This window comes from Giesbergeria giesbergeri (assembly GCF_054779375.1).
This window is the reverse complement of sequence record NZ_BAAGYJ010000001.1, coordinates 667,909-783,251: the sequence shown is the minus strand read 5'-3', so window position 1 is coordinate 783,251 and position 115,343 is coordinate 667,909. Positions and strand designations below refer to the sequence as shown.

The window sequence follows — 115,343 nt, the reverse complement described above, 5'->3', positions numbered from 1 at the left end:
TTTGAATACATCGAGAAGTTTGCCGACCACGCACACCACCGTAAAGAAGACGATTACCTGTTCCCGCTGATGCGCCAGCGCGCGGCCGATGCCGTGCCCTTGGTGGAGGCACTGGAAGAAGACCACCGCCAAGCCATCGTCCATTTGGAGGCCATGCGCCAAGCCTTTGCCCAAGTGACGGCAGGCCAGCCACCAGAGACCTTGGTGCAATCACTGCGCGACTATTGCAAGCGGCTGAAGAACCACATCCGTATGGAAGAGGGCAAGGCACTGCCCTTGGCCCGCAAAATCTTGACGGCCGAGGACTGGCAGCTGATTGATGCCCGCTTCCAAGAGCACAACGACCCCCTGTTTGGCCCCGAAGCCCGGGCCGAGTTTCAAGAGCTGTACCACCGCGTGGTCAGCTTGGCCCCCGAGTCGGTGGGCTTGGGCGCGCACAGTGGTGGCGTGTTGCAAACCACCATGCCCGCCAGCGGCGGGGATGTGCTGCTCAAAGTCACAGGCTTAGAGAGCAGCTATGGCCGCATCAAGGCGCTCAAGGGGCTCAACTTAGAAATCCACCGGGGCGAAACCGTGGCGCTGGTGGGGGCCAACGGGGCCGGGAAAACCACCTTTTTGCGCACCTTGTCGGGCGTGCAACCCATGGGCGCTGGGCAAATTTGGTTTGATGGTGAAGATATTTCTAAGGTGCGTGCCGACCAGCGTATGCGCCGGGGCATCTGCCAAAGCCCCGAAGGGCGCCAAGTGTTTGGCCCCTTGGCAATTGAAGACAACTTGCTGCTGGGCGCTTACACCCAACCTAAGCAAAACGTGCCCGAAGACCTGGAAAAGGTCTACGCCATGTTCCCGATCTTGAAAGAAAAGCGCAAGTTGCCTGCAGGCACCCTGTCGGGCGGCCAACAGCAAATGCTGGCGATTGGTCGGGCGCTTATGGGGCGGCCCAAGCTGTTGTTGTTGGATGAGCCTTCGATGGGCTTGGCGCCGCTGCTGGTGCAGGAAGTGTTCAACGTGGTCAAGGCGCTCAAGGCGCAGGGCATGACCATCATTTTGGCCGAGCAGAACGCTTTTGCCGCGCTGGCGCTGGCCGACCGGGGTTATGTGATCGAAACCGGCGAAATCACCCTGACAGGCACCGGCCAAGACCTGATCCACAACGAAAAGGTGCGCGCAGCCTATTTGGGCATGTGATGTCTGGCTGATGGTTGGTTGTAGCTGTCCACTGTCCGAGAACTTGGGGCCAGTGGAGCGCCAGCCTGCCTGAATTGCGGGTTTTCCCGAATTCTTCAGCCATTAAAAGTGTTACTTGATTATTGAATTTTGTGCCCATCAATTGGTAGGTTTTAAGGGTTTCCCTATAAGAGGAAATAATTTTTAAGTGATACACTTTTTTCTATTCATACGAATTTTGTGTGTTGCTTGTTGAGCTTGACAGCGTTGGCTGCGGTGTCTTGTGTGCAAGTTTCAGCCGTTTCTATTTGGAAAAAGCATGTCCCATCCTTTGTTTGAACAACACCGCGCCACCCTCGATGGCGCTTTGCAAGCCATTGCCACCCGTGGCTACTGGTCGCCCTACACTGAGATGCCTAGCCCCAAAGCCTACGGCGAGACTGCGCCCGAAGAAGGCAAGCGTGCTTACGAAGCCCATCTGGGCCAAAACTTTGAATTGAACCAACCCGGCCAAAACGGCTGGGGTGGCAACGAGGTCTCGCCCTACGCTGGCGCTTTGAACGTGCGCTACCCGCTGTGCGACCACCAAGTGCTGATTGACGCGGGTTTGGCCGCCATGAAGGGCTGGCAAGCCGTGGGCGCAGCAGGCCGCACCGGCATTTGCTTGGAAATTCTGGCCCGTCTGAACCGCCAGAGTTTTGAAATCGGCCACGCCGTCATGATGACCACCGGCCAAGGCTGGATGATGGCTTTCCAAGCGGGTGCCCCCCATGCCCAAGACCGTGGTTTAGAAGCCGTGGCCTACGCTTGGCGCGAACAGAGCTTTGTTCCGGCTGAAGCCGTGTGGGAAAAGCCCCAAGGCAAAAACCCCGCCTTGGTGATGAAGAAGCATTTTGAAGTGGTGGGCCGTGGCGTGGGTTTGGTGGTGGGCTGTGGCACCTTCCCCACTTGGAACACCTATCCGGGCGTGTTTGCTGCGCTGGCTACCGGCAATGCCGTCATCATCAAGCCGCACAGCAATGCCATTTTGCCCGCCGCCATCACCGTGCGTACCATCCGCGCTGTGCTGGCCGAGAACGGTATCGACCCCAACTTGGTCACCCTGTGCGTTACTGACAACCGCAGCGTTACCCAAGCCTTGGCCACGCACCCGAGCGTCAAGTCGGTCGACTTTACCGGCAGCAATGTGTTTGGTCAGTGGCTGATTGACCATTGCAAGCAAGCCCAGGTGTATGCCGAGCTGGCTGGTGTGAACAACATCGTGATTGATTCCACCAACGCCTACAAAGCCATGTTGGGCAACTTGGCGTTCACCTTGTCGCTGTATTCTGGCCAAATGTGTACCACCTCGCAGGCCATTTTTGTGCCCGCTGGCGGTATCGACACCGACGAAGGCCACAAGAGCTACGACGAAGTGTGTGCCGACTTGGGCAAGGCCATTACGCGCTTCCTGTCCAAGCCCGAAGTGGCCTTTGCCGTGCTGGGTGCCATGCAGTCCGAAGCCACTGCCGACCGTGTGGCCCACGCCAACAGCGGCCAACTGGGCACGGTAGTGCTGGCCTCGCAAAGCCTGAACAACCCCGACTTCCCCGCCGCCCAAGTGCGCACCCCGGTGCTGCTGGCCTGCGATGCAGCCGATGAGGCTGCCTACATGGAAGAACGCTTTGGCCCGATCAGCTTTGTCGTCAAGGTGGCAGACACTGCTGCTGGCATTGCCCTGTCTGAGCGCATTGTGCGTGAGCATGGTGCTCTCACCGTCGGTCTGTATTCCACCCGCCAAGAGGTGATCGATGCCATGACCGAAGCCACTTGGCGTGGCAAGGTGGCCTTGTCCATCAACCTGACCAGTGGCGTGTTCGTCAACCAATCCAGCGCCTTCTCGGATTACCACGGCACCGGCGGCAACCCGGCTGCCAATGCCTCCTACGCTGATTCGGCCTTTGTCGCCAATCGCTTCCGCGTGGTGCAACGCCGCTACCACGTTTAAGGGGCCGCAACGATGGCTTATCAACATATTCTGTTCGAGGTCAGTGACAGCGGCGTGGCCCGCTTGACGCTGAACCGCCCGGACAAAATGAACAGCTTCAACGCGGCCATGCACGCCGAGTTGCGCGATGCCTTAGACAGCATCCAGACCAACCCTGCCGTGCGCGTGTTGGTGCTGACCGGGGCCGGTCGCGGCTTCTGCGCCGGTCAAGATTTGGCCGATGCCGAAGTGCGTTTTGTGCCCGGCGAAACCCCACCCGATTTGGGCGATGTGGTCGAGCGCCACTACAAGCCGCTGGTCATGCGTTTGGCCCATTTGCGTGTGCCCACCGTGGCCGCTGTCAATGGCGTGGCCGCTGGTGCTGGAGCCAGCTTGGCGCTGGCTTGCGACATGGTGATTGCCAGCCAAGCGGCCTCGTTCATGCTGCCGTTTGCCAAAATTGGGCTGATTCCCGATACCGCCTGCTCTTGGCTGGTGCCGCAGCGCATCGGACAGGCCCGTGCTTTGGGCCTGGCCATGATGGGCAACAAACTGCCCGCCGCTAAAGCTGCCGAATGGGGCTTGATTTGGGAAGCCGTGGCCGAAGAAGCTTTTGCCGAGCATGTGCAAAAGCTGGCGGAACAACTGGCCGCCATGCCCACCAAGGCACTGGTGCGTACCCGCCAAGCCATGCAAGCGGCACAAACCAACACGCTAGAGCAACAACTCACGCTCGAAGGCATGTTGATGCGCGAAATGGGCCGCAGCAGCGACTATGTCGAAGGCGTGGCCGCCTTCTTAGAAAAGCGTACACCGCGCTTTACGGGGGCATGAGCATGGCAGTGAATGCACTTCCCCTGTCCACCGTGGTGGCGGTGATTGGCACCGGCGCGATGGGCGCTGGTATTGCCCAAGTGGCCGCTGTGGCAGGCCACCCCGTACGTTTGTTAGACAACCGCCCCGGCGCGGCGCAGCAAGCCGTCGAGGGCATCCGCGCCCAACTGAACAAGCTGGCCGACAAAGGCAAGATGACTGCCGAGGCCGCCCGTGCTGCCGGTGAGCGCCTGCAAGCGGTGGAGAGCCTGGCCCAATTGGCCGATGCCGGTTTGGTGGTAGAAGCGATTGTCGAAAACCTCGACGTCAAGCGTGCCCTGTTCCGCGATTTGGAAGCTGTGGTGGGTGCCCATTGCATTTTTGGCACCAACACCTCATCCATCTCTGTGACGGCCATTGGCGCGGGTTTGCACGATGCGGGCCGTTTGGCTGGGCTGCACTTCTTCAACCCGGCCCCGTTGATGGCGCTGGTGGAGGTGGTGTCGGGCTTGGCAACCGAGCCTAGCGTGGCCGAGACTCTATTCGCCACGGCAGCCGCTTGGGGCAAAACCCCGGTACATGCCAAATCGACCCCCGGTTTTATCGTCAACCGGGTGGCCCGTCCGTTCTACGCCGAAGGTTTGCGCCTGCTGCACGAAGGGGCTGCCGATTGCGCCACCATCGATGCCGTGGTGCGCGAGGCCGGTGGCTTTCGCATGGGGCCGTTTGAACTGATGGACATGATCGGCCACGATGTCAATTTTGCCGTCACCCGTTCGGTCTGGAATGCCTTCTTTAACGACCAGCGTTTCCTGCCATCGTTGATTCAGCAAGAGTTGGTCGATGCCGGTTTCTTGGGCCGCAAAACAGGTCGGGGTTTTTATAGCTATGCCGCTGGCGCTGAACGTCCTGCCGCACAAACCGCTGCCGTTTGTGCTGCACCGGCGCAAATCACTGTCTATGGCAACACGGCGTTGGCCCAAGCCTTGGCCAGCCGTTTGCAAGCTGCCGGGGTTGCCTTCAGCCAAGCCGCCGAGGCTGCCGATGGCCGTGTGGCCGAAGCTGCCGAGGCCGTGTTGTACCAAACCGATGGCCGCAGTGCTACCCAGCGTGCCCAAGCCAGCGGCGTAGCCAACACCGTGTTGGTTGACTTGGCCTTGGACTATGGCAAAGCCACCCGCTTGGCCGTGGCCGTGGCGCGCCAAACCTCGGGTGCCGCGCGTGATGCCGCAGTGGGTTTGCTGCAAGCAGCCGGTTGGGCGGTGTCGCAGTTCAATGATGTACCGGGTTTGGCCGTGATGCGTACCGTCGCCATGTTGGCCAATGAGGCCGCCGATGCCGTCAACCAAGGCGTGTGCGATGTGCGCGGTGCCGATGCGGCCATGCGCTTGGGCGTGAATTACCCCTGTGGCCCCTTGGCTTGGGCCGATGCGGTAGGTGTGGCGCAAATCCATGCCGTGCTCAAGCACCTGGGCCAGTTCTACGGCGAAGACCGTTACCGCGTCTCGCCGTTGATTCAACAAACCGTCTATGCCGGAGGCACGCTGCATGTCTGAAGTCGATACCTCCACCCTCAGCCCGCAAGAGTTGGCTACGGCTGCCAGCGATGCCATGTGGCAACGCGACCATGCTGCCCAAGCCTTGGGCATGGAGCGCCTCTCGGTCACGCCGGGCCAGGCCACCCTGCGCATGGCGGTGCGCCCCGACATGGTGAATGGACACCACATTTGCCACGGAGGGATGATTTTTGCACTGGCCGATACCGCCTTTGCTTATTCCTGCAACAGCTACAACCTCAACACCGTGGCCTCGGCCTGCCATATTGATTTTCTCTCGCCAGCACGCGAAGGCGATGTGTTGGAAGCCGTGGCCGTAGAGCGTTCGGCGGCAGGGCGCACCGGCGTTTATGACGTCACCGTGAGTGTGGTCGGGGGCAAAACCGTGGCGCTATTCCGGGGCAAGAGCTACCGCATCAAGGGCGAAGTGACCACCAGCTTTGCCACACCAGACTGAGCCAGTGTGCCGTCTCACTCTCTGTTGATAAGAAATTCTGATTAAAGGAGCCCTTCTCATGACCGTCAAGCAACCCGCTCCGGGCGATTTAGAGCCGATTGAAACCGCCAGCCGTGATGAGATTTCGGCATTGCAACTGGAGCGCCTGAAGTGGTCGGTGCGCCACACCTACGACAACGTGGCCCCCTACCGTGAAAAATGCGTGGCCAAGGGCGTACACCCCGATGACTTGAAGACGCTGGCCGATTTGGCCAAGTTCCCCTTCATGACCAAGCTGGACTTGCGCGACCATTACCCCTTTGGCTTGTTTGCCGTGCCACGCCAAAAGATTGCCCGTCTGCACGCCTCCAGTGGCACTACGGGCAAGTCGATTGTGGTTGGTTACACCCGCCAAGATGCCGACAACTGGGCTGATTTGGCCGCCCGCTCTTTGCGTGCTGCCGGTGTGCGCCCTGGCGACATGGTGCAAAACTCCTATGGCTACGGTATGTTTACCGGCGGCTTGGGTGCGCACTTTGGTATTGAGCGTCTGGGTTGCACCGCCGTGCCCATGTCTGGCGGCCAAACCGAAAAGCAAGTCCAGCAAATCATGGACTTCCGCCCCGATGCCATCATGGTCACGCCTTCTTACTCGCTGGTGATTGCCGAAGAGTTTGAGCGCCAAGGCATCAAGCCTGAAGAAATTTCGCTCAAGGTCGGTATTTTTGGGGCTGAGCCTTGGGGCGAGGGTATGCGTGCCGAGATTGAGAAAAAACTCGGCATTGACGCTATCGACATTTACGGCCTGACCGAAGTGATGGGGCCGGGCGTGGCCTGCGAGTGCATTGAGACCAAAGACGGCCCCGTGATTTGGGAAGACCACTTCTACCCCGAAATCATCAACCCCGACACCGGCGAAGTGCTGCCCGATGGCGAACTGGGCGAACTGGTGTTTACCTCGCTGACCAAAGAAGCCTTCCCGGTCATCCGCTACCGCACCCGCGACCTCACCCGACTGTTGCCCCCCACAGCACGCTCGTTCCGCCGCATGGGCAAGATCACTGGCCGCTCGGACGACATGCTGATTGTGCGTGGCGTGAACGTGTTCCCGACCCAAGTGGAAGAGCAAATCCTGCGCGACAACCGTCTGTCGGGCAATTACCAAATCCATCTGAGCCGCGACGGCCACTTGGACAACGTAGAAATCCGCTGCGAATTGCAACAAAGCCTGAGCGGCCAACTCAGCGCCGCCGAAGTGCAACAGGTGGCTAAAGAGCTGCAACATCACATCAAGACCATTGTGGGCATCTCGACCAAGGTGAACGTGTTTGAGGCCAACGCCCTGCCACGCACCTTGACCGGCAAAGCGCGCCGCGTGTTTGACGAGCGTCCTAAGCAAGCCTGAGGAGATATTGCATGACCCAAGCCTATATTTGTGACGCGATTCGTACCCCCATTGGCCGTTACGGCGGTGCTTTGTCCTCGGTGCGTGCCGATGATTTGGGCGCCATTCCGCTCAAGGCGCTGATGGAGCGCAACCCGCAGGTCGATTGGACAGCAGTAGAAGACATCATCTACGGTTGTGCCAACCAAGCGGGTGAAGACAACCGCAACGTGGCCCGCATGTCTGGCCTGTTGGCTGGGTTGCCGGTGCAAGTGCCCGGCACCACCGTCAACCGCCTGTGCGGCTCTGGCATGGATGCGATTGGCTTGGCCGCCCGTTCTATCAAAGCCGGTGAAACCAGCCTGATGATTGCGGGCGGTGTCGAGAGCATGAGCCGTGCCCCCTTTGTCATGCCCAAGGCTGATACAGCCTTTAGCCGCAGCAATGCGGTGTATGACACCACCATCGGCTGGCGCTTCGTCAATCCCTTGATGAAAAAGCTCTACGAAACACATTCGATGCCACAAACGGCAGACAACGTGGCCGCAGACTTCCAGATTGGCCGTGCCGACCAAGACGCCTTTGCCTTGCGTTCGCAACAACGTTGGGGCGCAGCCAACGCCGCTGGCCGTTTTGCGGATGAGTTGGTGTCCGTCACCATTCCACGCAAAAAGGGCGACCCCATCGTCGTGACCACCGATGAGCATCCGCGCCCCGAAACCACGCTCGAGATGCTGGCCAAGCTCAAGGGCGTCAATGGCCCCGACTTGAGCGTGACCGCAGGCAATGCCTCGGGTGTGAACGATGGCGCTTGCGCTGTGCTGTTGGCTTCTGAAGAAGCGGCCCAACGCTATGGCCTGACCCCACGCGCCCGTGTGGTTGGTATGGCGACAGCGGGTTTGGCCCCGCGCATCATGGGCTTTGGCCCCGCTCCCGCCGTGCGCAAAGTGCTGGCCCAAACCGGCCTGACGCTGGCGCAGATGGACGTGATTGAGCTGAACGAAGCCTTTGCCGCCCAAGCCTTGGCGGTGTTGCGTGACTTGGGCCTGCCCGACGATGCCGCCCATGTCAATCCCAACGGCGGGGCCATTGCAATAGGCCATCCGCTGGGTATGAGCGGTGCCCGTTTGGTCACAACCGCCAGTTACGAACTTGCCCGCCGCGGTGGCCGCTATGCCCTTTGCACCATGTGTATTGGTGTGGGCCAAGGCATTGCGATGGTGATCGAGCGCGTCTGAGAACAGAGACTTTTCGGTAAGACCTATTTAACAGGAGACAAAATGAAATTCCAACTCAAGCAAATTGCTGTCGGTGCCACGCTGGCCTTGGGCGCTTTGATGGCGCAGGCCGCCGACCCCATCAAAATTGGTGCGGTGCTGTCGGTCACTGGCCCGGCGGCTTTCTTGGGCGACCCCGAGCTGAAAACCCTGCAAATGTACGTTGAAGACCTGAACAAAAAGGGTGGCGTGCTGGGTCGTCAGTTGGAGTTGGTGCATTACGACGATGGCAGTGATGCCAACAAGGCCAACGGTTTTACCAAACGTCTCATCGACAACGACAAGGTGGACGTGGTGATTGGTGGCACCACCACCGGCGCCACCATGTCAATGGTGCCACTGGTGAGCAAGGCAGAGACGCCCTTTATCTCGTTGGCTGGTGCGGTAGTGGTAGTAGAGCCAGTGAAAAAGTGGGTTTTCAAGACCCCCCACACCGACCGCATGGCCGCTGAGAAGGTGTTTGAAGACATGAAAAAGCGCGGCCTGACCAAGGTGGCGCTGCTGTCGGAAACTTCGGGTTTTGGCCAGTCGGGCAAAAAAGAAACCGAGGCCGTGGCTGCTAAGTATGGCATCACGTTGGTGGCCAACGAAACCTACGGCCCCAAAGATACCGACATGAGCCCCCAGCTCACCAAGATCAAGAACACTGCCGGTGTGCAAGCGGTGTTCGTCTTTGGTTTGGGCCAAGGCCCAGCCATCGTCACCAAAAACTACAAGCAGTTGGGCGTCAGTTTGCCGCTGTACCAATCGCATGGCGTGGCTTCGGACGAGTTCTTGAAGCTGGCTGGCCCAGCCGCAGAAGGCGTGCGTTTGCCCTCGCCTGCGCAGTTGATTCCTGAGCAATTGCCCGCCAACGACCCACAAAAAGCCGTCGTGACCGCTTACGACCTGGCCTACAAAACCCGCTACAAGTCGGAAGTGTCCACCTTTGGTGGCTATGCCTACGACGCGCTGATGCTGACCGTCGATGCCATGAAGCGTGCCAACAGTACCGACAAAGCCAAAGTGCGTGATGCCTTGGAAGCGACCAAGAATTTTGTCGCCACCAGCGGCACTTTCAACATGTCGGCTACCGACCACATGGGCCTGAACCTGTCGGCCTTCCGCCTGTTGGAAGTCAAAGACGGCAAATGGCACCTGCCGCAATAAATCCGAGCTACTGACTGCGAGCCACCTTCACCATGTACCAAACCCTGAGCATTGAGCGCCAAGAGCGCGTAGCCACGATCTGGATGGATCGTCCGGATGTGTTCAACGCCTTTGACGAACAACTGATTGCCGATTTGGGCGCAGCTTGCGCCGAACTCGATGCCGATGCCTCGGTGCGGGTCGTGGTGTTGGCTGGCCGTGGCAAGCATTTTTCTGCGGGTGCCGATCTGAACTGGATGAAGCGCGCTTCTGCCTTTACCGAGGAAGAAAACCGCGCTGATGCCCGCAAGTTTGCCCACATGTTGCGCGCTCTGTCGGGCATGTCCAAGCCCACGGTGGCCCGTGTGCAAGGGGCTGCCTTGGGCGGTGGCACAGGGTTGGCAGCGGCCTGTGATATGGCCGTGGCCAGCAGTGATGCCACCTTTGCCACTTCCGAAGTCAAGTTCGGCATCATCCCCGCCGTCATCAGCCCCTATGTGCTGCGTGCCATTGGGCCACGCCATGTACTGCGCTACTTCCAAAGTGGCGAGCGTTTCTCGGCCCAGCGGGCCTTGGCGATGGGTTTGGTGACGGAGGTGTGCGAGCGCGAGCAGTTGGACGCCACCATCGCCCAACTGATTGAGCCGCTGATTGTGGGCGCACCGCTGGCGCAAAAAGCCGCCAAAGATCTGATTGCCGCTGTGGATGGTCGCCCGATTGACGATGCCGTCAGCGAAGAAACCGCCCAGCGCATTGCCCGCCAGCGGGCCACCAGCGAAGCCAAGGATGGCATCAGTGCTTTCTTAGAAAAGCGCACGCCCGCTTGGTTGCTCTGATTTTCTCCCCCCACCGTATTGGCCTCAACCTCAAGGAGTAATCGCCATGTACACGCAATCGTTCAGTGTGCCGGATGACACCGGCCAAAAAATCAAAGCCGTGGCGGCTATTGAGCCTCCAGAATTGATGGCGAAGTTTGATGCCCGCATCGACGCCGATGGCCGCATTGAGCCGCAAGACTGGATGCCCGATGCCTACCGCAAAACGCTGGTGCGCCAAATCAGCCAGCACGCCCACAGCGAAATCGTGGGGATGCTGCCCGAGGGCAACTGGATCAGTCGCGCCCCCAGCCTCAAGCGCAAGGCCATCTTGATTGCCAAGGTGCAAGACGAAGGCGGCCACGGCCAATACCTGTACAGCGCCGCTGAGACCTTGGGTGTGAGCCGTGCCGACTTGCTCGATGCTCTGCATTCGGGCAAAGCCAAGTACAGCTCCATCTTCAACTACCCCACGCTCAACTGGGCCGATGTGGGCACGATTGGCTGGCTGGTCGATGGTGCCGCCATCATGAACCAAGTGCCGCTGTGCCGCTGCTCGTATGGCCCTTATGCCCGCGCCATGATCCGCGTGTGCAAGGAAGAATCCTTCCACCAGCGCCAAGGCTACGAGGCCCTGTTGGTGATGATGCGTGGCACCGAAGAGCAAAAAGCCATGGTGCAAGATTCCGTCAACCGTTGGTGGTGGAAGTGCCTGGCCATGTTTGGCCCCCCCGATGCCGACAGCCCGCACAGCGCCCAAGGGATGCGCTGGGGTATCAAGCGCGTGTCCAACGACGACCTGCGCCAAAAGTTTATCGACGCCACTGTGCCCCAGGCCAAGGTGTTGGGCATCACCCTGCCCGACCCCGACCTGAAGTGGAACGAAGAACGTGGTCACTACGACTACGGCCAAATCGATTGGGATGAGTTTTGGACCACGGTCAACGGCAACGGCCCGTGCAACAAAGAGCGTCTCTCGACCCGCGTGAAAGCGCACAACGACGGCCAATGGGTGCGTGATGCCGCCCTGGCCCACGCCCGCAAACAGCAACAACGCGCAATGAAGGAAGCAGCATGAGCACCCCCGCACTGAAAGATTGGCCCCTGTGGGAAGTTTTTGTTCGCAGCAAGCAAGGCTTGGATCACAAGCACTGCGGTAGCCTGCACGCCTCGGACGCGCAGCATGCGCTGCAAATGGCCCGCGACATGTACACCCGCCGCCAAGAAGGCGTGAGCATCTGGGTGATTCCTTCGGCCCAAATCACCGCCAGCAACCCCGACGACAAGGGCGAGCTGTTTGATCCAGCGGCTGACAAAATCTACCGCCATCCCACCTTCTACGAAATTCCCGAAGAAGTGGGGCACATGTAATCATGAGCGCAACCGCCAACTACCTGTTGCACTTGGCCGACAACGCCGTGGTGCTGGGCCAGCGCAACGCCGAATGGTGTGGCCACGGCCCCGTGATCGAAGAAGACATTGCACTGGCCAACGTCAGCCTCGACCTGATTGGTCAGGCGCGTCTGTTGTACCAGCAAGCGGCTGTGGTCTTGGGTGGCGATGCCACCGAAGACAAGCTGGCCTACTTTCGCGATGTGCCCGACTTCCGCAACTACACCTTGTTAGAGCTGCCGCACCGCAGCGCCTTGGTGGGTTATGCCAAGTCCGACATGGACTATGGCACCACCATCGTGCGCAACTTCCTCTACAGTGCCCTGATGGTGCTGGTGTGGGAAGCCTTGCAACAGTCCAAAGATGAGCAATTGGCGGCGATTGCTGCCAAATCGCTCAAAGAGGTGCGCTACCACCTGCGCCACTCGCGCGATTGGTTGATCCGTCTGGGCGATGGCACGGACGAATCGCATGCTCGGGTGCAAGCGGCGCTGGACCACTTGATGCCTTACACCGAGGAGTTCTGGACAAACAGCAGCATTGAAGACGCTGCTGTGGCCGCCGGTGTGGGTGTGAACGTGGCCGGTTTGCGCACACAGTGGGATGCCTTGGTGAACGATGCTTTGGCTGAGGCCACCTTGGTGCGCCCCCAATTTGAAGGCTACATCACCCAAGGCAAACACGGCCTGCATTCGGAGCATCTGGGCTTCTTGCTCACCGAGATGCAAAGTCTGGCCCGCGCCCATCCTAACGCTACCTGGTAAACACCATGAACACCGTTGTCGCTCCTGCGGATGCCATACAGGCGGCCTGGGCTGCCCTAGAAACCTTGGCTGACCCGGAAATTCCGGTGGTGTCGTTGCGTGAACTGGGCATTCTGCGCGATGTGCGCCAGGGCGCCAACGGGCTGGAGGTGGTCATTACCCCCACCTACAGCGGTTGTCCAGCGATGGGCCAGATTGAGGACGATGTGAATGCCACCCTGCAAGCCGCTGGCTTGCAGGCCAAGGTGATCACGCAACTTGCCCCCGCTTGGACGACCGACTGGATGACCGAGATTGCCAAAGAAAAGCTGCGCGCCTACGGTATCGCCCCTCCCGGCCAGCACTGCGCCAAAGGCCGCGAGGCAGGCGAGAGCGTGCTGCGCTTTGTGCGCGGCGCTGCCGAGCCCGAGCCAGCGGTGCCCTGTCCGCACTGTGGCTCCAGCCATACCGTTGAGTCTTCGCATTTTGGCTCTACGGCGTGCAAGGCGCTGTACAAATGCCTAGATTGCCAAGAACCCTTCGATTACTTTAAGCCGTATTAACGGCTTATCAACGCCATTACCGGAAACGCCAGCATGTCTGCTCCCCATTTCCATGAACTCAAGGTCAAGCGCGTCAGCCCGGAAGCGGCTGGTGCGGTGGCCATCACTTTTGACATCCCGGCCAATCTGCGCGAAACCTTCGCTTTTGAGCCGGGCCAATTTCTGACGCTGCGCGCCACCATCAACGGCCAAGATGTGCGCCGCAACTACTCCATCAGCAGCCCCCGCAGCCGCCTGACCCGCCAAGGCGAAATCGAAGTGGGTATCCGTGCAGTAGAAAACGGTCTGTTCTCTAATTGGGCCACCACTGAGGTCAAGGCCGGTGACGCACTGAGTGTGATGCCGCCGGATGGCCGTTTTGTGGTGAAAAAACAGCGTGCCCTGCACCGCGTGGGTTTTGCCGGTGGCTCGGGTATTACCCCGATTTTGTCGATTGCTGCCACCACGCTGGAAGAGCAGCCCGAGTCCAAGTTCACGCTGGTCTATGGCAACCGCAACATGGCCACCGTCATGTTTAACGAAGCCCTGCAAGATCTGAAAGATCGTTTTGCCGGTCGCTTCACCATGATCCACATTCTGTCCAGCCAAGCCCAAGAAGTGGACTTGCTGCAAGGCCTGATCGATGGTGATAAGGTGCGCGCCCTGATCGCTGCCTTCCTGCCCGTTAAGAGCATGGACGAAGTGTTCATCTGCGGCCCTGAGCCTATGATGGATGCGGTCGAAAAAACGTTGGTGGAAGCGGGTGTGCCTGCCAACCGGGTCTACAGCGAGCGTTTTAGTGCAGGTGCGCCAGCGGGCGCGCAGGTGGTGAGCATTGATGCCCCCAAGGCTTCGGCTGCGCGCACGGTGCAACTGACCATTGTGGTCGATGGCACAGAACACCACATGACCATGGCCTCGACTGAGCGGGTGCTGGATGTGGGGTTGGACGCCGGTCTGGATTTGTCGTTCTCGTGCAAAGCCGGCGTGTGCTGCACCTGCCGTGCCAAGGTGCTGTGTGGTTCGGTCACGATGGACAAAAACTACACCTTAGAAGCCGATGAAATCGCCCAAGGTTTTGTCTTGAGTTGCCAAGCACGCCCCACTAGCGAACAGGTGACGATTAGCTTTGACGAGCGTTAAGACCACCCCGTTGCAGTAGCATGCAAAAGAACCGGCTGGAGGCCGGTTTTTTCATTTTTGCACTGTGCGGCGACGGCAACGTTCCGAGCAGTATTTCACTTGCTGCCAATCGCGTGCCCACTTTTTGCGCCAAGTAAAAGGCAAGCCACAACACAGGCAGATTTTGTGTGGCAACTCAGATTTTTTTCGCATGCTCATGTGGAGGAGGTTGCTGTAGCCGGTGCCAAGGGGGGAGACATTCGGCCCGCCATTGCGCCAAGCGAGACAGGGGCTCTTCCAAGCCGGGGAGCACCCAATAATCTTGGTTGCTGCGCTGGTTGGCAACGCCATTACCCCCCACCCAGAGTTCTACGGTGGGGGGCAGTAGCTGCCGCAGCGTTTGGAGTGTATTGGTCAGTTGCCTTTTTGGAAAAGTGCTAGAGAACGACAGCGCCACGATGTCGGCTTGGTGGGCCTGCACTGCCCGGCTGATTTCGGCCAGAGGTGTTTGCGTGCCCAACGGAATACAAGTGGCCCCTTCCAAGGCCAATAGGCTCTCCACCATTAACAAGCCCAAGGCGTGTTGTTCTTCGGGCACTGTGGTCAACACAATGCGTGGGCGGCTGGTGGGCCTAGGTAAGTTGGCAATGGCTTGGCGTAGCAAACGTTGCGTCAACTCGGTAAATAGGTGCTCCTCAAAAATTGCCAAACACCCAGATGCCCAAGCCTCGCCCACCTCTTGGGCCAACGGAGCCACCGTGTGCTGGACAAAATGCATCAAACCTTGGCGGGCCAGCCGCTGCTGCATGGCGTGTTGGTAGCCTGCCACATCGTGTTGTTGGATGGGGCTGAGCAGTTCAGTGAGTGCATGGTGGGCCTCAGAGGACTGTGCATTTTCTGTGTACCGCAAGGGCTGCTTGAGCGCCCATTGAGCCAAGGTGTCATCCGAGGCAGCCATCAATTTGCCGGGCCGATGTCCTTGGTCTATCAGACGTTTTATCAGGCGCAGACGTTCGAGTTGCTGTGCAGGGTAGAGCCGTTCCCCGTTGGCATCGCGGTCGGGCACCGGAAAACCATAGCGGCGCTCCCAGATGCGCAGAACATCTTTTGACAGCCCCGTCTCGCGCTCGATGGTGGCGATGTTAAAGCTTGGGGTGTTCATTTTGTCTAGTACAAATATAGAAGAGTTGGTTGACGTAGTAAATTTTGCTGACTACATTATGAATAAATAATTTATTTGTCTAGGACAAATCATGAAAAATCTCAAAGTCGCTACCCGTTTGTCCTTCGGCTTTGGCCTCATCAGCCTGGTGTTGATAGTGATCATTGGTTACGGGTTGATGCAGCAAAAAGCGGCCAACGACGATTTTTCTTTCGTCATCAGTGATCGTTGGCCCAAGGTCTCTCAGTCGATTGACATCCTGAACGAAACCAACAACATTGCGATCGCCTTGCGCAATCTGTTGCTCAACGACGATGCAGCAGATCGTCAACGGCAGATAGACAGCGTTTATGCCTCGCGCAAGCTGATTGCCGCCAGTGTTGACCACTTGGAAAAAACGATTGTTTTGCCCAAAGGCAAAGAGCTTTTGCGGCAAGTGTTGGATGGTCGAGAGCAGTATGTGGCCGGGCAGGAAAACCTGATGGCTTTGGTCAAGGCGGGCAAAGACGATGAGGCCAAGGTCTATTTGGCTCACCAGTTGCGCCCCGTTCTGCTTCGCTATAAGGCCGCTGTGCAGCAGTTGATCCAATTTGAAGCAGAGTTGATGACAAGCGATGCTCAGAGGTCAGACGATGCTTTTCACACGACCAGAGTTGTGATGATCGGCTTGGGCTTGTTCTCTGTTTGGATGACGGTGGCAATTGCCCTGCTGATTATTCGCAATTTGACGAAGGAATTGGGAGGCGAGCCCCGAGAGGCCGCTGCATTGGCGCAGGCCATCGCTCAGGGTGATTTGGGGTATGACATTCGCCTCCAGCCGGGCGACCGTACCAGCCTGATGGCACAGATGAAGACGATGCAAGACAACCTGATTCGGGTGGTGTCCTCGGTGCGCCAAGGGGCCGATGCAGTGTCTAGCGCCAGTGCCGAAATTGCCAACGGCAACCACGATTTGTCTGTCCGTACTGAGTGCCAGGCCAGCGCATTGCAAGAGACCGCCGCTTCTATGGAGGAACTGGGCTCTACAGTCACACACAATGCTGACCATGCGCGACGGGCCAACGACTTGGCGCAAAACGCCTCTAGCGTCGCACTGCAAGGGGGGCAGGTGGTGGCACAGGTGGTCGATACCATGCGCGAGATTAACCACGGCAGCAAGAAAATTGCCGACATCATCAGTGTGATTGATGGCATTGCGTTCCAAACCAACATTCTGGCGCTCAATGCCGCAGTAGAAGCAGCACGGGCAGGTGACCAAGGGCGTGGCTTTGCAGTGGTGGCGGGCGAGGTGCGTTCTTTGGCTGGCCGTTCTGCACAAGCCGCCCGAGAGATCAAGGCGCTGATCACTGCCAGTGTGGCACAGGTGGAGCAGGGCACGGCGTTGGTCGATCAGGCGGGTGCCACCATGCAGGAGATCGTGGGTAGCATTCAGCGTGTGACGGACTTTGTCGGCCAGATCAGTGCGGCCAGCGTTGAGCAAAGCACTGGTGTGGCACAGGTAGGGCAAGCCGTCATCGAGATGGATCAGGCCACCCAGCAAAATGCAGCTCTGGTTGAGGAGATGGCCGCCGCCGCATCGGGTTTGAAGTTACAAGCGCAGGAGCTGGTGCAAACGGTGGCGGTATTCAAACTCCACCACAAGCCGGGGGGGAGTGCGGTTGTAAACCATCACCACACCACAGCGGCCCACTGGGCGCCGCTGCGGCCCGCCTTGGCTGCTGCTTGAAAAAGACCATCCCTAGTGCCGTCAACGACTGCGCTGCTCTGACGCAGAGCCCGGCTTGGTGGGCACTGGTGGCGGCAGTCGTGTGGTGCGTACGGCTTCGCCGGTGATGGGGTGCAGGTAGCTTTCTACCACGCCCCCTTGGGCATCGACTGCATAAAACTCGTGGCAGTTGCCACGGGAGACTTTGTATTTGACCAACACGTAGTCTTGTGCCCGAAAGCGTTCGCGCGCTTGCGCCTCTGAGATCCATTGCGCCCGTGGGGCATTGGTGCAGAACACTTTTTCTTGGGGGGCGCTGGCCTGTGCCGGTGCTGCTGCCAACATGGTGCAGCAGCACAGCGCCAGCAACAAGGCGTTGCGGCGTGGGTGTCTTGCCAGGGGATAGAACGAGGCCAAGAGATGGTGTTTCATGGCACCCACTGTAGGGTTGTTCACTGAATGCTGGCTTAAGACTGGGCTTAAAACGGCATCTTGGGCATCCCTCCCAAGCCGCCCATGCCCTTCATGCCGCCGAGCTTTTTCATCATCTTCATCAGGCCGCCGCCTTTCATCTTCTTCATCATGGCCTGCATTTGCTCAAACTCTTTGAGCAGACGGTTGACTTCTTGTACCTGCACTCCTGCGCCGTTGGCAATGCGTTTTTTGCGCGTAGCCTTGATAAGTTCGGGCTTGCGCCGCTCCATGGGCGTCATGCTTTGGATGATGCCTTCTTTGCGCTTGATTTCTTTTTCGGCCTTGTCCATATCCACAGCACCAGCCTGAGCGGTGAGCTGTGCGGGCAGCTTGTCCATCAGACTCGAGAGGCCGCCCATCTGCTTCATCTGTTGGAGCTGGCCCAAGAAGTCGTTCAGATCAAAACCGTCGCCACTTTTGACTTTGGCGGCCAGCTTTTGTGCGGCCTCCATATCCACCCCTGCAGCTACCTGTTCCACCAGTGCCACGATGTCGCCCATGCCCAACACACGCCCGGCGTGGCGCTCGGCATCAAATACTTCTAGGCCGTCAATTTTTTCACTGACACCGGCAAACTTGATGGGGGCTCCGGTGATTTGGCGCACTGACAGTGCCGCACCACCGCGCGAGTCACCATCGAGTTTGGTCAGCACAATGCCTGTGAGCGGCAATGCCTCTTTGAAGGCTTTGGCCGTATTGATCGCATCTTGGCCCTGCATGGCATCCACCACAAACAGGGTCTCAATTGGATGGAGTGCTGTGTGCAACTGCTGGATTTCTAGCATCAGTGCTTCGTCAATGGCCAAACGCCCAGCGGTATCCACCAACAGCACATCAAAGTAGTGCTTTTTGGCGTAGTCGAGCGCCGCGTGGGCGATGTCCAGCGGCTTTTGATCGGGAGAGCTTGGAAACCATTCGGCACCAGCCTGTTTGGTCACGGTTTTAAGCTGCTCAATCGCAGCGGGCCGGTACACGTCGCCCGAGACGGTCAGCACTTTTTTCTTGCGCTTTTCGATCAGGTGCTTGGCTAGTTTGGCGGTGGTGGTGGTTTTACCCGCCCCTTGCAAACCGGCCATCAAAATCACGGCAGGGGGTTGCGCATTGAGGTTGATGTCGGAGACACCCTCGCCCATCGTGGCGGCCAGCTCGCGGTTGACGATGCCCACCAAGGCTTGCCCCGGCTTGAGTGAGCCGAGCACTTCTTGGCCTAAGGCTTTTTCCTTGACGCGGGCGATAAAGTCGCGCACCACAGGCAGGGCCACATCGGCCTCTAGCAGGGCCATGCGCACTTCGCGCAGCATGTCTTGCACATTGGATTCGGTGATGCGGGCCTGACCGCGCATCTCCTTGACGAGGCGCGAGAGTTTGTCGGTAAGGGCGGAGGCCATAGAGCGGTATTCCGGGGATGAAGGAAGAAGCGCCCGGTGCCAGGACGGCGGCGGACGGTGGTGCCAGGGCTGCGGGCAGCGGGCGAAAGGTAAACTGTGACCCATGATTTTACCCAGCGTATCCCCGGCCTTGTGGCTGCTTGGATTGGTGGCCGCCGCAGCCTATGCGGTACCTGCGGCAGCGCCCGCGCGCTGGCAGGCGGCGGCAGCCCGTATGGCGTTGGCGTTGGCATGGTGTGCCCATGCTGCGGTGCTGGTCTGGGGCATGTTGGGGGCAGTGCCCCGCTTTGGCTTTGGCCCGGCCTTGTCTACAACGGGTTGGCTGGTGCTGACTGTCTATGCGGTCGAGCGCCAATGGTTTCCGCAGTTGCAGGCACGTTGGGCGCTGGCTTTGCTGGGGGCTCTGGCGGTGTTGCTGGCGCTGCTGTTTCCGGGCCAGCCTTTGCCCATGACGGCCTCCGCTTGGTTGCCTTTGCATTTGGCTTTGGGCATTGCGTGTTATGGGTTGTTGGCGGCTGCAGTCGTCCACGCCGCCTTGATGGTGCGGGCCGAGCGACAGATTCGTTTAGGGCTAGACGCCCATAGCGGCCTGCCACTGCTCACTTTGGAGCGGCTCACTTTCCGTTTTGTGGCGGCTGGCTTTGTGCTGCTCACGGCCACTTTGTTGGCCGGCGTGTTGTTTGCTGAGGCGCTGTATGGCCGTACCTGGCGTTGGGATCACAAAGCGGTGTTCTCGGTGCTGTCGTGGTTGACGTTGGCGGCCTTGTTGTTGGGCCGGGCGCGTTTTGGCTGGCGTGGACGCAGTGCCGTGCGTATGCTGTATGCCGGTACGTCTTTGTTGTTGCTGGCTTATGCGGGTTCGCGCTTTGTCCTGGAAGTGGTTTTGGGGCGTGGCGCATGAAATACTTGGTGCTGTTGATCGTGCTGGTGTTGGCCTATGGCTGGTGGCGTAGTGGGCGGCGGGCACAAATGCGCCAGGGCACGGCCCCCCGGCAGCCCCCCCAGACTGCGCAGCAGACGCCCGCTTCTGCCTTAGACATGGTGCCTTGTGCCCACTGTGGCTTGCATGTGCCGCGCAATGAGGCCTTGGCCCAAGGCACACGGTACTACTGCTGTCTTGAGCACCAGCAACACCATGCCCGCCCGTAGCATCATTCCCGATACCCGCCCTCCGTTTTCTCCTGCTCCTGAAGACCGCCCTTTTTTGCGTTTGTGGCATGGTTTTTTGACAGGACGGGTGATGGTGGCGCTGGCGTTGTTGCTGTTGCAGGCCATTGGGCAGGTGTTCAGTCAGCACGTTGATCCGTGGATGCTGGCGGTGCCACTGGTGTATTTGGTGGCTACTTTGCTGCTGCGGGTGCTAGCCCGCCATACACCGCCCGCGCCACAGGCAGGGCCACAGTGGTTGCCATCGATAGGGGTCGATTTGTTGGCAGTGGGGCTGTTGCAATGGCTGCACACTGGTGGCATGAACTTCACCGCACTGTTGGGGCTGCCCATTTTGATGGCGGCGGTGTTGGGCACCTTGATGTTGGCTTGGGGGACTACCGCAGCCGCCACCTTGCTGCTGTTGGGTTGGGCTTGGTGGTTGGGGGAGCAAAGTGGCAGCGACCCGGCCCCACGTTATTTGCAAGCGGCCCTGACGGGCACGGGCTATTTCATCGTGGCGTTTCTGGTGCATCAGCTCTCTACGCGTCTGGTGCGTGAAAGTCAGGTAGCGCAACACAACCGGCGTGCAGCACAAATGCAACGCCAAGTCAGTACGTTGGTGATCGAAAACCTCAACGATGGCGTCTTGGTGGTGGATGAGGACAACATTGTGCGCATGGCCAACCCGGCGGCACTGCGGCTGCTCAACCATGCACCGGCTCTGCTGCCCCCGTTCTCGTTGCTACAGGAGGCAGCTTGGCAGCCACTGTGCATGTTGGCCCAGCGCACGTTTGGCCAAGGGCTGGCCCAAACTGCCGATGCGACGCTGCTCTCACCGGGGCACAGTCCGGTGGGGTTGCATGTGCGCTGCTGGCTCACGCCCCTGCATTCGGCCAGCCAAGATTGGGAAGAGGAGCGCCTGTGTGTGATGTTTTTGCACGACCTGCGCGAACTCGAGGCCCGCCTGCGCACCGAAAAGCTGGCAGCAATGGGGCGCATGTCGGCAGCAGTCGCCCATGAAATTCGCAACCCCTTGGCGGCTATCGTGCAGGCCAATGCCCTGTTGGATGAGGAGTTGCACGATCCTGTGCAAAAGCGTTTGGCACAGATGGTGCAACAAAACGCCGAGCGTCTGGCCCGCATTGCCGAAGATGTGTTGGATATTGCCCGTGTGCAAAGCCAGATTGCCTATGCTCCGCCAGCCACGTTGGCGCTAGACGATGTGGTGGCCCAGATCTGGCGTGACTGGCAAGGGCACGACCCGGCGCGGCGTGTGGCGGTAGTGGCTTTGCAGGCCGATAACGCCCCCGTGGAGTTTGATGCCGAACACCTGCGCCGCGTGCTGGTTAATTTGTTGGACAATGCGCTGCGCTACATGAGTTTGGCACCCGATGCCCTACAACTGCTCACCCGCAGCAATACGGCAGGCCAAGTCAGTTTGCAAGTCTGGAGTGATGGGGTCAGACTGGATCAGTCGGTCGAGCGCCATTTGTTCGAGCCATTTTTCTCCTCTGAGAGCCGCTCTAGTGGCTTGGGTTTGTACATCTGCCGTGAGTTGTGCGAGCGCCACGGGGCGTCGATCAGCTACCAACGCTTGCAGCGCCCTACTGCGCGCGGCATGATCGAAGGCAACGCCTTCACGGTCAATTTTCGCAAGGCTGCCCGCAAAGAGCGGGCCATTTCCCTGCTGTTCGATAACTCACCTGTCGTTTGAAGGCTCCTACCACCATGAACGCTCCTGCTGCCTCCATTCTGGTTGTTGACGACGAGCCTGATCTGCGCACCCTGTACGAGCTGACGCTCCTGCGTGCAGGCTACCGCGTGGAAACGGCAGCCACCGTACAGGAGGCCCGGCAGCAGTTGCAGGCAGTGCGCTTTGATGTAGTGATTACTGATATGCGCTTGCCCGATGGCTTTGGCATGGAGCTATTGCAAGATCTGCGCGAACAGCAGCGGCGCGAACGCTGTGTCGTGATGACAGCCTATGGCTCGGCTGAAAACGCCGTAGAAGCTCTGCGTTGTGGTGCCTTTGACTACTTGACCAAACCAGTCGATCTCAAGCAGTTTCGTTCGGTGGTGGCTTCGGCGGTACAGGGCACTGGCGGTGTGCCGCCCCCGCGCAGCAGTCCAAAGGCGCTGGAGGGGCGTGCCAGCGGTGTGCCCGCATGGACGGAAGAAACCCACATGGCGTTGGAGCGGTTGGTAGGCGAGTCCGAAGCCATGCGCAACGTGAAGCAGCGGGTGCTCAAAGTCGCCCGCAGCATGGCGCCGGTATTGGTGCGTGGCGAGTCTGGCACCGGCAAAGAGTTGGTTGCTCAGGCTTTGCATGCCAGCAGCCAGCGTGCGGGTGGGCCGTTGGTGGCCGTCAATTGTGGTGCCATCCCCGAAAACCTGCTAGAAGCCGAATTCTTTGGCGCCCGCAAAGGCTCCTACACGGGGGCGACGCAAGATCGTCCTGGTTATTTTCAGGCGGCCCAAGGCGGTACGCTGTTTTTGGATGAGATTGGTGATTTGCCTTTGCCAATGCAGTCCAAGCTGTTGCGGGCCATTCAAGAGCGTAGTGTTCGTCCCTTGGGGTGTACTCAGGAGGAGACGGTCGATGTACGCATCGTCAGTGCCACACACCGTGACTTGGCTGCCGACGTGCAGGCAGGACGCTTTCGCCAAGATTTGTATTACCGGCTGAATGTGATCGAAATCGTCATTCCCCCGTTGCGTGAGCGCCGCGAAGACTTGCCTGCCCTGTGCCACACCTTGTTGGCGCGCATTGCGCAAGAGTCTGGGGTGGCGGTGCCCGCATTGACGCCCGAGGCGCTGGCTGCGCTGGCCCGGCATCCCCTGACGGGCAACGTCCGCGAGCTGGAAAACCTGTTGCACCGTGCTGTGGCACTGAGCGATGGTGAATGCCTACAAGTAGAAGAGGCATTAGAGATGGCCCCCACGGGTTCTGTGCCCACTGCTGCTTTGTGGGGCCAGGCCATGACCGCCGTTCCCAGCCTTCCGGTGTTGGGCAGCAGTTTGCCCAACGATCTGCAAGCGTGGCTAGACCAGCAGGAGCGTGATATTTTGGTGCGCGCCTTGCATGAAGTGCATTTCAATCGCACCGCTGCTGCCGCCCGGTTGGGAATCAGCCTGCGCCAGATCCGTTACCGTATTGCCCGCTTGAACATTACTGCACCACACGATGCCGAACCACCCGATGCCCTCTCCTGTGCCGACAGTACCCAGCCTTGATGGTGTGTGGCAGGGGGGCTGGCATCGGGGGGCCGTGCATCGGGCATCGCCCAACTTTGGCCCACGCCCAGCCGGGGCCGTGGTTGACTTGATTGTGGTGCACTCCATCAGTTTGCCGCCAGGCCAGTATGGTGGTGGTGCGGTGGCGGCTTTGTTTACCAATCAGCTGGATTGGGATGCACATCCCTACTATCAGAGCATTCGTGGGTTGGAAGTGTCGGCGCATTTTTTCATTCGGCGTGATGGTGCCCTGTGGCAGTTTGTAGATGTGGGCGCGCGGGCCTGGCATGCCGGGGTTTCGTGCTATCGGGGACGGTCGCAATGCAACGACGATTCGGTGGGCATTGAACTGGAAGGGCTGGAAGGCGATAGCTTTACCCCAGCGCAGTACGCCACGCTGGTGCAACTCTGTGCTGATCTGGCCCAGCACTATCCCACCATTGCCCATATTGCCGGCCATGAGCACATTGCACCGGGGCGCAAACGCGACCCTGGCCCGGGCTTTGACTGGGTGCAGTTGCAGCGGCAACTGGCGTGGGGTAGCGCCTGTTTTCCGCAGTCTGCCCAAGGCTGAAGCTACCCCGATAGCGGTAGGGGTGGTGGCGGTCGGATACACTATACCTAGTGCAAACGGATCGGCCCATACACCATAGGTAGTGGGTCTGGTGTTGCCGCACCTGTTCTTTTGCTTCTCTTTTTTGTGCATCGGGCGCCTCCCTTCCAGTGGCGCCCGATGCCTTTTATACCGTTCGAGTCAAGGACGCCATGCCCATCGATACCTCCACCTCTACCTCCACACCATCCGTTTTTGCTGGCCTGGACTTCTCCCGCTACCAAATTCAGCGGCGCAGTGGCGATGTGGTGCCTTTTGCCCCCGCCAAAATTGCGGTGGCTGTCACCAAGGCCTTTTTGGCTGTGGCGGGCACCCAAGGCGATGCTTCGGCAAGCCTGCGCGAGTTGGTGGCGACTTTGACGGAAAAAGTGGTTCATGCCTTGTTGCGCTCTCGTCCTGAGGGCGGCATATTCCATATCGACGATGTGCGCGATCAGGTGGAACTGCAATTGCTGCGCCTTGACCACCAAGAGGTGGCCCATGCCTATGTGCTCTACCGTGAGCGCCGGGCCCAAGAGCAGGCTGCCGCCGAGGCCCAAGCCGCCACGCACGCTGCACCCGCCCCATTGCAGGTATGGGAGGGTGGTGTGCTGGTGGATTTGGACATGGAGCGTTTGCATCGCCTGATCACCGGGGCATGTGCTGGCTTGGGGGCCGAGGTGCGGGCCGAACCCATCGTGCAAGAAACGCTACGCAATCTCTACGATGGCGTGCCTATTGACGAGGTTTATAAGGCGGGCATTTTGGCTGCCCGCACGTTGATCGAACAAAACCCCGATTACACCTATGCCACCGCCCGTTTGCTGTTGCACACCATTGCACGGGAGGTATTGGGCCGGGAAGTCGACCTTGCCGACATGGCATCGGCGTATGCAGATTATTTCCCGGGCTTTATCCAACAAGGCGTAGATCACCAGTTGCTCAACCCCGAGTTGCTCCAATTTGACCTGCCCCGGCTGGCGGCGGCCTTGCAACCAGCACGCGATTTGCAGTTTGACTATCTGGGCCTGCAAACCCTGTACGACCGCTACTTTTTGCATGTACGCAAACAACGCATTGAGCTGCCACAAGCCTTTTTTATGCGTGTAGCGATGGGCTTGGCCTTACAAGAAAGCGACCGCGAAGCCCGTGCCATCGAGTTCTACGAGGTGCTGTCGCGCTTTGACTTCATGAGCAGCACGCCCACGCTGTTCAACAGCGGCACACTGCGCTCGCAATTGTCCAGTTGCTACCTGACCACGGTGCCCGACGATTTGGGTGGTATCTATGAATCCATCAAAGAAAACGCCCTACTGAGCAAGTTTGCCGGTGGCTTAGGCAACGACTGGACGCGCGTGCGCGCGCTGGGCAGCCACATCCAAGGCACCAATGGAGAATCGCAGGGCGTAGTGCCGTTTTTGAAGGTGGTGAACGATACCGCCGTCGCGGTGAACCAGTGTTTTGCCCCCGATACCTTGGTCTATACCGCTACCGGGCCACGCCCGATCCGCGACATTCAGCGCGGCGACTTGGTGTTGGGCCACAGCGGCCAATACCGTGAAGTGACACAGCGCATGGTCTATAACCAGACCGACCCTATGGTGGCGATAGAGGTCAAACACGCTATCGAACCACTGGAAGTGACGGACGCCCATCCCTTTTGGGCCATTCAAGGCGTGCCCTTGGGGCAAGCCAACGCCCGTACCGAGGCTTGGCTGGACAAGGGAAAAGTGGCTGCTCGCTGGGTAGAGTCAGGCCAGTTGCAGACGGGGGATTACATTGGTTTTGCCATCCCCACCGAAGTGGTGGCCGTGCCCGGTTTGAGCGAAGACGATGCACGGTTGTATGGCATTTTGTTGGGCGATGGGCATCTGTCCAAACAGGGGCAGCAATGGAGCGTGTCGGGCAACCCCCAGCGCGATGCACATTTGGCCTTTGTGCGCAGTTATCTGGAGGCCCGTGGCTTCCATTACTGGGAAACGTCCCGTGGCAGCACCTATGTGCAAATCCACTGGGCAGCAGGCCAAGGCGCGTTGCGCGATGGCACCACTGGGCGCATCGTGGGGGCTGGCGCGCCCACCTTGCCGTTTGCCTATGACGATCTGTACGATGCCCAGCACCAAAAGCGCATTGCACCGCGCCTAAGCCATCTGCCCACCATCCAAACGCTGGCGCTGTTGCACGGCTTGTTGGAAACCGATGGCTGCGTTTCGCGTGGCAAAGAGTTGAGCTTTACCTCGGCTTCTGAGCCACTGGCCTACGGCGTGCGCTACCAGTTGCTGCGCTTGGGTGTGCCCGTTTCCGGCCAAAAGCGCACCCGCCAGCATAACCATACCGGCCAACGCTCCGATGGTTCGCAGGCGGTGTTTGCCGGTAGCAGCACCAGTATTGATTTGCGTATTCCGGCCATCCCGGCCTTGGCGCAGCGTTTAGGCTGCCAAGCCGTGGGCAAACGCAACTGGCTGGTGCGCGATGGCGTGCTGTTCTCGCGTGTGCGGGCCGTGCGCTCTATCACGCCCAAGCCGCTGGTGGTCGATTTGAAGGTGGAGGTGGACGCGTCTTACCAAACCGTGGCGGGCTTGGCACACAACGGGGGCAAGCGCAAAGGGGCCGTCTGCACTTATCTGGAAACTTGGCACCTCGACATCGAAGAGTTCTTGGAGCTGCGTAAAAACACCGGCGATGACCGCCGCCGCACGCACGACATGAACACCGCCAACTGGATTCCAGACCTGTTCATGAAACGGGTCATGGAAAAAGGCCGCTGGACGCTGTTCTCGCCCTCCGATGTGCCCGATCTACATGAGTTGTTTGGCGCTGATTTTGAGCGTGCCTATGTGGCCTATGAGGAAAAAGCCGACCGGGGCGAGATTCCGCACCACCGCGTGTTGCCAGCCACCGACCTGTGGCGCAAGATGCTGACCATGCTGTTCGAGACGGGGCACCCGTGGATTACTTTCAAGGATGCTTGCAATGTGCGCTCGCCACAGCAACATGCGGGGGTAGTGCATTCGTCTAACCTGTGTTGCATGACCGCAGACCAGCGCGTTGTGACCGACCGAGGACTGGTGACCGTGGGCGAGCTGTTCCGCCAAGGTGGCAAGAACAAGGTAGTAGGGTTAGATGGCGTGTACGACGCGTCCGAGATGCTCTTGCCTCGGCCCAATGCGCCGATTGTGCGCATTGAAACCAAAGAAGGCTACCAACACAAAGTCACGCCGGACCACAAAGTGTGGGTCAAAGACCGAGGTTGGGTCGAGGCCCAGCATTTGGTGGCGGGCGATCATCTGCTCATCCAGCAATTAGAAGGGCTGTGGGGTAAGCGCCATCAACCCCAATTGAGCTACTTGATGGGCCTGATTGCTGGTGATGGCACTTTTGGCGACCACAGCGTTTTTGTCGATGTTTGGGAGCAGGATTTCGACCTGTTGGAGCCCACCACCCAAGTGGTGCATGAGGTGCTCGAAGGCAATACGGTGCTACGCACCACCTCGGTGAATACGCCGGTGTTTCGCATCGACCCCAAGGTAGGCAAAGCGCGTTTGGCCTCTGCCCCGTTGCGCCGTGTGCTGGCCGAACATGGTTTTAGCGCGGAAACCAAAACCCGCGTGCCTGAATTGGTCTGGCAGGGCGACCGCGAAACGGTGGCCGCTTACCTGAAGGGCTTGTATCTGGCCGATGGCAACATCGTCAGCAGTGCAGATGTCACCACGCTGGCGCTGGCTTCGGTGGATTTGCAATTGATTCAAGAGCTGCAAATTCTGTGGGCTAATTTTGGTGTCAAATCGTCCATCAACCAGATGCGCGGCCATGAAGAGCATCTGTTGCCCGACGGTCAGGGGGGGCGTCAAGCCTATTGGAGCAAGCCGCTGTACCGCTTGCTGATTACATCGATTCAGGGCTGCCGTATTGCCGAGGCCGTTACTGGCTTGGCCGCGCACCGAGGCTCAGAGGCAGCCCAGCGTTATCTGGCCAATCTGGAAAAGCCCGGTTATGCCCAAAAGATGTATGCCACGTTTACCGGCTTGGTGCCTTTGCCCAACGAAGATGCCTATTGCTTGTCGGTAGATTCGGAGACCCATGCTTGGACAGTCAATGGCTTGATCACCAAGAACACCGAAATCACCCTGAACACCAGTGACACCGAAACCGCCGTCTGCAACCTTGGCTCGGTCAATTTGGCGCAGCACCTGAAAGATGGCCCGCACGGCAAAGAGCTAGACCACGACAAGCTCCAGCGCACCATCCGCACCGCTATGCGGATGCTGGACAACGTGATTGACATCAACTACTACGCCGTGCCCAAGGCGCGTGAGTCCAACTTGCGCCATCGTCCAGTGGGCTTGGGGCTCATGGGCTTCCAAGACGCACTGTATGCCTTGCGCCTGCCTTATGCGTCCGTACCAGCGGTGGAGTTTGCCGACCGCTCGATGGAAGCCATTTGCTATTACGCCTACTGGGCCTCGACCGAGTTGGCGGCCGAGCGTGGGCGCTATTCCAGTTACGATGGTTCTTTGTGGAGCCGGGGTATTTTGCCCAAAGATTCGATTGATTTGCTGGCACAAGCCCGTGGCGGTTATATCGAAGTAGACCGCTCGCAAACGCTGGACTGGGAAGCTCTGCGCGCCAAAATTGCCCGCGATGGCATGCGTAACTCCAATTGCGTTGCCATTGCACCTACGGCCACCATTTCCAACATCGTGGGTGTTGATGCCTCGATTGAGCCATCATTTGGCAATCTGTCGGTCAAGTCCAATTTGTCGGGTGAGTTCACCGTCATCAACCACTATTTGGTGCACGACCTGCAACGCTTGGGCCTGTGGGATGAGGCCATGGTGATTGACCTCAAATACTTCAAAGGCTCGCTGCACGCGATTGACCGGGTGCCAACAGATATCAAAGCCTTGTATGCCACCGCCTTTGAGATTGATCCGGGTTGGTTGGTCGAGGCGGCATCGCGCCGCCAAAAGTGGATTGACCAAGCCCAAAGCCTCAACATCTACATGGCGGGTGCTTCGGGTAAAAAGCTGGATGAGACCTACAAACTGGCCTGGCTGCGTGGTCTCAAAACCACTTACTACCTGCGCACGCAAAGTGCTACCCATGTGGAAATGAGCACCGTGCAGCGCCATCAGCTCAATGCGGTGGCTTCGGGGCAAGTGGCCCCCCCAGTGCAGGCTGCTTTTGTGGAGGCAGAGACACCGGCTACCGATATCCGCTTTTGTGCGATTGATGATCCGGGCTGCGAAGCCTGTCAATAAATTGGTCACAAACCTATAAAAACCCCGCAGTGCAGCGTTTCGGTGCTTTTCATTTGGAATCGCTGCTCTCATAATTCGAGCACTGGAAAATCTATGTTGACTTGGGACGAAGAAGTTACGCCCACACTGCAAAAAACACACGACAACGGTTTGCCTAAAAACCGCTGGGGTGCTTCAGCACATCCACAGTTTTCGCCCCTGAGCTTCCAGTCCGTGCCCACACCTGCCGTGCCTGTGGCTGCTGCGGCAGCGCCGGTGTTGGTGGGCAACCATCGCCGCGTTAGCGCAGCCGACAAGCGCATCATCAACGGCCAAACGGACGTCAACCAGTTGGTGCCGTTCAAGTACAAATGGGCTTGGGAAAAATACTTGGCCACCTGCGCCAACCACTGGATGCCGCAAGAAGTCAACATGACGCGCGACATCGCCCTCTGGAAAAGCCCCAATGGCCTGACCGAAGATGAGCGTCGCATCGTCAAGCGCAACTTGGGATTTTTTGTCACTGCCGATAGCCTCGCGGCCAACAACATCGTGCTGGGCACTTACCGCCACATCACTGCGCCCGAGTGCCGCCAGTTTTTGCTGCGCCAAGCGTTTGAAGAAGCCATCCATACCCACGCCTACCAATACATTGTGGAATCTCTGGGGCTGGATGAGGGCGAAATCTTCAATGCGTACCACGAAATTCCTTCCATCCGTGACAAAGATCAGTTCTTGATTCCGTTCATTGAGGCCATCATGGACCCTGCCTTCAAAACAGGCACGCCCGAAGCCGACCAGACGTTGCTCAAGAGTCTGATCGTGTTTGCTTGTCTGATGGAAGGGTTGTTCTTCTACGTTGGCTTTACGCAAATTTTGGCATTGGGCCGGCAAAACAAAATGACGGGTGCCGCCGAGCAGTACCAATACATTCTGCGTGATGAGTCTATGCACTGCAACTTTGGCATTGACCTCATCAACCAACTCAAATTAGAAAATCCGCATCTTTGGACGGCCAGCTTCCAGCAAGAAATTAAAGCATTGTTCTTGCACGCCGTCGAACTGGAATATGCCTACGCTGAAGACACCATGCCGCGTGGTGTGCTGGGCATGAATGCGGGTATGTTCAAAGGCTATTTGCGCTACATCGCCAACCGCCGGGCCACGCAAATCGGCTTGGAGGCATTGTTTCCGAACGAAGAAAATCCGTTTCCTTGGATGAGCGAAATGATCGATCTCAAAAAGGAACGCAATTTCTTTGAAACCCGCGTGATTGAATACCAGTCGGGCGGTGCCCTGTCCTGGGACTGAAACCCTGAGCACGGCACTTTCATGGCTTTTTTTCACCTGCCCCGCATCCGCTGCACCCTGATACCGTGCAGCTTGGCGGAGCGTTTTCATGTTCATGCTGGTGCAAGCGCGTCTTGCCTTGCCATGAACCTCTCCAGGCCTCTCACAGGCCGGGAGTGCTCTGTGCTCATCGTCCCAAGGAGAACATAATGGCACCTGCCAAGAAACCCGCCGCCCCTAAGGCGGCCACCCCCAAAAAAGCGGCCCCCGCCAAAAAGGCTGCTGCTGCCACTGCTGTCAAGGCAGAAGCCGTTGCTCCTGTGCCAGAGGCCGTGGTAGTTGCTGCGCCCGTCAAAAAGGCTGCTGTGGCTACCAAAAAGCCTGCTGCCCCAGCCAAGGCCGCCACCAAGAAGGTGGTTAAGGCTCCTGTGGCCGTTGCACCGGAAGTAGCCGCTCCTGCCCCTGCTGCCAAAAAATCTGCGGCCAAGAAGGCACCTGCAGTGGCTGAAACGGCACCTGCGGCCAAAAAGGCAGTAGCTAAAAAACCTGCAGCAGCCAAGAAGGCCGTAGCAGCTGCACCCGCTCCCAAGGCGGCACCTGCCGCTGTCAAAAAGGTGGCTGCCAAGAAGGCTGCTGCGGCACCAGCAGCCCCCGTCGTAGCCGCTCCAGAAGCGCCTGCTGCACCTGTTAAGAAGGCCGTAAAAGCGCCTGTGGCCAAGAAGGCCTCTACCAAGGCGGCGCCAGCTGCACCAGCCCCTGTAGAGGCTGCTGCACCCGCTAAGGCACCTGCAGTCAAAAAGGCCAGCAAGGCCACAACGGCCCCTGTCGTCAAGACCACGCTGAACGAAAAGGCAGTCTGGCCATTCCCACAAGGCACTAAGCCCTGAGTTGGGTTTGGTTTTTGAGCGGCCTTGGAGCTGATGCCTGTAACCCGGTGCTAACCCACCGGGTTTTTTGATGGATTGCGTTCAGGGGTAAAACGCCAGTACCCGGTATCCAGCCATAGGGGTATTGTTTGTAGCGATACGTACCAACAAGGTTGAGCTAAATTCTGCTTGGGGTGCCAAGGTGCTGCTGGCACCGAGTTCTTGCGGGGTAAACACGCGCCGCACCACGGCTTGTTCATTGGCATCGGTCAAGGTCAGTTCTACCGCAGGCATTTCCAGCATCAGGGCCGAGCGGTTCTTGAGCGTAACTGCAAAGTGATAAACACCGCCATCCACACGGTTGAAGGACGAGCTCTCCACCACCACTGCACCAATTTGCCGGTGCAGGCGCACTGTGCAATCCAGCGGCGCACACAACAGTTCCAACATGGGGCGCCAAGAGGGTTGTGAGGCTGCCAACCGGTGACGGTCGTGGATCAAGATCTGTCCCAGCAACCCTAGCAACAGCACGATAGCCAGTAGACCCAGACCGAGGCGCACAGCCGGTTTACGCCACAGTGCTTGACGCCGTGCGGCCCGTACAAAAGAAGGTTCATCGGGGCCAACCTCGGGCGGGGGCAGTTCTGTGCTGGGGCTGGCTGGGGGGGGCGATGTGCGTTTGCTTTGTGGCGGCTCTGTGGTGGGTGTGTGGGGGGCTGCATTGCTTGGCACCGCACTGGGCATGGCAGCGGCCATCGGCGTTGCAGACCGTGGTGCAGGGGGCTGTGTCTCTGTCCATTCCAACGGGCCGCTGGGTTCTATGCGTTCATCCGAAGCAGCAATAGGGGCGGTGGGCGTGCGAACAGCAAAGATGTCTTCTGGCGTGGGCAAAGGGGCCAACACAGGTGCCAGATCCAATTCTGGCATGACCGGGCTTGGGTTTGATTCAGCCTCTGCGGTGTTGGCGAGTTCTGCCTCTGCGGCACGATCAGCATCCACTTCCAGGGCTGGCTCGGGCCAATCGATATCGGTGGGAATGCTGGCCGCCGGAATGGGTGCAGGCACCTGTGGGGCCGGTGCAGGGGGCGCAGAGACCGGCGCCGGTGGTGGCGGAGTGATGGCCTCGGGCCAGTCCAGATCAATGTTGCTGGCGGCAGGCACCACGTTGGCTGTGGCTACTGGGGGCTGGGCGGGCGTTGTGTGGCCGGTGGTGGCCACGGGCACATCGAGTTCAAGATCCAGATCAGGGGCCGCAAAGTCCAGCGCCTCTTGGGGTGCTGTGGCAACCTCCTCGGGGCTGGGCGGTGCAGGTGGCGCAGGGAGTGGTATTTCCCAAGGGTCTTCTGGTGGTGGCGGTGGCTCGGGTGCTGGCGGTGGCGAGCGGGTGGCAGCCAACGTGGTGGAGGCACCGCTCTGTGTGGTGCTGTTGGTGGTCTCAGCGACCGCGCCAGCCACTGATGGGGGCGCTGACTGTAGATGCTGTGTGGCATCAAACACATGCCCACAATGACCGCAACGCACCCACCCTTCTGAAATGCGGAGTTGATCTGGAACGACCTTAAACAAAGTCGTGCAAGACGGGCAGCGGGTGATCTGGCTCATCGGCGGTGGCTTGTAGGCGGGCGTTGATGGGTGTCAGCGTTTTGCAGTCATCAGAATCCAGCCATCCTGGGTATCAGCCACTTGCAGCGACAAATAGGGGGCATAGGCTTCTTGGAGTTCCTCGGCTTGGCGCTCTAGGATACCGGCCAGCACCAGATGGCCGCCAGCGGCCACATGGCCACACAGCAACGGGGCCAATACCCGCAGTGGTGTAGCCAAAATGTTGGCCAGCACGGTGTGGTAGCTGCCTTGCGCCAACTCGGGCAGGCCCGAACGCACCTGCACGCCGTTGGCGTGGGCGTTTTGCTGGCTCGATTCCACAGCCGCTGGGTCGATGTCTACGGCGTCAATGTCTTGCGCGCCAAATTTGGCTGCACCAATGGCCAAGATGCCTGAACCACACCCATAGTCCAGCACCCGGCCCAAGCTGCCTTCTGGTTGGCGGGCAATCCAGCGCAAGCACATCCGGGTGGTGGGGTGGGTGCCGGTGCCAAAAGCCAAGCCTGGGTCGAGCCGAATGATGCGAGTGGCTTGTGCAGGTGGTTCATGCCATGTGGGCACAATCCAAAAATCGGGCGTGATATCCACTGGGGCAAATTGCGATTGTGTGAGCCGCACCCAGTCTTGGTCAGCGAGGGGGCTGATGCCGAGTATGGCGCAGCCCTCAAAAAACTCTTGGGCCTGCAACAAATCGCGGGCTTCTTGGGCCAAGGCTTCGGTAGCAAACAAGGCTACGATGCGGCTGCGTTGCCAACCGTCTTTGGGTGGTGGCATGCCCGGTTCGCCAAACAGAGCCTGTTCGGCATCGGTCTGTGCGTCGGCATCTTCTACGGAGACGCTCAGCGCATCGAGCGCATCGAGCGCATCGCTCAGGGATTCAACCCGGTCTTCCGGGCTCATCAGGCTTAATTCATACATGGCTGGGTGCCTTCTTCTGCACTGCAATGAAAAAACAGGCCCGCGCCTGGTGTTTGGCGCAGACCCTTGGTCAGAGCGGCAGGTTCAGCGTTGGCGCTGCGAGAGCCACTCTTCGAGGTAGTGGATATTGGTGCCACCTGCCATGAATTTGGCATCCACCATCAGTTCACGGTGCAGTGCGATATTGGTGTTGATGCCTTCAATCACTGTCTCGGCCAATGCGGTGCGCATTCGGGCCAAGGCTTGCTCGCGGGTGTCGCCATGCACAATGATTTTGCCGATCATCGAGTCATAGTTAGGCGGTACATAGTAGTTGGTGTAGACATGTGAATCCACACGTACCCCCGGCCCGCCCGGCGCATGCCAAGTGGTAATGCGCCCTGGCGATGGCGTGAACTTGTATGGGTCTTCGGCGTTGATACGGCACTCAATGGCATGGCCGCGCAGTTGGGCATTGATCTGGCGTTGGGTGAAGGGCAACTTCTCGCCTGCGGCCACCATGATTTGGGTGCGCACAATGTCCACGCCAGTGATCCACTCCGTGACCGGGTGTTCCACTTGGACGCGGGTGTTCATCTCGATAAAGTAAAACTCGCCGTTTTCGTACAAGAACTCAAAGGTGCCTGCGCCACGGTAGCCGATTTTCTTGCAGGCGGCCACGCAACGGTCGCCAATGCGATCGATCAGACGCCGCGAAATATCGGGGGCCGGAGCTTCCTCAATCACCTTTTGGTGGCGTCGTTGCATGGAGCAATCGCGTTCACCCAAATAGACAGCATTGCGGTGCTTGTCGGCCATGACCTGGATTTCGATATGGCGTGGGTTTTGCAGGAATTTTTCCATATAGACCGCTGGATTGCCAAAGGCAGCTCCAGCTTCGGCCTTGGTCATCTGCACCGCATTGACCAGCGCGGCCTCAGTATGCACAACCCGCATACCCCGGCCACCGCCACCGCCAGCGGCCTTGATGATGACCGGATAGCCGATGGCTTTGGCAATGCGCTTGATCTGTACGGGATCATCAGGCAACTCGCCCTCCGAGCCAGGCACGCAGGGCACGCCAGCACGGATCATGGCCTGCTTGGCCGACACCTTGTCGCCCATGATGCGGATGGACTCGGGCGTAGGGCCAATGAACTGAAAGCCGCTGCGCTCCACACGCTCGGCAAAGTCGGCGTTCTCGGACAAGAAGCCATAACCGGGGTGGATGGCCTCTGCATCGGTCACTTCAGCCGCCGAGATGATGGCTGGCATGTTGAGGTAACTCAGGGGCGAGGGCGCTGGGCCGATACAGACGGCCTCTTCGGCCAGCTTGACGTATTTGGCGTCACGGTCGGCTTCAGAGTACACCATTACCGCCTTGACGCCCAGCTCTTGGCAGGCGCGCTGAATGCGCAGGGCGATTTCGCCACGGTTGGCGATCAGAATCTTTTTGAACATGGGTGTTTTTGCAGCAGATGACTCGAAGGGGGAGAGCATCGGTGCTTTACTCGATCACAAACAGGGGTTGACCGTATTCGACCGCTTGGCCGTTTTCACCCAGAATGCGCGTGACCGTGCCCGATTTGTCGGCCTCTATCTCGTTCAGGATTTTCATGGCCTCTACGATGCAGACGGTTTCTCCTTCTTTGACCTGGCTGCCCAGTTCGACAAAAGGCTTGGCGCCGGGGCTGGAGGCGCGGTAGAACGTGCCCACCATGGGGGATTTGATGGTGTGGCCTGTGGGGGTGGCGGCAGGTGCGGGCAATTCGGCTACGGCCGCCGCAGCGGGCTGCACAGGGGCCATCGTGGCAGCCTGCATTGGGGCAGCTACAAATTGCTGCACAACGGCTCCACCGCCCTTGACGATGCGGACTTTGCCTTCGGCCTCGGTGATTTCCAGTTCCGACACGTTTGACTCGGAAACGAGGTCAATCAGGGTTTTGAGTTTGCGCAAATCCATGCAAGGCTCCAAGAGCTAAAAACTGAACAGGGCGCGAATTTACTCTAATTTCACGCTACTGCGGTCTTTTTGGTGTATTTGAAGGGAAGGAGAAGTATCTTCTAGGCAGACGCCGCAGCATCAGGCGTTAACGCAAAGCTGTCCAGCTTTGCAATAGCTGCGGTGTGACTTGGCCGATTTTACGTTGTCGGACTTGACCATTGACATCGAGCAGCACGGTAAAGGGCAGTCCCCCACCTAAGTTGCCCAGTGCGCGGGCCAGATCAGCGCCTTCCAGGGGGGCCAGCACCACGGGAAAATCTACAGGCTGGCGTGCCAAAAATTGGCGCACGGCTACCGGCTTGTCCACAGCAATGCCCAGCACTTGCCAGTCGTTGGCTTGTTGTTGCTGAAAGAAGTGGTTGAGCAGCGGCATTTCGGCCACACAGGGGGGGCACCAAGTGGCCCAGAAATTGAGCAGTAGAGGCCGGTGTTGAAAGGTGCGCAGGGCCAGCGAATGCCCCTCGAGCGGAGTGTCGAAGGTTTTCTCCCAGAATTGGGGGATTCCCTCTGGTGTGTCAGACGGGGGGCTGGAGCGTTGGCTTTGCCACCAGCCCCACCCAGCGCCAGCCACCGCTGTGGCCGCTACGGCACCGCTCAAGAGCAAACGACGGCGTTGATCAAGGGGGGGCTTGAGGGTCATGGTGGTGCAGTCACCGTGTCAGTGGCAGCCAGCAATTGGCGTACGGCAGCTATGTTGCCCCGTGGTGTACGCCCTTGGCTGTCGGGGCGCAGAGCACCACGCAGATCGTCCAGATCGTAGATCAGCAAATGTATGCCCACCACCGTATCCAATGCAGGCAGGGGGTGACCTATGGTGAGTGCTTCCACCGGCTGGCCGTGTAAGCCGTTGACCATCTGGGCGTCATAGTCTACCCCTCGGTTGATGAGCAGAATTTCTGCCGATTTGGGATCGTCGCAAAACAGCGATAAGTAAATGTCAGACAGGCGAGTGGCGGTGCCATGCCAAACCGCTCCGGCCAAGTGGGGCCGAAACTCGGCCAATCGCTCCATCCACAACAAGGCCAACTCGCGTAAGGCGCGCAACTCTGGTGGTTGGGTGTCTGCGCAAAAAATAGCAATGTGTTCAGCCAGCGCCGCTTCTAGCAGGTCGTTGTCGGGCAGGGCGGTGCGAGTGGGCAGGCCCAAATCCCGCACTGCCCGGCGTTTGGCGGGGCCATAGTCCAGCCCCTCATCCACCACCAGACGGGCGGCAGCTTGGGCAATTTCGGTGGCAAGGTGGGTGTTTTGCATGGTGCAGTTCTCAGGCTCCATTGTGGCGTGCAACCGTAGAATCTGCGCCCATGCACATACACATCCTAGGCATTTGTGGCACCTTCATGGGCGGCGTGGCCGCATTGGCCCGCGAGGCCGGACATCGCGTGACGGGCTGCGATGCCGGTGTTTATCCCCCCATGAGTGACCAACTGCGCTCTTTGGGTATTGAGCTGATCGAGGGTTTTGGCACTGAGCAACTGGCATTAAAGCCCGATGTCTTTGTGATTGGAAATGTGGTCAGCCGTGCCCATCTGCCCGATGGCAGTCCCAAGTTTCCACTGATGGAGGCCATCTTGGAGGCCGGTTTGCCCTACACCAGTGGGCCGCAGTGGTTGGCCGAACAGGTATTGCAAGGCCGCCATGTGTTGGCCGTGGCCGGTACGCATGGCAAAACCACCACCACCTCCATGCTGGCATGGGTGCTGGAATGCGCTGGTTTGCAACCGGGGTTTTTGGTCGGTGGTGTGCCCCTCAACTTTGGTGTCTCTGCCCGTTTGGGGGCCGCCATTCGGCCCAGCACTGGCCCCGGCCCGTTGGGCAGTGCGCCGCTGTTTGTGATTGAAGCCGACGAATACGACACGGCTTTCTTTGACAAGCGCAGCAAGTTTGTCCACTACCGCCCACGCACGGCCATTTTGAACAATCTAGAGTTCGATCATGCCGACATCTTTGACGATCTGGCTGCCATCGAGCGCCAATTTCACCACTTGGTGCGCACGGTGCCACCATCTGGGCAGGTGGTCGTTAATGGGTTGGAGGAAAGCCTGGCGCGGGTGTTGCATACCGGCTGCTGGAGTGGCACCAGCAGCTTTGGTGCCACTGTGAGCGATTTCACTACAGAAGGCCCACCCGATGCCTTTGATGTTTTGTACCGCGGCCAGTGTGTGGCGCGGGTAGAGTGGGCGCTCAGCGGCGTTCACAATCAATTGAACGCCTTGGCTGCGATGGCTGCCGCAGCGCATGTCGGGGTTGCACCCACCGTGGCAGCAGCGGCGCTGGGCAGTTTTCAGAATGTGCGCCGCCGTATGGAACAGTGCGGAGTGGTGCGTGGCATCGCTGTTTATGACGACTTCGCCCACCATCCCACTGCCATGCGTACCACCTTGGATGGTTTGCGCCAGCGTGTTGGCCGTCAGGCGCGCATTTTGGTTGCCTTTGAGCCGCGCAGCAACACCATGAAGCTGGGCACCATGAAAGCCCAATTGCCTTGGGCGCTAGAAAATGCCGACCAAGTGTTTTGCCACACGGCCGGACTAGACTGGGATGCTGCGGCCGCCTTGAGCCCCTTGGGGGGGAAGGCACACACAGCCGCCAATATTGCCACGCTGGTCACGCAAATCACCGCTGTTGCGCAGCCTGGCGATCACATCTTGTGCATGAGCAATGGTGCCTTTGGCGGCATCCACGGATTGTTGTTAAAGGCGCTCAGTAGCTGATGGTCATGGAGGGCACATCCACATGGATGATGGGCTTGACCAACACCGCATGGGTAGCACGGGCAAATGCAGTGAACCATGCTGCATCAGACAGCAGCGTCGTGCCTGCTGCTGACGCCACCGTCAGTACCTTGTCGGCCAGCAGCACTTTGCCGCTGGCGCGCAGGGGTTCGCACTCTAAGCGGGTGAATTCATCGTCCAACCAGCGGCGGGCTTCTTCATTGCTCATCGGCTCGGCGTGTTCGAGGTCGAAGCGAAACTCTGCGTTGTGTTCCAAGGTGACGGTAACTTCTCTGTGCATGGATCTATCTTTCTAATGGAGAGGACAAAGGGCAGTTGTCTCCGCTGCCCTGTAGCGCAATATTTGCAGCGCCAACGCTAGCTTACACTGGCGCAGCTTGCCTGTCAGCGGGCGCGGCGCGCTTGCACGGCAGCAGCCAGGTCGGCCAATGACTGCACCGAGTCATCCCAACCCAAGCAGGCATCGGTAATGCTCTTGCCGTATTCCAGTGCGCAGGGGTCGTCTTTGCCTGGTGTGAACTTTTGCGCGCCTGCGTGGATGTGGCTCTCAATCATCACCCCAAACACGCTGTGCGAGCCAGAACCAATTTGGCTGGCAATGTCGCGCACCACATCGCGTTGCTTTTCATGCTGTTTAGAGCTGTTGGCGTGGCTGCAATCGACCATCAAGGTGGCGGGCAGCTTGGCGTTTTCCAGGTCTTTGCAGGCTGCGGCAACGCTGGCCGTATCGTAATTGGGTGCCTTGCCACCGCGCAGGATGACGTGGCAGTCTGGGTTGCCTGTAGTGTCTACGATGGCTACTTGCCCATTTTTGTGTACCGACAAGAAGTGGTGGCTGCGGCTGGCCGACTGAATCGCATCGGTAGCAATACGGATGTTGCCATCGGTGCCATTCTTGAAGCCAATCGGGGCCGACAGGCCAGAGGCCAGCTCGCGGTGGACTTGGCTCTCGGTGGTGCGCGCGCCAATAGCCCCCCAGCTGATCAGGTCGCCAATGTATTGCGGCGAGATCACGTCCAAGAATTCGCTACCGGCAGGCACACCCAGACGGTTGATATCGATCAGCAGTTGGCGGGCCATACGCAGGCCTTCGTCAATGCGGTAGCTATCGTCCAAGTACGGATCGTTGATGAGCCCCTTCCAGCCGACGGTGGTGCGGGGTTTTTCAAAGTAGACGCGCATCACGATTTCCAGCGTGTCTGCGTATTGGGCGCGTACGGCTTGCAGACGGCGAGCGTAGTCCAGTGCTGCGGCAGGGTCGTGAATCGAGCATGGGCCAATGATGACCAACAGGCGGTCGTCTGTGCCTGCCATGATGTTGCGAATGCTCTGACGGGTTTGTGTGACCAGCGTTTCGATGCTGGTGCCCCGGATGGGGAAGAAGCGGATTAAATGTTCTGGAGGGGGCAGCACGGTGATGTCCTTGATGCGTTCGTCGTCGGTCTGGCTGGTCTTCTCGACGTGCTGATACCAGGGCTCAGTGACAGGGGTGGCTTGTGTGCTCATGCTTGTCTTCCTTTGGATGGATCAAAGTGGGGGGTTAAAACAAAAAACAACAAAAAACCGCCGGGCTTTGCAGCATCGGCGGTGTGTGAAAAGGGTTCAGGTGCTTGCGCGCTCGCCTCTCTCATCCGCCTGGGATAGAGAAATAGAACCAAAAATAAAAAGCGCGTGCAATCGACATGGGAAAGCAATGTAGCACAGTCTGGTGCATGGCATTGCAAGGTGGGCAGGGCGCCTCAGCGGTACCGTTGCTGCCACCAGTGTTGCCAGTGCCGCAATACACCCTGCCACCATGATGCGGGCGTGCTGGGTGCGGACAGAGGTGCTTCAGAGCTTCCTGCCAACAGCAAACCCAGACCCTGCTGGTACATGTCCAACAGCAGCAGACCCTCGCCCAAAGTGCGCCAGGCCAATTGCTCCATCTGGTCAAAGGCGATGCCCTCGCCACTACTGCGTTGTGCCAGAGCCTCACGCCAGCGTTGCACAGCCTGTGCCAGCTCGCGCAAGGCCCGCTGGTAGCTGCTCCATTCGTACATGGTCTTCCAAGCGGCCCCCAGGTGGCCCACAAACGCTTGGTGGTGACGCAGTTCTTGGGCCAAGGCAGCCGCACGGCGGGCGATGGCGGTGGATTCACGGCGCCGCCGCCGCGCACCCACAGCCACATCCAGCGCCTTGGCCAGTGCGCTGACGCTGTCACGCAACAGGCGCAACTCTTCATCGGCTACGCATTCGCGCAGCAGGTAACTGATGTCGGCAAACGATTGTGCCGTCTGCGAGGCTTCAGTCAGTGGCCCGGACATAGTGCAGTCCTGTGGGCAGTGCCAAGCCGTAGGCAAGGTCTGCGGCTCAGGCGGTGCCCCCTACTGTCAAGCCATCAATGCGCAAGGTGGGTTGCCCCACCCCTACGGGCACGCTTTGGCCTTCCTTGCCGCAGGTGCCCACTCCGCTGTCCAAGCGCATGTCGTTGCCAATCATGCGGATCTTTTTCAGGGACTCAGGGCCACTGCCAATGATGGTGGCGCCTTTGACCGGATACAAGATTTTGCCGTTCTCAACCCAATAGGCTTCGCTGGCGCTGAAGACAAACTTGCCCGAGGTGATGTCCACCTGTCCGCCACCAAAGTTGCTGGCGTACAGCCCCTTTTTGATGCTGGCGATGATTTCTTGCGGATCTTTGTCGCCACCGAGCATGTAGGTATTGGTCATGCGTGGCATGGGGATGTGGGCATAGCTTTCGCGGCGGCCATTGCCGGTGGGGGCCACACCCATCAAGCGCGCATTGAGGGCGTCTTGGATGTAGCCCTTGAGGATGCCGTCTTCGATCAGCACATTGCGCTGGCTGGCATGGCCCTCGTCATCCACATTGAGTGAGCCGCGCCGATCGGCCAGTGTGCCATCGTCAAGCACGGTCACGCCCTTGGCGGCTACGCGTTGACCAATGTGGCCACTGAAGGCGCTGGAGCCTTTGCGATTGAAATCGCCCTCCAGCCCGTGGCCTACGGCCTCGTGCAATAGCACGCCGGGCCAGCCGGGGCCAAGCACCACGGTCATTTCTCCTGCGGGCGCTGGGCGTGATTCCAAATTGACCAGTGCAGCATGCACGGCTTCGTCTACATACTGTGTGATCAGTGTTTCATCAAAATAGGCCAGACCAAAGCGGCCGCCGCCCCCGGCAGAGCCTACCTCGCGGCGTCCCCCCTGTTCGGCAATTACCGTGACCGACAAGCGCACCAGCGGGCGTACGTCGGCGGCGAGCGTACCATCGGCACGGGCCACCAGCACCACATCGTATTCGCTGGCCAAGCCCGCCATGACTTGGGCCACCCGGGGGTCTTTGGCACGGGCACGTTGCTCTACGCGTTCGAGCAAGGCCACTTTGGCCGTGCTGTCTAAGCTGGCGATGGGGTCGGTGCCGGGGTACAAGCTCCGGCTGGTGGCTACCTTTTGTGTGGGAACACGCACCTTGCCTGCCTGTGCGACGGCACCGATAGAGCGCACCGTGCGGGCCGCATCAAGCAGCGAGGCCGCCGAAATATCATCCGAGTAGGCAAAGGCGGTTTTCTCGCCGCTCACGGCCCGCACCCCCACGCCTTGGTCAATACTGAACGAGCCGGTCTTGACGATGCCTTCCTCCAGACTCCAACCTTCGCTGCGGGTGTACTGAAAATACAAGTCGGCATCATCGACCTGATGGGCACGGATTTCTGCCAAGGCTTGTGCCAGATGGCTTTCGTCCAGCCCAAAAGGGGTCAGTAGTAACTGGCGGGCAATGTCGATACGTTCAAGGGTAGGCGCGCGCCGCGGTGCGGCAGAAGTGGTACGGGAGGTCATGCGGTCATTTTAGGGTGCAGGCTCTGGCTGTGCAGGTGCTTCCCCCATCGGAATGCCTGTCACGTCTACAGGCTGGTTGTGTGTCACGGGCATGCGTTGCGCCCTGGCAATCGACATCAGAATGCCCAGTGCCAATCCCAGCGTCACCATGGCAGTGCCACCATAGCTGATAAAGGGCAGGGGCACCCCCACCACGGGCAGCATGCCGCTGACCATGCCCATATTCACAAAGGCATAGGTGAAGAAGATCATGGACACGGCGCCTGCCATGAGCCGCCCAAACAGGGTGTTGGCTCCCAACGCAATAGCCAGCCCCCGCCAAACCAGAAACAAGAAGCAGGCCACCAGCAGCAAATTGCCCAGCAAACCGAACTCCTCGGAGTAGGCCGCAAAGATGAAATCGGTGGTGCGCTCCGGAATGAACTCTAAGTGCGTTTGGGTGCCAGCCATGAAGCCCTTGCCCCAGACGCCGCCTGAGCCAATAGCAATCATTCCTTGGATGATGTGAAAGCCCTTGCCCAGCGGATCGCGGGTGGGGTCGAGCAAGGTGCACACCCGCTGTTGCTGGTAATCATGCAGCAAAGGCCAGCGCACGCCGGGGGCGCACAGGTCATCACCAAACCACACGATCAGGCCAATACCAATCAAGCCCAGCAGTACCGGCGGAATCACCAGCTTCCAGGGTAGGCCCGCAAAGAAGATGACGGACAAGCCCGCCGCCAGCACCAACAGCGAGGTGCCCAGGTCGGGCTGCTTCATGATCAGCCCCACCGGCATGGCCAGCAGAGCTGCTGCCACCAAAAAGTCCAGTGGTCGCAATTGCCCCTCACGCTTCTGGAACCACCAAGCCAGCATCAGCGGCATGGCAATCTTGAGCAGCTCGCTGGGCTGTATCACCACGCCCACGTTAATCCAGCGTTGTGAGCCCTTTTTGGTAATGCCAAACAGGGCCACAGCCACTAGCAAAATCACCCCCAGTGTGTATAGGGGCACGGCCAGCATCAGCAGCCGTTGGGGCGGCACTTGGGCCACAACAAACAGAATGCCTGCGGCCAACGCCATATTGCGACCGTGATCCATGAAGCGGGTGCCGTGGTCATAGCCCGATGAATACATAGCCAGTAGCCCCAGACTGGCTAGCAGCATCAATGCCAGTAGCAGCCAGCCATCAAAACCGCGAAAGAATGGCTGTAAACGCTGTAGCAGCGACGGCTGCTCAAAAGTGATTCCCATGGCGCAATTATCGGTGTGGACGGCAAAAATTGCGCTACAATAGCGGCTTGAATTTGCAAACGCTTCAAAAAAGCCCAGCAAACACTCAAATTTAAGACAATTTAAAAAGTCAAATTTTAGTGTTATAATTCAAAGCTTAGCGGCTGTAGCTCAGCTGGATAGAGTACTTGGCTACGAACCAAGGGGTCGTGGGTTCGATTCCTGCCAGCCGCACCAATAGGTAAGCCCTGAAGCCGCAAGGTTTCAGGGCTTTTTCCTTTAGGTGTTCTCTCGATGAGCAAGGCATTCACCAAAGAAACAGAAGCTGTCGATGAAGATGACGTCAGCTTGCCGCCACTGCCAGCAGGCAGCAAAAATTACATCACCCCGGTGGGCTATGGTCGTCTGAAGGCTGAGTTGTTGGCCTTGATCGATACCGAGCGCCCTCGCATTGTTGATATTGTCCATTGGGCTGCCAGCAATGGTGATCGCTCAGAAAATGGCGACTACCTCTACGGCAAAAAACGACTGCGTGAAATCGACCGGCGCATTCGCTTTCTGACCAAGCGCCTAGAGTTGGCAGAAGTGGTAGACCCGGCGGTACACATGGGCAATACCCAAGTCTTTTTTGGTGCTACGGTCACTTATGTCGATGATCTGGACTGTGAGCGCACCGTCACTATTTTGGGCATTGACGAGGCTGACAGTGCGCAAGGCCAGATCAGTTGGATCTCTCCCGTGGCACGGGCCTTATTGAAGGCCAGGCAGGGCGATCAGGTAGATTTGCCCACCCCTGCCGGAGTCCGTACCCTAGAGCTGTTGCAGGTGCAATACAGCGCGGTTTTTTCGGCGCTGTCGTCAGCGGCGTGAAGCGCGTAGTACTGCAGGCACCCGGCGCAGGTTGCGCAAAGCGGTTTCTAGGTGGGCTTGATCACGCACAGCCACAATAAACCGCAGGTCGATGGTGTCTAGCGCCACCTCGTCATCCATATCCACATGGATGATGTCGGCCTCGGCTTCGGCCAATTCGGATGCGACTCTGGCCAATACCCCTTTACCATTGCTGATGGTGACGACAACGCCGGCTTCAAACAAGCGGGAGGGCTCATCGGCCCAATCCACCGTGATAAAGCGTTCACTGTCTTTGTGTTGCAGCTTTTGTGCAGTGGCGCACTGTGCTGTATGAACCACCAAGCCCTCACCCCGACCGAGGTAGCCAATGATGTTGTCCCCCGGAATGGGGCGGCAGCAATGGGCATATTGCACCGAAGCATTTTCACTGCCATCCAACGTCAGGCCACCTTGAGATACTGTTTCGTGCGAGGTATAGCGTTCGCGTGTCATGAGCAGGGCATCAGGTCGGTAGCCGTGCTCGCTCATCAAGACGGTCAGTCGTTTGGCGACGATACTGGCAATGCGCTTGCCCAGACCGATGTCGGTCATGAGCTCATCACGGCTGCGGCTGCCAGTAAAGCGCAGCAGCTTGTCCCAGACCGCCTGTGTGTTGCCATCGGCGGGGGGCAGTTCCTCAATGCCTTCGGCACGCAAAGCCTGTGTGAGCAGTTTTTCTCCGAGACCTTCGGACTCTGAGTGGGCCAGGGTTTTGAGGTAATGTCGGATTTTGGAGCGTGCCCGACCTGTGCGGACAAAACCCAACCAAGCTGGGTTGGGGGTGGCATCGGCGGTGGTGATAATTTCCACCACATCACCGTTTTTCAGTTCGGTGCGCAGTGGTACCTGCTCGTTATTGATTTTGGCGGCTGAGGTGCGGTTGCCAATGTTGCTGTGGATGGCATAAGCAAAGTCCACCACGGTGGCCCCCTGTGGCATGGCCATGATCTGGCTCTTGGGGGTAAACACGTACACGGCGTCTGGAAACAGATCGACTTTGACATGATCCCAGAATTCGGCGGCATCACGCGTTTCGTTCTGGATGTCTAGTAGAGATTGCAGCCATTTGGTGCCCAGTCGGTCGGCGGCAGTGCCATCGTGTTCTTGGGCTTTGTAAAGCCAATGCGCAGCGACACCGGCCTCGGCAATGATGTGCATCTCCTCGGTGCGCAACTGGAATTCAATGTTGATGCCAGAAGGGCCGACCAAGGTGGTGTGTAGCGACTGATAGCCGTTGAGCTTGGCAATGGCGATATGGTCTTTGAACTTGCCCGGTACGGGTTTGTACATCTGGTGCAGCAGACCCAGGCCGGTATAGCAGTCGGTGATGGTGGGCACAATGACGCGAAAGCCGTAGAGGTCTGTGACCTGGGCAAAGCTCAAGTGCTTGAGCGTCATCTTTTGGTAAATGGCATACAGGGTTTTTTCGCGGCCCGCCAGACGTACCTTCATGCCATTTTTGCTGAACACCGCATCTACATCGGCCTGCACTTTTTGCACCAAGTCGCGGCGTCGGTTGCGTGCTTTGTTGATGGCTTTGTTCAGGGTGGCATAACGCCAAGGGTGCAGGTGACGGAAAGACAGGTCTTGTAATTCGCGAAAAGTTTGGTTTAGGCCCAAACGGTGCGCAATGGGGGCATAGATTTCTAAGGTTTCAGACGAAATGCGCTTCCATTTGCTGCGTGGCATATCTGACAGCGTGCGCATATTGTGTGTACGGTCGGCCAGCTTGATAAGAATGACACGCACATCGCGCGCCATAGCCAGCAGCATTTTGCGAAAAGACTCAGCCTGGTTTTCCTCACGGGTGTCAAATTGCAGTTTGTCGAGTTTGGTCAACCCATCGACCAGTTCGGCCACTGGGGCGCCAAAACGCTCAATCAGGTCGGCCTTGGTGATGCCGCAGTCTTCCATAGCATCGTGCAGCAAAGCTGCCATCAAGGCCTGTGCATCGAGTTTCCAGGTGGCACACTGTGCCGCCACAGCAATAGGATGTGTGATGTAGGGCTCACCGCTATTGCGTAATTGGCCCAAGTGGGCAGTATCTGCATAGCGATAGGCTTGGCGCACCAGCTCAATGCTGGCGGGGTCTAGATAGTCTAGGTTGTCGGTCAGGGCTGCAAAGCTGGCTGCTGCTGCATTGGCAGCCGCCGTAGCGTTCCCGCCAGCCGGGTGGTCACCCGCATTGGAGGAGCCAGGGGAGGAGGAAGATTTCAATGCCGCATTCATCCCTTAAATGTAGCGCCGCTGCGGGGGGTCGTAAAAGCTGGATAAAAGACCATAAAAAAAGCACCGTCATGAGCGGTGCTTTTGCCATGGCACACAGGCCAGTGGATCAGGTAGGAACCTTCTTGAGCATTTCCAGGCCGACCTTGCCAGCTGCAATTTCGCGCAGGGCCGTGACGCCGGGCTTGTTCTTGCTGTCGATGCGTGGAGCATGACCTTGGCTGAGCATACGGGCGCGGTAGGTGGCTGCCAGCACCAATTGGAAGCGATTAGGAATTTGCTCAAGGCAATCTTCTACAGTGATGCGGGCCATGATTTCTCCGGGGGAAAGGATAAGTGCTTCAGGGGATGTCGAGCGACGCGAAGGTGGCCGCTTTGGCGCGCCGCTGTGCGGCGTAGCGCAGGCGCTGGGCATGAACAATGGTGCTGAGATCTTGCACTGCCCGATCAAACAAGTCGTTGATTATAACGAAATCAAACTGGTGGGCTTGGGCCATTTCTTCGCGTGCGTTGTGCAACCGCAGGGCCATGACTTCGGGGCTGTCTTCGCCCCGGCCTTGTAGGCGGGCGCGCAACTCTTGCCAGCTGGGCGGCAAAATGAAGATCAGCACCGCAGCAGGAAAGGTTTGGCGCACTTGCAGCGCACCTTGGTAGTCAATTTCGAGCACCACATCCGCGCCGTCGGCCATACGGGCTTCGATGGCCTGTTTAGAGGTGCCATAGCGTTGCCCATGAACATGGGCCCATTCGACAAAAGCATCGGCGGCCACCATGGCATCAAATTCGGCGGCTGAGGCAAAGAAGTATTCGCGTCCGTGTTGCTCTTGCCCGCGTGGGGCACGGGTGGTGTGCGAGATCGACAACTGCAACTGCGAGTCTTGTGCCAGCAGTGCCTTGACCAAACTGGATTTGCCAGCCCCGCTGGGGGCGGCCACTACAAACAGATTTCCGGGGTAATCCATAAAAAACGATGTCGTTATTCGATGTTCTGTACCTGTTCGCGCATTTGCTCGATCAGCACTTTCATGTCCACGCTGATGCGGGTCAGCTCTAGCGCGGCGGATTTGGAACCAAGGGTATTGGCCTCGCGGTGCAGCTCTTGGATCAGAAAATCCAGCCGTTTGCCAATGTCACCACCTTGGTGCAGCAGACGTTCGATTTCGTCCAAGTGCGATTGCAGCCGCGTGACTTCTTCTGCGACATCGATACGGATGGCAAAAGCCGTGGCTTCGGACAGGGCGCGGTCTTGTGCGGCTTCGGGGGTGGCGCTGCCTTCGGCCAGACCCATAGCTTCTTTCCAGCGTTCCATAAAACGCTGGCGTTGTTGCTCTACCAGTCGGGGCACCAGAGGGACAGACTGTAAGGCCAGGGTGCGCAGTTGGCTGACCCGTTCATGCAGCATGGTGGCTAGGCGTGTGCCTTCTTGGGCGCGTGCTTGGAGCAGGGCATCCAGGCTCTGGTGTGCCAAGGCGGTGATAGGGCCGCTCCAGTCTTCGGGGGCTGCACTGGTGCCGGTGGAAAAGCGCAGCACTTCGGCTACAGACAGCGGGCGAGCCTGGGGCAGCCAAGCTTGCACCGTATCTTGTAGAGAGCTAAGACGCTGTACCAGCCGGGGATTGATATCGGGCAGGGCGCTGGCATCGGCTTGCTCTAGCCAAGCGCGGACTTCGACTTTGCCACGCTTGATTTTTTGTGTGACCAAGGTGCGCAGCACGGGCTCCAAGGCACGCAGTTCGTCAGGTAGGCGCAGTGATAGATCAAGAAAGCGGCTGTTGACCGAGCGGATTTCCAGACCCAGGCGACGGCTTGGCGATGCGACCGATTCGGTGGCAGTGTGGCCTTGGGGCGTACCCAGCTGGGCGCTGGCGTATCCGGTCATGCTGTAAACTGGCATCAGGCTTTTGGTGGGTTGCTTGCAATGCACGGGATTATCCGGCTTATGTACAGACTGGCCCGTTTTCTGCGAAAAATATGTCCAAAATCAAACCAGCGCCATTGCCACCCGATACCCCTCTGGGTGGATACCGTGTGATACGTCGGCTGGCTGCTGGTGGTTTCGGCGTGGTCTACTTGGCTATTGACGGTGATGGTCAAAAAGTGGCCATCAAGGAGTATCTGCCCTCGTCACTGGCCACGCGCGCACCGGGTGAGCTGACGCCCAAGGTGCCCCCTGAAAAGCTTTCGTTGTACCGGTTGGGGCTGAAGAGCTTTTTTGAAGAAGGGCGCGCACTGGCGCAAATCTCACACCCTTCGGTGGTGAGTGTGCTCAGCTTCTTCCGTGAAAACGAGACCGTTTACATGGTGATGAACTACCTAGAAGGCGCGTCCTTGCAGGATTTCATCGTCACGGCCCGTGATCTCAAACGCGAAAAGGTGTTTCGGGAGTCCACCATCCGCTCTTTATTTGACGAGGTGTTGCGCGGCTTGCGCATTGTGCATCAGCACAAGATGTTGCACTTGGACATCAAGCCTGCCAATGTTTTTGTGACCGATGACAATCGGGCCGTGTTGATTGATTTTGGTGCTGCGCGTGAGGTGTTGTCTAAAGAGGGCAATTTCATTCGGCCCATGTACACCCCCGGTTTTGCAGCCCCCGAGATGTACCGGCGTGATTCGTCAATGGGGCCGTGGACAGACATTTACGCCATTGGTGCCTGCATTTATGCTTGTATGCAGGGCTTTCCGCCCACCGAAGCACCGCAGCGCCAAGACAAAGACCGCCTGACGCTGGCGCTGGGCAAACTGCGTGGGGTCTACTCCGACAATCTGATTGAGGTGGTGGAGTGGTGCATGGCACTCGACCCGCTGTCACGTCCGCAGTCGGTATTTGCTTTGCAAAAAGAACTCAGCCGTGAGGGCGAGCGTCGCTATACCAAACTGACCGTGGCTGAAAAGATGCGAATGCAAATTGATTCGTTGGTGTCTGACACCCGCAAGAATGTGCAAAAAGTGGCTGCACCTGCTGCTGGTATCGGGGCCAAGCCGTCATGAAGTTTTCAGTCTTTCAGATCAGCCGACGGGGTGGCCGAGAAAAAAACGAAGACCGCATGGGGTACTGCTATACCCGTGAGGCCAGTTTGTTTGTGTTGGCCGATGGTATGGGGGGCCATCCAGAAGGGGAGGTGGCCGCTCAGATTGCGTTGCAAACTATTTCGGCCCAATTCCAACACCAGGCCAAGCCCACGGTGCCAGATGCGCAGGCATTCTTGACCTCTGCCTTGTTGGCTGCCCACCATCAAATTTTGCGTTACGCCAGTGACAAGGCCATGCTGGATTCACCACGCACCACATTGGTGGCAGCTGTATTGCAAAATGGCAGTGCCACTTGGATCCATTGTGGTGATTCGCGCCTGTACGTCGTGCGTGGCCGGGAGTTGCTGACGCGCACCCGCGACCATTCCTTTTTAGAGTTGGGGCGGGCTCCACCATCAGGGTCAGACCGCTTCAATCGCAATGTGTTGTTCACCTGTCTGGGTTCACCCACCAAGCCCATATACGACATGACCGGCCCGGTGCCGTTGGAGCAGGGAGATCGCATCTTGCTGTGCTCGGATGGTCTTTGGAGCAGTGTGGACGATGTGGAGATCACACGCCAGTTGGGCAGTTTGGCGGTGTCGCAGGCGGTGCCAGAACTGGTAGAGGCCGCCTTGCGCAAGGCAGGTGCCAGCAGCGACAACGTGACTGTGGTGGCGTTGGAGTGGGAGACGCCCGATACCTTTGAATCTACCCAAGGAATTTCTACCGACAGCATCGGGGATGGCATTTTTGCTTCTACCATCCAAGCTGGGCCATTGGATACCTTGGTCGATGATTTGGATGAGGAGGCCATTGAACGCTCCATCGCGGAGATCAATGAGGCCATTCGCCGTTCAGCGGCCCGCAAAGCGTAACTCTCTGTGTTTGTTGTTTCATGATGAAAATTGTTCTGGCCTCCAATAACCAAGGCAAGCTGGTCGAATTGCAAGCGATGTTGGCCCCCTTGGGGGTAGAACTGGTGCGTCAGGCCGATTTGGGGGTGGGTGAGGCGGATGAGCCCCACGGCACCTTTGTTGAAAATGCGTTGGCTAAGGCCCGTTTTGCCTCGGCCCATACAGGGTTGCCGGCGCTGGCTGACGATGCGGGCCTGTGTGTAGACGCTTTTGGTGGTTTGCCGGGGGTGGATACGGCTTACTATTGCACCCAGTTTGGCTACGAGAAAAGCGATGCCAACAACGTGCGCGCCTTGCTGGAGCAGTTGCAAGGGCAAAGCAACCGCCGTGCTGCGATGGTGAGCACACTGGTGGCTGTGCGCAGTCCCCAAGATCCCGAACCACTGATTGCGGTGGGCCGTGTAGTGGGCCAGATCACGCACCAGCCCCAAGGCAGCAATGGCTTTGGTTTTGATCCGGTGATGTGGATTCCAGAATTTGGCAAGACCTTTGCCGAGTTGCCAGTAGAAGTCAAAAATGCCCATAGCCACCGGGGTCGTGCCACGCAGCAGATGTTGGCTTTGTTGCGCGAACGCTGGTTGTAAGCGATGGCTGTGGTGATTCCTGTGGCTTCGGCCTCGCAGGCTGGGCCTGCTGCGCAACGCGACGTTCAACATTACATGCGCCCCGGCTTGCTGCAATTGAGCAGCTTGCCGCCTTTGTCGCTGTATGTGCACCTGCCTTGGTGTCTCAAAAAATGTCCTTATTGTGATTTCAATTCCCACGCTTGGGATGAAGGCCAGCAGGGTGTGCCAGAACAACGTTATATAGACGCGCTGGTACGGGATTTGGAGGCATCCTTGCCGTTGATTTGGGGACGGCAGGTTCATAGTATTTTCATTGGCGGAGGCACACCCAGCCTGTTTTCGCCTGAGGCCATCGACCGTTTGTTGGGTGACATCCGTGCTCGCCTGCCACTGGCACCTGGTTGCGAGATCACTTTGGAGGCCAATCCGGGCACCTTTGAGAAGCACCGATTTCGGGCCTTTCGGGCTGCCGGGGTCACACGTTTGTCGATAGGCGTACAAAGCTTTAACGACCGCCATTTGCAGGCTTTGGGTCGGGTGCATGACCGTGCCCAAGCCTTGGCTGCGGCAGAGGAGGCCGCCCATGCCTTTGAGACCTTCAACCTCGACCTGATGTACGCGTTGCCAGGCCAAAGCATGGCCGAGTTGGAGCAGGACGTGCGTACGGCGCTGGCTTTGGCCCCGCCCCACTTGTCCATTTACCACCTGACGGTTGAGCCCAACACCTGGTTTGCTAAACACCCACCTGCACTACCCGAGGAAGATGATGCTTATGCCATGCTCGATGGCATCACCGAATGGACGGGGCAGAGCGGTTTGGTGCGCTATGAGGTGTCGGCTTATGCCCGTGGCGACCATGCCTGTTTTCACAACACCAACTACTGGCAGTTTGGTGACTATCTGGGCATTGGGGCTGGCGCACACAGCAAACTGAGTTTTGCCCACCGCATTGTGCGTCAGGTGCGTTTTCGGGAGCCGCGTTTGTATATGGAGCACGCTTTGGCGGGCTGGGCTGTGACGCAAGACGACGATGTACGCCGTGCCGATTTGCCTTTTGAATATATGCTCAATGCCCTGCGCCTGCGCGAGGGCTTTGTATTGCAGGATTTTGTGGAACGCACAGGGCTGCCATTAACCGCCATTGCCCGTGGTTTGGATGAGGCTGAGCGCAAAGGCCTGATAGTGCGTGATCTGGTGCGCGTGCGCCCGACGGAGCGGGGTTTTGATTTTCTGAGCGATTTACAAGCGATTTTCTTGGATGGTGCTGCCTGAGCTATCCGCCAACCCCAGACGATAGAATCTGCCCCGCGCAGCGTGCGGTGGCACGTTTGGCGTCCGTGCAATGCGGCCTCCTTTCTGCCTTCCCCGTGACCCTGACCCCCTGCCTTCGGGCTTGATTCCTTATGAGTGTGAGCTATGCATCCCAGTGAGGCCACGTTGATTCCCTACCGCGTCTCGCCGGTGCCCGATGTGCGCAATGTGCTGGTTTTTGCACCACACCCCGACGATGAAGTGTTTGGCTGTGGGGGAGCCATCGCCCTGCATGTGCAAGCAGGCCATCAGGTGCGGGTGATTTTGCTCACCGCAGGAGACCACGGTGATCTGTCTGGCACCCAAGGCAGTTATGCACAGACCCGTTTGGCTGAAACGGCCGCTGCTGCACGGCTGCTGGGGCTGCCACCACCAGATTGTTGGCATCTGCCCGATCGTGGCGTGGTGTATGGTGAGTCGCTCGTCGGACAGATGCTCGAGGCCATGCAGACGTGGCAGGCCGAGGTGGTTTATGCCCCTTCTCCTTGGGAGTTGCACCCCGACCATGTCGCTACAGCGATGGCCGCAGTAGAAGCACTGCGCCGTTGGCAAGAGGGCGCTTGTACCCTGCGCTTATACGAAGTCAGTGCGCCCTTGCGCCCCAACACGCTGTTGGATATTTCGCCTGTCTGGGACACCAAGCAACAGGCCATGGCTGTCTTTGCCAGTCAGGAAGCAAAGCTGCCTTATGCCAGCTTTATTGCGGCGCTGAACCGTTTTCGTGCCCTGACGGTGCAGCCAGGGGTCGATGTGGTGGAAGCATTCGAAACCTATTCTGCCAGCGACTTGCGTGCGGGTGGGCCTCTGATGATCGGCTCTGAGCGTCAGCGCCTCCTCTCCAAGGCCATTGCGGTCACACCGCAGGATATGCCCTTGGTTTCGGTCATCATCCGTACTTTGGGGCGTAGCACCTTGGGTCAGGCGCTGCGCTCTGTCCAAGGGCAAACTTACAGCCACCTCGAAGTCCTGTTGGTGGATGCCGCTGGCACCGGCTTATCTGTGCTGCCGCCCGAAGCAGAAGGCTTGGGTGTGCGTGTGGTGTCTCAAGGACAACGCCTACAACGCACCCGTGCTGCCAATGTGGGTTTGCAGGCCGCTGCTGGTCAATACCTGCTCTTTCTGGACGATGACGATTGGATTTACCCCGACCATATCGCCAAGCTGGTGCTGTGCTTGCGCCAGAGCAGCACCGCCCAAGCGGCCCATACGGCGGTGGAATGCGTTAATGACCAAGGCCAGCCACTGGGTGAGGTGTTTGATTTTCCCTATGCGCCGCGTGAGCTGTGTTATGGCAACTTCATGCCCATCCATGCGGTACTTTTTGCACGGTCGTTGGTAGAGGCAGGTTGTTGGCTGGATGAAACCTTTGACCTGTATGAAGATTGGGATTTTTGGCTGCAAATCGAGTGCCACACCCCATTTGTCTTTGTACCGGGGGTTTCGGCAGCCTACCGTATCCATGCTGGAGCCGGGGCCGGGGTGCAGACCGACCAAGCAACAGCCCACACAGCCACGGCCCGTCTTTATGGCAAGTGGGGTGTATTGCAGTCAGCACAGACCTTTGAGGAGCTGATCACCCGCGCTTTGATGCGCCGCCAGCTCTACCGGCAACTGGCACACCAGACCCAAGTAGCCAGCGCACTGGGGGAGTCCTTGCATGTGCAGCAGCAGCAAGCCTTGATGGCCCAACAAGCCGCAGACCAAGCCCGTCAAGACGCACACCATTGGCGCCAGGCGCATGAACAAGCCTTGGCCCATCGCGATTTGTTGGAATGGTCGCATGACCAAGTGCAGCAGCAGCGTGAACACCTCCAGCAGCTTCATGATGAATTGGTGCAAGAGTGTGCGCGTCTACAGCAGCAGCACCACCAATTGGCCCAGCAACTCACCGAGACGGTGGCCCATACCGAGCAAGAGCGCGCCCAAGCCCAAGCCACCACCGGCCAGTTGGCACAAGAAATTGCCCGTTTGCAAACGGATCTGCAACTCACGCACAACCACGCAGCCCATTTGCAACGTTCCTTGGATGCCCGCAGCAACGAGGTGCAGGCGTTGGTGTCCAGTACCTCTTGGCGTGTTTCGCGGCCCGTACGTGTCGCAGGCAAGTTATTGCGGGATTTTCGTGGTGCTTGGGCTGCCTTGGATGTGGCCCGTCAGCGGGGCTGGGGTATCGGCCATTTGCTGCGCCGCAGTGCCGAGGTCTATCGCCATGAAGGCTTGGGTGGAGTACGCCAGCGCGCCCGGCGTTTATTGCAGACAACATACCCACCGGTGGTCTCCACCGATGCAGCAGGGGCGTCCGCTGCTTCTGTGGTGACTTCGCCTCCTGCGCCAGATCGCAGCTATGCCCACTGGGTGGCCCAATTTGACACCTTGGATGCTGCCGCTCTGGAGCGTCTGCGTCAGCGTGTGGCGCAATTGACCGCCACACCGTTGGTGTCGTTGGTGATGCCGGTCTATAACCCGGTGGCGCGTGATTTGCAGCGGGCCATTGCCTCAGTGCAAGCACAGCTTTATCCCCATTGGGAGTTGTGCATCTGTGACGATGCCTCTAGCAACGCCACTACGCGCGCTCTTTTAGAAGCTGTAGCGGCTGCCGAGCCACGCATTAAATTGGCGTTTCATGCCAACAACCAACATATCTCGCACGCTACCAACACCGCGATTGCTTTGGCTCAAGGCCAGTATGTGGGTTTCTTAGACCATGACGATGAACTGCGTCCCCATGCCCTGCTCTATGCGGTAGAAACCTTTGCCAGTCACCCACAAGCCAAGGTGCTGTACTCGGACGAAGACAAAATCGACGAAGCCGGTAACCGCTTTGATCCTTACTTCAAGCCCGACTTCAACTTGGGGCTGCTGCGCTCGCACAACTATATGTGCCACTTTGCTGTGTATGAGCGTGCCTTCCTGAACCAGATTGGTGGCCCCCGCCCCGGCTTTGAGGGCGCACAAGACTACGACCAAGCCTTGCGCGCGGTGGACAGTTTGCGCGATTGCCCAGGTGCCGTGGTGCATATTCCCACCATTTTGTACCACTGGCGCACAGCCGTAGGCAGCACCGCCTCAGGCCACAGCAACAAGTCCTATGCCTTCTTGGCGGGACAAAAGGCACTGACCGAACACCTTCAGCGCCGAGGCTTGCAAGGCACGGTAGAGGAAGCGCCCGAAGCCGCCGGTATGTACCGCATTTGCTGGCAACGCCCAGAGTCTTTGCCATTGGTCAGCATCATCATCCCGACACGCAACGGACAGGCGCTGGTGCGTCAGTGCCTAGATAGTTTGCGCCAAACCAGCTATCCGCGCTACGAAGTCATTTTGGTAGACAACGGCAGCGACGACCCCGAAGCCTTGGCCTTCTTTGCCGAGCGTGAGCGCAGCGGCCAAATCCGTGTTTTCCGTGATGACAGCCCGTTCAACTTTTCGGCTATCAACAACCACGGTATCCGTCAGGCCGCCCAAGGCGAGTTCATCTTGTTGATGAACAACGATATTGAAATCACCCACCCTGAATGGCTGGATGAAATGGTCGGCCCAGCCATGGAGCCGGGCGTTGGTTGTGTGGGTGCCCGGCTGTGGTACCCCGATGGCCGTTTGCAACATGGCGGTGTGGTGCTGGTGTGTGGTGTGGCTGGACACGCACACAAATACCTGCCCCGTGGCCGACATGGTTATATGGGGCGGGCTGTGCTGGCGCAAGAGTTTGTGGCTGTCACCGCAGCTTGTTTGCTGGTGCGGCGCAGCATCTACGAAGAAGTGGGGGGGTTGGACGAAACCTTGGCCGTTGCTTTTAACGATGTGGATTTCTGTCTGCGGGTGCATGAGGCGGGTTACCGCAATCACTGGACACCCTATGCCGAACTGATTCATCACGAATCCGTCTCGCGCGGTTATGAAGACACCCCAGAAAAGCAACAGCGTTTCAAACGCGAGATTGATACCTTGCAATCACGCTGGCCACACCTGCTGGCCCACGATCCCTGCTACAACCCCAATCTCACGATGGATGCCGAAGACTTCTCGCTGGCCTGGCCTCCGCGTAGCTCGGCCCGTATCCACTGACCACCCCCATGACGACCGATACTGCACCTACCTCTTCCCCCTCTGGTCGCCTGACGCAGATCCTGCCCCTGCTGGCTTGTCCTCGTTGTAGTGGCGCACTCCACATGGCAGCCCAGACACTGCAATGTGGTGCTTGTGCCGCAGTTTATCCGGTGCGTGCTGGGGTGCCGGTGCTGTTGCCTGAGAGTATGCAGGAGCCGGGTGTGGGTACCGTATCGGCAGACGACCCCGTGTCGCGCCATCCCTATAGCCCGGCCGCATTGGAGATTATCGAGGCGCATCGCGATGGTTGGGTGCTGGACTTAGGGGCAGGGGGCAAGCATCAGCGTTGGGACAATGTCATTCAGATTGACATCTTTCGTTTTCCGATGACCGATGTGGTTTGTACCGCTGACCGACTGCCGTTCCGAGATAACGCCTTCAAGGCCGTCATCAGCCAGGCTGTGTTTGAGCACTTGCAATTCCCAGAATGGGCCGCCGCAGAAATCCGCCGCGTGCTCCAGCCCGGTGGCATTGCCAAAATCGATACCGCTTTTTTGCAACCCGAGCACGGCTACCCCCACCATTTTTACAACGCCACTGAAACCGGCCTGCGCCACTGGTTCCGTGACTTTGATATCCGCTGGAGTGGCGTGGAGGCCTACCAGCATCCCCAATGGTCTTTGAGTTGGTTTTTGGGGGTGTATCTGGATCGGGTGGCGCCTGCCCATCAGGCGTTGCTGCGTCAAACCACAGTCGGTGATTTGTTGAGCGCATTGGAGCGCAGGGGGCGTGGACAGACCAGCGAAGCCGACGCTGCGGTGTTGGCCGCCTTAGATGCTTTGCCTTTGCATGCGCAACGCATATTGGCCGCCGGTGTGTCTATCGACGCCATCAATCCGCCTAAATTGCCCACAGGCGTCTCGCCTGCATCACAGGCGGGCACTGACGCAATGACCGGACTGGAGGCCGTGCGCCAACTGTCTTTGGCTCGAGAAGAGCTGTCCTTGTTGCGCACCCAACTTGCATGGATGCAGGAGCAACACACTGTAGTTCAAGATCGGTCGCGTTATTTAGCGCAGTTTTATCCTAAAACCACCCGCGAGGTATTGCGTCGCATCTGGCCTCATATCAGTTGGCGTGCACGATTGCAGTTCAGTGCGGTGGCTTGGTTGCGCGCCTGTTTGTCGCACGATCAATGGCAGCGTTTGCGCAGTTGGGCTGGTGCATGGCGCTCTGTGGCCTCTGAGCAGTCTGCCCCTAGAGGTCAAGCCAGTCAGGAGCGTCCGTTTGCTACCATTATTTTGGAGCCGCGAGATGCCACCGCATTGGCTGACACCTTTTTCTCATTGGTGCGGCAAGATTATTCTGCTTGGGAACTGGTGTTGTTGCAAAGTGATCAACAAAACGTGGCGGTGCGTCAGGCCATGTCTGACTTCGCACGTTTGGATGCACGCGTTTGTATACAGAGCACCTCCGCCACAACGCAGGTTTTCAGTCAGCCCTTGGGGGCAGGTGTGTTTCGACTCTGGGTGCCAGAAGGGGCTACATTGGCCTTTCATGCTCTGCGCAGTTTTATGACACTGGTGCGCCAACACCCACAGGTTAATGCCCTGACTGCTGATCTAGAGTTGACACAGCATGAGGGGGAGACACCTCTGCGTTGCTACCATGAGGGGCTTGATTGGACGCACATCAGCACCATCTCTGCTCCGTGGTACGTGTTGCTGAAAAACGCTGGGAGTGCAACAGATGCAGATCCTAGCGCGCTGGCCTGTGGTCATATTCCAGAGGTTCTTTTTCATCGGCCTGCACCATTGATTTCTTCCACTGCCTCTGTGGCTACCGCACCCCAGTGCTAAGCCGTTGTAGTTCATCCTTTTTTCTTTCTACCATGCACACTGTTTTCCGCTCGCTGGTTTCATGGGCAGGTAGCCTTGCGCTGCTGGCTGGCTGTGCCACCAACTCCCCAATGCCGCCTCATACAGCACCGGTCGCTGTAGCGTCTGTCCCTGTGGTGGTGGCACCGATTGACTATGGTGCGGCAACAGCGCAACATCGCCAGAGTCTGGCGCAGGCCGGGTTGCTGCCAACTTTTGAGAATTACTGGAATACCCACGTAGCCAAAAATTGGCAACAGCTGTTCAACATGGAACATACCAAGAACCTGCCCAGTGCCGAGTTCTATATGGCCTACCACGCCAAGGCCTGGCCCGTGTTGGCGATTGAAGTAGTGGGGGTAGAGCTACAAGATCAACAGGCCACCTTGACCCTACAGATGCGTTTTCAGAACCCAGATAAGAAAGGGCGTGAACATGCCCTATACCGTAAGGATCAATGGACACGTACCGATGATGGGCGTTGGCTGCATGTCGTGACCGACCCCATGCTGGTGGGCGTACATCACTGAGGCAAGTCTGACGCATGTGTTGCAACCAGGCGACAGTTTGCTGCTAACAACCCTTGTTCTACGCCCATTTGCACTGGTGCCATTGTGGCTTGCAGGTGCTTTGGGTACTATCCGCTGACAGTCCGTGCTTCGTGCATCTGTGGTCCGGAACGGCTGGATTGTTTTCTGGTGTAGACTTGTTACCTTGTTAGCTATCTGACATCGGACTTTGTGTCGGTACTTCGTTTCAATCTGTTAGGAGAATAACGTGATGGTTAAAAAAACTCTTGCCGTGGCACTGGGTGCAATGCTCATGGCTGGCTCCGCTGCGGCGGTTGAGGTCAATCAAGGCGGCAAGGGCGACTTGCTGATTGCTCCTCTGTTCATGGTCAAGAATGGTTGGCAGTCTGAACTGAAGGTGATCAACACCAGCGTGACTGATTCTGCTGTTGCTAAGGTCGTGTTCCACGCTCCTGGCCGTAGCGATGAAGTGCTTGACTTCTTGATCTTCCTGAGCCCCGGCGACGTGTGGACTGGTTCCGTGGTTGAGAATGCTGATGGCTCGGTCGGTGTGACCAGTGCTGATGCATCCTCCATCACTGTGGCCAATGCTGGCGGTTGCCCAGCTGCTACCGGTACTTCCGGTTTCCGCCCCACTGAAGCCAAGTTCACCCTGCCCGTGTCTGCTGGCTACGTGAACATTTTCGAATCCCGCATGCTGCGTGGTTTGCCTGTCAACGCTGACGGCACTGTGAGCAAGAGCGCCATCCTGAGTGCTTACTCGGCTGCTTGCTTGGCTAACACCGCCATCGAAACCGACGACACAGACAACGTTCTGACCGGTTCCGTCACCATGTCTAACCCCCTGAACGGCAACAAGCTGACTCTGGGCATGACTGCTCTGGCTGACTACGACAACCTGGCATACTTGACCGTTGGTGGCCTGACTACCTTCGCTACCAACGCAGCCAATTCGTCTAAGCAACAAGTGGAAGACGCTCTGTGGGCTTCGAACTTCGCTGTGCCTTACAACGTGTCTGCTGGCAACATGAGCTTTGCCACTGTGACTTTCCCCACCAAGGAAACGTTCAACCTGAGCGCCGGTTCGCAGTACGCTCCTTTCTTCCCCGCCATCAACAATGTGGCAGCTGACGTTGGTACAGCCGTGCCCGTCGGTTACGACATCCGTGACGAAGAAGAACACAAGGTTGGCACTGTGGGTTGCGCATTCTCTCCTTGCACACCCGACAAGACTGTGTCTCTGCCCCGCGAAGTTAACATCATCCAGTTCATCGCTGGCGCTGGTGAAAGCAACGCTGGTCAAGTTTACACCAGCAGCTTCACTAAGGGTTGGGCTAACGTAGCTATCGCTACCGATGTGTCTGACACCCGTAGCACTGCAAACTACAACAACTTCGGTCAATCCGGCGCCCCCGCACTGACCACCTATATCCACTGGGACATGACCGGTGGTAGCCTGCAAGGTACATGGCAATATGCTGCCAAGACCTATGCTCCTGCTGCCAACTAATTGGGTATAGTCTTCTAACAGAAAATGCCACCAAGGTTCTTGGTGGCATTTTGTATTATGATGTTATATCAATAATGAGAGTTAGATTATGTTTTTAAATATCAAAAAATTATTTGGAAAAGTAAATATTGGATTTACTTTCCTGTTCGTTGCATCAGCAGCTTTGGCACAAACTGCAGACAGTTACACATCTTTGGTCGGTACTGGGTCTTATACTAATTTTAAGACAAGCTACAGTCCAGAGGCGCTTAATCTCAGTTCTGCTGCCAGTGTCGTGACGCTTCGTACCCGTCATAGTGGCTTGTCACAATCGCGCATCAAGGTATTTATTCCGCCAGGGGCTAAAACATTTCGCACCAGCATTATTACTTATGCTGTTAACGAGCCTGCTCGTGCTGCGGCACGTTTTTCCTTGCCGCCCGTCTCTTTGGTGACGGATGTGGTTCCTGATGTGAACGGTGGCACAGATACACGCAAAACATTAGAAAACTTGCAGAATGGGCAAGAGCTGCGGTTCTATTCGCCAGAGAAAAGTGGTGTTTTGATGGTGGCTACTGCAAATACGGGTAGCTCCTATCAGAGCAGTACGGGTGGTTATATTTACATAAACTTCTTTAACATTCCTGGTGGAAGTTTTATGAGTTTTGATACCCAGGTTGAAGTAGAGAAAACCTGTTATCAAAATTGGTATAACGGTGCAACGTGGAGTGCCTCGGGAAATCCCCGAGATGAAGATAACCATACTTGCACCGGCAGTGGTGGTGGCACTGGTAATGGTGGTGTAGTTGTGCCTACTACATTGACTGGTATTGCTTTGTCGGCCAGCAGTTGGAAAGCTGGTGCCGCCAGCAACACCATTACAGTAACCCCTGAGCCAGTGGGCGCTACATTGCCTGCCTGTAACAGTAACAACACCAGTTTGCTGGGTGTCACACAGGCTTCTAATGGCCAATCTGCGGTGTTTACTGTCAATGCCGATGCAGTCACAGACGTGGCCAATGTGACTGTGACTTGTGGCACCAAGTCGGCCACTGTCAACCTGCAACCTGCAGGTACAGTTGCAGTGGTTAATCCAGAAGATGTTGTGTTGAGCCGTGATGAAAATGGTAAAGCACAATTGGCTGTAACAGTCCATCACACAGATGCAGAAACAGCAGCCAAGGCTACCGTTGATTATTGGGTTGCCGCACTGATTCCCTCTGATCTTCCATTTTTTGGACAAGACGAATGGTTTTTCCTTTCTTCTTTGGCCGAGGGTGGATACCAGTGGAAGCAGTTGGAAAATTCGTTTGATGTAGGGTCTGTCAGCTTCCAACAGAACGGCACTATCTTCAATAAAATGAAGAAATTGACGATTCCTTTGGGCTTTGAAGCCACAGAGTTCAAGCGTATTGGTGCCAAAATCTATCTGGTGTATAGCCAAAAAGGTGGCGATTTCCGTGAGGTGGGTGTGATTTGGAATTCACGCGACTATGTTGAGAGCACCTCGACAACATCGTCCACCACCACCGACAGCACAGAGACAAGCACGACACCGTAAACGACCATTGTTTGGTCATGTCAAAAAGGGTTCTGCATGCAGAACCCTTTTTTCTGCCATCGTGCAAAAAACCCTTATTTCGCCCTCTGTTGTTGGGGCCGTCGTCGTCACCTATCAGCCCGATCTGACGGCATTGCACCGCTTGCTGCAAGCCTTGCCATCAGCCATTGTTGCCACAGTTGTGGTGCACAACGGAGGATGGGATGATGATGCCTGTTATCGGCGGTTTGTCAGCTGTGTGCAGCATCCACGGCGTCAATGGGTGCAGATGTCTGGCAATGCAGGGATTGCGGCTGCACTCAACCGGGGTATTGCCGAATTGACAACATTGGGTTGTACCCACGCTTGGACTTTTGATCAGGATAGTTGCCCTCGTCCAGAGACGTTGGACATCTTGTGGGCTGCATGGCAGGCCGCTGCGCGGCAGATGCCTGTGGCTGCGGTAGTGCCCGCCATACATGATCAGGGTACGGGCAATACCTTGCCTTTTTTGTTGGAGCATCCTTCTGGCGTATTGGAAGCCACACCTATCCACCAGACCCAGCCAGTAGCTGCGGCCATTACTTCGGGTATGTTGTTGGATGTGGCTGTATGGCAGACCTCTGGCGGAGCCAGAGAGGATTGGTTCATTGACCATGTAGACACCGAATGGTGTTTTCGTGTCCGAGCCCAAGGTTATGGCGTGGTGGCCGTACCCGCAGCGGTGTTGCAGCACGAGCTGGGCCATACCCGAACAGCCTTTTATCGTTCGAATCGGACAGTCAAGGTGCGTTCGGCGCTGCGTACCTATTACATGCTGCGCAATGGTTGGGCTTTGGCACGGCTGCCCCATGCTCCGCAAGGATGGCTGCCGTATTTTTGGCGCCAGGCATGGCGCATCATGTTGGTGGCTGTGGTTTACGGGCCAAACCGTTGGCAGCAACTCCGGGCCATGTATCGGGCATGGTGGCATGCGCAGAGAATGGATGTGTAGGTGGAGTGTTTATCCTGTCGGCCATTTCGTGCCGTTGTTTTGTTGTCGGCCTATGGGGCCAGTACATACTTGTCGGCCCAAGTTGCCAGCATTTCTGCCCAATTGACGCAGCAGGATTTATTGGTGTTGGTCGATGACGGTTCGCGTGCAGTGTGCTGGGAGACGCTACAGACCGTGCTACCGGCCAATTACCTGTGCTGGAGCCGTTTGCAGGGGCAGGGCTCTAGTGCCAGCTTTTTGCAGCTTTTACTATGTGATGCACCTGAGGGCCAGTACTATTTTTTGGCTGATCAGGATGATGTTTGGTTGCCGGGCAAGCTTGAGGGCCAATTGGCGTCTACGCCAGAGCATGGTATGACGGTGCATGGTTGGCAGGTCTGGAATCTGGTAGATCATCACAGTTCCGGGGCAGCAGCATTGCCAATGCTGGACGCCAAGCTTCAAGCGATGCCACTGCCCCAAGCCTCGGTGGCCCATTACTTTTTTGAAACCCCAGCACCTGGCATGACGATGTGTATGGGGCATGTGTGTCGGGTGCAGTTGCAGCGTTGGGTTGCTGAGTTGGTTTTGTGGGCAGCCACATTGCCCCATGATCGGATTTTGGCTGCTGCCACATCGACGATTGGGCCAGTGTGTGTACTGCCTACGCCCTGGGTGTTGTACCGCCAGCACGGATGCAATTTGATTGGTGCCCCCAAAGAGGGCGTTTGGGGCCGACTTGGGCAACGGTTATGGCGGCTACGCAGTATGTGGCGCAGCCTTCGTGCCGGGGCTGCCTTGTATCAAGCACTGCGGGCATTGGGGGCCGCGTTGCCTGCGGCTCCTTGGCGGCTCCGGTTGCGCTCGGGCTTGTGCGATGACCGGGTGGCCCGTGGCTTGGTGTGGTGTGCTTTTGTGGGCCGCCGCAGGAGTGAAAAGACAGGTTAGCGTTTTTGAGTGAATGGATTGACAAAGGGCTGCATGGGCTTTTGTGCTGCGTTGTTTCTGGCCGCAGCCAAAGCCGCAGCCAGACTGTTGGCAACATTGACTTCAGGGACTGGCGTGTTGTTGGCTGTTGTAGCGGCCGAACTGCCGTTGTTGCCCACAGTGATGTTGCCAGGTGCAGGGTTGGCGGCAGTCGTCGTGGCAGGTGCCGGGTTATCTGCACTGGTGGCCGCATTGGCCGAGGGGGGCGCTGTGGTGGGTGTTGCAGCCTCCCCTGCACTGGCACCCTGAACGGGAGGCGCTGACGCTGGGGCCGTTGCCGTGGTGCTCCGATCGGTCTTTTTGGTGAAATACACGAGTTGTTGCCCGCCCCGGGCCTTGAGCACCAGATGGGTGGGCTCAATCTTGGACAAGGTGAATTCTCCGACCGGCTGGCCTTCGCTGAGATTGGCAAAGGCACGGCCTTCTGGGGCCAGTTGGGCAAAACGTTTGCCCACTTTGACGGTAGCCCGTTTGATGGGGCCCGCAATCACCACCCCGTAGAGTTGTAAATCTTGGTCTGTGACTGGGGTGGGGGGCGGTGGTGGTGGGGGCGGCGGCGGTGGTGGTACCCGGTCTGGCCAGACCTTGCGTTGGGGATCAAAGGGGTTGTTGACCTGCAATGAAGGGGCCACCAAAGGCGCAGGGGCTGCCACGGGTGTGTTAGTGGGTGGAGGAGGGGTGGTGTTGGCCTGTGCCTGTACGCCAGTGGCGGCACAGGCCACGGAAATTGACACCAGAAGCCTGAACGTAGAGCTCAATTCGGATACCTTGCTTGCAATCGGGGTTAATGCGCTGCGTGGCCGGGCCAGCAAAACAACTGGCAGGCGCTGATGGGCGTGGTCATGCCACCGAGCCGTCCGTATACGGGGGCACCCTCAAAGCAGGACAGTATTTGGGGGCTGACAGTGGCACAAGCACCCGAGCCCACCATGCCGATGGCTGGTTGGAGCTGGGGGCTGGGGCTGAGTTCCAGCACCCAGCCTGTATGCCAGTCGGAAGGGACGGGCAGGGTGGGGCGGCCAGGTTGCCATGCCTGCACTGTATGTAACAACGGTTGGCTGCCCATCGCACGGGATTTGTGCAGCCAGCGTTCATCATTGGGGTAATGCTTATCGAAATAGATGCGAGCGCCTTCTGCCATCAGCACGGCTTTGTGTGGCAGGTTGCGCCAAGCGTGAATGGCTTGGGCCTGCGGCACTGTGGCCATTTTGGCGTTGTGCCGTCGTAGCCGCAGGCACAGGTCCGAGTCTTCAAAATACATGAAGAAGCGGGGGTCGAACAGGGGTTCATTGGTGGGCAGGGCGCTGCGCCGCAGCAGCATGATGCCGCCGGACAGTGCCCGTTGTCGAACGGGGGCGCTGGCGCTCCAGTAACGCAGGTTTTCGGCGCGTCCGGCCTTGGCCAGACGCAAGGCTGCTTGGGGATTGCGTTGGGCGCATTCGGTGGCCCAGGCCCGCAAGGCAGTGGGTAGCCAGGCGGGGGGCAATAGCCATTGACAGCCATCGTCCAAGAACTGGCGTGGAGCCACGGCGGCCAATGAAGGATCTTGGTCTAGTGCTTGGCGCAAGGCTTGTACACAACCCGAAAGCAGGCGCACATCAGGGTTGACGAGCAACAGGTGGGGGGCAGAGGTGGCTTGCGCTGCCAAATTACAACCGCGGCCAAAGCCGATATTGCCCGGTGCGCGTAATACCCGCACCTGTTCGGGCATCAGTTGCTTGAGCTGGTGGTGCTCGGTGGCATCATCACTGTTGTCCACCACCACAATGGAGAGTTGGGGTGCGTCAGCACGCACCGAGGCTACAGCGGCGGCAATCTCTGCAGCACCGAAGTAGTTGACCAAAATGGCACAGGTATCGTTCATGGGGTTGTGGAGGGTGCCACAGGGCGGGCACGAATCAGGAAAGCATAGGTGTTCCAGCTGGCGGTATTGACCTGCAAGCCTGGGGTTTGTGCCCAGTGTTGTTGCCATTGCGCTGGGCAAGGTACCAAAACCGCTTCACATTGTTCAATGGCATAGCCCGACTGGGCAAACAGTTCTTGTACGCCCTGTTCGGTAAAGAAGCGCAGGTGGGTGACACAGTGGATGCCCACCGGGCAGTAGTCCCAGCGGCCTTCTAGCAGGTCGGCGATGACCCCCCAGTGCCCCACATTGGGGATGGAGGCTACGATGGTGCCATCAGGGGCTAACAGGGTTTTGGCCCGTTGCAGCCATGTTTGTGGGTCTGGGGCGTGCTCCAGCACGTCCAGAAAGGTAATGCAATCAAAGGACGGTTGGCCTTGATGGGGCCATCCCAGAAAATCCTGGGTCAGAAAGTCTCCGGGCCAAACATGGTCTACATAAGGTCGGGCGGCATCGCAGGCGCTCACGGAGAATTCTGCCAAATGGGTTTCGCAGCCTCGTTGCAGGCGCAGTGCGTGCAGAAAATAGCCTTCACCCCCACCTACGTCCAAAACGCGCTTGGCTTGTGCAGGCACCCAAGGCACCATTTCGCTGCGGCCTTGGTGGCCTTGGTGGTAGGTAGAAAAATCGTGGGTAAAGCAACCGGGTTGCCATTGGGCACGGATGCTGCCTTGTGCGTGCAAAGTGCGCAATGCGCCCAAGCTGGTCAGGCAGGCCAGACTGTTGTGGGGCAATGTGGACAGTGTTTGTGCTGGCTCGGGGGGTAGTCGGGCCATGAGCTGTGTGTAACGCTCCAGCCCCCGCAGGGTGCAATAGTCGGGACTATGGGGGGCGGGCCAATGCTGGGGGCCAAAGCTCAGGGCCATGTCTAGCCCGTGGTGCAGTCCGGCGTGCAATTGCGCCAGTGTGCCATCGGCCATCAGCAATTGTGCGTGGGCCAGCAGCAGCACTTTGTCGTTGTCGGGGCGGCCTTGGCCTGCGGCTAGCGCGGTGCTCAGTAGGCTGGCGGCGTCAGAGTGGGGTGCCCAATGCCAATCTGCCAGTGGGCCAGTTTGGCGTTGTAGGCGTGAGAGTCCGTGGGCAAACTCGGTGGAGCTGTGGGGGTTGGCACCCGCACCGCAGATCACCAGTGCAATGGTCATGTTCAGTGTCCTTGTGCAGGTGGTGGCAGGCGGCGAGCTGCCTCCAAAAAGGCCAGGGTATCGCCCGGCTGGGCAATATCAAAGCAGGGGGTGGTGATGGGTAGGCGAGCGATCCACTTCTGTTCAAACGCTTGGGCACTGGTGCTGATGCGTTGCACCAAATGATCGGACACCTCGCCTTGGGAGGGGGTGCCAGACCAGTGCTCGCAATAGGCATCTACCACGGCGCATTGCAGCCCCATGGCTTGGGCCTGTAACACCAAGTCGGTGGCATAAAAGTCAAAACCCAGTGCGGGGTCTAGTCGCAGTCCGCAGTTGGTGCGCACGGCAAACAGCAGCTCATCCAAGCTATCCACAAGGCATGGCAGTGGGGCAGGTTCGTGCAGCAGTTGCCCACGGTCTAGTACATGCCCTGCACGTTGTGCCTGAGCACCCACACCACGCAGGCCATAGGCACCTACTACAGCCAGCGGCCCCAGTTGTGCCTCGGCGGCCGCTACGCCAGATATGAACTGTTGATCCCAACCAGCAGGCAGGCGTACATCTTGGTGCAGCCAGACTGCCCAGCGTTGGGGGGGCTGGCTATCGAGCACGCTGTTGAGCGCCTCGGCTGCTGAGCGGGCATTCCAGCGCATCACCAGCGGATGCCCCCCCGGTTGCAGGCAGGGCGAGGCCAACAAGCAATCCTGTGCCACTTGCCAATTGCTCAAACAACTCACAAACAAAAGTTCAGACACGGGCTACCTCGTTGTTTAACAGGATGGTGGGGTGGTATAGCCATTGGGTAAAGGGCGTGCCGGGTAATCGTTGAGCTGGTGCATAGCCCACCAGCGGCTGGGTTGTTGGCAGACCAACTGTTCCAGAAAAGCCATGATCTGCTGGTAGCGTGCATGGGCATCTTGGGTGGCGGGGAGCACAGGGGTGCAGTGCCAAGTGGCGCTTCCATCGGCTTCGTGGATGCAGGCCACACCCATCATGTCACTGTGGGTCTCAAGAGCCAGTCGCAAGCCTAATTCTTGCAGTTTGCGCTCCTGTCCGAGCCAAGGAACCCAGACACCTGCCCCTTCGGGGGTGGCTGGGGCATCTGCCACCACACAGACCACCTCGCCCCGGCGCAGGGCTTTGAGCAGTTGTCGCAGCCCGGACTCGATATAGGTGAAACGCCCACCACACATCAGTTTTCCTGCCGCCCGGTATTTGCGCAAGAAAAATTGGCGAATAGACCAGTCTATGCGCAAATCTTCGGTGATGCTGGAGACGGCCACATGGGTGGTTTCGCCACACAGGCCTATTCCAGTGACGCCAACCAAAGATTTGTCGAAGTGCAGTGTCAAGGCCACCAATCCCCGTTGGCGGTCGCGTTGTTGCAGGGCGGCTTTGAGTGCCTCCAGATGGGTGCTGAAGCCACGCCAACCGTGGCGGTCAAATCGATATACGTCCAGCTCCTCGCGGCCCACAGTGTGGTATCGCTCCTGCACAGCACTCTGGATATGCTCGGGTATGGGATAGCCATTGGCACGCAGGGCCATGCAGACTTGGGTGGCCCGTTCGCGTACATAGGGCTGACCAATGGTCAGCTCGGCCCAATCACGGCTGGTGGCATAGTGCCAGCGGCTGCGCCAGCGCCCAGCACGGTATGCCCAGGTGGTGGGCAGGCAGGCCAGAAAGGGCAGTAGCAGCTCGTAGTCGGCATACAGCAGCACCCGGTGCCACAGGCGCGTGGCCCGAGGAACTGCACTCTTGGCCAGTCGGCGTGACACTGCCACAGCCGGACGATCTACCCAGCGTTCAAACAGCGCAGCAGCCAAGAGGCACACCGCCAGATAGACGACCAGCACCAGCCATGCACCCCCGGCCCACGAGCGCACTACCAGCCCCAAAGCCAATGCGACAGACATCAACACGGCAAAATGCACCAGATACAAGGCAAAAGAGATTTGCCCCAGCCATTGCAATGGCCGCCAACACAGCCAGCGTTGCAGCACACCCCGGCGCACAGCATCTACCAACAGCAAAGCCCCAAGCAAATTGCACAGTTCTTTGGCCTGCCAGCCGTTGCCCCAATAGCTGCTCAAGGCATTGCTCCAGCCATACCAGGGGTTGTCGTATTGGAAGCCACCCAAGTAGACTGCCAAAACCAGCACGAGCCAGCGCCCCCTATGTGGACGGTGTACGCTTTGCGCACCGAGCGCCCCACCAAACAAGGCCAGTAAATAGGTGCTGCTCCCCCCCAGCCAAGCCATGGCAGCGCCACTGAACAACAGCACGATGCCGCGCCAAAGCCGGGGCCAACGGCCCCAGAGGGCCAATGTGACGAGCAAGGCCATTGAACCAATAAACTCCCAATGCAGGCTCCACAGGGGTGGATTGGTGTGTGACCAACCCAGCCATAGCACGCCAAAGGCGGCCTCGGCCAGCACATCCGTCCAGCCCAACGATTGGGCATAGTCGGGTAAAAAGCCAAACGTATGGTGCGGCATAGCACCCACTACCCACAGTGCATAGGTGCCCCCTACCCCTGCGGCCACGGGCAGGCCCAAGCGTGGCCAGCGGGCTATGGCCCGCCGCCAAAACACATGGCTGCCGGGCGCCGTGGCATCGGGTTGGGCCAGCACATGGCCCGAGAGAGCAAAAAACACCGCCACCGCAAAGGCACCGTTGAACCAGATGTTGACTATGGGCAGTTGCAGCAACCAGTCCCAGTGCGATGGGGCGGCGGCAGGGCCAAAGCTGTTGGGGTAGTTGCCATGTAGCACCGTGGGCCAAAATGCCGCCACAAAGTGCGCGATCACCACATTGAGTGCTGCCAAGCCCCGCAGGCCATCGGCCTCGGGTTGGCGTGCTGGGTGGCTGGGCCTGTGGATGGCGTGGATGCCCATGACTAGCGAAAATCGGTATCGCCGCCAGTCAGCCACCACGGCAATGGTGTCAGTGGGGGCAGGTGGGGGCATTGGCGAATCGTGACGCAGGCCGTACACGCAGGCTGCGTGGATGCATCTTGCAACCCGGGCTGTTGGCGTAGCAAGTCTGCGATGGGGCTGCTCAACCAGCTTTGCAGGGCGCTGCCTGCCTGTGCCGCAATAGCCCGTGCCGCTTGCACCATGATGGCCGTTTGCGGCACTGGGGCAATCCAGTCTAGCAACTCCCACGCTTGCCCGGTCTCTGTGCTGGGTTTGAGGGCCAATGCACCTATGGTGCGGCCTGTGAGGCGCTGGCGCAGCCAGAAGCAGCGGTAACGTCCCTCAGGGTGGTTGGCAAAGCGGTGTTGCCACCAGAGGGCATCGCGTTGCCCGATGACAAAGCCGGTGGTTTGGCTTTGCATAGCCTGCCAGAGTTGGTTCAACCTTTGGGTGGTGGCGGCCGTTGCAGCCCAATCTACAGGCACTATCTGCCAGCAAAGGCGCCACCACAGGCTAGGATGGGGCGCTTGGGGCCAGTGAAGTTCTTCTACCTGATTGGTGGCGGCATACAGGCCGAGTTTCTCTCCCAAGCGCACATGCCGGGCTCCTGGAAAGCCAAAGCCCAAGGCAAAGGGCCGGTCTGGCCCCACGTATTGTTGTAAAAAACCTTGGGTGGCTACAGCAAATGGCCCGTTGCGCGACAGAAAGCCCCGTGCGTCGGGGGCCACCATCACATCGCCCAACTGCACGGCCTGCTGCAATTGGCCTTGGACGAGCAGGGTGCGCGCCGTTCCGCCGTAGTGCGCCAACAGACGGCCATTGCGGTCGCGTGTGCCGGTGGCCAATCCGCGCTGGTTGGCGTACTTCCAGTGCCATAGCGCCTCAGACATAGGGCTGCCAAACACCTGTTGGAACAGGGTGCGTATTTCCTGGCTGTGTGCAGCATCCAAGCTCACCAGCCGCCAGGGGGTATCGCTCATGCGGGTGTCCTGTGGCCGGGGTGGCTGCTCCATTGATGCGGCAGCGTGACCAGCCCTTGCTCCAGACCTGTCTGCACCACCCGCAGGGTGACGGCACGCTCCACAATCTCGTAAGGATGCAAACCACGTTCACAGGCCAAAATCACTGTCACCAGATAGTCCCCTTGCAATAGGGGCAAGTGTGGCAGCGTCAGTGTGGCGCTGCCTGTGCCGTCTTCTGCGCGGGTCAGGGCTATGCTGTCATTGACGCTGCCTGCACTGGCTACCACCACGCCATTGGCATGGGCAATGGCCACAATGGCCGATGGGCAGGGCAAAGTGGGATCGCTGGCAAACCACATTTGCAATTCGACAGTGGTTTGGGCAGAGTGGATGGCCAGCTCTCGTCCTGCCACACCGTCGGCACGGGCCTCAATACCGGTGATGACGGCGGTGCCATCGGGTGCTTTGCGCACCGCCATGCCGTTGGCCTGGGCTTGGGCATCAAAGGCCGCTTCGGGTGTGGCCGCTTCTGGGGGCTGGGCATGGACAGTGGTGGGCAGTGCGTCAATGGCGGGTGCAGCATCCATCACCAGAGAGGTTTCGTAGGCGGTGGTCACTTTGGCGGCAGCGTCCCACATGCGCATCTTGCCACCTTCGAGCCACAGCGCCCGCGAGCACAACGCTTGTACGTGGTACATAGCGTGCGAGCAAAACAAAATAGTGGCCCCGTTTTCTTTGAGCGCCATGATGCGGTCGAAAGACTTGCGCGCAAAGGCACCATCGCCTACCGAAAGTGCTTCGTCAATCACCAGAATATCGGGCTCTACACTGGTGGCCACGGCAAAGGCCAGCCGCACAAACATGCCACTGGAGTAGGTTTTAACTGGTTGGTGGATAAACTGCCCAATATCAGCAAAGGCCAAAATGCTGTCGAGTCGCTCATCCACTTGGGCGCGGCTCAAGCCCAAAATGGCGGCGTTCATGTAGACATTTTCCAACCCGCTAAAGTCGGGGCTAAACCCAGCCCCTAGCTCCAGCAGCGCCGCTACCCGCCCGCGCACTGCCAAGGTGCCTGTGGTGGGGGTGAGGGTGCCGCAGACCATTTGCAGCAGGGTTGATTTGCCAGCACCGTTGCGTCCTACCAGCCCCACCACCTCGCCGCGCCGGATGTCAAAACTCACTTCTTGCAAGGCCCAAAAATCGCGGCTGTATTGTTTATAACGGCCCCACAGCAGCTGCTTGAGCCGGTCTTTGGGATGGTTAAACAGCGAAAACCGTTTGCCGAGGTTATGCGCCTCAATGGCTAAATCGCCCGTAGGGGCGGTGCGTTCAGACAACATCAGCAAACCCCGTGCGCACTTTGCGGAAAAACGCTGCCCCCAGCAAGGCCAGCAGTGTGCAGGCCACCCACAGCAGCCCCAGTGCCTGCCAGTCGGGCCATTTGCCTTGCAGCAGCACATCGCGGGTGCCCGTCATCACCCAAGCCAGCGGGTTGAGCAGCATCCAACCGCGCACCGATGCGGGCAAAGCCTCGACGGGAAAGAAAATAGGGCTTAAAAACATCAGTGCGCTCACAGCCATGCCCAGCAACTGGCCCACATCACGCACATAGGTGCCCACACCGCTGAGCAACCAGCCCAACCCCAACACCAGTGGCAGCAGTGGCAGCCACACCAGTGGCAAAGCCAAGGCGGTGATGGGCAACCCATTGCCCTGCACGGCGGCGCAAGCCAACAGCAACAAGCCAGACACTGCCAGCCCAGCCGCCGCGCTGGTGGCATTGACCCAAGGCAAAATCTCTAGTGGAAACACCACCTTCTTGACCAGATGGGGCTGCTCCAGCACCAGGCCTGGCGCTCGGTTGACGCACTCGGCAAAAAAGTTAAATACCGCTAGCCCAGCATAAATGCGCAGGGCAAAGGCCAGATTGCTCTCCTCCAGCCCATACCAGCGCACCCGCATGATGTGCCGAAACACCAAGGTATAGATGCCCAACATCAGTAAAGGTGTGAGCACCATCCACAACAAGCCCAGCCACGATTGGCGGTAGCGGGCATGGATTTCGCGCCCGGCCAGTTGTGCAATCAGGCTGCGGTGGCGCCAAGGCCAGACAGAAAGCAGCAGGAAATTCAAGCAATCACCATGTTAAAAAACCGCAGGCAGGGCAGGCTCACGCCTTGGGCGGATCGGCCCGGCCTTCGGCAATATCTTTAAGTAAAACCGGCTGCGTCAAGCGCAGGGCGTTGCCCTCGCGCACCAGCACCTTGTGTAAAAACAGCAGTTGAAACGCCCGCGTCACCGTCTCGCGGCTGGCGTTGATCATGATGGCCAACTCCTGGTGTGTGGGTGGCTGCTCGATCTCGGCCACCCCGTCTACCATGCGCTGAGGCAATTGTAAGATCAGCACGCACAGGCGTTGAAACGGGTTGGGCAGCCCCAGCAGTGTGCGCTGCGCCATCACGGTGCGCACCCGCTGCGCCAGTCGCACCATCACAGCTTGGGCCAAGGCGGGGTGGCCCAAAATCAGTTCTCGGGCCGCAGTGGCATCCAAAAATGCCACCGTAGACTTGACCGCCGCCACCACAAACTCCGAGGGGGGCTGTCCATCCACCAGCGACAACTCGCCAAAGTAGTCGCCGGGATCGACAAAGTACATGCCTACGCTGCGGCCATCCACCGTAAAGTCCACGCCTTGCAAGCGCCCGTCCACCAAAAACCCTAGCTCCTGCACTGGGCTGTCTTTGCTCATGACCATGCCCCGGCGGGCAAACTGGCGCAAATTCATGCGTGTAGACAAAGGCTCCAGTGCCTCGCGTGGCAAAGGCTGGAGCAATGTGAACTGCGACAACAACTGGAGTGAGACAGGCATGGGTTCTCAAACCATTCGGGAGTTATCGCACAGCAAACGTTGTAGCCCAGTAGACACACGCACACGCAGCGGAGCCTCAAACCACAAATAGGCTCCCACTGACAACACGATCAGGCCCAACATTCCCACCATCACTATGGGCAGAGAGGCTTGGCCCGGCCCCACCCAATGCAGTGCCATGCCCAGAGGCAGCCAGTGCAGCAAATACAGGGCATAACTGGCATTGCCCAGCAGTACCAGAGTAGGACTGCACAGCCACCGACCTATTGGGCCTTCATCTAGGGCAACGCTCACAATCAGCAGGGCAAACAGTGGTACATACATAAAATACGACACCAGCAATTGGGTTTGCAGCGGCAAAGGGGCATCTGTCCAGACGTTGGTTAGCCACGCAGTCCCCACCAGCAGCAGCCCCACCACCACCGTCCACCCGCTTTGATGGCGGTGCCAACTGTGATGACGGCGCAGCATTCTGCAACACAGCATGCCCACGACAAAAGGCAACAAGCCCAACAGGGGCAGGCGGCTGGCAAACGAGAGCATGAGTGTTTCCTCATGGCTCCACAGGGGCCATCCCACCAGATACAGCCCCACCAAGAAGCCAAAAAATACCAGCACCCCCGCAAACGACTGGGCAGACCCTGAGAGCCAGTGGCGCTGCAACAGCCACGGAAAACAGGCATAAAAAAAGAACTCGGCAGAAATGCTCCACCCTGGGGCATTCCAGAACTGCTGTACCGACTCATTGGGCACCCATGCCTGCAAGGCCAGCATATTCAAGGCCCAACCGACCACCCAGTCGGTCGTATGTTGGGGCGCTGGCCCCAAGGCAATGGCTGGGCTAAACAGCCAATAGGCCAGCCCAGTGAGGAGCAACGCCAGCCAATACAACGGTGCAATGCGTGCCACGCGGGTAATGGCAAACAAGGTGCCATCCAAGGGCTGTTGGGTAGGGCGTCCCGTAGGGGTGGGCGTGTCTTGGTGGGTGTCGTAGCGCCAAGTCAGGACAAAACCACTCAAAATAAAAAACAAAGTGACGCCATGCCCTCCCAGCTCAAACAGAAATTGTGGCCCCATCTGTGGTGCCAAGATATACCAATGGCACAGCAACACCCCCAGCGCAGCCAAAAACCGCAAACCGGTCAGTTGTTCGATACGGGAGGCACTCAACATGAAAACCAAGCCAATGGATAAAAAAACGGGAGTTAAAAAGGTATAGGGGGCGAGGCTAGCCTAGGACTGCAAACATTGCGTGTGATGCGGGTCACGCGCACATGTGGTGCTTTGCGTAAAAATTGGCAAACATGAAACACTACGCCCATTTCGCTCCTTTGTCTGTGCTGGTGCTCGGTCTGGGTGCCAGTGGGTGGGCTTGTGCCCAAGCCATTGTGGGAGAGGCCACGATGGTGATTGGTGTGGCCAGTGCGCTGGGCAGCGATGGTGCCCAACGGGCGCTCGAGCGCGGTGCGGTCATTCGGGTGGGAGATCGTATCCAAACCAGCGAGGGCGGTCATGTGCTGTTGCGTTTTGTCGATGGTGCCCGCCTGAGCGTGCGCCCAGCCAGTCGCCTGCACATCGAGAGCTACAGCCACTCTGCAGACCAGCCCCGGCAAGGGGCCATCAAGTTCCGCCTGGATGAAGGCGTGGTGCGCTCCATCACTGGCGCTTGGGGTGAGGCCGCCCGTGAGCGGTTTCGCCTCAACACCCCTGTGGCTGCCATTGGTGTCAAGGGTACAGACTTTATTGTCCGCTCCCATGCCGACACCACTGCCGCCACCGTCTATACCGGTGCCATCACCGTGGCCCCGCTGTTGGGCGACTGTAGCGCCAGTGTAGGCCCCTGCTTGAATGGCAGTGAAAAACTCCTCACTGCCGACATGAAAGGCCAAATGTTGGAGCTGGCCCGCAGCCAGAGCGCCCCTGTGCTGGTAGCCACAGGGCCATTGCCCCACCCACCCATGCGCCCTATGGCGCGGGCACTCCCCGAGGCAGGCGTAGCCACCACTACAGCCCATGCGGCAGATGTGGCCGCCTCCCCCGAGCCAGCCAGCGCCAAAAGCCTGGCCAACGAGAATTTGGGTGCCACCGTGGCCGCCTATGTGCCACCCCCGCCGCAGGCACCAGCGCCTGCGCCCGCACCGGTGCCAGTGCCCACACCAGCTCCGGCACCAGAGCCGGTGCCAGTGCCTCCCCAGATCTCCGAGCCTGTGCTGCCGCCAGTGGTGCTGCCGCCACAAGTCAACCAGTTGGCCTGGGTGCGCTATAGCTGGGTTAATAAACCCGACAGCGACACCTTTACCCACTCCCTGCAAGATGCGCTGGCCGCCGGGCTAGAAAAGGTGGCAAGCAGTGCTTCCTATGTGCTCTACCGCGCTCCCGGCGGCAACACTGCATTGGCAACCAACAATGCAAGCGAGCCAGTCGTCAATTTCCGGCTGGCCGATGCCACGGCGCATCTCTGGCGCGGCATTGGCCGGCCCGCAGAAGCTGTAGAGGTTGTCAATGGCAGCCTGACGGTAGACTTTAGCCGCAGCACCTTTGGCACCCAGTTGTATGTCAACAACGTCCGCATTGGCACCCAAAACGTCAATGCCAGCGGCACCGTCTTACCCAGTGGCCTGTTGCAGGCCACGGCGGGCAATGCCACCCTGGCGGGTGCCCTGACCCCTGATGGCCGCGAAGCAGGTTACGCCTTCCAAAAAGCCATAGGCTCCGACATGTTGCAGGGCGTCACCCTCTGGGGCCGTTAAGTGCGCTATTTCCGACAAATCCAGCGCCACGGGGTGTTTTTGGGGGGGCTGCTGCTGGCGAGTCTGAGCTGGCTGGCCCTGCAATTGCTGGCGGCTCCGTGGTTGCAAGCATTAGAAGAGCGCACAGGCGATTGGGCTTGGGCTTGGACGGCAGAACACACCCAAGAGCGCCGCTTGGTGGTGGTAGACATAGACGAGCGCAGCCTCTCTGAAATCGGCCCGTGGCCTTGGCCCCGTGCTACCCAAGCCCGCTTGGTGGAGCAACTGGCCCAACTGGGCGCCCGCCAGCAAATTTTGGATGTCGTTTTTACCACCCCCCGCCCTGACGATGCCGCGTTGGCCCAAGCCATTGCCCAGCACCAGCCGGTATTGGCGCAAGTGTTTGCACTGGAGCAGGGGGGAACCCCCTCGGTGGGCCAATTGGCAGGTGGGCTAGACTGGCCCACCTGCCCCGCGCCCTTTGGGCAGGCACAGGGTTATTTGGCTAATACAGCAGCCTTGTTGTCGCAGCCCCCCTTGGGCAGTGGCAGCCCTTCCACCACGCCTATGTCTGTAGGCCATATCACCCCACGCATTGCCCGTGATGGAATTTTGCGCCACCAGCCCGCCATCATTTGCATGGGCAGCCGGGCCTACCCGGCATTGGCACTGGCAGCACTGATGCACGCCGGTGCCGAACCCCGTCTGAGCCTGCAACGCGGCCACTGGTTGCAGGCACCTTGGCTGCTCACGGGCAATCCCGTGCTAGGCGCAGTGCCCTTGAACGAGCAAGGCGATGTGCGCATCCCGTGGCGTTTGCACCCCGACAGCTTTATCAGCTTCTCTGCGGCAGATGTGTTGGCAGGGCGCATTCCGCCGCCACTGGTCGCGGGTGCCTGGGTGCTGGTGGGCAGCAGCGCCTTTGGCCTCAACGACACCATTGCCACCCCCTTTGGGGGTGCAGTCTCTGGTTTGCAGGCCCATGCCCAATTGCTGATGGCCCTGATGGATGGGCGTGTGCCTGCCACCCCGCGTGCTGCCCCGCTGTTGCAAGCTTTGGCGGCACTGTGTGGTGTGGCACTGCTCTATGCCCTGATGCACCCGGCGGTTTTGCCACAGCATGGGCCCGTGTCGCACCGCATGGCCGCCCGCGCCCGCCGCGTGCCAATCTACTTGCTGCCCGTGGCTGGGGCAGGCATTGCTTTGCTGCTGTGGTTGTTGCACGGCGTCTTGCACACCGTGGGCGGCCTGTGGCTGGGTTGGACGGCTCCGGTGCTGTTGGTGCTGCTGGCGGGTATGTATTTGGGGGTGCTGGCCCATGCCCAAAGCCGCCTTGACCGTGACCGCCTCTATGCCCACCTCTCCAGCTACCTGCCCGCTCCAGTAGCGGCGGCACTGGCACTGCAACGCCCCTCTAGCGCCATTGAAGCCCAAACGCGCCAAGTCAGCGTATTGTTTGCCGACATCCGCAACTTTTCTGCTTATTGCGAGGCCCGCCCCCCTGAAGAAGCCGCCGCCGTGCTGCACGCCTTCTTTGCCGCGGCCACCCGTGTGGTACAGGGCCACGGTGGTGTCATCGAGGCCTTTCAGGGCGATGCCATCTTGGCCGTCTGGAACGGCGACCTGCGCCACGGCGACACCGCCAGCAGCACCAACCATGCCCGCCAAGCCTTGCAGGCTGCCATAGAGCTATTGCACACCGTGCAGGGCGTGCTGCCCGACCCAGCCCCTGCCGGGCTGGAGCCGTTGAGTTTGGGCGTGGGGGTAGAAACTGGCCCGGCCATGACTGGCTCTTTTGGGCTGGCCAGCCGCCGCACCCACATGGTAATGGGGCGCACCGTCACCATTGCCAGCCGCTTGGTAGAAATGACGGCGGATTTATCCCACCCCATCTTGGTGGGCGAAGGTCTGGCAGCCCAAGTGGGCGGCGCCGGGTTACAGTCTATGGGCACTTTTTTGTTGGATGGTATGCGCGTACCCCATCATATTTACGCCCACCCACTGGATGCCGAACTCCACGCCCATTAACGCCACCCGCTGCCCTGCCTTACCCCGCTGCGCCTATATGGGTGCGGCTTTGCTGTGGTGGGCCGCTGCGCAGGCGCAGGCACAAAGTGCGGCGGATCACACTCCACCCCCAGCCTCCCCCGCTTGCACCAGCCCTGCACTGCTCAGCACCCTAGATGCCGATGCGCTGGCCACCCACCTGCAACGCTGCTATATCCACCCGGTGTATCTGGCCCGTTTGGGCCACTTGTATAACCTGCAACAACGCTACACCGAGGCCGTAGACCCCTTGGAGCGTGCCCTGCTGTTTGAGCCAGACAACCCCGACACCCAGCTGGACTATGCGTTGGCTCTGGCGGGCCACGGTGACACGGCCTCGGCCCTGAACTTGGTGCTGGCCTTGCAGCAGCACCCCCAACTGCCCCCCACCTTGCGCCAAGGCCTGCAAAAAACCAGCCAACTTTGGGCCAGTGGCGCTGGCGCGGTGCCTGCACAAGGCACCCGTATCAGTGCGGGCGTGCGTTTAGGCCATGACAGCAATTTGCTGGGGGCACCCAACTTGGGCAGCATCACCCTGACCCTGCCCACAGAAAGCATTACCTTGCCAGTGGATGCCAACAGCCGCCCCCGCCCCGGCTGGTTTACCCGCACCGACCTGCGCCTGCACCATGTGCGCGTACAGGCTGATGGCAGCCGTTGGGAACTACAAGCGGCAGCCCTGCAACGCAACAGCCCCCGCCTTAACACGGCCAACAGCACCCAGGCCGAACTGCAACTGGAACACATCCGCCCCGCCACGGCTGCGCGCGCAGGTGTCTTGGCCCCTGCCACTTGGGGGCACTATGCCAGCGCCACCCTAGCCACCTTGCAAAGCCATGCAGGCACCCGCTACACCAGCCAAGGCATGAATGCTGGGGTAGAACTGCCCCCTGCCAGCACCATCACCGGCCACTGCGCCCTGCGCTTGGGGTTGGAGTGGCAAAACCGCCAATTGCACAGCAATGCGGTGCTCTCGGGCCACTACGCTGGCATCAGCAGCCAATGGGGTTGCACCCTGCCCAGTGGTGGCTTGTATTGGCAGCTGACGGCCCGAGCTGGGCAAGACCGCCCCCACGACACCACCCGCCCCGGAGGCGCGCAAGACCAATACAGCCTGCGCGCCCATGCCAGCGTTGCCAGCAGTGCTGCTACCACTTGGCTGCTGGATGCCGAAGCCAGCCACAGCCGTGATGCCACCGGATACAGCCCCCTGCTGCTGAACTACCGCCGCCGCACCACCAGCCGCCTTACGCTGCGGGCCGAGGTGCAACATGCCCTGACCCCCCATGTGGCGGCACTGGTGGGTTTGGAGGCCGTAGCACAAAGCGCCAGCCTGCCACTGTTTGCCCTGCACAGCCGGGGTGGGTATGCTGGGTTGCGGGTGCAGTGGTAGGCTAGGCTGCCTCTGGTCGCTCCCATCTTTTCTGCCTTGTCGCCACTGCCGCGCACAACCTGTGATCCCGGTCACGCATCTGGGCGTGGTGCCCGCGCTACACTGCCCCCCAAGTTGGCTAAACCCGCGTTGTTCAGGTGCATTGCTTTCCGGCACTGCGTGTGATAATGCCTTGGCAAACTTGGTAAGGTGGGGTTTTGCTGTGGCTGGTGTACCAGCCCCCCAAGGCAGGCCCTCTTTAGCAACTTGTTTTCATCCGAAACTTCGCAAAGGAAGACCATGTCTCAAACCGTATTCGGCGCAGAAGCCGTCGTTACTTTCCTGAACCGCGCGTTCAACAACACTGCTCCCGGCAACCTGATCTTCCAAAACCAGGTGGCTGCTGCTGGCACTTCTTCTGCTGGTCAATACGCTTTTGCTGCGCAGTTCGGCCAAAGCTTCTCTAGCCTGAGCGATGCCGATCTGGCCACCAAGGTGCTGGGCAACATGGGCGTGTTGCCCAATGCCGACTTGGTCACTGCCCTGACCGACTACTTCGCCTCCGTGGGCAACGATGCCCGTGGCATCGTAGTGCTGCAACTGGGCCAAATCTTGGCCAACTTGGAAGGCGCTACTGGCGATCTGGCTATCTTCGCTCCCGCCGCTACTGCCTGGAACAATGAAGTTACCCTGTCGTTTGAATATTCGACCAACCCCGCCAATACTGCTACGGTAGATCCGCTGCTGGACATGGTCAAGCCTGTGGCTACAGCCCCCACAGCCACCGTCAATTACAACGAAAACCAAGTAGCCGACGCCGTGCTGGCCACCGTCACTGCCAGCGATAACGTCAGTGTCACTGGCTTTGAAATTTCCGAAGGCAACGATGCTGGCTTCTTTGCCATCAGCGCCGACGGCAAAATCACCCTGACCACCGCTGGCCTGGCCTCCACCGCCAACGATGCAGACGACACCGGTGCCGCTGCCGCCAACACCTTCACCCTCAAGGTCAAGGCTGTGGACGCTGCAGGCAACAAGTCCGACGCCGTTGAAGTCAAGCTCGAAGTCAAGGATGTGGATGACACTGCCCCCACCCTGACTTCTGCTGTGATCGTGGGCACCACTGCCACCCTGACTTTCAATGAAGACCTGCAAGGTAGCCCTGCCGTGGCCGACTTCAAGGTCAAGATCGCTGGCGGCGCTGGTGAAGTGACCATCAATAAGGTGGAAGTGCAAGGCAAGTCACTCGTTCTGACCCTGGCTTCAGCCCCCTCCGCTGGCCAAAGCTACACCGTTGACTACACCGGCACCAGCCTGACCGACAAGGCCGCCACCCCCAATGCCCTGGCCGCCATCGCTGCCGCCGCCTTGGTGACCGACGTGACTGCTCCCACCTTTGCTGCGGGCCAAACCATCTCCTACAAGGAAGGTTTTGCCGATGACGCCGCAGATGTGCTGGGCACTGTGGTGGCTACCGATGCCACAGGCGTGTCTACTTTCAGCATTGTGTCGGGCAACACCGAAGGCTTCTTTGCCATCAGCAATGAAGGCAAGCTGACCCTGACCGCCGCTGGCTTGGCAGGTGCTGCCAACGACTTTGAAACCCTGCCCAATAGCTTCACACTGGGTATCAAAGCCACCGACGGTGCAGGCAATGCCACGACGCAAAATGTGTCCGTGACCGTGACCAACAACACGGCCGACGACGCTGCTGCACCGCTGGAACTGGCCCTGACCAACCAAACGGATGCCAAGGCTGGCGAAAGCGGCGATGACACCTTCATTGGTGACAACGCCTCGGTGCAAGCGGCTGATGTGATCGATGGCAACGGCGGCAAAGACACCGCCCGCCTGACCTTTGCTGCCGGTGCCGATGCCACTTATATTCTGACCTCGCGCGAAGTTGAAACCTTCAAGGTGCAGAACGCTAACACAGCTAACGAAGTGGTGTTTAACGCCATCAACGTAACTGAGTTGGAAAACCTGACCAACAACAACAGCACCTCCACGCTGACTGTGACCAACGTGGGTGCTAATGCGGCTATCGGTGTGGTCGGTGGCAATACAGCAGCCCCTGCTGACTTGAAGGTGACTTACCAATCTGGCAAGAACACTGGCACTGCCAAGATCAACTTGGAAGCAGCCCGTCTGGACGTGTTGGATATCACTGATGGTTTCTCGGCCTACGAAGTCTCCACGACTGGCACCGGTGCTAGCACCATCAATGACTTCCAAGTGCTGACCGATGGCAATGCGGATGGTGATTACGATGATGGTGGCGAACAAGCCAACTTGGCCAACCTGCGCACCATTACTTTCAAGGGTGACAAGCAACTGACCATCACCAATGAAATCGAAGGCGTTACTACCTTCACCGCCACTGACAACTCCGGCGGCGTGCGCGTGGTGCTTGACGATGGTGCAGGTATCAATGTGACTTTTGCTGGCGGTTCGGGCAATGACCGTGTGGATGTGCAAGGTGCGAACCTGACCGCCAATGACAAGCTCGATGGCGGTACTGGCACTGATACCCTGCGCATTTCAGAGGCTGTCACAGGTGCCTCTACTCTGTTGACGACCACCAACGCCGCGAATGTTAAGGGTTTTGAGGTGTTGGAAGTGCGTGCGACGGTGAATAACAGCCCCATCTATGATGTGGATAGCATCATCGCCAACAATGCTCTGACAGGTTTGACGATTTCGGGTGGTGAGACTACTGCTGGTAACACTTTCACAGTCAATAACCTGAATGCAGGTGCCTTGGCTAACATCAAGCTGGAATTGACTGACGAAACCGACCACATTACGCTGACTGGAAAGTCGTTCTTGGCTGGTGGTGTTTCCGATACTGCCACCATTGAACTGAACAATAACAGCGGTGTAGTAGGTACGGGTGTAGATGCCGATGGTATCGATGTCGGAACTCTGACTTTCGCTAATTTGGACGTGCTTAACCTCAAGTCCACCAGCGATGGCACTCCAACCAAAACCATTGGTGGTGCAGAGCAAAACAGCATCACTTCCTTGGCTGCTTCCGATTTGGAAAAAATTGCTATCACTGGCGACGAAGCGATTTCTCTCGCCACTGCTGCAGGCACTCTGCCGACTGAAATTGATGCATCTGGCCTGAACGGTGCTGCGTTCTCTGTTGACACAAGTGCGTCTGCTATCGTCTCGTTGTTGGTTAAGGGTACTGCCCAAGACGACACTATCAAACTCGACAATGCTGCGACCCTGACTTCTACTCTGTATTTGGGTGGTGGTACTGACACTGTGACTGTTCAGGGTGGTGGTACTGCGGCGCATACGCTGAAGTTTGATGCTACTGCCCTGAATGCCGGTGATGTCAAGGCCGGTAATGCCAGCACCGTTACCCTGACAGGTGTTGCGGCTGGTGATACCGTGACCTTGGACTTCTCGGCGACTCTCGAAGGTTTGCTCAAGAGCGGTGGCGTGGTTCTGGGTGCATCGGCTGGTAACGTCAACATCCATGGCACAACCCTGAGCGCCACGACTAACGTTGCTGCCGCACAAGCTGGTGGCAATATGGTCGTACAAATTGACCTGAACGGTGACGGTGCTTATACCGCCAGTGCTGACTACCAAATCACTTTGGTGGGTACGGGTACGAACGATACCTTGGTGTACAACGCTGCTACCGATGTGTTCACCTTCACTGTCGTGGCTTAATCTTTCTCGTAAGTTGGGTTGCGTGTAACCCAACATTGCGCGGTAATCAAGCCACACACCACCGGGTTTCATAACTCGGTTTGTGTCTGCCGCCTTATCCCTTCGGGGGTAAGGCGGTTTTTTCATGTAGGCATTGATGTGGATTGAATGGGATAGGGTAGACGTGTAACCTAGCCTATGCGGTAGGGGTGAGGTTTGGGCGGAGGTGTTCCCCAGCAACACTCACAAAGCTTGTATCTTCCAAGCCACGACAACGGTATCGCCGTGAGTGTAGACAAGGACATTGTGCAAGGTGCCATGTGATAATGGTCAAGCAAGCCAGGTGGGTGTTTTGCCAGTGGATGTTGTCATAGTCCGCATAGGCAATCCCTGTGGATCAACTTGTTTTTACCCGAAACTTCGCAAAGAGAGACTCATGTCCCAAACCGTATTCGGCGCTGCCGCCGTTGTTACTTTCCTGAACCGTGCGTTCAACGATACTACCCCCGGCAATTTGGTTTTCAAGAACCAAGTCAAGGCGGCAGGTGCTACTCCAGCCAGTCAGTACGCCTTTGCTGCACAGTTCGGTCAAAGCTTTTCTAGCCTGAGCGATGCCGATTTGGCTACCAAGGTGCTGGGCAACATGGGCGTGTTGCCCAATGCCGACTTGGTCACTGCCCTGACCGACTACTTCGCCTCCGTAGGCAACGATGCCCGTGGCGTCGTGGTGCTGCAACTGGGCCAAATCTTGGCTAACTTGGAAGGTGCGACCGGCGATCTGGCCATTTTCTCCGCTGCGGCTGCTGCTTGGAATACTGAAGTAACCGAGTCCTATACCTACTCGATCAACCCTGCCAATACAGCCACTACCGATCCACAGAGTGATACAGTCAAGCCTGTGGCTACAGCCCCCACAGCCACCGTCAATTACAACGAAAACCAAGTAGCCGATGCCGTGCTGGCCACCGTCACCGCCAGTGATAACAAGGCCGTGACTGGCTTTGAAATTTCCGAAGGCAACGATGCTGGCTTCTTTGCCATCAGCGCCGACGGCAAAATCACCCTGACCACCGCTGGCCTGGCCTCCACCGCCAACGATGCAGACGACACCGGCACCGCTGCCGCCAACACCTTCACCCTCAAGGTCAAGGCCGTGGACGCTGCAGGCAACAAGTCCGACGCCGTTGAAGTCAAGCTCGAAGTCAAGGATGTGGATGACACTGCCCCCACCCTGACTTCTGCTGTGATCGTGGGCACCACTGCCACCCTGACTTTCAATGAAGACCTGCAAGGTAGCCCTGCCGTGGCCGACTTCAAGGTCAAGATCGCTGGCGGCGCTGGTGAAGTGACCATCAATAAGGTGGAAGTGCAAGGCAAGTCGGTCGTTCTGACCCTGGCTTCGGCCCCCTCCGCTGGCCAAAGCTACACCGTTGACTACACCGGCACCAGCCTGACCGACAAGGCCGCCACCCCCAATGCCCTGGCCGCCATCGCTGCCGCCGCCTTGGTGACCGACGTGACTGCTCCCACCTTTGCTGCGGGCCAAACCATCTCCTACAAGGAAGGTTTTGCCGATGACGCCGCAGATGTGCTGGGCACTGTGGTGGCTACCGATGCCACAGGCGTGTCTACTTTCAGCATTGTGTCGGGCAACACCGAAGGCTTCTTTGCCATCAGCAATGAAGGCAAGCTGACCCTGACCGCCGCTGGCTTGGCAGGTGCTGCCAACGACTTTGAAACCCTGCCCAATAGCTTCACACTGGGTATCAAAGCCACCGACGGTGCAGGCAATGCCACGACGCAAAATGTGTCCGTGACCGTGACCAACAACACGGCCGACGACGCTGCTGCACCGCTGGAACTGGCCCTGACCAACCAAACGGATGCCAAGGCTGGCGAAAGCGGCGATGACACCTTCATTGGTGACAACGCCTCGGTGCAAGCGGCTGATGTGATCGATGGCAACGGCGGCAAAGACACCGCCCGCCTGACCTTTGCTGCCGGTGCCGATGCCACTTATATTCTGACCTCGCGCGAAGTTGAAACCTTCAAGGTGCAGAACGCTAACACAGCTAACGAAGTGGTGTTTAACGCCATCAACGTAACTGAGTTGGAAAACCTGACCAACAACAACAGCACCTCCACGCTGACTGTGACCAACGTGGGTGCTAATGCGGCTATCGGTGTGGTCGGTGGCAATACAGCAGCCCCTGCTGACTTGAAGGTGACTTACCAATCTGGCAAGAACACTGGCACTGCCAAGATCAACTTGGAAGCAGCCCGTCTGGACGTGTTGGATATCACTGATGGTTTCTCGGCCTACGAAGTCTCCACGACTGGCACCGGTGCTAGCACCATCAATGACTTCCAAGTGCTGACCGATGGCAATGCGGATGGTGATTACGATGATGGTGGCGAACAAGCCAACTTGGCCAACCTGCGCACCATTACTTTCAAGGGTGACAAGCAACTGACCATCACCAATGAAATCGAAGGCGTTACTACCTTCACCGCCACTGACAACTCCGGCGGCGTGCGCGTGGTGCTTGACGATGGTGCAGGTATCAATGTGACTTTTGCTGGCGGTTCGGGCAATGACCGTGTGGATGTGCAAGGTGCGAACCTGACCGCCAATGACAAGCTCGATGGCGGTACTGGCACTGATACCCTGCGCATTTCAGAGGCTGTCACAGGTGCCTCTACTCTGTTGACGACCACCAACGCCGCGAATGTTAAGGGTTTTGAGGTGTTGGAAGTGCGTGCGACGGTGAATAACAGCCCCATCTATGATGTGGATAGCATCATCGCCAACAATGCTCTGACAGGTTTGACGATTTCGGGTGGTGAGACTACTGCTGGTAACACTTTCACAGTCAATAACCTGAATGCAGGTGCCTTGGCTAATACCAAGCTGGAATTGACTGACGAAACCGACCATATTACGCTGACTGGAAAGTCGTTCTTGGCTGGTGGTGTTTCCGATACTGCCACCATTGAACTGAACAATAACAGCGGTGTAGTAGGTACGGGTGTAGATGCCGATGGTATCGATGTCGGAACTCTGACTTTCGTTAATGTGGACGTGCTTAACCTCAAGTCCACCAGCGATGGTACTGCTGCTGCAACCGAGCAGAATTCGATTGCGACATTGGTTGCGACTGATTTGGAAAAGCTGGTGATCACTGGTGATAATGCTATTGCGATCACCACCGATGCCACGACCACTGGCCTGACGGAAGTGGATGCCAGCGGTTTGGTTAACAGCAGCAGTGACATTGGTGCCACGGTCAACCTGAGCGCAGACGTTACTGGCGGTGGCGCGCTGCTGATCGGTTCGGCGCAAAACGACTCGTTGACTGGTACCGGCAATGGCACTACCTCTGGCGATACCTTCCGTGCAGGCAAGGGTAGTGACACCATTGTGGTTGATGCAGGTGCAACGGCACAGCGTGATGTGTTTGTGTATACAGCAACAGCTTTGGGTACAGGTGATCTGAGTGCAGGCGATGTGGACACCATTTATGGTGTCCAAGGCGTGGGTGCTTCTTTGGGTGCAACTAGCGATGTCATCACACTTGACACAGCAGTGTTGAACGCTTTGAAAGTGACTGGTACGGTGCTGGGTAGTGCAGGAGCCAATGTAGCGATTGGTTCTACTTTGAGTGCCACTACTAACATTGCTGCGGTAACTAATGGTGCGGATCTTGAGTTGCGTTTTGATCTGAATGGCAATGGTGCCTACGATACCTCCAGTGACTTTGCTATTAAATTGATGGGTCATGCTACCAATAGCGTGACCTATGATGCTGCGACCAAGCTGTTGTATGTGAGTTCTTTTGCGACTGGAGCCACGCTCGGCAATGACACACTGGTTGGTGATGCAAGTGCCAATCGTATTGATGGTTTGGCTGGTAACGATACGATCAGTGCAGCTGCAGGTAACGACACCTTGATTGGTAGTGCAGGAAATGACTCCATGACTGGTGGTGCGGATGCTGACACTTTTGATATCACTACGACGGCAGCAGATACTGATGAAATTACCGATTGGGGTGTGGGTGCAGACGTGCTGTCAGGTACTGCATTTGCAGGTCAGACGCTGAAAGTCACAATTGATAATGCTTCTACCCTTGCTTTTGATGCTTCAACGGCCTTTGCAACCAACGGTATGGTAAGTGTCACTGGTGGTAATGCTAACGATACCATCACGGGTGGTGCAAACAGCGATACCTTGAGTGGTGGTGCTGGTACCGATAGTTTGGTGGGTGGTGCTGGTACCGATAGTTTGGTGGGTGGTGCCGGTAATGACACTATCACTGGTGGTACTGGTAACGATACCATGACTGGTGGTGCTGATAATGACACTTTTATCATTACTACTACAGCAGCAGATACTGATGAAATTACCGATTGGGGTGTGGGTACTGACGTGTTGTCAGGCACTGCATTTGCAGGTCAGACGCTGAAGGTCACAATTGATAATGCTTCTACCCTTGCTTTTGATGCTTCAACGGCCTTTGCAACCAATGGTACGGTAAGTGTCACTGGTGGTAATGCTAACGATACCATCACGGGTGGTGCAAACAGCGATACCTTGAGTGGTGGTGCTGGTACCGACAGTTTGGTGGGTGGTGCTGGTGTTGATGTTATCACTGGTGGTGCCGGTGCCGATACCGTCACAGGCGGTACAGGTAATGACATCTTTGTGTACGAGACTGTGGCTGATTGGAGCGTGACTGAAACTATTACCGACTACGGTACTGCTGCTCAAAACACGACTGCTCTTGACAATGCACCAATCGCTGGTCTCAATGGTGATGTGTTGCGTTTTGACTATAGCAATATTGCTGCGATCACCGGTTTTGTCGGTGTGGCTGGTAATTTGGTCACTACCATTCCATTGACAACAAACGGTTCTACCTTGCTTGCTGGTGCGCTTGTTCAAGGTGCTGGTGCACAGGTTGCAACCGCAGCCTTTGCACAGTTCTTGTACAACAGCACAACAGGTCTTTTGTCTATCGACGTTGACGGTACAGCAGGTGCCACAGCAGTGGTTGACATTGCTTTGATTGGTACTGGTTTGACCTTGACCGGAACTGACATTCTGTTTGTGGCTTAATTTTCTTCGTCAACATTTCTCATCATTTTGAGGGGTGTTGATAAGAAATAGTCTGGCCTCTGCCATCTTGTAGATGGCAGAGGCCTTTTAATTGGATCGTGAATCCGACCATTAGAAGGAAATTGAAAGTGCCAATTTTTTTACATGTTGGTTGTGGTCAAAAACGTAAAAATCAAACCACCCCAGGATTTTATAAATCTAATTGGCATGAACTGCGTTTTGACATCGATGAATCTGTTCAGCCTGATCTATTAGGTACCATGACCGACATGACAGCGGTGGCTGATATTTCTGTCGATGCTGTTTATTCAAGCCATAATATAGAGCACTTGTATCCCCATGAGGTGCCCGTTGCGCTCAAAGAATTTTTGCGGGTGCTCAAGCCAGATGGTTTTGCTATTATTACTTGCCCCGATTTAAAAAGTGTGTGTGCCTTAGTAGCAGAGGGGAAATTGTTGGAGGCAGCTTATACATCCCCAGCTGGCCCGATTGCCCCCATAGATATTCTGTACGGTTATCGTCACTCTATGGCTCAGGGTAATCTCTATATGGCCCACCGCTGCGGTTTTACGCAAAATGTGCTGGATGGTACCCTGCGTGCCTGCGGTTTTCAAACGGTTGCCAGTATGGCCCGTGGTCGGGCACCGTTTTTTGATTTATTTGCGGTGGCCAGCAAATCTGCCCGTACCGAGGCCGAGATGCGAGCACTGGCCCAAGCGCATTTTCCGCTGACTTCTCCTAAGAGCTGACCACTCGCAATGAAGATTCTTTTTATCCACCAAAACTTCCCAGGCCAATTCAAGCATTTGGCTCCTGCCTTGGTGCAGCAGGGCCATGTCGTGCTGGCGATGACTATGCAAAAGGTGCAAGCCAGCTATTGGCAGGGGGTGCAGTTGGTGCCCTATACGGCCAGCCGGGGTAGCACGCCGCAGGTGCATCCGTGGGTAGTGGACTTTGAGACCAAAACCATTCGGGCCGAGGCTTGTTTTCGGGCTGCCTTGCAACTCAAGGCCCAAGGCTTTATGCCCGATGTCATCATTGCCCACCCCGGTTGGGGTGAGAGTTTGTTCCTGAAAGAGGTTTGGCCCCAAGCCAGGTTAGGAATTTACTGCGAGTTTTTTTACCATCCGCAAGGGGCGGATGTGGGCTTCGATCCAGAGTTTCCGGCCACCGATACCGGTGATGCCTGTCGCCTGCGCTTGAAAAACCTGAACAATCTGCTCCATTTTGAAGTGGCCGATGCGGGTATCAGCCCTACCCAGTGGCAGGCCAGCACTTTTCCGCAGCCGTTTCGCAGCAAAATCACCGTCGTCCATGATGGCATTGATACGGTAACCATTGCCCCCAACCCACAGGTAGCCCTCACGCTCAATACGGCTGCTGGAGTCATTACCCTCACACGCCAAGATGAGGTAGTCACTTTTGTCAACCGCAACCTAGAGCCGTATCGGGGCTATCACACCTTCATGCGCGCATTGCCTGAACTGTTGCAACGTCGCCCACAGGCACGTGTGTTGATGGTGGGGGGGGATGATGTGAGCTATGGGGCCAAACCTGACCCACAGCGTTACGGTGCTGCCAAATGGAAAGATATTTTTGCTGCCGAGGTACGCCCGCGTATCAGTGATGCCGATTGGAGCCGAGTGCATTTTTTGGGCCATGTCCCGTACCAGCATTTCATTCCGCTGTTGCAACTCAGCACGGTACATGTGTACCTTACCTACCCATTTGTGCTCAGTTGGAGCCTGCTAGAAGCCATGAGCACCGGTTGTGCCATCGTTGCCAGCAACACCCAGCCCCTGCATGAGGCCATCATGCAAAATCAAACAGGCCGTTTGGTTGATTTCTTTGACCCAGCCGCTCTAGCCAACGAGGTGTGCAGCTTGCTGACCGACCCTATCACCCGCCAGCACCTAGGTGCCAATGCCCGCTCATTTGCCCAGCAGCATTACGATTTACAAACTGTGTGCTTGCCTAGGCAGTTAGATTGGGTACAGAGTTTGGTTTTGAAAAAATAGAGGTTTGCCATCGCAGATGGGGTTGCGTGCCACCCAACGTTGCCCAGCATGTAACCTTGTTGAGTCCTTGTCTTAAATTTAATTATAATGATATCTATTCTCATTTGTGTTAAGTTTCAATAAGTGAAGGAAGTTCATGTCTCAAACCGTGTTTGGTGCCGCAGCCGTTGTCACGTTCCTCAACCGTGCGTTCCACAACACCACGCCTGGTCATCTGATCTTCCAAAACCAAGTCAAGGCCGCTGGCAGCACAGCAGCGAGCCAAACCGCGTTTGCGGCCCAGTTTGGTGCCAGCTTTGCCACTTTGAGCGATGCTGCCTTGGCCCACAAGGTATTGGGCAACATGGGAGTGTTGCCCAATGCGGATCTGGAGGCCGCTTTGGTTGAACGCTTTGCTGCTGTGGGCACCGATGGCCGTGGCTTGCTGGTCTGGCAGTTGGGCCAAATCTTGGTGGGCTTAGAGGGGGCTGGGGGCAGTCTGGCCGCTTATGCCCCTGCGGCAGCTGCTTGGAACCATGCCATCACGCAGTCTTATTTGTATTCGGTAGACCCCACCAATACCGTAGCAATCGATCCGCTGGCCGACATGACGGCCCCTGTGGTCAGCAGTGCCACTTTTTCTTATGCCGAAAACCAAGCCGCTGGCTATGGGGTGGGTACGGTGGCAGCCACCGACGGGGTGGGTGTGACGGCCTTTGAAATCGCCACCGGCAACAGCAGTGGCTACTTTGCCATAGATGCTGCAGGCAACATTACCCTGACCGAAGCCGGTGCGGCGGCCACTGCTGCTAACGATTATGAAACCGCCCCCAATGCCTTTGCCCTTGGCGTGGTGGCCAAAGATGCGGCTGGCAACACCTCGGCGGTAGCCAATATGGCTATCCAAGTGACCGATGTAGACGATGTAGCTCCCAAGTTGCTGGCCGCTGCGGCGGTTGGCACCACCGTCAAGCTCAACTTTAATGAAGCGTTCAAGGCCGGTGCAATCGTGTATGCAACGGCGTTTAATGTGGTGGATGCGGCCAATACTTCTATTGGCGTCGGGTCGGTCACAGTGAGTGGCTCTCAGGTGATTCTGACCTTGGCGGCGCTGCCTTCTGGTGCAGTCAAGGTGAGCTATGCTGCACCCGCCATAGCAGAGGCGTTGCAAGATGCGGCAGGCAACAAAGTGGCAGACATTGTGGGTCAGCTGGCCGTGGCCGACATCACAGCCCCTACCTTGCTAAGTTCCAATCCGGCCGATGATTCCAGCACCTTGGCCGCCGCCAGCAATTTGGCCCTGACGTTTTCTGAAAACGTGGTGTTAGGGGCTGGCTTCATCACCCTGGTCAACACGATAGAGGCCAGCGATACCCGCACCATTGCAATAACCGATGCTGCCCAGGTGTCTGTGGCAGGTGCAGTGCTCACCATCAACCCAACCGCCAATTTGAAGGTGGGGGCGTCTTACTACGTGAATGTCCCAGCCACAGCAGTGTTTGATGCTGCAGGCAACCCCTATGCTGGCATCAGCAACGTCACCGGGTTGAATTTCACAGTGTTGGTGCCTCCCGTGCCGGGCGAAACCTTGATTTTCACTACGGCCATTGACCTACTCACTGGCACAGCAGGGGATGACACCATTATTGGCGTGTTTTCTACATCGCCGCCCGGCACTTTGAGTGTTGTAGATCGCATTCGTGCAGGGGCAGGCATGGATACCCTCAAAATGTATGGCACCTATGATGTCAGCCAAATGCCTGACACCATCACTGGTGTAGAGGTGCTGCAATTGGTCATTGCGGCCAACGCGGCCTTGGATTTGTCGTCTTCCTTGTACAGCAAGGCTGTGTCTGGCATAGAGAAAGTGATCATTGACGATGCAGTGGCTATCAATGGCCAAACCATCACTACTACCACCGGCCAATCGTTGAGTTTGGCCACGGGCACCACCGGGGCCGGTACTGCGGGGGCTGTAACTTGGTCTGCCAGTTCTACCGATGCGGTGCTGAATTTGGCCCTCAATGGTTACCAGAGCAGTGCCTCGGCGGGTGCTGTGCAAAGCCTGACCGTGAGCAACACCGCCGCCAGCACCGTGCAACTGGCCTCAACGGGGGCCGCCAACAAGGTTTCTACCTTGACCTTGGGGGCACAAACCAGCAAGCTCGTCATTACCGGCGACAAGGCATTGACGGTGAGCACCAATTTTGTGTCGTCTGGTGGGGCTGGTGTGCTCAAGGTGGTAGATGCGTCTGCCAGCACGGGCAGTGTAGGCATCACCGTAGCTGCAGGCACAACGGCTGCTTTTGCCTTTGCGGGTGGCGCTGCGAACGACAGCCTAACCTTGGCAGCCGCCCCTGATGCTGCTTTTGCGTTCTCTGGGGGTGCCGGTAACGATAACCTCAAGCTGGCCGACAATGGTTTGCAGGCGCTGGCCTCGGGGGCGCAACTGGATGGTGGTGCAGGCAGCACTGACAAAATCAGCTTAAACGATGGGGCGCTGCTTGCCAACGAATACACAGCCCTCAATGCGGCTAAGAATTTTGAAGTGCTGGGGTTAATTGCTGCAGTAACGGTGGATGCGAGCCAATTGGCTGGTTACAAAATTTATTCATTGGATGGTAATGCGGCCCAAGTGATCAATCAGGTGGCTACTGGCACTACCGTTAATTTAACCACCAGCCATGCCACCGATATTACGGTGGCTGCCGCTGTGGGGGTCAATGATCTGGCTTTTAATATAGGTGCCAGTACCGTGGGTGGCAATTTAACACTGTCTGGATTTAGTTTGGTGGCCTTGGGCAGCAACAGCAATAGCACCATCAACCACCTGATTTTGCGTGATAACGCCGTAGTGACTATCACGGGGTCTAAAGACCTGACCATCACGGCGGTGGCAGATGCCACTACCACGGGCCACAAAATAGATGGCACAGCCCTGACGGGTAAGCTCAACGTCACGGCCAACCAAGCAGCTTATGCTGCCAATTCTATGTTGGGCGATATTCTCATAGGCGGCAGCAACACCGACACCCTCAAAGCGGGCTTGAACAGCACCAAGCTCACGGGTAATGCAGGTAACGACATTTTTGATGTTTCGTTGGCCGTGGCGGGTGCCACGGCCCATGCCAATATCACCACAATTACCGATTTGGCCAAGGGCGATGCCATTAAGTTTGGCAGCACGGCGGGAGCCTTCACGGCCACCAAGGTGGATTTGAGCGGTGCAGTCTCTGAGCAAGCGGCGCTTGATGCGCTGTTGGTGGGCAATGACAGTGATGTGAAATGGGGGGTGTATAACGGCAATACCTATATCGTTGATGATGTGGGGGCAGGCAACACGATGGAGGCTGCCGATACCATCGTCAAGTTGGCTGGCGTATTGAATTTGAGTGCCAGTACCTTTGCCAGCCAAGTGCTCCTCTTGGCCTGAGGGCATCAGGCAAGCACCCACCCCTGTGGTGGGCGGTGCCCTTTATTGGGCGCGAATCATGGTGCCGTGGGCTTGGCCGCTAAGCACTTCGAGCAGCATGGTGTGCGGGGCGCGGCCATCAATGATGTGAACGGCATTGACGCCCGCCTTGGCCGCATCAAGCGCCCCGGCAATTTTGGGCAACATGCCACCGCTGATGGTGCCATCGGCCACCAAGGCATCAATACGCTGGGGGGTCAGTTCGGTCAGCAGTTGGCCTTGTTTGTCCAACACGCCAGGAATATTGCTGAGCATCAGCAGTTTTTCTGCTTGCAGGGCCACGGCCAAGCCTGCGGCCACCACATCGGCATTGATGTTGTAGCTCTCGTTGTGTGCGCCAAAACCCACCGGGCTGACCACCGGAACCAATCCTGCACTTTGCAGGGTGAGGATGATGCTGGTGTCGATGGCCGTGATGTCGCCTACTTGGCCCACATCGTGGGTGAGGGTGGCATCATTTTGATCAACCAGACGCAGCTTTTGTGCGCGAATCAGGCCGCCATCACGCCCAGTCAGGCCTACAGCCCGGCCACCGGCTTGTTGGATACGGCCCACAATGTCGGCCTGCACTTCACCAGCCAGTACCCATTGCACGATTTGCATGGTTTCAGCATCGGTGACGCGCATACCTTGGATAAATTGGCCTTGTTTGCCTACGCGCTGAAGGGCCGACTCGATTTGCGGGCCGCCGCCGTGTACCACCACAGGTTGTATGCCTGCCAGTTGCAGCAGCACAATGTCTTCAGCAAAGGCTTGTTGCAGTGCTGGATCGGTCATGGCGTTGCCGCCGTATTTGACCACCATAGTTTTGCCCCGAAATTGGCGCAGCGCGGGCAGCATCTGTGCCAGCAGTTGGGCGTGGTCGCGGGGGGCGATGGTGCAAGGGGTGTCGGTCATGAGGGCATCAATCCAAAAAGAAGCAAGGAATGCAAATTGTGCCGCAGCTTAATGACGCAACCATTCTGGCACCTTGAAGCGCACAATGGCCAAATAGGCGGCCACATAACTGACAATGAACAGCAGGCAAAAGCCGATCAGCACCCAGGTACGGTTCCAAAACAATACGGCAGGCACCACCGTGAGCAAGGTAAAGCCCCACAGGTAGGGGGAGGTGCGGTTGTTGCGCATCAACATGCGGCGTGATTCATCGTCGTGGAATACGCTGCGCACAATGCGCCGGTAAATCAGTTGGTGAAAATGCAGTGCATCGGCCACCCCCGGTGAGATACCACGGGCCAGTTTGCGATAAATAGAAAACACGGTTTCCCACACGGGGTAGATCAGCAACAGCATGGGAAACCACGGTGACACATCGGCATTGCGTTGCACCAAGGCCAAGCTGGCCAGCGCAATCACCACCCCCCAGATGTAGGCACCGCCATCGCCAGCAAACAGCATACCGCGCGGGTAGTTCCATACCAGAAACCCTCCGGTGGCTGCTGCCGTGACCACCAGCAGGGTGGCCAGTGCCCGGTCACCTACCTGCAATGCTACATGGGCCAGTGCCAAACAGACGATCAGGGCGACCATGCCTGCCAAGCCGTTGTAGCCGTCAATGATGTTGAAGGCATGGGGCAGGCCTGCTACAGCCAGCAGGGCAATAGCGCAACCCAGCCAAGGGGCCATCTGTAGCAAGGTATCGAGCCAAGGCAGGCCCAGCCGGGCCACGGTGATGTCTAGCAGCACCACTGCCAGCAGGCCCGACAAGGCGGTAAAGGCCAACCGAAACCGCACGGGCAGGCGTTGGGTCATGTCTTCGGCAATGCCACCAATGGCCGCGGGCAGCAGTGTAATGAGCCACAGGGCCGTCCATGGGCCTAGGCCCAAGTTGCCTGGGTCGCGCCAGGCCATTTGTGCCAGCCCAAGCAGCCAGCCCAAGCCAGTGCCTGCCAGCAGGGCCACGCCACCCAACCGGGGCACATGACCAAAATGGAATCGTTGGGGCATTTCATGCCCATACAGTGCAGCATGGCCCCGCAACCAGCGCACGACCAAACCGGCCACGATAACCGCCACCAGAAACGCCACCAAAGACAACCACATCATAGGGGCGCGATCGTACCTGTATTAGGGGCATCTGGGTTGCGGCGTATGGCCTTGTAACTGCTAGAAGACCACAAACGCAACAAACTGCACACATGCCACAGGGTGTGGCGCCAATGCCGTTGGCTGGCCCGTTGCCCAGTATGGATGACCGATACGGGTGCCCGCACCAGAGACAACCCGGCCAGGCGCAGGCGCAGGCACAGATCCACATCCTCGCAGTATATGAAATAGCGGTTGTCAAAGCCCCCCAGTTGGTGCCATACCGCTGTGGGCAAGACCATGCAGGCACCATTGACCCAATCTGTGCGCTGCTCCCGCTGGCCTAAGATGCGCCGCTGCCACAGGGCCGTAGGGGTGGGGAGGGCGCGTTCGCTGTCTTGCACTTGGCCTTGGGCGTCCACTTGCATTGGGTAGGCGCAGCCGGTGCCGGGTTGTGCAGCCGTGTGAACCAGCACGGCAAAGGGGTCTGGTGGGTGCAGTGCAACGTCGGGGTTGAGAATGCAGACAAAAGGTTCGGACACTGTCTGCAAGGCTCGGTTGTGGTTGTTGCCAAAACCGGCGGGCTGGGTGTTGCGCAAAATGTGCAGGGCGAAAGGCCAGCCTTTGGGGGGTGGAGCAGGCTCGGGCTCTGGAATGTTGAGGGTGAGCACCACCCGTGCCACGGTGGCATGGCTATGTTGGGCCAGTTGCCACAACAGCGACTGCACCAGCGGGCCATGCCCGTGGCTGACTACTGAGACGGCCAGCACGGCATCAGGCTGGGACAAACGCTAGCCCCTGGGCACTCAGGCCAGCCAAACCGATATTGGCGGCATTGGTGTCACTGGCGGCTGCCCAAGCCACCAGTTCTGCCGGGGTGTACTGTTGGGCGTCCAGTGCGGCGCTCAAGGCTTGCAGGGTGCTGGTGCTGGGCGTGCTGTGGTACAGCTGGTAGTACAGATGCGTGACAATTTGGGCATGGCTGGGGTGGGGGCCAAGCACGGCTTGCAATGCCAGGAGGTTCAGTGGTGTGCCAGACAGCCCAGAGTCCACGGCATGGAGCACTGCACCCACCCAGTTGGCATGTTCTAGTCCCTCCGCTCCCAGCATCGCGCCTATCAGGCGGGCGGTGGTGCCCGCGGCACCATCCAGGTCAAGTGCCAAGGAGGTGTCGGTAAACTGTAGCCGTTCAATCTGTTGGAGGGTGTCGGTGCCGTCGCGCCCCAGGGTGCTGTCTTGCAGTGTCCAACCAGTGCCCTGGCGGGTGAGGGTGTAGTCGGCCCGCACACCATCGAGCACTACGGTGTCGGTGCCTTGCAAGCCGTCAAAGGCCTCGTTGGCCGAGCTGCTGACCAAGCGATCGTTTTGCAGGGTGCCGGGCTGGCTCAGTGTGCTGTTGGGCAGGCTCAGGGTGGAGCCGTGGGTGGAGTTTTGGCCCCAGGTGCCACCCAGGCCATCACGGCCATAGAGCCAGTCCAAGGTGATCACATCGTATGCTTGGAACACGGATTTGTAGCTGCCACGCCAGGTGTAGGACATGACCGTGTTATCGGTATGGTCTTCTGCGGTTGGCAAGGCATATTCGGTATCGAATGGATGGCCCAAGCCCAGCATGTGACCAATCTCGTGTAGCAACACCTCGTAGCCAATGGAGCCAGCCACAGGCTGTTGGTTGATGCTGGCCTGCTCTACATTGTCGAGATAGACCAAGGTTTCGGCATTCAGTTCGGTCAGGACGTTATTCCAGTCGCTGCGGTAACGGTAGTACGCGGAGGTAAGACCGGCGATGTTGGCCCCTTGCAGGTTGGTGGCTGCAAAATGCACATCGGCCAAGGCGCTGCTGCTGACTTCATTGAAAACAATGCCCGTCAGCAGACTGGCGTGTTGCAAGATTTGGCGTGTGGCTTGCTGTTGGGTGCTGTTGAAAGCGGTAACAGGCTCGGCGGTTTCTCCGTCCATGATGCTGCCGGGGCTGGCATCGAAGGTGTAGTAGAGAGTGTTGCGGCTATCGGGTCAGAAGTTCCAGACCGCCGGAAAGCCGAGCAGGGAGTCCACCCGGTAGTCACCGGAGTAGACAATGGTTTCCAGATCGGTGACGGTCGCAGTCATTGGCTAGTCGTAGGTGGCAGCACTGGCCAGTGCTTGGCCTTGGCTGTCTTTGGCGGACAACAGGGGGCTCATACCAATATCGGGCCAAGTGATAGCCAGATCGGGGTCGTCCCAGGCAATGCAACGCTCGTGTGCTGGGGCGTAGTAATCGGTGGTTTTGTACAAAAACTCGGCACTGTCGCTCAGTACCAAGAAGCCGTGGGCAAAACCCGGCGGCACCCACAGCTGGCGGTGGTTGTCGGCGCTGAGTTCGGCCCCTACCCATTGACCAAAGGTGGGTGAGCTTTTGCGGATATCGACGGCCACATCAAACACGGCCCCTTGCACCACACGCACCAATTTGCCTTGGGCTTGCTCGATTTGGTAATGCAGGCCACGCAGCACACCCTTGGCGCTGCGGCTGTGGTTGTCTTGCACAAAGGCGTGGTCGGTGCCGGTGGCCTCGTTGAAGGCGCGCTGGTTGAAGCTTTCGTAAAAAAAGCCGCGTGCATCGCCAAACACTTTGGGTTCAATGAGCACAACTTCGGGGATACGCAGACGGGTGGCTTGCATGGCGTGGAACCTTAATAAACTTTTTCTTGCAACAGGCGCAGCAAATACTGGCCGTAGCCATTTTTGCGCAGCGGCTGTGCCAGTTGTTCTAGTTGGGCGGCGTCAATCCAGCCGTGGCGCCAAGCGATTTCTTCGGGGCAGGCGATTTTGAGGCCTTGGCGGCGCTCCAGCGTGGCAATGAATTGGCCTGCATCGAGCAAGCTATCGTGCGTGCCAGTGTCTAGCCAAGCATAGCCCCGGCCCATGATCTCGACGCTGAGCTGGCTTTGTTCGAGGTACAGGCGGTTGAGGTCGGTGATCTCTAACTCGCCGCGTGGCGAGGGTTGCAGGTGCTTGGCCAGCTCGACCACTTGGTTGTCGTAAAAATACAGGCCCGTGACGGCGTAGTTGGATTTGGGGGCTGTGGGCTTTTCTTCCAACGACAGCACCTTGCCGCTGGCATCAAACTCGGCCACACCATAACGCTCAGGGTCGTGTACATGGTAGGCAAACACGCTTGCGCCCTCGGTGCGGGCATGGGCGCGTGCCAGCAGGTGGTGGAAGTCGTGGCCGTAAAAAATGTTGTCGCCCAGCACCAAGGCGCTGGGGCTGTTGCCCACAAATTGCTCACCAATGATGAAGGCTTGGGCCAGCCCATCGGGGCTGGGTTGCACGGCGTATTGCAGGTTGACACCCCATTGGCTGCCATCGCCCAACAGTTGCTCAAAGCGTGGGGTGTCTTGTGGCGTGCTGATGAGCAGGATGTCACGAATGCCCGCCAGCATCAGGGTGCTGAGGGGGTAGTAAACCATGGGTTTGTCGTACACCGGCAGCAGTTGTTTGCTGATGGACAGGGTAGCGGGGTGCAGCCGGGTGCCGGAGCCTCCGGCGAGGATGATGCCTTTGCGTGCGGTCATGGTGTGGGGCTTGGTTTAGAGGATTTCGGCCAACATGCGGGCTACGCCTTGTTGCCAGTGCGGCAAGTGCAGACCAAAGGTGTCTTGGAGCTTGCGGGTGCTCAGGCGCGAGTTGTGCGGGCGCGTGGCTGGGGTGGGGAAGGCGCTGGTGGGCACGGGGGCCACTTCGGTGGTTTGGATGGGCAATGCGGGGGCCAATTGCCGCGCCTGTTCAATGACAAATTGGGCGTATTGGTTCCAATTGGTCTCTCCAGCGGCCACGCAGTGGTACAGGCCACCATCTTGGGGGCGCTGTTGCAAGTGGCGGATGGCATGGGCCGTGACATCGGCCAGCAGGTCAGCCCCCGTGGGTGCGCCCCATTGGTCGTTAATCACGGTCAGACGGTCGCGCTCTTGCGCTAAACGCAGCATGGTTTTGGCAAAGTTGCCGCCACGGGCGGCATAGACCCAACTGGTGCGCAAAATCAGATGCTGGCAACCCGATTGTTGGATGAGCTGTTCGCCTTCGAGTTTGGTGCGGCCATACACGCTCAAGGGGCCAGTGGCATCTTGCTCTGTCCACGGGCGGTTGCCACTGCCATCAAAGACGTAATCGGTGCTGTAGTGAATCAGCCATGCCCCCAGTTGTGCGGCCTCTTGGGCCAGCACGCCGGGGGTGGTGGCGTTGAGCAGCCGGGCCAGTTCGGGTTCGCTCTCGGCCTTATCGACGGCGGTATGGGCTGCTGCATTGACGATGACATCCGGGCGCAGTGCGCGCACGGTGTCGGCAATACCCGCTGGGTGGCTAAAGTTGCCGCAGTGTTCGGTGCTGTCGTGGTCTAGGGCCGTGACTTGGCCCAATACCGACAGGCTGCGTTGCAGCTCCCAGCCCACTTGGCCGCCTTTGCCCAGAAGAAGAATGTTCATACGGCGTCCTGGCTCGTGTATTGCTTGCTCACCCAGTCGCGGTAAGCGCCGGTTTGCACGTTGGCCACCCAGTCAGCATTGTCCAAGTACCAGGCCACGGTTTTGCGGATGCCGGTGTCGAAGGTTTCGGCGGGCTTCCAACCCAGTTCACGTTCGATTTTGCGCGCATCAATGGCGTAGCGCCGGTCGTGGCCGGGGCGGTCTTGCACGTAGGTGATTTGGCTGGCGTAGCTTTGACCATCGGCGCGTGGGCGCAGCTCGTCCAGCAGCGCGCAAACGGTGTTGACAATCTCGATGTTGGGCTTTTCGTTCCAGCCGCCCACGTTGTAGGTTTGGCCCAGTTGCCCGGCCTCTAGCACGCGGCGGATGGCGCTGCAATGGTCTTTGACATACAGCCAGTCGCGCACTTGCATTCCGTCGCCATACACCGGCAGGTTCTTGCCCGCCAGCGCATTGACGATCATCAGCGGAATCAGTTTTTCGGGGAAATGGTAGGGGCCGTAGTTGTTGGAGCAGTTGGTGGTGAGCACCGGTAGGCCGTAGGTGTGGTGCCAGGCGCGCACCAAGTGGTCGCTGGCGGCTTTGCTGGCCGAATACGGGCTATTGGGCTCGTAAGTGTGCTCTTCGGTAAAGGGGGGGGCGTCTTTGCTCAGGGTGCCATAGACTTCGTCGGTACTCACATGCAAAAAGCGGAACGCCGCTTTGCTGTCGGTGGGCAGTGCCTGCCAGTAGTGGCGCACAGCCTCTAGCAGCCTGAAGGTGCCCACCATGTTGGTTTGGATAAAGTCTTCGGGGCCGTGGATGGAGCGGTCTACATGGCTTTCGGCCGCAAAGTTGACCACCGCACGCGGCTGGTATTGCGCCAGCAGTTGCGCCAGCAAGGCACTATCGCCAATATCACCCTGTACGAAGATGTGCCGTGCATCGCCTTGCAGGCTGGACAGGTTGTTGAGGTTGCCCGCGTAGGTGAGCTTGTCGAGGTTGACCACAGGCTCGTTGCTGCCCGCCAGCCAATCGAGGACGAAGTTGGCGCCAATAAAGCCTGCGCCGCCGGTGACAAGAATCATGGTGTAAATCGAATTGGTAAATGCCAAACGGCGAAGCCGGGGATTATCGTATTTTCAGGGCTTTGAGGCACGACAGACCCAGAGCGCGCTAGTGGGCCGTTTGTAAGCCCGCATGATCTTCGGTAAAGCAAGAAACGCGGTTGCGGCCCTGAGATTTAGCCAGATACATGGCCTGATCAGCCTGCTGCTGGATGGCCAACATGGTCTGGGCGTTGTGCTGATTGCGGGCCACGCCAATGCTGGCGGTGATGCGGATGTGCTGCTCGGCGCCAATAGCGGGCATCAGGTTTTGGATGGTTTGGCGCAGGGTTTCGGCCAATCGGCTGGCGCTGTCCAGGTCGGTATGGGGCAGAAAAATGGAAAACTCTTCGCCGCCAATGCGCCCCAGTGCATCGCTGGCCCGTATGCCTTGTTGCAGGGCAGAGGCCACAGCTTGCAGCACCAGGTCTCCGGCAGCATGGCCATAGGTGTCGTTGATGGATTTAAAGTGATCCAGATCGACAAACAGCACGGTATACGGGGTGCCTTGGCGTTTGGCCAGCTCGATCAGTTGGTCGCAAGTGGCATAGTAGGCGCGGGCATTGAGCACGCCAGTCAGGGGGTCGTGGGTGGCCATGTGTAGCACCCGTTCGTAGGATTGGCGCATGCGTACAAAGTACGAGATAGAGCGGGCGCCATAGAAGTGGAAAAAAACGCCCGTATAGGCAATGCAATGCTGGTCAGCAAGGTGGCTAAGGCGTTGGGAGAGTAAGGCACGGCCAGATAGCTGTTGCCCCAGGCCAGCCCAACCAGCGTTAACCCAGTGATGAAGGTACCGGCCCGCTGTCCGAGCAGAATGTAGACGCCGGGAATGTTGGTCATGAACCACAGCACGCGCAGTTCATCTTCTGACACAAAGACCAATGCCGAGACGTATTCCAGCAGGCAGATGGTCTCGTACGCCACGGCCACGGGCAAGAATCTTTCTTTGTGGCTGCGCAGCAACCACCACAGCACCAACGAGAACAGGGTAAACAGCAACATCGAGCGCACATGCAGTGGGGCAATGCGGTTGATGCTGGATTGATCGCCCACGATGAGCAAGCCTGTGCAGATGGCCCCAGACAGCAACACGATGATCAGGAAACGGAAGCGGAATTCGTCAAATTCTTCACTGTCCTGAAAGCTGACCTGTCCAAAAATCCAGTGTTGCAGTAAAGCTCCCACGGCGCTTCTCCTTGGTGTTGGGTCTTTTGGTGCCAATCACAGGAGCTTACAGCTTGTTACGTCTCGTGGGTGATTTCCCAGTGTTGCTTTGGGTTTTGGCACGCGGCGGGGTTAGTCGCGGGTGACGCGCAGTACCTCTTCGCGGGTGGTGGTGCCTGCGGCAATCAGGCGTTCGCCATCGTCGCGCATCAAGGCCATGCCGCTGGCGATGGCTGCAGCGCGAATATCGGCCTCGGCGGCACGTTGGTGGATTTGGGCACGAATGGTCTCGGTGGTGGTGAGCAATTCAAATACCCCCGTACGGCCTTGGTAGCCAGTATGGCCGCAGGCGTCGCAGCCCTTGCCCGTGCAATGCGTGCACAGTTTGCGCACCAACCGTTGTGCCAGTACCCCCAACAAGGAGGAACTGAGCAAAAACGGCTCTACGCCCATATCAGTGAGGCGGGTCACAGCACTGGCTGCATCGTTGGTGTGCAAAGTAGCCAACACCAAATGCCCGGTGAGCGAGGCTTGGATGGCGATTTGTGCGGTTTCAAAATCGCGAATCTCGCCAATCATGATGACATCGGGGTCTTGGCGCAAGATGGCGCGCAAGGCTTTGGCAAAGGTCAGGTCGATTTTGCTATTGACCTGGGTTTGGCCGATGCCGGGCAATTCGTACTCGATGGGGTCTTCCACCGTCATGATGTTGCTTTGGCTGGCATCGAGCCGCGACAACGCCGCATACAGGGTGGTGGTCTTGCCCGAGCCGGTGGGGCCAGTGACCAAAATAATGCCGTGCGGTTGGGCAATGAGCTGCTCAAAGCGGGCCAGCACCTCGCCTTGCATTCCTACGGCTTCTAGGCTGATTTTTTCGCTGGTTTTGTCTAGCAGGCGCAGCACGGCACGCTCGCCGTGGGCGCTGGGCAGGGTAGAGACGCGCACATCAATGGCCCGCGTGCCCAAACGCAGGCTGATGCGGCCATCTTGCGGCAGGCGTTTTTCTGAAATATCCAGATCGGCCATGATTTTTAGGCGCGAAATCAGGGCGGCGTGCAGGGCGCGATTGGGTTGCACCACTTCGCGCAGCGTGCCATCGACACGAAAGCGCACACTGCTGTGGCGTTCATAAGGCTCAATGTGGATGTCGCTGGCCCCATCGCGGGCGGCTTGGGTGAGCAGGGCATTGAGCATCCGAATGATGGGGGCATCATCGGCGGTCTCGAGCAAGTCCTCCACCGCAGGCAACTCTTGCATCATGCGCGACAGGTCGGCATCGCTTTCTACTTCACTGACCACAGTAGCGGCACTGGACTCGCTTTGGGCATAGGCGCTGCTGATACGTTGGGCCAGTATCGAGGCATCTACGGCTTGCAGTTGTACGGCGGGGTATTTGCGGAGCACTTCAGACAGGGCTGACACATCCGGGGTTGGGCTGTGGCAGAGCAGCAGTTGCTGGCCGTCATCTTGCAGCAGCAGCTGCACGGTGCGGGCAAAGGCATAGGGCAGAGGGTAGCGCATGGCCATGTTTTACAGGGCGCCTGCGGGGCGGGGCGTGGCATTGCCACGGCTGGGGGCCGGGGCTGGGGGCGTCAGTGCGGGCAGCACAGGGGCTTCAGAGACTGAGCGCAGGACAGCATTGGGGCTAGGCTGTGTGGCCTGTTGTAGCGCGCGAATGGCTTCGTAGCGGTCTACCATCAGGGCGTCGCTGGCCGCTGCATCCCGGATGACCTGTGGGCGCAAAAACACCATCAGGTTGGTTTTTTTGCGTGAGCGGTTCTCGCTGCGAAAGAAGTGTCCCACCATAGGCAGGTCGCCCAGCAGGGGGACTTTGTCTTCGGCTTGGGCATAGCTGTCTTCGAGCAAGCCGCCAATGACGATGATGCTGCCGTCTTCCACCAGCACGTTGGACTCAATCGAACGTTTGCTGGTGGTAGGGCCGTTGGTGTCTTTCAGGGTGGCGGTGTCGATTTTTGACACTTCTTGGTAGATGGACAGCTTGACGGTGCCGTTTTCGTTGATTTGTGGGCGCACCCGCAGCATCAGGCCCACGTCTTTGCGCTCTACGGTGGTGAAAGGGTTGACGGTGCTGGTGCCGGTGGTGTTGGCATAGGAGCCGGTGACAAAGGGCACGTTGTTGCCAATGACGATACGGGCCTCCTCGTTGTCCAGCGTCATCAGGTTGGGGGTGGACAGCACGTTGGCATCGCCACTGTTTTGCAGAAAATTAGCCAAGGCACCGAGGTAATACTGACCATTGGTACGTGGCGCCAAGGCCAAGTTCAGCCCCTTGCCCAGCGATGACAAGGCGGTGGCGTCGCCATTGGCGATGCCAGCGGTCATGCTCAAGATGTTGGCACCGGCATTGCCTGAGTTGGTGCCAATCACGCCCACGGTGCCATCGCCGCTCTTGCCCAGTACGCCTTGCCACTGGATGCCAAATTCGGCCATTTTGTTGGCGGCTACTTCCACGATCAGGCTCTCCACCAGCACTTGCGCTCGGCGGCCATCGAGCTGGTCGATGACGGTGCGCAACTGGCGGTACAGAGGCTCTGGTGCCGTGATGACCAACGAGTTGGTGGTGGGGTCGGCCTGAATGATGCCTCCGGTGGAGGGCTGGTTGCTGTTGGCGTTGTTGCCCAGGTTGGCACTGGTGCTCAAGCCGCTGCCACTGAGGCCGGTGTTGCTGCCCAAACCGGTGCTTGGCAGGCTGGCATTGTTGCTACTGCTGGGGGCAGATGTGGGTGCGCCGCTGCCCAAAGTGGCGGCCAGTGCGGCGCGCAGAGTCACGGCCAGTTTGCTGGCATCGGCGTTTTTCAGGTAAACGACATGGATATTGCCTGAGGCGGCGCTGCTGCCCGGCAGTGCAGGCTGGTCGAGCTTGGCTACCAGCGCCCGCACCTGGGTAACACGGGCGGGGTTGGCCGCGCGCAAAATCAAGGCATTGCTGCGTGGCTCAGGCAGGACGGTGGTTTTGAAGGCGGTATCGCTCACGCCGGCTGTTGTGGCATTGGCACCACCGCTGCTTTGGCCTGAATCTATCAATCGGGTTACCAAGGGGGCCAAATCGGTGGCTACGGCATGGCGTAAGGGAATGATTTCTACATCGCTGGCGTTGGACACATCCATCGCGGCAATGATTTTGGCCAAGCGTTGCAGGTTGTCGGCGTAGTCGGTGATGATGAGGGAGTTGCTGCCTGGATTGATGTTGATGGTGTTGTTCGGGCTGATCAGTGGGCGCAACACGGGCACCAGGTTGTTGGCACTTTCGTAGTGGAGACGGAAAATTTGCGTCATGATTTGCCCGCCCGCCGGGCTGGAGCGTCCGTCACGCGCCACACTCACTTGGCCGCCTTGTAACTTGGCATCGGCCTCGGGCACGATTTTGTACAACCCGGCAGCTTCCACCACGGTGTAGCCTTGCAGCCGCAGCGCAGCCAAAAATTGCTCAAAGGCGGCTGCTGGGCTGACTGGGCGTTCGGTGACCAGATTGATCTGCCCTTTCACGCGCGGATCAACCACTACGTTGCGCCCGGTAATGGTGGCCAGGGTGCGGGCCACGGCTTCGATATCGGCCCCAGCAAAGTTGAACGTGACTGGCTCGCCGGGGCGCACGCTGGTGGTGCTGGGGCTGAGGCTGTTTTGCGCATGGACGGGGCTGCCTGAATGCAGCAATAAGGCGCTGGCCAGTAGGGCTTGAATGGCAGTCCGCAGGGGGGGATGGGCGAGGGAGTGCATACAGTATTCGGAATCAACCCAGAGTGATGAGGGCGCTTGCGCCACGGCGGCGCCCCAGAAGGTTCAGGAGGTTGGACAGCGCCGCTTCACGGCCAGGGCTGGCGCTGGCTTGTCCGCTAAAGCGCAGGCGCTCACCCACCCATTGGCCGTTGCCACTGAGTTGCAGCTCGCCTTGCAGGGTGCGCACGGTCAGGTGGGGGGTGCCCTCCTGAGCTTGGAGGGTCATGCGGTAGCTGCCCAAGGGATGCAACGTAGACAGCCGTGAGGACAGGGCCAGTGCATCTAACTGTGCCTGACCTTGTAACCGCAGGCGTCCAGCCGTCCATTGGGCTTGCAGGCCTTGGGTGCTTAGTGCCAGTTGACCTTCCAGTTGCACGGTGTTCCAAGGGGTGCCCAGCCCTGCCAACACTGCGGTGGGCCATTGGCTGTGGCTATCGGCCAGTGCAATGCTGGCGCCTTGGTGGTTGGGTTGCACATGCACCGCCAGCGGGGCCGTAGTGCAGCATGAAGCATGGATGTTGGCATGCAGACCGTCCCAGCGCAGATGCCATTGCCAGTGCAGCCGCCCCGGCAGGCTGGCGCGGTCTTGGCTGGCAGCACCGCCAGTCACGACCAATTGTGCCGAGCCATCCCAGATGGTACCGCGTGTTTGGAGCAGCTGCACCCGTTGTGCGCTGGCCTGTGCTACCCCCCAGGCCAGCCAGTGTGCCGGTGCAAAGGCCAGCACGGCCACACTGGCACCCAGCACTACGCCAGACACCGCCCAGCCCCAAGGGGGGCGGGGCAGGGGGGGGGTAGAGCGGTGGTGGAGGGCAGAGCGCAAAGAGGTTCTCACAGCAGCAGATGCAAAAAGGGGCGTACCTTGTCAACGCACAGGCAGAGCCAGCACCAGTGTGCCATCCCAGCGGAGACTGCCGTGGCTGGTGTTGCGCACCAACCGGGCTTCTTGGGTGGTGGCATGGGCATTGGCACGGGCCTGTGCTAGCCACGGGGCCAGAGCTGTGGCGGGTGTGCCTTGCAAAGTGAGGGTGGCACGGTCGCCCGTGATCTGGAGGCGGGCGCTGCTGCCCAGATGTTCGGCCACCGAGGCATGCAGTGCGCGGGCAGCAGCATCCGGGGGTAAGCGCGGGGCATTTTGCAGTTGGTGGGCCTCGGCCTGCCATGCTTGCATGGCCTGCCACTGGGTGTCCAGTCGGGCATGGCGGTCTGGAGCGGTGCGCAGTGTTTCTAGGGCAGGTGCCAAGGCCAGCCACCACAGCAAGGCCAGTGCGACCAAGGCAGCGGCAGCACGCAGTAAATGCTGCTCACGCGGGGCCAGTGCTTGCCAGCGGGCCTGCCATGCACCAGAGGGGGGGGATGATGATGGGGCGCTCATGGGGTGTTGACTGTGCGTACCACCAGGGTGTCACCCTCGGTGTCGAGGCGGTGACCACTGGCACGCAATGTTTGCATGGCTTGGGCTTGTTCGGCGGGGCTGAGCGCGCCACCTTGCAAGCGCAACTGACCAGGACTGTAGTCGATGCTGCGCGCTTGCCAGTGGGGGGGCAAAGCGTTGGCACTGTGGGCCAGCAGGGGTTCCAAGTCGCGGGAAGACAAGCTGCCCGTAGCTTGGCGTAGCAGCGCCAATTCCCGTTCCATTTGGACGGGGGCATCTACCACCACCTGCACCCGTGGAAAGGTTTGTGTGAGTACAGCCCGCACTTGGGCTTGTTTGGCGGCCAGTGTTTGGCGCTCTTGCCAAGCCCAGGCGTTCAGGCCCACCAGATGCACTGCTGCCAGCAACCCCAGTGCCCAGCGTGCTGCCCGCCATTGGGGTGCCCCTGACCAAGCCCCCAGCACGGCGGCCGCTTTGCGCAGCAGACGGGTACGGCCTGTGCTGGCCAGATCAAACTGTGCCAGGTTCCAACCATTGCCCAAAGCATTGAGCGCCCGCGCACTGGCCGTTTGGAGTTGCACGGGTTGGCCCAGAGCCTGTTCTGCCAGCGCGGCTACCGCAGGTTCTGCATAGATGACTGGGGCGCTGGGGTTGTCTGTGGGTGCAGGGTGAGGCATCAACGCCAAGGCCGATGCACACAGTGGCAATAGCAAGACACTGTGGTCAGGGCCGCAGCGCGGCAGCAGCAGGCGAACGTCTTCGGGGGTGCCCAAGACTTGCACGGCGGTGGGGGTGGCATCGGTGCCAGGGGCGCATTCTGGTACAACCCGTGCAGCGGGTAGACCCGCATTTTCTAGGGTTTGCAGGTGAGCGCGTAGCCAAGCACGGTCACAAATGGCCACCCAGACGGCAGTGCCGACACGGGTTTCTGGCGCTAGGGCAAAGTGCAGGTGTGCTGGCTCGTCCAGTAGGCGTTCTTCTAGCAGTCCTTCAAGAATTGCCCGCAGGCGAGGGGTTGCAAGGCCCACTCCTTGGGGCAGGACAACCCGTTGCCACGACAGCGCCTGCGCAGGCACCAAGGCCACAGTTTCACCCGTGGCCCGTTTAGGGCGGGGCAGCAAGGCCAAGGCGGCGCTGGCATGGCTGCTGACGCTGTGCCCGTCGCTGCTCAGTGTGTAGCGGTATTCGGTGGCAGGTCCTGGCGGGGCCAGTGGCAGGTGGAGGATCAGGGTGCTCATGGATGGGTCTGGCGGGCCATTGTAGGGGTGTAGGCTAGCGGGCTGGCAACTGAGGCGTGCTGGGAGGTGGGGGCGTCAAGGCACCCCGTTCGCGCCACAGGGTACGCACATCGCGGCCTTGGCGGTAGACGATGGAACGCTCCTGCACTGTCACATCGCCCAAGCGCAGGCGGCCATACACTTCAAAATACTGCGAGCGCACATCGTGCAGCGACTCTTTGATTTGCACGTTTTGGCCCAGCAGGGCGCGGGCATCTTCCAAGCTGCGCAGGTGCTGGGTTTGACGGGCAGCCAGCAGCCGGTTGGCACCGGCTTGGTCTAATCCTTCTATGCTGGCCAACAGCACTTCGGCGCTGGCAGTGTTGAGGTTGACTTTGCTGCGCTGGGGCAACAGCGTGGTGTAGGGCGACAACAGGGCCACTGTGGCTGGCGCAAGCCCCAGCCAGCCCAACTGGGCGGACGTGGGTGGGCGCAAGGGGGCATTGGCGCCATCGGGGTGGTGGGCTTGCAGCAGGGCTTGGGCCATGGTTTCGAGTTCAGCCTGCGGCAGACCTAAACGGGTAAACAGCCGTTCAAATTGGGCTTGGGCTTCTGGTTGTAGGCGAACGCCATCGAGCAGATTGCTCAGGTTGAGGCGGGCTTGCAAGTCCAGAATCTGGCCCGACAAAAACGCATCGGTGGTATCAATGCTGGCATCCTCGAGCTGCGAAACATTCTTTTCTGCGGCCAAAAAGGTGCTCAGTCGTGCTTCTTGCAGCGGCACCGCCCAAGGTTCGGCCAAGTGGTCAACACCGCTGGCAGCGTTGTAGTCTTCTATCAGTATCAGGCGCGACCAGTCCAGCGCGCCTACCAGTATCCAGGCCGATTGCACCCGCGCACGTTCGGCGGTTTCAATCTCGATGCTGCGCCATTGCTGCCACATGGCGGCTGCAGCAAAGGTGGCTACCAGCGTCACGGTCAGCATGGCCGCCAACAGAGCAGCGCCATGCTGGCGACAGCAGCAAAATCCTGGGCCCCTCAACTTTTACCTCCACCTTGCAGGGGTTGCACCCAGTCGCGGGTAATGGGCCCGGCCAGCCCTTGACCGGGAGGCAGTTCCAGTTGCAAGCGGATACCGTCGGGCACGGTGACGCTGGCGGTGCTTGCACCTTCGGCAGGGCTGCCGCTGCTAGAGAGGGGGTTGCTCCAGGTGTCGCCCCGGTAATAGAACAGTTGCCAGCCCGCCAGAGGCAACAGCACTGTCTCGTGGCGGCGCTCTGCCTCGCCGGGGGTACGCGCCCACATGGCAGCCTGTTGCCAGGTTTGCTGCCACTGTGCGCGTGTGCGCACGGGGTTGGATTGCCAGCGCAACCATTGATCACTGCCCTGCACATTGCGCCGTGCCCAGGCCACGACCAATGCGCCTTGGTCTGGTGTGGTGTTGCTGCGGCGCGTGAGGCGCAAAACCTGACCATCCCAGTCCAGCGGTGTGGTGTAGGGCAGGGTGACCAGCGCATCCAGATCGGCCCCCCACTGAGCCAGGGCGGTTTGCAACACCAGCAATTGCTCACTGCGTTCATGGGTGTGTTGCTGCGTTCGCACCATGCCGTCTATGCCGCGCCAACTCATGATCGCCAGCAAGGCCATCATGGCCAGAGCCACCAGCAATTCCACCAGCGTAAAGCCATGCGCCAACGCGCGGGTGGTTGTGGGCACAGAGGTGTAGGGAGGGAGCATCAGCATCAACGACGGCCCACAATGGTGCTCAGACGCAGCACAGGGGTGCTGCCATCCAGCACTTGGGCATCCACGCGGCGGAAGGTGGGGTTGGGCGTGGGCCGTACCGCAACAGCCACAGTCAACGTGCGTCCGGCTTGCTCACACGATTGGGTGCTGTCGCCAATGGCGGGCATTTGGCGCGACAGCCGGGTTTTGACCAGTTCATTTTCTGCACACAACTGGGCCAGCAGAATGTCAGATTGGCGCTGTGCATTGCGTGTGAGCGCCGAGCTGGCCTGTAGCCCAGCCATCAGGGCAACGGCCACAATAGCCAGAGCCACCAACACTTCCACGAGTGTGAAGCCAGATGCGTGGGCCAACTGTGCTGGCATGGTGTGCTGCCTCATGGGGTGGTGGTCTGTACGGCAAAGGGGCGCAGGCCATCGGTAGCGATGCGCAGGGCGCTTTGTGGTGCCTCTGTATTGACCAAGGTGATGCCCTGTGGGGCAATGAGTGGTTCTGGCCCCAGCAGCAGCTGGTCATCCCCGCGCACATGGGTGCTGGCCGACAGCCATTGGCTGGGCAGTTGGTTCTCGGGCAGTCCTTCAAACCGAAAGCCTCCAGCCATGCTTTGCCAGCGCACTGGCACCCCGCTGGCGCGCGACTGCGCCCGGCCTGCTTCCAACAGTGCGGCCAGACGGGCACCCTCGCGCTCCAGTGTGGCATTGGCGTTGTCGCGCAGGGCCAGCGAGGCACCTGCCGTAGCTACCGCAATGATGCTGATCACCACCAACAACTCCAGCAGCGAGAACCCGTGGTGGCGTTGGCGCAGTGTGCGGTCTACAGGCAACACAGGCATGGCGGGCGGATTATTGCCAGCTGCCGATATCTGCATCCTTGCCTTCACCACCCGATTGACCATCTGCACCAAAAGACATCACATCGATCTCACCTTTGATTCCGGGGTTGAGGTATTGGTACGGGCGGCCCCAGGGGTCGTTGGGGAGCTTTTCCAGATAGGGCTTCCAGTTGGGGGGCTGTGGCCCCGCCGTGGGTTTGGTGACCAAGGCTTGCAAGCCCTGTTCGGCGGTGGGGTAGCGCAGGTTATCGAGCTTATAGAGCTTCAGCGCCTGTACGACGTTGGTGACATCGGTGCGGGCGGCGGTGGTGCGCGCATCGTCTGCACGGTCTAGCACATTGGGCACGATCAGTGCTGCCAGCACACCGATGATCACTAGCACGACCATCAGTTCAATCAGGGTGAAGCCACGATGGCGGTGGCTGCGTGCAGTACGGGCAAAGTCAAGGAGGTGCATCGTTATCCAGAAGAAAGACGGTCGCTGAAGCGGCTGAATGATAATCCTGCGATGGTGACAACTACAGACACCGGTTGGGGCGTGCGCCTGACCACTTTGGCACTTTGGGCCTTGGCAGCGGCCAGTGTGGCCTATTGGGGGCTGCGCCTGTCGGCACCGTTGGGGGGGGGCGTGCCTGCGGTGACAGCCACCCCACCTTCCGCGCCCGATACAGCCGCTATCTCCCGCTTACTTGGTGGAGGTGCAGTCTCGGCAGCTGTTCCACAGACGCCACAGACCCCCGCCCCCACCACAGGGCGGCTGGCGCTGGTGGGCGTGTTGGCCGGGCATAGCAGTGGTTCAGGGGCTGCACTGATTGCGGTGGATGGGCAGTCGGCCAAGCCCTTTCGTGTGGGTGTGCAGGTGGCCGATGGCTTGGTGTTGCAGGCATTAGAGCCGCGCCAAGCACGCTTGGGAGCCACCGCCACCGGGCCGACTACCTTGACGCTGGATATGCCACTGCGCCGCTGAGTGCGCTCAGTCCAGTGGCCAGTGAGTCCAGTCGCCCAGTGCTGGGGCAGCTATTGGCCACTGGTCTGCGTTTGGAAGGGTGTGGGCTGGCGCTTGCAGTAGCCACTGCACACAGCGAGCCACCCCCGCGTGCGTGAGCCAGAGGATGTCGCTTTGCTCTTGCCGTGCGGTGCGGTGGGCCTGTTGCAAGGCGGCAGCTACCCGCATCAGCATACCTTGCAGGTGCTCACCCCCGCCGGGGCGGTGGGTGGCAAAAGAGGCCACCCACAGGTCGATATCTGCACGGGCAATGTGTTCCCAAGCGCGGCCTTCCCAGGCACCAAAATCCATCTCTTGCAGGCGTGCATCAGGCTGGCTGTGCAGGTCGGGCCGCCACATTTGCAGGGCATCTGCCAGTTGGGCACAGCGTTGCAGTGGTGAGTGCCATACCCTGAGGCGTATGGGCAGGGCGTGGGCCAGCCGTTGTGCGGCTTGTGCGGTGGCCTGCGTATCGGCAGGCATATCCAGCACACCGTAGCAATGGCCGGGGGCCACCAAGGGTTGCGCATGGCGGGCAATCCATAAGCGTTGGTGGCTTGTCACCACCGGCTTCCTTGGGCCAGTGGCCCCAAGGCCAAGGCGGCCCCCAGATAGAACCCTGCCTCGCCCAGCTGCTGCACGGCCCCTAGGCCGTCACCCGTAAAACCTTGTAGGCGCTGGGCCAGGCGGCGGGCCATGTGTCCAGCGGCCAGGGCACTGCACAGCACCGCCATCGCCACAAAGAGCACAGACTGCATTTGCCACACCAAGCCCAGCGGAGCCAAGCACCAAAGGCCTGCCGCTGCCAAGGCGGCATTGCTGATTTGGTCGGCCAACGGCTTGCTTTTTGATTGGGCTGTATCTCCCACATGGGGCAAGCAGCGTACCAGCCACAGCGGCCACCAGCGTGACAGCACATGCCCACCCACCAATGCTGCCACGGCAGCCCCCAAACTGTGCGTCCCCAACAGTGCCAACAAGCAGCACTTGGCCAGCAAACCCAGCACCAAAGCCATCGCGCCAAAGGCGCCAATGCGCGAGTCCTTCATGATGTCCAGCGCGCGTTCACGGTCGTAGCTGCCGCCCAAGCCATCGGCCACATCGGCCAAGCCATCTTCGTGAAAGCCACCTGTGAGCAACACGGTGGCAATCGTGCAGCCCACCGCTGCTACGGCAGCGCCAAAAGGATGGGCACCTAGCCCAAGGTGCAGTGCTGCATAGGTGAGGGCGGCCACAGTAGCTACCAGCCAGCCCACACCAGGAAAATGCGCACTGCTGGCGCGCAGCATGGTTGGGCTAAACCCTACCCAATCGGCCAGCCGCCCAGTGACAGGAATACGCGTAAAAAACTGCACGGCCAGCAAATAGTGGCGAATGGCTTGCATAAGAGGGAGCAACTTTAAAGATGGATGGTGTTGCGGCCCGATTGCTTGGCGCGGTACATCGCGTCATCGGCTTGCTTGAGGATTTCTGTCTGGCGTTGGGCATCTTGTCCGGTAAACAGGGTCAAACCCATGCTGCATGAACAATGGTGTTCAATTGTGGTTGCAGGGGTGCCTTGCTCGGGAGCCACTGTCAGTAGATAAGGCAAGGCTAGCGCAGTGCGTATTTTTTCTGCCACGGCCAAGGCTTGGGCCAATGCCACTGGGGCATCAGCGTCCAAATCACCAATCACCACCACAAACTCATCCCCGCCCAGACGCGCTACCGTATCTACTTCGCGGATGCTGGCATTGAGTCGTCGGGCCACTTCGATCAATAGCAGATCGCCGGTGGCATGGCCGTGGGTGTCGTTCAGGGGCTTGAAATTGTCCAAATCCAACAGCATCAGGGCGCCGTGCAATCCGGTGCGGCGGCTACTGGTCAAGGCCAGTGCCAGCCTATCGTCCAACAGGCGTCGGTTGGGCAGTCGCGTCAGGCTGTCCCGATAGGCCAGATTGCGAATTTGCTCTTCAGCCATCGTTTTTTCGATCGAGATGCTGGCCAGCCGTGCGGCTTGTTCGATCAGGGTAATGTCGGCATCACTGGGGTGGTATTTGTGGCGGTGGTAAATGCCGAAGGCACCCAAAATTTGGTGCGAGCCAGAGCGAATGGGCTGTGACCAACAGGCACCCAGCCCCGCCTGAGCGGCCAACACCTTGAAGGGTGCCCAGTAGGGATGGGTGGCAATATCTTCTACCACCACCCGTTCCCCAGTAAATGCTGCCGTGCCGCACGAGCCCATACCCATCCCCACAGCCAGTCCATGCAGGGCCGTGTTGTAAAAGTCGGGCAAGCTAGGGGCAATGCAACGGGCCACACGTTTGCCCGTGTCATCGAGCAGCAAGATGCTGCACACCTTGTCTGGATGCAAGGCCTCAATGCCCAAGACAATCGCTTGCAAAATGGGATCTAGCTTCGTGCCACCTGCCAACATTTCCAAAATGCGGCCATGAAAATGCCGG

At 58.7% G+C, this 115,343-nt stretch carries 97 protein-coding genes, 1 tRNA gene and 3 pseudogenes (2 of these 101 only partly in view); 49 read left to right on the top strand and 52 right to left on the bottom strand.

Going from position 1 to position 115,343, the window contains the following annotated elements:
- From ACYVB2_RS03555 to ACYVB2_RS03485, 15 genes and pseudogenes are all read left to right on the top strand, one after another.
- Positions 1-270 (top strand): annotated as a pseudogene (locus ACYVB2_RS03555) (hemerythrin domain-containing protein); its annotated part reaches 126 nt to the left of the window's first position; the annotation flags it as partial.
- A 216-nt stretch (positions 271-486) separates the two neighbouring features.
- A complete protein-coding gene (locus tag ACYVB2_RS03550) occupies positions 487-1,188 on the top strand; it encodes an ABC transporter ATP-binding protein (protein ID WP_460535389.1) in 702 nt (233 codons plus the stop codon).
- 298 nt (positions 1,189-1,486) lie between these two features.
- Positions 1,487-3,154 (top strand): phenylacetic acid degradation protein PaaN, encoded by a 1,668-nt coding sequence (gene paaN, locus ACYVB2_RS03545; RefSeq protein WP_382428963.1) that lies wholly within the window; start codon positions 1,487-1,489, stop codon positions 3,152-3,154.
- Positions 3,155-3,166: 12 nt separating this feature from the next.
- Positions 3,167-3,967 carry a 2-(1,2-epoxy-1,2-dihydrophenyl)acetyl-CoA isomerase PaaG gene (gene paaG, locus ACYVB2_RS03540; RefSeq protein WP_382428965.1) on the top strand — a complete coding sequence of 267 codons (801 nt, stop codon included), beginning with the start codon at positions 3,167-3,169 and terminating at the stop codon, positions 3,965-3,967.
- Positions 3,968-3,969: 2 nt separating this feature from the next.
- Positions 3,970-5,502 (top strand): 3-hydroxyacyl-CoA dehydrogenase PaaH, encoded by a 1,533-nt coding sequence (paaH, locus tag ACYVB2_RS03535; protein WP_382428967.1) that lies wholly within the window; start codon positions 3,970-3,972, stop codon positions 5,500-5,502.
- Positions 5,495-5,959 carry a hydroxyphenylacetyl-CoA thioesterase PaaI gene (gene paaI / locus ACYVB2_RS03530; protein ID WP_382428969.1) on the top strand — a complete coding sequence of 155 codons (465 nt, stop codon included), beginning with the start codon at positions 5,495-5,497 and terminating at the stop codon, positions 5,957-5,959. The genes paaH and paaI overlap by 8 nt, the downstream gene beginning before the upstream one ends.
- Positions 5,960-6,017: 58 nt before the next feature.
- Entirely contained in the window at positions 6,018-7,343 is a 1,326-nt protein-coding gene (gene paaK, locus ACYVB2_RS03525) for a phenylacetate--CoA ligase PaaK (RefSeq protein ID WP_382428971.1), read from the top strand.
- An 11-nt stretch (positions 7,344-7,354) separates the two neighbouring features.
- Positions 7,355-8,560, top strand: a complete 1,206-nt coding sequence (gene pcaF / locus ACYVB2_RS03520; protein ID WP_382428973.1) for a 3-oxoadipyl-CoA thiolase — start codon at positions 7,355-7,357, stop codon at positions 8,558-8,560.
- Positions 8,561-8,602: 42 nt separating this feature from the next.
- Positions 8,603-9,748, top strand: a complete 1,146-nt coding sequence (locus ACYVB2_RS03515; protein ID WP_382428975.1) for an ABC transporter substrate-binding protein — start codon at positions 8,603-8,605, stop codon at positions 9,746-9,748.
- A gap of 32 nt (positions 9,749-9,780) precedes the next feature.
- Positions 9,781-10,563, top strand: coding sequence for an enoyl-CoA hydratase/isomerase family protein (locus ACYVB2_RS03510; RefSeq protein ID WP_382428977.1), 783 nt, complete (start codon positions 9,781-9,783; stop codon positions 10,561-10,563).
- Positions 10,564-10,609: 46 nt separating this feature from the next.
- The gene (gene paaA, locus ACYVB2_RS03505; protein WP_382428979.1) at positions 10,610-11,620 is read left to right on the top strand and encodes a 1,2-phenylacetyl-CoA epoxidase subunit PaaA; all 1,011 of its coding nucleotides are present in this window, start codon (positions 10,610-10,612) and stop codon (positions 11,618-11,620) included.
- Positions 11,617-11,913, top strand: coding sequence for a 1,2-phenylacetyl-CoA epoxidase subunit PaaB (paaB, locus tag ACYVB2_RS03500; RefSeq protein WP_382428981.1), 297 nt, complete (start codon positions 11,617-11,619; stop codon positions 11,911-11,913). The genes paaA and paaB overlap by 4 nt, the downstream gene beginning before the upstream one ends.
- 2 nt (positions 11,914-11,915) lie before the next feature.
- Positions 11,916-12,698: a 1,2-phenylacetyl-CoA epoxidase subunit PaaC gene (gene paaC / locus ACYVB2_RS03495; protein WP_382428983.1), complete on the top strand. Its 783-nt coding sequence runs from the start codon at positions 11,916-11,918 to the stop codon at positions 12,696-12,698.
- A gap of 5 nt (positions 12,699-12,703) precedes the next feature.
- Positions 12,704-13,240, top strand: coding sequence for a 1,2-phenylacetyl-CoA epoxidase subunit PaaD (paaD, locus tag ACYVB2_RS03490; protein WP_382428985.1), 537 nt, complete (start codon positions 12,704-12,706; stop codon positions 13,238-13,240).
- A 33-nt stretch (positions 13,241-13,273) separates the two neighbouring features.
- Positions 13,274-14,362, top strand: a complete 1,089-nt coding sequence (locus tag ACYVB2_RS03485; RefSeq protein WP_382428987.1) for a 2Fe-2S iron-sulfur cluster-binding protein — start codon at positions 13,274-13,276, stop codon at positions 14,360-14,362.
- Between the two features lie 51 nt (positions 14,363-14,413).
- Here the strand turns inward: ACYVB2_RS03485 and ACYVB2_RS03480 are convergent, their stop codons facing one another.
- Complete coding sequence (locus ACYVB2_RS03480; protein ID WP_382428989.1) at positions 14,414-14,560, bottom strand: DUF2256 domain-containing protein; 147 nt, start codon at positions 14,558-14,560, stop codon at positions 14,414-14,416.
- Complete coding sequence (locus tag ACYVB2_RS03475; protein WP_382428991.1) at positions 14,538-15,503, bottom strand: MerR family transcriptional regulator; 966 nt, start codon at positions 15,501-15,503, stop codon at positions 14,538-14,540. The genes ACYVB2_RS03480 and ACYVB2_RS03475 overlap by 23 nt, the downstream gene beginning before the upstream one ends.
- A 91-nt stretch (positions 15,504-15,594) precedes the next feature.
- Here ACYVB2_RS03475 and ACYVB2_RS03470 point away from each other — a divergent pair, with 91 nt between their 5' ends.
- A complete protein-coding gene (locus tag ACYVB2_RS03470) occupies positions 15,595-17,229 on the top strand; it encodes a methyl-accepting chemotaxis protein (protein ID WP_382428993.1) in 1,635 nt (544 codons plus the stop codon).
- Positions 17,230-17,250: 21 nt separating this feature from the next.
- Here the strand turns inward: ACYVB2_RS03470 and ACYVB2_RS03465 are convergent, their stop codons facing one another.
- Positions 17,251-17,640 (bottom strand): PepSY domain-containing protein, encoded by a 390-nt coding sequence (locus ACYVB2_RS03465; protein ID WP_382428995.1) that lies wholly within the window; start codon positions 17,638-17,640, stop codon positions 17,251-17,253.
- Between the two features lie 47 nt (positions 17,641-17,687).
- A complete protein-coding gene (gene ffh / locus ACYVB2_RS03460; protein ID WP_382428997.1) occupies positions 17,688-19,070 on the bottom strand; it encodes a signal recognition particle protein in 1,383 nt (460 codons plus the stop codon).
- A gap of 103 nt (positions 19,071-19,173) precedes the next feature.
- Between ffh and ACYVB2_RS03455 the strand changes: the two genes are divergently transcribed.
- From ACYVB2_RS03455 to ACYVB2_RS03410, 10 genes and pseudogenes are all read left to right on the top strand, one after another.
- Positions 19,174-19,971 (top strand): cytochrome C assembly family protein, encoded by a 798-nt coding sequence (locus ACYVB2_RS03455; RefSeq protein ID WP_382428999.1) that lies wholly within the window; start codon positions 19,174-19,176, stop codon positions 19,969-19,971.
- Entirely contained in the window at positions 19,968-20,219 is a 252-nt protein-coding gene (locus tag ACYVB2_RS03450; RefSeq protein WP_382429001.1) for a PP0621 family protein, read from the top strand. Before ACYVB2_RS03455 ends, ACYVB2_RS03450 begins: the two co-directional genes overlap by 4 nt.
- On the top strand, positions 20,206-21,933 hold the full coding sequence (locus ACYVB2_RS03445; protein ID WP_460535274.1) for a two-component system sensor histidine kinase NtrB: 1,728 nt from the start codon (positions 20,206-20,208) through the stop codon (positions 21,931-21,933). Before ACYVB2_RS03450 ends, ACYVB2_RS03445 begins: the two co-directional genes overlap by 14 nt.
- 14 nt (positions 21,934-21,947) lie before the next feature.
- Positions 21,948-23,453: a sigma-54-dependent transcriptional regulator gene (locus ACYVB2_RS03440; protein ID WP_382429005.1), complete on the top strand. Its 1,506-nt coding sequence runs from the start codon at positions 21,948-21,950 to the stop codon at positions 23,451-23,453.
- Positions 23,419-24,027 carry a 1,6-anhydro-N-acetylmuramyl-L-alanine amidase AmpD gene (gene ampD, locus ACYVB2_RS03435; protein ID WP_382429007.1) on the top strand — a complete coding sequence of 203 codons (609 nt, stop codon included), beginning with the start codon at positions 23,419-23,421 and terminating at the stop codon, positions 24,025-24,027. Before ACYVB2_RS03440 ends, ampD begins: the two co-directional genes overlap by 35 nt.
- A 191-nt stretch (positions 24,028-24,218) precedes the next feature.
- Positions 24,219-25,502 (top strand): annotated as a pseudogene (locus ACYVB2_RS03430) (ribonucleotide reductase N-terminal alpha domain-containing protein); the annotation flags it as partial.
- 117 nt (positions 25,503-25,619) lie between these two features.
- Positions 25,620-26,372 (top strand): annotated as a pseudogene (locus ACYVB2_RS03425) (LAGLIDADG family homing endonuclease); the annotation flags it as partial.
- Positions 26,373-26,408: 36 nt separating this feature from the next.
- A complete protein-coding gene (locus tag ACYVB2_RS03420; protein ID WP_460535386.1) occupies positions 26,409-29,306 on the top strand; it encodes an LAGLIDADG family homing endonuclease in 2,898 nt (965 codons plus the stop codon).
- A gap of 93 nt (positions 29,307-29,399) precedes the next feature.
- Positions 29,400-30,596 carry a ribonucleotide-diphosphate reductase subunit beta gene (locus ACYVB2_RS03415; RefSeq protein WP_382429009.1) on the top strand — a complete coding sequence of 399 codons (1,197 nt, stop codon included), beginning with the start codon at positions 29,400-29,402 and terminating at the stop codon, positions 30,594-30,596.
- Between the two features lie 188 nt (positions 30,597-30,784).
- On the top strand, positions 30,785-31,462 hold the full coding sequence (locus ACYVB2_RS03410) for a histone H1 (RefSeq protein WP_382429011.1): 678 nt from the start codon (positions 30,785-30,787) through the stop codon (positions 31,460-31,462).
- An 81-nt stretch (positions 31,463-31,543) separates the two neighbouring features.
- Here the strand turns inward: ACYVB2_RS03410 and ACYVB2_RS03405 are convergent, their stop codons facing one another.
- The 6 genes from ACYVB2_RS03405 to ACYVB2_RS03380 form a co-directional block, all read right to left on the bottom strand.
- Positions 31,544-33,043, bottom strand: a complete 1,500-nt coding sequence (locus tag ACYVB2_RS03405) for a DUF3426 domain-containing protein (protein ID WP_382429013.1) — start codon at positions 33,041-33,043, stop codon at positions 31,544-31,546.
- A 33-nt stretch (positions 33,044-33,076) separates the two neighbouring features.
- On the bottom strand, positions 33,077-33,961 hold the full coding sequence (gene prmA / locus ACYVB2_RS03400; protein ID WP_382429015.1) for a 50S ribosomal protein L11 methyltransferase: 885 nt from the start codon (positions 33,959-33,961) through the stop codon (positions 33,077-33,079).
- A gap of 84 nt (positions 33,962-34,045) precedes the next feature.
- On the bottom strand, positions 34,046-35,401 hold the full coding sequence (gene accC / locus ACYVB2_RS03395; protein WP_382429017.1) for an acetyl-CoA carboxylase biotin carboxylase subunit: 1,356 nt from the start codon (positions 35,399-35,401) through the stop codon (positions 34,046-34,048).
- A 46-nt stretch (positions 35,402-35,447) separates the two neighbouring features.
- Positions 35,448-35,903 (bottom strand): acetyl-CoA carboxylase biotin carboxyl carrier protein, encoded by a 456-nt coding sequence (gene accB, locus ACYVB2_RS03390; protein ID WP_382429019.1) that lies wholly within the window; start codon positions 35,901-35,903, stop codon positions 35,448-35,450.
- Positions 35,904-36,030: 127 nt separating this feature from the next.
- Entirely contained in the window at positions 36,031-36,585 is a 555-nt protein-coding gene (locus ACYVB2_RS03385) for a TlpA family protein disulfide reductase (RefSeq protein WP_382429021.1), read from the bottom strand.
- Positions 36,582-37,196, bottom strand: coding sequence for a hypothetical protein (locus ACYVB2_RS03380; protein WP_382429023.1), 615 nt, complete (start codon positions 37,194-37,196; stop codon positions 36,582-36,584). The genes ACYVB2_RS03385 and ACYVB2_RS03380 overlap by 4 nt, the downstream gene beginning before the upstream one ends.
- Positions 37,197-37,246: 50 nt before the next feature.
- Here ACYVB2_RS03380 and mpl point away from each other — a divergent pair, with 50 nt between their 5' ends.
- The gene (gene mpl, locus ACYVB2_RS03375) at positions 37,247-38,656 is read left to right on the top strand and encodes a UDP-N-acetylmuramate:L-alanyl-gamma-D-glutamyl-meso-diaminopimelate ligase (protein WP_382429025.1); all 1,410 of its coding nucleotides are present in this window, start codon (positions 37,247-37,249) and stop codon (positions 38,654-38,656) included.
- Here mpl and ACYVB2_RS03370 read toward each other — a convergent pair.
- From ACYVB2_RS03370 to rodA, 5 genes are all read right to left on the bottom strand, one after another.
- Positions 38,646-38,957, bottom strand: a complete 312-nt coding sequence (locus tag ACYVB2_RS03370; protein WP_382429027.1) for a hypothetical protein — start codon at positions 38,955-38,957, stop codon at positions 38,646-38,648. The two genes, mpl and ACYVB2_RS03370, sit on opposite strands and share 11 nt — an antisense overlap.
- 104 nt (positions 38,958-39,061) lie before the next feature.
- Positions 39,062-40,183, bottom strand: a complete 1,122-nt coding sequence (locus ACYVB2_RS03365; RefSeq protein WP_382429029.1) for a 3-deoxy-7-phosphoheptulonate synthase — start codon at positions 40,181-40,183, stop codon at positions 39,062-39,064.
- Between the two features lie 233 nt (positions 40,184-40,416).
- Positions 40,417-40,980, bottom strand: a complete 564-nt coding sequence (locus tag ACYVB2_RS03360; protein WP_382429031.1) for a hypothetical protein — start codon at positions 40,978-40,980, stop codon at positions 40,417-40,419.
- A gap of 46 nt (positions 40,981-41,026) precedes the next feature.
- Positions 41,027-42,511 carry a metalloprotease TldD gene (gene tldD / locus ACYVB2_RS03355; protein WP_382429033.1) on the bottom strand — a complete coding sequence of 495 codons (1,485 nt, stop codon included), beginning with the start codon at positions 42,509-42,511 and terminating at the stop codon, positions 41,027-41,029.
- A 9-nt stretch (positions 42,512-42,520) separates the two neighbouring features.
- Entirely contained in the window at positions 42,521-43,744 is a 1,224-nt protein-coding gene (gene rodA, locus ACYVB2_RS03350; RefSeq protein WP_382429035.1) for a rod shape-determining protein RodA, read from the bottom strand.
- A gap of 139 nt (positions 43,745-43,883) precedes the next feature.
- Between rodA and ACYVB2_RS03345 the strand changes: the two genes are divergently transcribed.
- Both ACYVB2_RS03345 and greB read left to right on the top strand, forming a co-directional pair.
- A tRNA-Arg gene (locus tag ACYVB2_RS03345) sits at positions 43,884-43,960 on the top strand.
- Between the two features lie 57 nt (positions 43,961-44,017).
- Positions 44,018-44,593 carry a transcription elongation factor GreB gene (gene greB / locus ACYVB2_RS03340; RefSeq protein WP_382429037.1) on the top strand — a complete coding sequence of 192 codons (576 nt, stop codon included), beginning with the start codon at positions 44,018-44,020 and terminating at the stop codon, positions 44,591-44,593.
- Here greB and ACYVB2_RS03335 read toward each other — a convergent pair.
- The 4 genes from ACYVB2_RS03335 to ACYVB2_RS03320 all read right to left on the bottom strand — a co-directional run bounded on the left by ACYVB2_RS03335 (position 44,582) and on the right by ACYVB2_RS03320 (position 48,734).
- The gene (locus tag ACYVB2_RS03335; protein WP_382429039.1) at positions 44,582-46,843 is read right to left on the bottom strand and encodes a RelA/SpoT family protein; all 2,262 of its coding nucleotides are present in this window, start codon (positions 46,841-46,843) and stop codon (positions 44,582-44,584) included. The genes greB and ACYVB2_RS03335 overlap by 12 nt on opposite strands.
- A gap of 106 nt (positions 46,844-46,949) precedes the next feature.
- Positions 46,950-47,153 carry a DNA-directed RNA polymerase subunit omega gene (gene rpoZ, locus ACYVB2_RS03330; RefSeq protein WP_382429041.1) on the bottom strand — a complete coding sequence of 68 codons (204 nt, stop codon included), beginning with the start codon at positions 47,151-47,153 and terminating at the stop codon, positions 46,950-46,952.
- Positions 47,154-47,181: 28 nt separating this feature from the next.
- Positions 47,182-47,802, bottom strand: coding sequence for a guanylate kinase (gmk, locus tag ACYVB2_RS03325; RefSeq protein WP_382429043.1), 621 nt, complete (start codon positions 47,800-47,802; stop codon positions 47,182-47,184).
- A 14-nt stretch (positions 47,803-47,816) separates the two neighbouring features.
- Complete coding sequence (locus ACYVB2_RS03320; RefSeq protein ID WP_382429045.1) at positions 47,817-48,734, bottom strand: YicC/YloC family endoribonuclease; 918 nt, start codon at positions 48,732-48,734, stop codon at positions 47,817-47,819.
- Between the two features lie 77 nt (positions 48,735-48,811).
- On the opposite strand from ACYVB2_RS03320, the gene ACYVB2_RS03315 reads away from it, so the two are divergent.
- The 11 genes from ACYVB2_RS03315 to ACYVB2_RS03265 all read left to right on the top strand — a co-directional run bounded on the left by ACYVB2_RS03315 (position 48,812) and on the right by ACYVB2_RS03265 (position 64,047).
- The gene (locus ACYVB2_RS03315; RefSeq protein WP_460535257.1) at positions 48,812-49,831 is read left to right on the top strand and encodes a serine/threonine protein kinase; all 1,020 of its coding nucleotides are present in this window, start codon (positions 48,812-48,814) and stop codon (positions 49,829-49,831) included.
- Positions 49,828-50,730 (top strand): PP2C family protein-serine/threonine phosphatase, encoded by a 903-nt coding sequence (locus tag ACYVB2_RS03310; protein WP_382429049.1) that lies wholly within the window; start codon positions 49,828-49,830, stop codon positions 50,728-50,730. The genes ACYVB2_RS03315 and ACYVB2_RS03310 overlap by 4 nt, the downstream gene beginning before the upstream one ends.
- A 23-nt stretch (positions 50,731-50,753) precedes the next feature.
- Complete coding sequence (rdgB, locus tag ACYVB2_RS03305) at positions 50,754-51,353, top strand: RdgB/HAM1 family non-canonical purine NTP pyrophosphatase (protein ID WP_382429769.1); 600 nt, start codon at positions 50,754-50,756, stop codon at positions 51,351-51,353.
- 3 nt (positions 51,354-51,356) lie between these two features.
- Positions 51,357-52,607 carry a radical SAM family heme chaperone HemW gene (gene hemW, locus ACYVB2_RS03300; RefSeq protein ID WP_382429051.1) on the top strand — a complete coding sequence of 417 codons (1,251 nt, stop codon included), beginning with the start codon at positions 51,357-51,359 and terminating at the stop codon, positions 52,605-52,607.
- 144 nt (positions 52,608-52,751) lie between these two features.
- Entirely contained in the window at positions 52,752-56,708 is a 3,957-nt protein-coding gene (locus ACYVB2_RS03295) for a glycosyltransferase (RefSeq protein ID WP_382429053.1), read from the top strand.
- 8 nt (positions 56,709-56,716) lie between these two features.
- Complete coding sequence (locus ACYVB2_RS03290) at positions 56,717-58,549, top strand: methyltransferase domain-containing protein (RefSeq protein WP_382429055.1); 1,833 nt, start codon at positions 56,717-56,719, stop codon at positions 58,547-58,549.
- 110 nt (positions 58,550-58,659) lie between these two features.
- Complete coding sequence (locus tag ACYVB2_RS03285; protein ID WP_460535251.1) at positions 58,660-59,097, top strand: hypothetical protein; 438 nt, start codon at positions 58,660-58,662, stop codon at positions 59,095-59,097.
- Positions 59,098-59,347: 250 nt separating this feature from the next.
- Positions 59,348-60,607 carry a hypothetical protein gene (locus ACYVB2_RS03280; RefSeq protein ID WP_382429059.1) on the top strand — a complete coding sequence of 420 codons (1,260 nt, stop codon included), beginning with the start codon at positions 59,348-59,350 and terminating at the stop codon, positions 60,605-60,607.
- 88 nt (positions 60,608-60,695) lie between these two features.
- Positions 60,696-62,147 carry a hypothetical protein gene (locus tag ACYVB2_RS03275; RefSeq protein WP_382429061.1) on the top strand — a complete coding sequence of 484 codons (1,452 nt, stop codon included), beginning with the start codon at positions 60,696-60,698 and terminating at the stop codon, positions 62,145-62,147.
- 61 nt (positions 62,148-62,208) lie between these two features.
- The gene (locus ACYVB2_RS03270) at positions 62,209-63,120 is read left to right on the top strand and encodes a glycosyltransferase family 2 protein (RefSeq protein WP_382429063.1); all 912 of its coding nucleotides are present in this window, start codon (positions 62,209-62,211) and stop codon (positions 63,118-63,120) included.
- 39 nt (positions 63,121-63,159) lie between these two features.
- Positions 63,160-64,047, top strand: a complete 888-nt coding sequence (locus ACYVB2_RS03265; protein WP_460535247.1) for a glycosyltransferase family protein — start codon at positions 63,160-63,162, stop codon at positions 64,045-64,047.
- Here the strand turns inward: ACYVB2_RS03265 and ACYVB2_RS03260 are convergent.
- Genes ACYVB2_RS03260 through ACYVB2_RS03215 form a run of 10 tightly spaced genes read right to left on the bottom strand, consistent with a single transcriptional unit; the run spans position 64,044 to position 75,035 of the window.
- Complete coding sequence (locus ACYVB2_RS03260) at positions 64,044-64,820, bottom strand: hypothetical protein (RefSeq protein WP_382429067.1); 777 nt, start codon at positions 64,818-64,820, stop codon at positions 64,044-64,046. The two genes, ACYVB2_RS03265 and ACYVB2_RS03260, sit on opposite strands and share 4 nt — an antisense overlap.
- 50 nt (positions 64,821-64,870) lie before the next feature.
- Positions 64,871-65,950: a glycosyltransferase gene (locus tag ACYVB2_RS03255; protein ID WP_382429069.1), complete on the bottom strand. Its 1,080-nt coding sequence runs from the start codon at positions 65,948-65,950 to the stop codon at positions 64,871-64,873.
- The gene (locus tag ACYVB2_RS03250) at positions 65,947-67,131 is read right to left on the bottom strand and encodes a class I SAM-dependent methyltransferase (RefSeq protein ID WP_382429071.1); all 1,185 of its coding nucleotides are present in this window, start codon (positions 67,129-67,131) and stop codon (positions 65,947-65,949) included. The genes ACYVB2_RS03255 and ACYVB2_RS03250 overlap by 4 nt, the downstream gene beginning before the upstream one ends.
- Positions 67,132-67,133: 2 nt before the next feature.
- Positions 67,134-67,868 (bottom strand): hypothetical protein, encoded by a 735-nt coding sequence (locus ACYVB2_RS03245; RefSeq protein WP_382429073.1) that lies wholly within the window; start codon positions 67,866-67,868, stop codon positions 67,134-67,136.
- A gap of 15 nt (positions 67,869-67,883) precedes the next feature.
- The gene (locus ACYVB2_RS03240) at positions 67,884-70,082 is read right to left on the bottom strand and encodes an LpxL/LpxP family acyltransferase (RefSeq protein WP_382429075.1); all 2,199 of its coding nucleotides are present in this window, start codon (positions 70,080-70,082) and stop codon (positions 67,884-67,886) included.
- The gene (locus tag ACYVB2_RS03235) at positions 70,013-71,011 is read right to left on the bottom strand and encodes a GNAT family N-acetyltransferase (protein ID WP_382429077.1); all 999 of its coding nucleotides are present in this window, start codon (positions 71,009-71,011) and stop codon (positions 70,013-70,015) included. The genes ACYVB2_RS03240 and ACYVB2_RS03235 overlap by 70 nt, the downstream gene beginning before the upstream one ends.
- Entirely contained in the window at positions 71,008-72,333 is a 1,326-nt protein-coding gene (locus ACYVB2_RS03230) for an ABC transporter ATP-binding protein (protein ID WP_382429079.1), read from the bottom strand. The genes ACYVB2_RS03235 and ACYVB2_RS03230 overlap by 4 nt, the downstream gene beginning before the upstream one ends.
- A complete protein-coding gene (locus ACYVB2_RS03225) occupies positions 72,323-73,126 on the bottom strand; it encodes an ABC transporter permease (protein WP_382429081.1) in 804 nt (267 codons plus the stop codon). The genes ACYVB2_RS03230 and ACYVB2_RS03225 overlap by 11 nt, the downstream gene beginning before the upstream one ends.
- A 37-nt stretch (positions 73,127-73,163) precedes the next feature.
- Complete coding sequence (locus tag ACYVB2_RS03220) at positions 73,164-73,862, bottom strand: Crp/Fnr family transcriptional regulator (protein ID WP_382429083.1); 699 nt, start codon at positions 73,860-73,862, stop codon at positions 73,164-73,166.
- 6 nt (positions 73,863-73,868) lie between these two features.
- Positions 73,869-75,035, bottom strand: a complete 1,167-nt coding sequence (locus ACYVB2_RS03215; RefSeq protein WP_382429085.1) for an acyltransferase family protein — start codon at positions 75,033-75,035, stop codon at positions 73,869-73,871.
- 131 nt (positions 75,036-75,166) lie between these two features.
- On the opposite strand from ACYVB2_RS03215, the gene ACYVB2_RS03210 reads away from it, so the two are divergent.
- The 8 genes from ACYVB2_RS03210 (at position 75,167) to ACYVB2_RS03175 (ending at position 94,227) form a co-directional block, all read left to right on the top strand.
- Positions 75,167-76,612, top strand: coding sequence for a FecR family protein (locus ACYVB2_RS03210; protein WP_382429087.1), 1,446 nt, complete (start codon positions 75,167-75,169; stop codon positions 76,610-76,612).
- A complete protein-coding gene (locus ACYVB2_RS03205) occupies positions 76,613-78,619 on the top strand; it encodes a CHASE2 domain-containing protein (protein ID WP_382429089.1) in 2,007 nt (668 codons plus the stop codon).
- A complete protein-coding gene (locus ACYVB2_RS03200) occupies positions 78,597-80,030 on the top strand; it encodes a tetratricopeptide repeat protein (RefSeq protein WP_382429091.1) in 1,434 nt (477 codons plus the stop codon). Before ACYVB2_RS03205 ends, ACYVB2_RS03200 begins: the two co-directional genes overlap by 23 nt.
- Before the next feature lie 279 nt (positions 80,031-80,309).
- A complete protein-coding gene (locus tag ACYVB2_RS03195) occupies positions 80,310-83,699 on the top strand; it encodes a beta strand repeat-containing protein (protein WP_382429093.1) in 3,390 nt (1,129 codons plus the stop codon).
- Positions 83,700-84,114: 415 nt separating this feature from the next.
- Complete coding sequence (locus ACYVB2_RS03190; RefSeq protein ID WP_382429095.1) at positions 84,115-88,797, top strand: beta strand repeat-containing protein; 4,683 nt, start codon at positions 84,115-84,117, stop codon at positions 88,795-88,797.
- A gap of 98 nt (positions 88,798-88,895) precedes the next feature.
- Entirely contained in the window at positions 88,896-89,546 is a 651-nt protein-coding gene (locus tag ACYVB2_RS03185; protein ID WP_382429097.1) for a class I SAM-dependent methyltransferase, read from the top strand.
- 9 nt (positions 89,547-89,555) lie between these two features.
- Positions 89,556-90,815, top strand: a complete 1,260-nt coding sequence (locus ACYVB2_RS03180; protein ID WP_382429099.1) for a glycosyltransferase — start codon at positions 89,556-89,558, stop codon at positions 90,813-90,815.
- A gap of 136 nt (positions 90,816-90,951) precedes the next feature.
- Entirely contained in the window at positions 90,952-94,227 is a 3,276-nt protein-coding gene (locus tag ACYVB2_RS03175; RefSeq protein WP_382429101.1) for an Ig-like domain-containing protein, read from the top strand.
- A 42-nt stretch (positions 94,228-94,269) separates the two neighbouring features.
- Here ACYVB2_RS03175 and argB read toward each other — a convergent pair whose 3' ends face one another.
- The 20 genes from argB to gspG all read right to left on the bottom strand — a co-directional run bounded on the left by argB (position 94,270) and on the right by gspG (position 112,371).
- Complete coding sequence (gene argB / locus ACYVB2_RS03170) at positions 94,270-95,163, bottom strand: acetylglutamate kinase (protein WP_382429103.1); 894 nt, start codon at positions 95,161-95,163, stop codon at positions 94,270-94,272.
- A 48-nt stretch (positions 95,164-95,211) separates the two neighbouring features.
- Positions 95,212-96,312: an MraY family glycosyltransferase gene (locus ACYVB2_RS03165; RefSeq protein WP_382429105.1), complete on the bottom strand. Its 1,101-nt coding sequence runs from the start codon at positions 96,310-96,312 to the stop codon at positions 95,212-95,214.
- Positions 96,309-97,079 (bottom strand): glycosyltransferase, encoded by a 771-nt coding sequence (locus tag ACYVB2_RS03160; RefSeq protein ID WP_460535231.1) that lies wholly within the window; start codon positions 97,077-97,079, stop codon positions 96,309-96,311. The genes ACYVB2_RS03165 and ACYVB2_RS03160 overlap by 4 nt, the downstream gene beginning before the upstream one ends.
- Positions 97,066-98,250 (bottom strand): reprolysin-like metallopeptidase, encoded by a 1,185-nt coding sequence (locus tag ACYVB2_RS03155; protein WP_382429109.1) that lies wholly within the window; start codon positions 98,248-98,250, stop codon positions 97,066-97,068. Before ACYVB2_RS03155 ends, ACYVB2_RS03160 begins: the two co-directional genes overlap by 14 nt.
- A 153-nt stretch (positions 98,251-98,403) precedes the next feature.
- Positions 98,404-98,952, bottom strand: a complete 549-nt coding sequence (rfbC, locus tag ACYVB2_RS03150; protein ID WP_382429111.1) for a dTDP-4-dehydrorhamnose 3,5-epimerase — start codon at positions 98,950-98,952, stop codon at positions 98,404-98,406.
- 11 nt (positions 98,953-98,963) lie between these two features.
- Entirely contained in the window at positions 98,964-99,848 is an 885-nt protein-coding gene (gene rfbA / locus ACYVB2_RS03145; protein ID WP_382429113.1) for a glucose-1-phosphate thymidylyltransferase RfbA, read from the bottom strand.
- A 15-nt stretch (positions 99,849-99,863) separates the two neighbouring features.
- The gene (rfbD, locus tag ACYVB2_RS03140) at positions 99,864-100,754 is read right to left on the bottom strand and encodes a dTDP-4-dehydrorhamnose reductase (RefSeq protein WP_382429115.1); all 891 of its coding nucleotides are present in this window, start codon (positions 100,752-100,754) and stop codon (positions 99,864-99,866) included.
- Positions 100,751-101,821 (bottom strand): dTDP-glucose 4,6-dehydratase, encoded by a 1,071-nt coding sequence (gene rfbB, locus ACYVB2_RS03135; protein WP_382429117.1) that lies wholly within the window; start codon positions 101,819-101,821, stop codon positions 100,751-100,753. The genes rfbD and rfbB overlap by 4 nt, the downstream gene beginning before the upstream one ends.
- Before the next feature lie 88 nt (positions 101,822-101,909).
- Positions 101,910-102,467 (bottom strand): GGDEF domain-containing protein, encoded by a 558-nt coding sequence (locus ACYVB2_RS03130; protein WP_382429119.1) that lies wholly within the window; start codon positions 102,465-102,467, stop codon positions 101,910-101,912.
- Positions 102,416-103,027, bottom strand: a complete 612-nt coding sequence (locus ACYVB2_RS03125; RefSeq protein WP_382429121.1) for a hypothetical protein — start codon at positions 103,025-103,027, stop codon at positions 102,416-102,418. Before ACYVB2_RS03125 ends, ACYVB2_RS03130 begins: the two co-directional genes overlap by 52 nt.
- A gap of 111 nt (positions 103,028-103,138) precedes the next feature.
- Positions 103,139-104,527, bottom strand: coding sequence for a GspE/PulE family protein (locus ACYVB2_RS03120; RefSeq protein WP_382429123.1), 1,389 nt, complete (start codon positions 104,525-104,527; stop codon positions 103,139-103,141).
- Positions 104,528-104,536: 9 nt separating this feature from the next.
- The gene (gene gspD / locus ACYVB2_RS03115; RefSeq protein WP_382429125.1) at positions 104,537-106,744 is read right to left on the bottom strand and encodes a type II secretion system secretin GspD; all 2,208 of its coding nucleotides are present in this window, start codon (positions 106,742-106,744) and stop codon (positions 104,537-104,539) included.
- A gap of 13 nt (positions 106,745-106,757) precedes the next feature.
- A complete protein-coding gene (gene gspN, locus ACYVB2_RS03110) occupies positions 106,758-107,579 on the bottom strand; it encodes a type II secretion system protein N (RefSeq protein ID WP_460535222.1) in 822 nt (273 codons plus the stop codon).
- Between the two features lie 30 nt (positions 107,580-107,609).
- Positions 107,610-108,119, bottom strand: coding sequence for a type II secretion system protein GspM (gene gspM / locus ACYVB2_RS03105; RefSeq protein WP_382429129.1), 510 nt, complete (start codon positions 108,117-108,119; stop codon positions 107,610-107,612).
- Positions 108,116-109,357, bottom strand: a complete 1,242-nt coding sequence (gene gspL / locus ACYVB2_RS03100; RefSeq protein ID WP_382429131.1) for a type II secretion system protein GspL — start codon at positions 109,355-109,357, stop codon at positions 108,116-108,118. The genes gspM and gspL overlap by 4 nt, the downstream gene beginning before the upstream one ends.
- A gap of 34 nt (positions 109,358-109,391) precedes the next feature.
- Positions 109,392-110,378 (bottom strand): type II secretion system minor pseudopilin GspK, encoded by a 987-nt coding sequence (gene gspK, locus ACYVB2_RS03095; protein WP_382429133.1) that lies wholly within the window; start codon positions 110,376-110,378, stop codon positions 109,392-109,394.
- A complete protein-coding gene (locus ACYVB2_RS03090) occupies positions 110,375-111,079 on the bottom strand; it encodes a PulJ/GspJ family protein (protein WP_382429135.1) in 705 nt (234 codons plus the stop codon). Before ACYVB2_RS03090 ends, gspK begins: the two co-directional genes overlap by 4 nt.
- Positions 111,079-111,462, bottom strand: coding sequence for a type II secretion system minor pseudopilin GspI (gene gspI, locus ACYVB2_RS03085; protein ID WP_460535216.1), 384 nt, complete (start codon positions 111,460-111,462; stop codon positions 111,079-111,081). The genes ACYVB2_RS03090 and gspI overlap by 1 nt, the downstream gene beginning before the upstream one ends.
- Positions 111,459-111,914 (bottom strand): prepilin-type N-terminal cleavage/methylation domain-containing protein, encoded by a 456-nt coding sequence (locus ACYVB2_RS03080; RefSeq protein WP_382429139.1) that lies wholly within the window; start codon positions 111,912-111,914, stop codon positions 111,459-111,461. Before ACYVB2_RS03080 ends, gspI begins: the two co-directional genes overlap by 4 nt.
- Before the next feature lie 10 nt (positions 111,915-111,924).
- On the bottom strand, positions 111,925-112,371 hold the full coding sequence (gspG, locus tag ACYVB2_RS03075) for a type II secretion system major pseudopilin GspG (protein ID WP_382429141.1): 447 nt from the start codon (positions 112,369-112,371) through the stop codon (positions 111,925-111,927).
- Between the two features lie 51 nt (positions 112,372-112,422).
- Between gspG and ACYVB2_RS03070 the strand changes: the two genes are divergently transcribed.
- Entirely contained in the window at positions 112,423-112,881 is a 459-nt protein-coding gene (locus ACYVB2_RS03070) for a type II secretion system protein N (protein WP_382429143.1), read from the top strand.
- Positions 112,882-112,887: 6 nt separating this feature from the next.
- Here the strand turns inward: ACYVB2_RS03070 and ACYVB2_RS03065 are convergent, their stop codons facing one another.
- The 3 genes in view from ACYVB2_RS03065 to ACYVB2_RS03055 are tightly spaced (at most 14 nt apart) and all read right to left on the bottom strand, a layout consistent with a single transcriptional unit that may run on beyond the window.
- Positions 112,888-113,463: a histidine phosphatase family protein gene (locus ACYVB2_RS03065; RefSeq protein ID WP_382429145.1), complete on the bottom strand. Its 576-nt coding sequence runs from the start codon at positions 113,461-113,463 to the stop codon at positions 112,888-112,890.
- Positions 113,460-114,284, bottom strand: coding sequence for an adenosylcobinamide-GDP ribazoletransferase (locus ACYVB2_RS03060; RefSeq protein WP_382429147.1), 825 nt, complete (start codon positions 114,282-114,284; stop codon positions 113,460-113,462). The genes ACYVB2_RS03065 and ACYVB2_RS03060 overlap by 4 nt, the downstream gene beginning before the upstream one ends.
- 14 nt (positions 114,285-114,298) lie before the next feature.
- A protein-coding gene (locus ACYVB2_RS03055; RefSeq protein WP_382429149.1) for a sensor domain-containing diguanylate cyclase crosses the window boundary here: on the bottom strand, positions 114,299-115,343 show its 3' portion. 1,880 nt of this gene lie beyond the right edge of the window; the window shows 1,045 of its 2,925 coding nt (coding positions 1,881-2,925); its start codon lies off the right edge, out of view; its stop codon occupies positions 114,299-114,301.

Coding starts and splice junctions, on each gene's coding strand:
- paaN (WP_382428963.1), top strand. CDS start 1,487: ATGTCCCATCCTTTGTTTGAACAACACCGCGCCACCCTCGATGGCGCT.
- paaG (WP_382428965.1), top strand. CDS start 3,167: ATGGCTTATCAACATATTCTGTTCGAGGTCAGTGACAGCGGCGTGGCC.
- paaH (WP_382428967.1), top strand. CDS start 3,970: ATGGCAGTGAATGCACTTCCCCTGTCCACCGTGGTGGCGGTGATTGGC.
- paaI (WP_382428969.1), top strand. CDS start 5,495: ATGTCTGAAGTCGATACCTCCACCCTCAGCCCGCAAGAGTTGGCTACG.
- paaK (WP_382428971.1), top strand. CDS start 6,018: ATGACCGTCAAGCAACCCGCTCCGGGCGATTTAGAGCCGATTGAAACC.
- pcaF (WP_382428973.1), top strand. CDS start 7,355: ATGACCCAAGCCTATATTTGTGACGCGATTCGTACCCCCATTGGCCGT.
- ACYVB2_RS03515 (WP_382428975.1), top strand. CDS start 8,603: ATGAAATTCCAACTCAAGCAAATTGCTGTCGGTGCCACGCTGGCCTTG.
- ACYVB2_RS03510 (WP_382428977.1), top strand. CDS start 9,781: ATGTACCAAACCCTGAGCATTGAGCGCCAAGAGCGCGTAGCCACGATC.
- paaA (WP_382428979.1), top strand. CDS start 10,610: ATGTACACGCAATCGTTCAGTGTGCCGGATGACACCGGCCAAAAAATC.
- paaB (WP_382428981.1), top strand. CDS start 11,617: ATGAGCACCCCCGCACTGAAAGATTGGCCCCTGTGGGAAGTTTTTGTT.
- paaC (WP_382428983.1), top strand. CDS start 11,916: ATGAGCGCAACCGCCAACTACCTGTTGCACTTGGCCGACAACGCCGTG.
- paaD (WP_382428985.1), top strand. CDS start 12,704: ATGAACACCGTTGTCGCTCCTGCGGATGCCATACAGGCGGCCTGGGCT.
- ACYVB2_RS03485 (WP_382428987.1), top strand. CDS start 13,274: ATGTCTGCTCCCCATTTCCATGAACTCAAGGTCAAGCGCGTCAGCCCG.
- ACYVB2_RS03480 (WP_382428989.1), bottom strand. CDS start 14,560: ATGAGCATGCGAAAAAAATCTGAGTTGCCACACAAAATCTGCCTGTGT.
- ACYVB2_RS03475 (WP_382428991.1), bottom strand. CDS start 15,503: ATGAACACCCCAAGCTTTAACATCGCCACCATCGAGCGCGAGACGGGG.
- ACYVB2_RS03470 (WP_382428993.1), top strand. CDS start 15,595: ATGAAAAATCTCAAAGTCGCTACCCGTTTGTCCTTCGGCTTTGGCCTC.
- ACYVB2_RS03465 (WP_382428995.1), bottom strand. CDS start 17,640: ATGAAACACCATCTCTTGGCCTCGTTCTATCCCCTGGCAAGACACCCA.
- ffh (WP_382428997.1), bottom strand. CDS start 19,070: ATGGCCTCCGCCCTTACCGACAAACTCTCGCGCCTCGTCAAGGAGATG.
- ACYVB2_RS03455 (WP_382428999.1), top strand. CDS start 19,174: ATGATTTTACCCAGCGTATCCCCGGCCTTGTGGCTGCTTGGATTGGTG.
- ACYVB2_RS03450 (WP_382429001.1), top strand. CDS start 19,968: ATGAAATACTTGGTGCTGTTGATCGTGCTGGTGTTGGCCTATGGCTGG.
- ACYVB2_RS03445 (WP_460535274.1), top strand. CDS start 20,206: ATGCCCGCCCGTAGCATCATTCCCGATACCCGCCCTCCGTTTTCTCCT.
- ACYVB2_RS03440 (WP_382429005.1), top strand. CDS start 21,948: ATGAACGCTCCTGCTGCCTCCATTCTGGTTGTTGACGACGAGCCTGAT.
- ampD (WP_382429007.1), top strand. CDS start 23,419: ATGCCCTCTCCTGTGCCGACAGTACCCAGCCTTGATGGTGTGTGGCAG.
- ACYVB2_RS03415 (WP_382429009.1), top strand. CDS start 29,400: ATGTTGACTTGGGACGAAGAAGTTACGCCCACACTGCAAAAAACACAC.
- ACYVB2_RS03410 (WP_382429011.1), top strand. CDS start 30,785: ATGGCACCTGCCAAGAAACCCGCCGCCCCTAAGGCGGCCACCCCCAAA.
- ACYVB2_RS03405 (WP_382429013.1), bottom strand. CDS start 33,043: ATGAGCCAGATCACCCGCTGCCCGTCTTGCACGACTTTGTTTAAGGTC.
- prmA (WP_382429015.1), bottom strand. CDS start 33,961: ATGTATGAATTAAGCCTGATGAGCCCGGAAGACCGGGTTGAATCCCTG.
- accC (WP_382429017.1), bottom strand. CDS start 35,401: ATGTTCAAAAAGATTCTGATCGCCAACCGTGGCGAAATCGCCCTGCGC.
- accB (WP_382429019.1), bottom strand. CDS start 35,903: ATGGATTTGCGCAAACTCAAAACCCTGATTGACCTCGTTTCCGAGTCA.
- ACYVB2_RS03385 (WP_382429021.1), bottom strand. CDS start 36,585: ATGACCCTCAAGCCCCCCCTTGATCAACGCCGTCGTTTGCTCTTGAGC.
- ACYVB2_RS03380 (WP_382429023.1), bottom strand. CDS start 37,196: ATGCAAAACACCCACCTTGCCACCGAAATTGCCCAAGCTGCCGCCCGT.
- mpl (WP_382429025.1), top strand. CDS start 37,247: ATGCACATACACATCCTAGGCATTTGTGGCACCTTCATGGGCGGCGTG.
- ACYVB2_RS03370 (WP_382429027.1), bottom strand. CDS start 38,957: ATGCACAGAGAAGTTACCGTCACCTTGGAACACAACGCAGAGTTTCGC.
- ACYVB2_RS03365 (WP_382429029.1), bottom strand. CDS start 40,183: ATGAGCACACAAGCCACCCCTGTCACTGAGCCCTGGTATCAGCACGTC.
- ACYVB2_RS03360 (WP_382429031.1), bottom strand. CDS start 40,980: ATGTCCGGGCCACTGACTGAAGCCTCGCAGACGGCACAATCGTTTGCC.
- tldD (WP_382429033.1), bottom strand. CDS start 42,511: ATGACCTCCCGTACCACTTCTGCCGCACCGCGGCGCGCGCCTACCCTT.
- rodA (WP_382429035.1), bottom strand. CDS start 43,744: ATGGGAATCACTTTTGAGCAGCCGTCGCTGCTACAGCGTTTACAGCCA.
- greB (WP_382429037.1), top strand. CDS start 44,018: ATGAGCAAGGCATTCACCAAAGAAACAGAAGCTGTCGATGAAGATGAC.
- ACYVB2_RS03335 (WP_382429039.1), bottom strand. CDS start 46,843: ATGAATGCGGCATTGAAATCTTCCTCCTCCCCTGGCTCCTCCAATGCG.
- rpoZ (WP_382429041.1), bottom strand. CDS start 47,153: ATGGCCCGCATCACTGTAGAAGATTGCCTTGAGCAAATTCCTAATCGC.
- gmk (WP_382429043.1), bottom strand. CDS start 47,802: ATGGATTACCCCGGAAATCTGTTTGTAGTGGCCGCCCCCAGCGGGGCT.
- ACYVB2_RS03320 (WP_382429045.1), bottom strand. CDS start 48,734: ATGCCAGTTTACAGCATGACCGGATACGCCAGCGCCCAGCTGGGTACG.
- ACYVB2_RS03315 (WP_460535257.1), top strand. CDS start 48,812: ATGTCCAAAATCAAACCAGCGCCATTGCCACCCGATACCCCTCTGGGT.
- ACYVB2_RS03310 (WP_382429049.1), top strand. CDS start 49,828: ATGAAGTTTTCAGTCTTTCAGATCAGCCGACGGGGTGGCCGAGAAAAA.
- rdgB (WP_382429769.1), top strand. CDS start 50,754: ATGAAAATTGTTCTGGCCTCCAATAACCAAGGCAAGCTGGTCGAATTG.
- hemW (WP_382429051.1), top strand. CDS start 51,357: ATGGCTGTGGTGATTCCTGTGGCTTCGGCCTCGCAGGCTGGGCCTGCT.
- ACYVB2_RS03295 (WP_382429053.1), top strand. CDS start 52,752: ATGCATCCCAGTGAGGCCACGTTGATTCCCTACCGCGTCTCGCCGGTG.
- ACYVB2_RS03290 (WP_382429055.1), top strand. CDS start 56,717: ATGACGACCGATACTGCACCTACCTCTTCCCCCTCTGGTCGCCTGACG.
- ACYVB2_RS03285 (WP_460535251.1), top strand. CDS start 58,660: ATGCCGCCTCATACAGCACCGGTCGCTGTAGCGTCTGTCCCTGTGGTG.
- ACYVB2_RS03280 (WP_382429059.1), top strand. CDS start 59,348: ATGGTTAAAAAAACTCTTGCCGTGGCACTGGGTGCAATGCTCATGGCT.
- ACYVB2_RS03275 (WP_382429061.1), top strand. CDS start 60,696: ATGTTTTTAAATATCAAAAAATTATTTGGAAAAGTAAATATTGGATTT.
- ACYVB2_RS03255 (WP_382429069.1), bottom strand. CDS start 65,950: ATGAACGATACCTGTGCCATTTTGGTCAACTACTTCGGTGCTGCAGAG.
- ACYVB2_RS03250 (WP_382429071.1), bottom strand. CDS start 67,131: ATGACCATTGCACTGGTGATCTGCGGTGCGGGTGCCAACCCCCACAGC.
- ACYVB2_RS03240 (WP_382429075.1), bottom strand. CDS start 70,082: ATGCCCCCACCTGCCCCCACTGACACCATTGCCGTGGTGGCTGACTGG.
- ACYVB2_RS03235 (WP_382429077.1), bottom strand. CDS start 71,011: ATGAGCGATACCCCCTGGCGGCTGGTGAGCTTGGATGCTGCACACAGC.
- ACYVB2_RS03230 (WP_382429079.1), bottom strand. CDS start 72,333: ATGTTGTCTGAACGCACCGCCCCTACGGGCGATTTAGCCATTGAGGCG.
- ACYVB2_RS03220 (WP_382429083.1), bottom strand. CDS start 73,862: ATGCCTGTCTCACTCCAGTTGTTGTCGCAGTTCACATTGCTCCAGCCT.
- ACYVB2_RS03215 (WP_382429085.1), bottom strand. CDS start 75,035: ATGTTGAGTGCCTCCCGTATCGAACAACTGACCGGTTTGCGGTTTTTG.
- ACYVB2_RS03210 (WP_382429087.1), top strand. CDS start 75,167: ATGAAACACTACGCCCATTTCGCTCCTTTGTCTGTGCTGGTGCTCGGT.
- ACYVB2_RS03200 (WP_382429091.1), top strand. CDS start 78,597: ATGCCGAACTCCACGCCCATTAACGCCACCCGCTGCCCTGCCTTACCC.
- ACYVB2_RS03195 (WP_382429093.1), top strand. CDS start 80,310: ATGTCTCAAACCGTATTCGGCGCAGAAGCCGTCGTTACTTTCCTGAAC.
- ACYVB2_RS03190 (WP_382429095.1), top strand. CDS start 84,115: ATGTCCCAAACCGTATTCGGCGCTGCCGCCGTTGTTACTTTCCTGAAC.
- ACYVB2_RS03180 (WP_382429099.1), top strand. CDS start 89,556: ATGAAGATTCTTTTTATCCACCAAAACTTCCCAGGCCAATTCAAGCAT.
- ACYVB2_RS03175 (WP_382429101.1), top strand. CDS start 90,952: ATGTCTCAAACCGTGTTTGGTGCCGCAGCCGTTGTCACGTTCCTCAAC.
- argB (WP_382429103.1), bottom strand. CDS start 95,163: ATGACCGACACCCCTTGCACCATCGCCCCCCGCGACCACGCCCAACTG.
- ACYVB2_RS03165 (WP_382429105.1), bottom strand. CDS start 96,312: ATGATGTGGTTGTCTTTGGTGGCGTTTCTGGTGGCGGTTATCGTGGCC.
- ACYVB2_RS03155 (WP_382429109.1), bottom strand. CDS start 98,250: ATGGACGGAGAAACCGCCGAGCCTGTTACCGCTTTCAACAGCACCCAA.
- rfbC (WP_382429111.1), bottom strand. CDS start 98,952: ATGCAAGCCACCCGTCTGCGTATCCCCGAAGTTGTGCTCATTGAACCC.
- rfbA (WP_382429113.1), bottom strand. CDS start 99,848: ATGACCGCACGCAAAGGCATCATCCTCGCCGGAGGCTCCGGCACCCGG.
- rfbD (WP_382429115.1), bottom strand. CDS start 100,754: ATGAACATTCTTCTTCTGGGCAAAGGCGGCCAAGTGGGCTGGGAGCTG.
- rfbB (WP_382429117.1), bottom strand. CDS start 101,821: ATGATTCTTGTCACCGGCGGCGCAGGCTTTATTGGCGCCAACTTCGTC.
- ACYVB2_RS03130 (WP_382429119.1), bottom strand. CDS start 102,467: ATGCGCCAATCCTACGAACGGGTGCTACACATGGCCACCCACGACCCC.
- ACYVB2_RS03120 (WP_382429123.1), bottom strand. CDS start 104,527: ATGCGCTACCCTCTGCCCTATGCCTTTGCCCGCACCGTGCAGCTGCTG.
- gspD (WP_382429125.1), bottom strand. CDS start 106,744: ATGCACTCCCTCGCCCATCCCCCCCTGCGGACTGCCATTCAAGCCCTA.
- gspM (WP_382429129.1), bottom strand. CDS start 108,119: ATGAGCGCCCCATCATCATCCCCCCCCTCTGGTGCATGGCAGGCCCGC.
- gspL (WP_382429131.1), bottom strand. CDS start 109,357: ATGAGCACCCTGATCCTCCACCTGCCACTGGCCCCGCCAGGACCTGCC.
- ACYVB2_RS03090 (WP_382429135.1), bottom strand. CDS start 111,079: ATGCTGATGCTCCCTCCCTACACCTCTGTGCCCACAACCACCCGCGCG.
- gspI (WP_460535216.1), bottom strand. CDS start 111,462: ATGAGGCAGCACACCATGCCAGCACAGTTGGCCCACGCATCTGGCTTC.
- ACYVB2_RS03080 (WP_382429139.1), bottom strand. CDS start 111,914: ATGCCTGTGTTGCCTGTAGACCGCACACTGCGCCAACGCCACCACGGG.
- gspG (WP_382429141.1), bottom strand. CDS start 112,371: ATGCACCTCCTTGACTTTGCCCGTACTGCACGCAGCCACCGCCATCGT.
- ACYVB2_RS03070 (WP_382429143.1), top strand. CDS start 112,423: ATGGTGACAACTACAGACACCGGTTGGGGCGTGCGCCTGACCACTTTG.
- ACYVB2_RS03060 (WP_382429147.1), bottom strand. CDS start 114,284: ATGCAAGCCATTCGCCACTATTTGCTGGCCGTGCAGTTTTTTACGCGT.